This is a genomic window from Gynuella sp. (assembly GCF_050297175.1).
Lineage (GTDB): Bacteria > Pseudomonadota > Gammaproteobacteria > Pseudomonadales > Natronospirillaceae > Gynuella.
On sequence record NZ_JBNKSF010000007.1, the window covers coordinates 288,357 to 403,699 of the forward strand.

Sequence of the window (115,343 nt, forward strand, 5' to 3'; positions counted from 1 at the left end):
GCTCCGTAGAAAGGGTTTGCCGACAAGCTGGCGAGACCCAGAGCAGAATAGATCATTCCACAGGGTAACCAACCCCAGGTGACACCTGCTGCGAAGGCCATTGCCATCGAATTAGGACGCTTGATTCTGATCGCCAAAGGCTGGATAAATGACCACAATACTTTACCCACACGTTCCAGGCCGGCCAGAGCATTCCAAATTCCAGACAGATATAACGCCATGCCCAGCAGCAGTAATGCTGCTAGTAATCGTAAGTACAAAATAGAAGACTGCGGGATGAAACTGGCAAACAGAGCAAAGATTAATCCTATCAGCATGTAACTACTGACGCGGCCTAGCTGATAGAGCAAACTGTATCCCAGGTGACCAGGCGCATTAAGCCCCAAAGCGGTAGCAATACCTCCACACATAGCCACGCAGTGGCCTGCCCCGAGAAGACCTAATAAGAAGGCGGGTAGTAACTGTTCAATCATGTTTATCTGAATCTTTCTTCTTCGGCATTTTGTCCAAATCGTCATCATAAAGAATTTTATGGGCCGGACTGTCGAGATCATCATACTGTCCTTTTCTGACTGCCCAGACCAAACCTGCCAGAGCGGTGCCTAACAACAGAAGAGACAGTGGTATCAGTAAGTAGAGAATCTGCATGTTATATCTGTATTTTTCGAGTTAGCCTGAGAGCATTTAATACTACCAGAAGTGAACTAAAAGACATGCCTACAGCAGCCATCCACGGAGTAATCAGCCCCGACATGGCGAGTGGTAATGCGATAAGGTTATAGATCAAACCCCAAGCCAGATTCTGGCGAATAATACGTTGGGTCTTACGAGCCAGAACAATTGCCATAGGAATTTTCCCTAACTGGTTGTTCAGCAGCAAAATATCCGCAGTCTGCTTAGTCAGTTCGGTTGCGTTGGCCATAGCAATAGATACGTCTGCCCGGCTCAATGATAGCGTATCATTAAGCCCGTCACCGACCATTAACACCGGCTGCTCAATGGCGTCTATATATTGTACTTTCGTATGCGGGCTTTGTTCCGCTGCTACATGGTCAAACCGTAATACGTCATTGATCTGCCGAGCCCTTTCGGTTCGGTCTCCAGTGAGCATGTGTGTTGTCAGTTGGGCCTTTTGTTTAAGGGCTTGAACGGCCACCATAGCATCCGGTCTAATCTGATCTGCAATTTCAATCCAGGCGATATCGGTATCTGTGGTGCTGAGCAATAACCAGTGCCCGTGTCCAGGCCTGCTGATACCTGGGCGAACCCAGTCTGGTTTGCCCAGGCGATATTGATGTGTATCGATACTCCCTTTTATGCCTTCAGAAGTGTGAACGGACACTTCTGTTGCGCGCAATGAGCTTATGAATGGCTTAAATGCAATGGAGACAGGATGTTCACTGTGTGATTCCAGGGCTGCACAAATGTTGAGAGTTCTTTGTTCATTCCACAGGTTGTTTAACAACTTCACCTGGACGACAGTAAACTGCCCATTGGTCAACGTACCGGTTTTATCAAATACGACCTCAGAAACCTTTGCCAGAGACGGTAACGCGTTTCCCCTTGTCGCGATAATTCCCTCACGACGTAAATTGGCGCTGGTCGCTGTGAGTGCGACAGGCGTGGCAAGAGACAGAGCACATGGACAGGTCACAACGAGAACAGATAATGCGACCCAGAATGCTCTCTCCGAATCGATGAAATACCAGCCTATGCCGGTTAATATTGAGAGGGCGAGAATGATCAGAACAAACATACTGGCGCCCTGATCGGCAATTTCTGCAATACGGGGTTTTTCTGATTCCATACGATTCAGCAGGCGAACCATCAGACTGATGGATGACGAGTTAGGGGCATGTGATACTTTGACGCGAATGATCCCTTCGGTATTGGTTGACCCTGCAAGTATGCTGTCTCCCAGCTGCTTGTGTACCGGATCAAATTCGCCAGTGATCATAGACTCATCAATCGCTGCCTGGCCGGAGATGATGTGTCCATCGGCTGGTGCTGATTCTCCGGGCAAAATTTCGATAATGTCATTTACAGTCAGTTTTTTACTGGGAATTTCCAGCAATTGTTCTTCTTTTACAATGTGAGCCGTTGCAGGTACCAGGTCGTCGATAGAGTTGCTGCTGATGGCGAGGTGTTGTCGGGCTCTGAATTCGAGAAAGCGTCCTAGCAACAGAAAAAAAGTAAACATGGTAACTGACTCGTAATAGGTTTCTCCTGCCTGAGTAAGTGTTGCCCATACACTTGGAATAAAGGCTAATATGATTGCCAGTGATACGGGTACGTCCATACCCAGGTGCCTGCTTTTCAGATCCCTCAGTGCCGCCTGATAAAAGGGGAGTGCAGAATAGAAGAAGACCGGTAGGGTCAGAGCTAGGCTGGTCCAGCGAAGTAGGTTTTCAAATTGCCAGTCTATTTGCCCCAAATAAATTGCAAAGGTATTCATCATGACTTGCATCATGCCAATACCTGCTATGCCGATTCGTAAAAGGAAGTCTTTTTGGGTTTTGTCAATAATGCTGTCTTGCTGGCTGGGTTGATAAGGTTTTCCCCGATAACCCAAATGATGCAGTTCTACAAATACCTCTGAGAGCTTTACTAATGTAAGGTCAGCTTCTACTCGCAGCTGATGACTGGACAGATTCAGATTGGCCTGATGAATGCCCTTAAGCTGCAATAATCGCTTTTCAATCAGCCAAACACAGGCAGCACAGCTGATTCCCTCGATAGCCAGCGTAAAAGAGGCATGGGCAGGGTCAGTACGATCGACAAAATCATCCTGGATGTCAGGGTCGTCATAAATTTTGTACTGACTGATATGGCGGCGTTTAAACGTTTCGGGGTTTTCGCTGGTGTTTTCCCGAAACTTATAAAACTGGTCCAAGCCGCAGCCGGCTATAGTCAAAGCTGCTGCCATACACCCTGCACAACAAAAGTAGCGCTCTTCGTTTAGTATGGTCGCGCGAAATTGGTTTGTTGTATTGGGCAGGCCGCAGTGAAAACAAACCTCATCTGGTGTATCTGCCATAAACACTATGACTTCGGTTTAAGGAATACCTGTTCATTTAATGGAAATACTGCTTCGCCGTGCAGGCGCCAGAAGTCATTTGAATGGTTGTTTTCATCAGCAGGTTGAATCTGCAACAACCTTCGTCCGGAAACAGGCTCAGGCAGGGCACCCGTGTAGATCCCCCCACTATTGGTTAAAACAATATTGACATCTTTGGATGCCTGAGTTGGAAAAATAATTTGCAAACTGAGTTGCGCCGGTAGGGTTTCGAGGTTTCCGGATAAACTGAGTCTGATGATTTGATTTTCCAGAGCCATTTGAGCCTGAATGTTTCGGCTGGTAGCGTATTCGTCCTGCTGTTCTCGTACTTTAATGGCCAGACCATCTTTATAAAAATTATCGACCACAACTCCGTCATTACTGGTGATAGCAAGGTAGAGCATCAAAAAGCTGGCACAAATGACAACAATAAGGGGAGCCAAAACTAGCCATAGCCATACTTGCTTATACCATGGTGCAGAATCACGATTCATTGTCATACTCAATGTTTAAAACCCACTGGTCCAAAAAAGCGACTTTCCGTGGTTACTTTAACTTTGTCATCAATTTTATCTGTCAAAGTAAAGAAAATTGCCTGACTTGGGGTTGTTAGTGCTTTGGGTGAAGCAACCAGTCGGAGTGGGAGGTCAATGCTTTCACCTGAATCGAGTGAGATTGAAGCATTGTTAACGATCTTGAGGGAATCAGGACCTTTAACAGTTAGCACAAAGTTACGCCGTTCTTCCGCCATATTCATAATCTTAACCTGATAACTGTTTTCGACCAGTCCATTAGGAGTCATTCTATGCAGAGCTCCCCGGTCACGAATGATATCCATAGCCAGCGGAATGCGCGTAGCAATGGTGTAACTGAACAATGACATCATAACGATCAAAGCTGCACCATACCCCAGCAGTCTTGGACGGATAGGGTGAGTTTTTTCTCCCGCCAGATTGTGTTCTGTTGTGTAACGTATCAGCCCCTTTTCATAGCCCATCTTATCCATAACCGAGTCGCAGGCATCAATACAGGCGGCACAGCTGATACATTCATATTGAAGCCCATCCCGGATGTCGATGCCGGTTGGGCAGACGTGAACACACAAATCACAATCTATGCAGTCACCCAGGCCCAGCTCTTTGGGGTCAACTCCACGTTTGCGGCTGCCACGGGTCTCACCGCGCTTAGGATCATAAGATACGATCAAAGTGTCTTTATCAAACATGACTGACTGAAAACGCGCATATGGGCACATATAAATGCAGACCTGCTCCCGCATCCAGCCGGCATTCAAATAAGTAGCCACCGTAAAGAACAATATCCAGAATAAAGACCAGCCAGTGATAGCAAATGTTGCGAGATCCACTATCAAGGTGCGAATCGGTGAAAAATATCCAACAAAAGTGAAACCTGTCCAAAATGCTACCATGAGCCAGGCAGCATGTTTCGCTGTTTTACGAAGGAATTTTTCTGCACTCATAGATTGCGCGTCGAGCTTGATACGACGATTGCGCTGTCCTTCCGTTTTTTCTTCGAACCACATGAAAATCCATGTCCAAACACTTTGCGGACAGGTGTAACCACACCAGACCCGACCAGCATAGACTGTTATAAAAAACAAAGAAAAAGCGGCAATAATCAACAGCCATGACAGGAGCATGAAATCCTGCGGCCAGAAAGTGAGCCCCAAAATGTAGAATTTTCGAGAAGGCAGGTCAAACCAGATGGCCTGTCGACCATCCCAATTAAGCCATGGAGAACCAAAGTACAACGAAAACAGAAAAATGCCGCCGAAAAAACGTAATGATCGAAACAGCCCTTTGACCCGACGGATGTAAATTTTTTCGTGAGCTTGATAAAGATCATACGATTCGCTTTTCGGGGTGACATCTTGAACTTCGATTTTTTCCGACATGGATCTGAGTTACCTGAAAAAAAATATGTAGTATTTCCACTTTGTTAAAGAGACCGCAAACAAGATGGACCACTTAACAAAGTGGAAACCAGATGATTCTGGTTTCCACAGGACTTTTTAGTGACTTAAGCTGTAGACATAAGCTGAGACTAATTGTACTTTAGCAGACCCTAAAATACTATTCCATGCAGGCATGTTACCTGCCCGGCCATTGTTGATAGTGAGCTTGATATTATTGAGCAGTGACTCACTGTCGTTACGATATAGCCACACATTGTCAGTCAGGTTTGGTGCACCAAGAACCTGATTGCCTTTACCATCAACCCCGTGACAAGCTACACAGGATGTCATGAACAAAGCTTTCCCTTGCATCGCCAGAGTTTGGTCGTGTTCATTGCCGGAAAGGCTCAAGACATAATTGGCAACCGCATTAACACCAGCAGCACCGAGGGCCTGACCCCAGGCGGGCATCTGACCACGGCGACCACCGGATACTGTTTTATGAATGGTTTGGCTGATGCTGTTGTTTGCATCGTTGTACAGCCAATCATTGTCAGTCAGATTAGGGAATCCATAGCCGCCAGTAGCAGCACTGCCATGACAGAGTGCGCAGTTGTTCAGGAATATGCGTTTACCCATTTGCAGAGCTCTTGGTTCATTCTGCAGGTCCTCGATACTCATGGCCGCGTAGCGATCAAAGATGTCCCCGTATTTTTTGTCGTGAGCTGCGATTTCCTGTTCTAACTGCTTGTGTGACGTCCAACCGGAGAATCCGTGCCAGTTACCCAAGCCAAAATAAGCATAATAACCAAGTCCGTATACCATGGCGCCCCAGAACATATATAGCCACCAGGCCGGCAATGGATTGTTATATTCCTGAATACCATCGTATGAATGGTCCAGAACTTCATCATCACCGGTCGAGCCTGTGACTTTTCGTGTAGCACTAATCAACCAGAATAGTAAGCCGATTGAGCCGATTGCGATGATCCAGATATACCAGTGCCAGAAACTACTCATCATCTTGTTTCTCCGTATTTTTTTTAGCTGACTCGGGCTCATCTGCGAATGGCAGATTTGCAGCTTCGTCGAAACTGGACTTGCGCTTGCTACTGTAAGCCCACGCCACGACAGCAATGAAACCGATCATTGTTGTCACTGTAGCCAGTCCTCTTAAATCGTTAATATCCATGAGAATCTACCGTGGAATAGCCGTTCCGAGGCTTTGCAGATAGGCGACCAGAGCGTCTACCTCTGTGACACCTGCAACAGCATTTTTAGCACCTGCAATGTCTGCCTCCGTATAGGGAACACCCAGCATCTTCATGGCTTTCATTTTGGTCGCTGTTTTTTCACCGGTCAGGGTATTTTCAAATAACCACGGGAAAGCGGGCATGATAGATTCAGGAACTACGTCTCTTGGGTTCCAAAGGTGGGCCTTATGCCATTCGTCTGAATAACGTTCACCCACTCTTTGCAGATCAGGTCCTGTCCGTTTTGAACCCCACAGGAATGGATGATCGTAAACGAACTCACCTGCCTGAGAGTAAGGTCCATAACGCTCGACCTCTGCACGAAGAGGTCGCACCATTTGGGTGTGGCAGACATTACAGCCCTCGCGTATATAAATATCGCGACCTTCGAGTTCAAGCGCCGTGTAAGGCTTGAGTCCTGCAACCGCCTTAGTTGTATCTTTGATGAAAAACAAAGGCACAATCTCAATCAGACCGCCAAAACTGATAGCAATCAGTACAAACAAGGTCATCAGGCCGAGATTTTTTTCGACAAATTCATGTTGCATATCACTTCTCCTTAGGCTGTCTGAGGAACTGAGTCAGCATCAGACTCTTTGGTCATCTGCGCAGTTTTCCAGACGTTATAGGCCATTACCAACATACCCAGAAGGAATATTCCACCACCGATTACTCGAACAATATATCCGGGACGGCTGGCTTCAACGCTCTGAACAAAGCTGTACATTAACGTTCCATCCTCATTGACTGCACGCCAGAACAGGCCTTGCATAATACCGTTCACCCACATGGCGCAGATGTAGAAAACAACCCCAATAGTGGCAAGCCAGAAATGCAGGTTTACAAGAGAAGAGCGATACATCTGACGTACACCGAACAGTTTGGGCATCATATGATAAATAGAACCGATGGATATCATCGCAACCCACCCCAAAGCGCCAGAATGAACGTGACCGATTGTCCAGTCTGTGTTGTGAGAAAGTGCATTGACTGTTTTGATAGACATCATGGGACCTTCGAAGGTCGACATGCCATAGAACGACAGTGAAACAACCAGGAACCTCAGAATTGGATCTGTTCTCAGTTTATGCCAGGCACCTGACAGTGTCATCATGCCATTGATCATTCCACCCCAGGATGGAGCCAGTAGAATTAAGGACATTACCATGCCGAGGCTTTGAGCCCAGTCCGGTAGCGCTGAATAATGCAAATGGTGACCACCTGCCCACATATAAACACCAATCAGGGCCCAGAAGTGGACAATGGAAAGGCGATAAGAATAAACCGGCCGCTCTGCCTGCTTAGGAACAAAATAATACATCATGCCCAGGAAGCCAGCTGTCAGGAAGAATCCTACTGCGTTATGGCCGTACCACCACTGAACCATGGCATCCATTGTGCCCGCATAGACGGAGTATGACTTGAACCAGCTGACGGGTAATTCTGCATTATTGACGGTATGCAATAAGGCAACTGTGATGATAAATGCCAGATAGAACCAGTTTCCTACATATATATGGGATGTTTTTCTGGCTCTGAGTGTCATAACAAAAACGGCCAGATAAGCTAGCCATACAATGGTAATCAGAATATCGATTGGCCATTCCAGCTCAGCATATTCTTTTGAGCTGGTCATACCAAGTGGCAAGGTTATCGCTGCTGCCACAATGACTAATTGCCAGCCCCAGAAGGTAAACCAGGCGAGGCCAGGCAGCGCCAGGCGTGTCTGGCAGGTGCGTTGCACCGTGTAATAAGAAGTCGCAAACAGTGCGCATCCGCCAAATGCAAATATAACTGCATTCGTGTGAAGAGGGCGTAATCTTCCAAAATGGATATATGGACCAAAGGTCAAAGCATCAGGCCATATTAATTGCGCAGCAATTAATACTCCGACACTCATGCCGACAATGCCCCAAACAACGGTCATGATGGAAAACCATTTCACCACGTCCATTTCGTATTGCGGCTGTTCTGTTGCAGAGGTTGTATGACTCATAGATCAGCTTCCGTCGAGGTTTTTGTTTATTAATATTTTATGAGAAGGGGTTCGAAAACGGGCGAAAGTATGAGTAAAACGTTTTTTTTTTGCAAATGACCTGAGGCAATAAGTGGGCACTTAAGTCATTTTATTTGTGTAAAAGTGGCGTTTTAGAATAATGCGGGTCATGAAGTGCTCAAAAAAACGGCAAAAAAGCTTCTTGGGTATGTCTAAAACATACCCAAGAAGCTTTTAATTTTTTCTGTAGAGAAGATTAGAAAGAAGGATTAGCCGCTCGCAGCTGCTGCAATGGGTTGCTGGTAAGCGCTGGCACGGCGGATTTTGAAATGGTCAACGCCGCTGTGGCGGCTGATAAGCGGACCTGAATAAGCATTGAGTGTAAAGGATTGGTTCGGCAGTTTGACCTTGACTATCGAGCCATTCCTGTAGACACCAGAGTCAGTTACTAGAGAGTCTTCGGATGCAAAGCTGACTAATATAGCTTCGATTTGCTGGTCACCACTTTTAACTGATACTGGCTGGACTTTTCCATTAATGAACTCAATGCCAAGTATGAATTGGTTGGATTGGCGTTGAACCCATCTGACAATAGCTAAATACCGATATCTGTTATCGTTCTCATTTAATTCATAATTAATAAGGTCACCAACACTGATGTTGGAGGCTTCAGTCAGTGGTAACTGAATACAGGCGCCCTGCAGGCTGTCGTTGGTGACAGTTCCCTGCTTGGTTAAGTTGTTATTGTATTTGTGCCTCAGTTTGCCATGAATATTGTGTAGTCCGAAAACTACCTCAGCAGTTTTTTGGCACGGTATGCGCTCCGTTTTTCGGGAGGTTGATTTGCTCCAGATCGCGAGTGCTTTTTTTAATAGCAGAAAACAACTTATCGGATCCTGATCAGAGAGGCCTTTGATCTGTGCCATGTTTCCTTGTCTGATTAGTTTTAGGTCTTTCTTTAGCTGTTGATAAACAGGTAAAGGGTTGACTGCCAGGATTGAAAATTCGGTTAGTCCTTTGGATTCGACTTGTTGATAGCTAAGTATGGATGCGTCTCTCGTGAGATCGATGTAGTAATACTCGGGATGAATGTTCTGACCAATCTGATGGCTGAACTCAGTGAGTTCAGCATAAGAATTAAGCCAGAGGTTAAGGTCTTCGCTTTCTTGTTGACTGAATTGATATGGCCCGGCGATTGCCAATAAGACAAGGCGTTTGTAGGTATTGATTAATGAGCATCCGAGCACTTCATCTATATAGTGGTCAAATCGATGCAGTTGGGCATGTTCGAACAATCGGTGAATTTCACCCCACAAATGTCTGGGTTCGGGAGTATATTGCTCATAATACTGCTCTATCTCTTCGCCTATCATATATATAGTACGATGGTAGAGATTGGCTATCTGGTCTGCTGGTACAGAATCGTTGTCATTAAGTAGCCATTTACAGGCGTTGGATATCTCAGTAACCAATTGGCTGTAATGATCTGGTGTCAGAGTATTTTTGATCAGGGTTTTGCTGGAAATAAACAGCTCAATGGTTTTGGTCGACAGTTGTTCTCGGGTATTGTTATCTGCCTCGCAACGGTTGAGAGTGTATAACAGTTCTCTTGGTATACTACTTTCCACACATAGTGTGTCGGTGCAGAGTGTGTCCACCAGGTGAATCGACATCCTGTGTTCTTGTTCACCGCTCAGCGGGCTAATCGCCTGAGGTAAGTTCAAACGTAAATCATTAAAGCTCATAAAAACGCCTATTTTTCAATGTGCGACACATACTGCCTGTGAATTAGTTCACATAATAAATATCATAGACGAATTCTTATCGATCAAATATAAAACTGTAAAGAAGTGTACGAAGAGTGGGCTATCCGGTTACAAAATATTTTTTTTCCCAGGTAACCAAGACTTTTGAGGGGTACCACGTTTTGCCAGTGGAGCCATTATATCGAGCTAGGGCTCTTTGAATGTTGCCATCTTCCTTTTGGATGTAATGGGCCAGAATGGTACATCCGTAACGCAGATTGGTACGCATATCGAACAAATTATCTTCTTCGCGGCCAATTTCTTTTTTCCAGAATGGCATTACCTGCATAAGCCCACGCGCACCGACCCGTGATATGGCATACCGATTAAAAAGGCTTTCTATATGTACTACAGATAGTACGAGTTCAGGGGATAGTCCGGCTAAGGTTGCTTCTTCGTGCACAATCGTTAAAAAGGTAACGCGTTCTTTGGGATCTTTTATATAGGGAGCGATTCTTGAGGACATGTCAACCAGCCATACCTGGGCGACATAAGGGTCATCGAAGCTCTTATTGAGATTGGCAGCCTGACGCAGCTCGCTTCTAAGCTCAGGGTCGATATCAGTATTCTCACCGACAGCTATCGTAGAAAAAGCGAGTAGTGCAAAAAAAGCGATTAATAATTTCATGAATAAAATAAAGCCGGGATCCCCGGCTTTTTAACTGGTAGATCAAAGAGCCATTTCTTTCAGCTTTTTCAGGGGCCTGACTTTTACCGCTGTAGAGGCTGGCTTTGCTTTGAAGGTGGTTTCTTCGCCAGTAAATGGGTTGATCCCTTTACGTGCCTTCACAGCAGGTTTTTTAACGGTTACTACTTTGAACATGCCAGGCAATACGAATTCGCCGACAGCTTTTTTCTTAATGTGGCGTTCAATGAGAGTATTCAGCTCATCCAATACCGCACCTACATCTTTTTTACTGAGGCCAGTGTTTTCAGCGATTTCTGCCAGAATTTGAGTTTTGTTATAACGCTCGGTAATGGCAGTTGGTCTTTTTGCAGCCATGAATTGATCCTTACAGGGTGGGTTGTCAATTAAAATTACTAAAGTCTAGTGCCGGCTCAGGCCTGGAAGCGGGAGTATAATCCAAACTTTTGCCTGAACAAGTAAAAAACCCTTGTTTTAACAGATATTTGCGGCTTAATGCTCAGTGTAATTGTGTTTTTATTATGAGTATAATGCCGACCCTTTTTTCAGCTGGTATTCTTGAGTTGAAATTCACTATAGATTTAATCATCAGGTTTTAAAGGATCGATAGTTATGCGAACCCTGTATTGTGGCGATTTGAGAGCTACACATATTGACCAGACAGTGACAATTTGTGGCTGGGTCCATCGGCGACGGGATCATGGTGGCGTGATCTTTCTGGATGTGAGAGACCGTAATGGTATCGTGCAGGTGGTTTTTGATCCGGATAATCCAGAGCACTTTAGTGTCGCGGATCGAGTTCGTAATGAATATGTTGTTCAGATCACCGGCAAAGTCAGAGGTAGACCGGAAGGCACAACCAATGCAGAAATGGCCACTGGTGAGATAGAAATGCTGGGTCTCGAGATTCAGGTATTAAATGCTGCTCAGACGCCCCCCTTTCCGCTGGATGAATATCAGCAGGTGGGTGAGGACGTTCGACTTAAGTACCGTTTTATTGATTTGCGCCGTCCTGAAATGCAGGAGAAACTGATTTTAAGGTCAAAAATCACCGGTAATATTCGGCGTTATCTTGAGGAACAGGGCTTTTTGGATATTGAAACCCCTATTCTGACTCGTGCGACGCCTGAAGGAGCGCGGGATTATCTGGTGCCATCGCGTACTCATGAGCATCATTTCTTCGCTTTGCCACAGTCACCACAGTTATTTAAGCAGCTGTTGATGGTGTCTGGGTTTGACCGTTATTATCAGATTGCCAAGTGTTTCCGAGACGAGGACCTTCGAGCTGATCGTCAGCCAGAATTTACTCAGATCGATATTGAAACCTCTTTTATGTCTGAACAGGAAATCATGTCTGTAACAGAGAATATGGTTCGCAACCTGTTCAAAGATGTTTTGGATGTGGAGTTGGGTGAACTGCCGGTCATGCCATATTCTGAAGCGATTGAGAAATATGGTGTGGATAAGCCAGATCTGCGAATTCCATTGCAGATGGTTACTGTCAGTGACCTGATGGCTGAGGTTGAATTTAAGGTATTTTCCGGTCCGGCAAATGATCCCAAGGGACGAGTTGCTGCGCTGAAGGTGCCAGCTGGTGGGCAATCTCTGACCCGTAAACAGATTGATGATTATACCAAGTTTGTCGGTATCTATGGGGCCAAAGGCCTGGCCTATATAAAAGTGAACGACAAGAGTGATCTGGAAGAAGGGTTACAATCGCCAATCGTTAAGTTTTTACCACTGGATGTTCGTAAGGCCATTTTGGAGCGAACAGCAGCGGAAAATGGTGATCTCATTTTCTTTGGCGCAGACAAGGCGAAAGTTGTTAATGAGTCTCTTGGGGCTCTGAGGAACAAGCTTGGTGCCGATCTTGATCTTTATACTTGCGAATGGTCTCCTCTCTGGGTTGTCGATTTCCCTATGTTTGAAGAGGACAGCGATGGCTCTCTGACGGCTTGTCACCACCCCTTTACTGCACCGAGTTGCAGTGCTGAGGAATTGCAGGCGAAGCCGGCAGTTGCGTTGTCGCGAGCCTATGACATGATTTTAAACGGTGTTGAATTGGGTGGTGGATCTATCCGTATTCACAGTCAGGAGATGCAACAGACAGTGTTTGAGGTTCTGGGTATTGGTCCAGAAGAGCAGCGTGAGAAATTCGGCTTCCTGCTGGATGCATTGAAGTTTGGAGCGCCGCCGCATGGAGGATTGGCATTCGGGTTGGATCGGTTGGTTATGTTGATGACGGGCTCGAGTTCCATTCGTGAAGTGATTGCTTTTCCAAAAACACAAACGGCTGCATGTGTTATGACTGATGCTCCTGGGCTGGTTGATACCAATCAGTTAAAAGATCTTCATATCCGCCTGCGTCAGAAGGCCGTGCAGGAAAAGTAAATTTGTATAACTTGAGTTGAACTGAGGGGAATTCTGTTCCCCTTTTTTGGAGGTAAAGATGGCAGGTCATAGTAAGTGGGCCAACATCAAACACCGCAAGGCTGCTCAGGATGCCAAGCGGGGGAAGGTATTTACTAAGATTATTCGTGAGATCGTCGTTGCCGCAAAAACCGGCGGTCCGGTCCCAGAGGATAATCCAGCTCTGCGCGCGGTGATCGACAAAGCCTTAACCGCCAACATGAAGCGGGATACGATTGATAAGGCAATTGCGCGCGGCGCGGGCACTCAGGGTGATGAAAATTATGACGAAATCACTTATGAAGGTTATGGTCCGGGTGGTGTGGCTGTGTTGGTAAAGTGTCTGTCGGATAACCGAAATCGTACCGTTTCCGAAGTTCGTCATGCGTTCACCAAATGTGGTGGAAATTTGGGAACTGATGGTTCCGTTGCCTATTTGTTTTCCCAGGCAGGGCAACTATTCATCGAGTCTGGTGATGAAGAAGCCATTATGGAGGTAGCACTGGAGGCTGGTGCCACTGATATAATTGGTAACGATGATGGTAGTTTTGAAGTGCAGACAGAGCCTTCCGATTTTCTTGTCGTCAAAGATGCTCTTGTTGCTGCGGGCTTTGCACCTGAAGGGGAGGTAACGATGTTGCCTTCCACTTACACTGACCTGGACTCGGCAGTTTCGGAGAAGGTGGCTCGACTAATCGATATGCTGGAAGACTCTGATGATGTCCAGAATGTCTATACCAATGCAAATTTTTCTGAAGAAGAATAAACCTCTCAGACCGGCATTTCGAGCCGGTCTTGTCTTTTGTCAGCGAAAACCGGGCTGATTTATCATAATGGCACTTATTCTTGGAATAGATCCCGGTTCCCGAAGAACTGGTTTTGGAATTGTTAATGCAATTGGTTCTCGTTTGGAATATGTTACCAGCGGCTGTATCCGTGTGGAGCGTGAACCGTCCTTACCAGAAAAGCTGCATCGTATCTATCAGGCTGTGTGTCAAATCATTGAGCAGTATCATCCAGAGGAATTTGCAATTGAGCAGGTTTTTTTGGGGAAAAATGCTGATTCTGCATTGAAGTTAGGTCAGGCCAGAGGAACTGCGATTGTTGCTGCGATGCAGAATGGTTTGCCGGTATATGAATATGCGGCCAAAAAAGTGAAACAGGCTGTTGTGGGTAATGGCGCTGCAGATAAAGCACAGATGCAACATATGATGATGGCAATGCTTAAATTACCGGGGGTGCCACAGGAAGATGCAGCAGATGCTTTGGCTATTGCTGTTTGTCATTCACATACACGCCAGAGCCTTATCCGTATGAGTGGTGTACGCCACAGTCGTCGTGGACGTTTGATGGGGGATAGTAAATAAATAGAGCTCGTTTTTCGGTAAGGCTTAGTGGTATGGTTATTTAACCAGTATTTATTCCGGATTTGATTATGATAGGTCGACTAAAAGGCCGTATTGTTTTACGCCAACCCCCTGATATTTTGATTGATGTTCAGGGGGTGGGGTATGAACTACAGGCTCCCATGAGTACATTTTATCAGATATCTTCCGTGGATCAGGAAGCTGTTATATATACGCACCTGACGGTTCGCGAAGATGCTCATCAGTTATACGGTTTTGCAACTCAGAAGGAACGAGAATTATTTCGAAAGCTGATCAAGACCAATGGTGTCGGTCCTAAGATGGCTTTAGCCATTCTGTCTGGTATTGACTTTGATTCACTGGTTTCGGCGGTAATGGACGGAGATGTTTCGGCTCTGGTAAAAATTCCGGGAGTTGGTAAAAAAACGGCGGAAAGGTTGGTTATTGAATTACGCGACCGTTTAAAAGAATACAGTAGCCAACTAGAGGGGGCAGGGGTTTCTGTTGTTTCAATGGATAACAGTCTGTTTGATGCAGAAAGCGCCATGATTGCTTTAGGGTATAAACCTCCTCAGGCGAGTAAGGCAGTAAAGCAAATCTATAAGCCTGGCATGTCTTCCGACGAAATTATCCGTCAGGCTCTCAAGTTAATGGTCTAGTGCACAATGATTGAAACTGATCGCTTTGTAGCTCCTGAACCTAAAAACAATGTTGAAGATGTCCAGGATCGAGCTATAAGACCAAATAGTTTGGCAGACTATGTTGGCCAGCCGATCGTTCGTGAACAAATGGAGATCTTTATCGAAGCGGCCCGCAAGCGCAAAGAGCCTCTCGATCATGTTTTGGTCTTTGGCCCTCCCGGGCTTGGAAAAACCACACTGGCAAATATTATTGCTCACGAAATGGGGAGTTCTATAAAGACAACCTCTGGACCAGTGCTAGAAAAGGCCGGTGATCTTGCGGCCATGCTTACTAACCTGGAAGCTGGTGATGTCTTATTTATTGACGAAATCCACCGGCTGAGTCCTCATGTGGAAGAGGTTCTGTATCCAGCGATGGAAGACTATCAGCTTGATATTATGATCGGTGAAGGTCCTGCGGCCCGTTCTATTAAGCTGGATTTACCCCCGTTTACATTGGTTGGTGCTACCACTCGCGCCGGAATGCTGACGTCTCCGCTAAGGGACCGTTTCGGTATTTCCCAGCGACTCGAATTTTATAACGTTTCAGACCTGACCCGGATTGTACAGCGCAGCGCCAGACTTATGGCTGTTGAGATTGATCCTGAAGGAGCCGAAGTAATTGCGAGACGTTCTCGGGGAACTCCTCGTATCGCCAATCGGCTGCTACGTCGAGTGCGAGACTTTGCGGAAGTCAAGTCTGATGGCAGGGTTCGTGCCGATATAGCAGATATGGCATTGAATATGTTGAATGTGGATTCCCATGGTTTTGATCATATGGATCGTCGTATGTTGTTGGCCATGATTGAAAAGTTTGGCGGTGGTCCTGTTGGGGTTGATTCTTTGTCTGCCGCAATAAGCGAGGAGCGGGATACAATTGAAGACGTGCTTGAGCCCTATTTGATTCAACAAGGCTACATGCTGCGCACCCCTAGAGGGCGGGTGGTGACGGATTTGGCTTATCTACACTTTGAGCTACCGGTTCCGGAAAAGAAATGATGCATTTATTTTCAATTACTCAGCGTGTCTATATTGAACATACAGATGCTGGTGGGGTGGTTTACCATAGTAACTATCTGAACTTCATGGAGCGTGCCAGAACCGACTTTGTGCGTCTATGTGGGTATGAGCATTGTAAAACCTCTGTTGAAGATGGTTTTATTTTCGTAGTACACAGTCTTGATATCAGGTACAAATCTCCGCTGCAGATGGACGAAGAAATAGTTATTGCTCTTGATGTTCAGGAATTAAAACGGAGCAGTATCACATTTGCGCAATATATTTATCACAAACAAGATATGAGGCTTGCCGCTAGCGCTGCGGTCAGGGTGTGTTCAGTTTCCTCACGTACACTGAAGCCACAGGCTATTCCTGTAAAGATATTTAACCGAATTTCTGAAAAAACCACTGCTAACTCACTGTAATCAATATGAAAATGCAGTTCGGTGGGTAGCCAAGTGAGTGAAAAAACTTTAGCCTAGCTAACGATTGTAAAGATTGTCTTTTTAGGAGCGTAGTCAGTGACCGAGCACCTGTCATTTTGGAGTCTGGTTAGCAATGCCAGTCTGATTGTAAAGATTGTAATGGCTCTGCTGGTTCTAGCTTCGCTGATCTCATGGGTGATGATTTTTGAACGTACCCAGGTACTTCGAAAAGCAACCAAAGGTCTGAATTCATTTGAGAGCAAGTTCTGGTCCGGTATGGATCTGAATCAGTTGTTTCGTCAAGTCAACGCGACCCCTTCTCCTGACAGCGGCGCCGAATCAATTTTCCGGGCGGGTTTCAAAGAGTTTACACGTCTACGTCAGCAGCCCAGCGCTGATGCGGATGCCGTGATGGCAGGGACTCAGCGGGCTATGCGAGTGGCTACCAGCAAAGAAATCGAAAAACTCGACCACAATCTTTCATTTCTGGCGACGGTGGGGTCAACAAGTCCTTATATCGGGTTGTTCGGTACCGTATGGGGGATTATGAATTCTTTTCGGGGATTGGCGAATGCGAGTCAAGCTAGCCTGTCAACGGTCGCTCCCGGAATTTCCGAGGCTTTGGTTGCAACCGCAATTGGTTTGTTTGCAGCGATTCCGGCAGTCGTGGCATATAACCGCTTCTCAAGTAAGGCAGATTCTCTAATTTCCAATTATGAAACTTTTTCCGAAGAGTTTTCTGCAATATTGCACAGACAGCTTCATATCGTACGGTCTCAAACAGTCAAAAAGCCGACGTCGGCTGTGGAGTGATGCATAAACATGCAGACTTCTAATCATAGAAAAAGAAAGCCGGTTTCAGAGATCAATGTTGTACCTTACATTGATGTCATGCTGGTGTTGCTGGTGATTTTCATGATTACTGCGCCAATGTTGACTCAGGGAGTAGAGGTTGAATTACCAAAAACTCCAGCAGATCCTGTCAAAAACCAAAATGATAATGAACATTTGATTGTCAGCGTAGATTTTAATGGCCAATATTTTATAGAAAGGGGACAGGACAAACCCGAACCTGTCAAGGTGTCAGCTGTTGGATCATATGTTGGTAAAGTTCTCAAGCAATCTCCACAGACAACAGTGTTGGTGAGAGGGGATAAGCGTGTGCCCTATGGGACGGTGGTGGAGCTCATGACTATCTTGCAGAAAGCCGGTGCCACGTCAGTAGGGTTGGTAACCGAAGCGCCTTGATGATGAGAAGATATACCATAGCCATACTGTTGGCGGTAATCATTCACATAGTTGCAGGTGCCGGGCTGGTTTGGAGTTTTGGTGTCAAGCCCAAAGACCCCGAGATGTTTAAAATTCCTGAGCATGTTCAGGCAAAATTGGTTGTATTGGACAAGCCCAAATCTGTTAAAAACAATCAAAAGGATAAGTTAAAGACCTCTGCTAAAGCCAATGATGCGGCCAAAAAAGATGCTGAGAAAAAGCGTCGGGAGGCAGAGAAGAAAAAGCAGGAAGAAGCTAAAAAAGCCGCCGAGAAGAAAGCTAAGGAAAAAGCTGCAAAAGCAGCAAAGGAAAAAGCAGAAGCAGAAAAACGAGCCAAGGATCGAGCAGCAAAAGAAGCTGAGGCGAAAAAACGGGCAGAGGAAGCGCGTAAAGCGGAGGAGCTAAAGCAGCAGGAAGCGGAGAGGCAGAAAAAAGAACAGATTGAAGCTGCTAAGAGGGAGGAGTCTCTGTTTGAGGGGTTGGATGAAGAGGATACTCAGATCGAACAGCAGGTGCAGGACGAAGCTGCTGCAGCTACTTATTATGAGCTAATAAAAGCTCAGATTGCTGCTAACTGGTCGCGACCCGCTAGTGCCAGAAATGGGATGGTTGTTGCGATAGAGTTGCACTTGCTACCAAATGGTGAGCTTCAGGATGTATTTATTCTTCAGTCCAGTGGTGATCCGGCGACCGATAGGTCTGCGGAAGTGGCAGTCAGAAAAGTCAGGAAATTCCAGGTACCGGATGATCCGAAGATTTTTGAAAAATACTTCAGAGTTATTCAGTTTGGATTTAAGCCAGAGGATTTGATGCGGTGAAGTTGTTAAGAGTATTTTTTGCAGTTTCGATATTGGCATTTGCTACTCAAGCATTAGCCGAGTTCAAGTTTGTCATTACCAGAGGCTATGATAAGCCCACTTCCATTGCGGTTGTACCCTTTTGTTGGAATGGTACTGAAGTTTTGCCGGAGCAAATTGCTTCCATCGTTGGTTCGGATTTCTCTAGAACGGGGCAGTTCAGTTCTTTAGCGCCGGAAAATATGCTGTCGCAGCCATGTGACAATAATGACGTGTATTTCCGTGATTGGAAATTACTCAAACAGGATTACCTGATAATTGGTCAGATTTCTCAATTACCGGGAACAAATAATTATGAAGTAATTTATCGTCTGTATGATGTTTTCCGGGAACAAAATATTCAGTCCGCCAAGGTCACTGGAAGTAAAGAACAGTTGCGCGACCTAGCGCATGCAATTGCAGATTCTGCTTATGAGAAGATAACAGGTATTCGGGGTGTCTTCTCTACTAAGATAGCCTATGTCACTTTAAATAAAGAAAGTGACAAATCCATTTACCGTCTAGAGGTTGCGGATGCCGATGGCTATCGAGCCAAGACTCTGTATCAATCAAATGGCTCCATTATTTCTGTCAGTTGGTCCAGTGATGCAAAAAAACTGGCTTTTACTAACTTTGAACCTAACGGCAAAACCCGTATAAAAATTGTTGATCGATTTACCCGAAAAGTGGAAACCCTGCCAGCATATCCAGGTATTAATAGTGGGGCTTCATTTTCGCCTGATGGAAAAACGATCGCTTTTGTGAATTCTCAGACGGGTAATCCAGATATCTATTTAATGGATCTGGAGAGCAAAAAAATAACTCGCATAACCAAGCATTGGTCAATAGATACCGAGCCGAGTTGGTCGCCTGACGGAAAAAAACTGCTCTTTACTTCAGAGAGAGGAGGTAGGCCACAAATTTATCAAGTAACTCTGGACACTAGGGCTGTAGAACGCTTAACCTTTGAAGGAATATACAATGCGCGGGCGCAGTACAGTTCTGATGGTAAGTATGTGGTGATGGTGCATCAGGATGGTGGTCCATTTCATGTAGCTGCATTGGATCTTGCTACAAGGCAATTGCGAATTCTGACAGAGACGGACTTGGATGAATCGCCCAGTATGGCGCCTAATGGCACAATGCTCGTGTATGCTACTCAAAATAAAGGTCGTGGCGTGTTAGCTTGGGCATCGGTTGATGGTCAGCTGGCAAGTATCATGCCTGCAGTTAATGGTCATGTCAGGGAACCCGCGTGGTCTCCCTTCATTCGTTGACTGTAGGAGTGGAAGGAGTGCTACTGTTGTTATATGGTAGTGCGTGAATAATTTTTTAAAACAACACCGAATGGGAAAGGAAAATGGCTAAATTTAAACTGCTCCAAGTTGCTGCTTTAACTTTTGCAGTCGTTCTGTCTGGTTGTGCCAACAAAGGCGGCACTGAAGAAAGTACAGGTGCAATGACTGAAACAACTACAGACTCAACTATGACTGAAACACCGATGGATTCTACTGAAGTCGTGATTGAGGATAATGTTACAGAAGCGGATAGTGGCGATACTATGGAGTATGCTGATGAAGTGCAGCGTCCATATGCTTATGTCATTTACTTTGACTTCGACAAAGCAGCTGTAAAAAATGATTTCCGCTCACTGATGGACAAGCACGGTGATTATCTGGCCGCTCATCCTGAAGTAAAGGTTATTTTAGAAGGTCATGCTGACGAGCGTGGTACTCGTGAATACAACCTCGCTTTAGGTGAGCGTCGCGCATACGCCGTTTCTGCATATTTGAAACTTAAAGGTGTGAGCAGCGATCAGATTACTATCGTGAGCTTTGGTGAAGAAAAGCCAATCGATCTGGGTAAAACAGAAGCTGCTTATGCCCAGAATCGTAGAGTAGAGATTAAATATCAAAACTAAATCTCCATATGTCTAAATGGTTTGTTAAAACTATAATATTGGCAACTGCATTCAGCAGTTGCCTTGTATTTGCTGCCCCTCCAGTTGTTCAATCCCAGGCTGATGCGGTTAATAGATCCCAATCCACCGCAAATGCTAGAGCAACCGCTCCGGCGAATGAGCAGGCTTTGTCAGAAATGCTGTATCAAATGCAACAGATGCAGCAGGAGCTGATGACGTTACGCGGAATGGTTGAAGAGCTTTCTTACCAATTACAGCAATCTCAACAGCTGTCGAAAGACCGTTATATCGACCTTGATAGGCGCATATCAGATATTCGGGCGGGTAATATTGGCACCTCTGAGCAATCGTCAAGCAGTGTGGTTTCAGTGCCCGATAGTGATGTAGAACAGAAACAGTATGACCAGGCTAAGGATCTGATTCGGCAAAAAAAATACGACGACGCTGTTGCTGCTTTTACACAATATATCAATGATTACCCTGATAGTTCGTATACGCCAAATGCATGGTATTGGATGGGTGAGGTATATTTGGTGCTTAGGGAGACTGAGAAAGCAAAAGGTGCTTTTCAGGCAGTCGTGGATCAATATCCGGATCATCAGAAATACCCTGACTCGCTTTATAAATTGGCTACCTGTTATGCCAAACTGGATGACGTAACCAAAGCCCGGGAATTATTTGAAAAAGTCATCGATGATTACCCCGGTTCTCAGATTGCCGGCAAGGCGTCTGTTTCTTTAAAAAACCTTAATTGACAAAATTCATGAAAAAAGCAGTTATATTATTGTCTGGTGGTCTGGATTCCGCTACGACACTTTATATGGCTAAAGATCAGGGCTTTGACTGTTATGCTCTCAGCTTTGATTATGGTCAAAAACATAGTTCTGAACTGTCTGCAGCTAAAGCTGTAGCAGAGAGTGCCGGTGTGATTGAGCACAAGGTTATTCCACTGAATCTTCGCCTAATTGGTGGTTCTGCGTTAACTGATGACACTTTAACTGTTCCTGTCGATTCTGATCTGAACAGTTCTGATATTCCCATAACATATGTTCCAGCCCGAAATACGGTCTTTTTATCAATAGCCATGGGTTATGCTGAGGTTATTGGCAGTCAGGATATTTTTATTGGTGTGAATGCGGTTGATTATTCAGGATACCCCGATTGTCGACCAGAGTTTATTCGTGCGTTTGAGATCATGGCTAATCTCGCGACAAAGGCGGCAGTTGAGGGACAAAAGCTTAGTATTAACACGCCTTTAATTGATCTAACCAAGGCTGAAATTGTAACGGAAGGTACAAGGTTGGGGTTGAATTATGCGCTAACAGTATCTTGCTATCAGGCAGATGTTGATGGAAAGGCCTGTGGAGTGTGTGACAGTTGTCGTTTAAGAGCCCAGGGTTTTGCTGATGCAGGGCTGTCGGACCCCACTTTATACCGGTAATTTGGCGAAAATTGTTTGCTTTCAAACACTTAAATAAAATTTTTAAAGATTTTTGCTTGCGAGCTGAGTAAAAATCCATATTATATGCGCCTCCTTCGGGTCGTTAGCTCAGTCGGTAGAGCAGTTGGCTTTTAACCAATTGGTCGGGCGTTCGAGTCGCCCACGACCCACCAATTCTTCATCAACGGCGGATGAAGTTAAGTCATTAATTTTATTGACTTTTTGTATGAAGGAGGTAGAATGCGCCGGCGCTGAGGGTCGTTAGCTCAGTTGGTAGAGCAGTTGGCTTTTAACCAATTGGTCGGGCGTTCGAGTCGCCCACGACCCACCAAATTTAAAAAAAGAGAGCCAAGCTCTCTTTTTTTATGCCTCAAAATAACTTATCTGTACTTTTCTTTATTGGCAGCAAACTTCCACTATCATCATGTTATGATATGACCCTGAGTTATCAGGCGATTTTGCTACTGAGCCGCCGCTGAGTTTGAGCGGTGAAATTCGGGCTGTGGATAGGCGTTGGTTGGAAACAAGTACCCGGTATCGCTGTTAACAGGGTTTATATTTGTTGTGAGAGAGTGAAAAACGAATCTCATTGTCAGTTGTTGTGCTTAAAAGCAATTGGGAGTCTCTGCTAGTGAATACACCTTTGGTAACCATGCATAATATGCAGATCAATTTTGATGTGCCGGTGACTAAACAAGGAACAGAATTATCTGATCGTGAAACTCTGGCATTAAAAGAGGAAATAAAAGCTTTATTGGCAGAAAAGGATGCTGTCTTGGTTGCCCATTACTATACCGATACTTTGGTACAAGAGTTGGCTGATGAAACCGGTGGGTTTATTGGTGATTCTCTGGAGATGGCTCGTTATGGACGTGACGCCAAGGAAAGTACGATTGTTGTTGCAGGTGTTCGCTTTATGGGAGAAACCGCAAAGATTCTGAGCCCTGAGAAAACAATCTTAATGCCAACGTTGGAGGCAGAATGCTCTCTGGATCTGGGGTGTCCTGCTGATGAATTCAGTGCATTTTGTGATGCGAACCCTGATCGTACAGTTGTGGTATACGCAAATACCTCTGCAGCAGTTAAAGCTAGGGCTGACTGGGTCGTTACATCAAGTATTGCCCTTGATGTGGTTGATTACCTCAGTTCTAAGGGAGACAAAGTTCTTTGGGCTCCAGATCAACATCTGGGACGCTACGTGCAGGCCAAAACCGGTGCAGATATGCTGCTATGGAATGGTAGTTGTGTGGTTCATGAAGAATTTAAAGCTCATGGTTTGCAACAAATGAAGGCTATGTTTCCGGATGCAGCTGTTTTAGTTCACCCTGAAAGTGCCGCAGCCATTATCGAGCTTGCTGATGTTGTTGGTTCAACTACGCAGTTGCTGAAAGCCTCCCAGGAACTTCCCAATCAACAATTTATTGTTGCAACTGACCGGGGAATTTTTTATCGAATGCAGAAAGCATCGCCGCAGAAATCCTTTATAGAAGCTCCGACTGCAGGAAATGGGGCAACTTGCAGGAGCTGTGCACATTGTCCCTGGATGGCAATGAATACTTTAGAGCGTTTAAAATCTGTTCTGACAAAAAATGATCAGACCATTGAAGTCGACCCTACTTTGATTGAACGAGCGTTAGTGCCTCTCAACAGAATGCTGTCTTTTGTTAAAGACTAATCGGGATACTGATACGTGTGTTCTCAGACGGATCGTACTTCTGAGAACACGTGTGTCAGAACTGGTATTGTTGAATATCGTATTGCATTTGTTGCAATCTGGCAGAAATTCGGGATTTCTGCTGTCCAGTCCATTGTGATTCTTTTTGAGCTGCCTCAAGATAATTGATAGCCCTTTGTTCTTGGCCGATGAGCCATAAATATTCTGTATTCGCCCTAAGCTCGCCCCAGGCATCTCCGGCTTGTTTTTCAATTAATAGCCTTTTCTCCCAGCCTCTAGGATTATCCGGATGCAGCAATGTTATATTTTTAAGGATTTCCAGAGCACCGATGGTGTCATTCTGTTTTAGATAGATGTTTGCGGCCTGGAATTGAGGGGCCAGGCGATTTGGGTAGTCTTGTCTGAGCTGGTTGATTGCATCTCTTGCTTCGCCTAACTGGCCATTCTGGGTCAGTAGTTTGATACTCAATATGCGGACGAAATAAAATTGGCTATGGTGCTCTGTCAGCTTGGTCAAAAGTTCTGCTGCTTTGGTGGAGTTGCCCTGATCCAGGTACCAGAACGCGCATGCCGTTAGTTTTGCATAAAAATAGTTTGTATCGGCGTTTCCTGAAAGCTGGGTTATCAGATTTTCTCGTTCTTCCTCTGCGGTATGATGAATCATGCTTAAGGACCGTATAAATTCGTATTCACCAGAATCAATTTTGCTATTGCTTGTGTGGTTTTGACTGTAATGTTTTGCATCTGCAATACGGTTTTTTGATAAGGGGTGTGTTTGCAGGTACTCCAGAGCACCGCGGTTATAAAAGCTGGAGTCTTTCATCAGTGTTTCCATCAGATCTGCCATGGCCTCGCTGGAATAGCCTGCTTTCTGAAGTAGGTTTAGTCCTATCCTATCCGCTTCTGTTTCCATTTCCCGGCTGAAGGCCAGAGACTTGTTTACACTGTTTGCCATACTGGCAAACAGTGTAGCCTGTGCTGCTTCTGAATTTTGTTGGGCCAGTACAATGGCTGCAATAAATGCGGCCAGTTGGACTTTATTGGTATTTTTATTGTTGTTTTGCATTCTTGAATAATGACGTTGGTAAAGATGCCCGATCTCATGGGCCAGCACGGAAGAAAATTCAGCTTCGTTATTTGCATTCAAAAAAAGCCCAGAATTGATACCAATGATGCCGCCTGGGACGGCAAATGCGTTCAGGTAAGGAGAATCAATGATGACTGTCGATAACGGACCAAGGGGAGTATCAGTATATTGGGCGATCAGAGACAGTTGTTCAGCAAGGTAGTCATTGGCATAGTTGTTGTCCCATAAGTTTGCTTTTCCCCTAATGTTGCGTAACCACGCATTTCCAAGACTGCGTTCTTGTTCCAGGGTGATCCCTGCCGTTGCACTTCCCATGTTTGGAAGTTCAGCTGCGGCCGAAGAACTTGCCGCCTGTGAGAGCAGAATTATCCATAGAGAAACAAGTATTTTTTTAAACATAACTCTCATTTTACCTTTTCCATCGATATAATCTTCCAGCAACTTTCTGCTGTGGGTCAGTGATGAGTAAAGACAATGCCAATTACGACCTGGATGCCCGCAATCTGAGGTGTCCTCTGCCATTATTAAAAACCAAAATGATGCTTAGCTCGATGAAAGATCGAGAAATTTTAAAGGTTGTTGCAACAGATTCAGGATCTTATAGAGATATTCCTGCCTTTATTAAATCAAGTGTTCATAATCTTATTTCAGTCATATTCCATGAGGATACTCATGAGTATGAGTTTCTTATTGAGAAGAAGGATATTGACAATTCATGATGCATGTTTTTCGCCAGCTGATTAATCGTTATTTTTCCGATGAAGAGGCTGTGGTACTGGCCATGATATTGGCTCTTACCTTGGTTGTAATTTATTGGTTGGGGCAGATATTGGCGCCAATCATTGCAGCAGTGATCATCGCTTATATCATTTCACCGCTTGTCGATCGCCTGGTCAGGTGGAAAGTACCGTATATGCTTGCGGTGATTTTTGTGTTTCTGTTGTTGGTCAGTGTCATTTTATTTCTGATGTTTATGTTATTCCCTCTTGTATTCAGGCAAGTATCGAATCTTGTGTCTGAGGCTCCCAGTATTTATCGCAGTGTTGTCGGTTTGATCGAACGTTTGCCAGAATCCTTTCCGGAAATAGTTTCGCCGGATCTTGTTGGCCAATGGATGTCTTACGTAAACAGTTCTCAGATGGGAGAGAAAGTCGCTGGGTGGGCGGGGCAATTATTTCAACTGTCATTGTCTACCCTGCCAAGTATATTCAGCCTTTCTATTTATTTGTTGATTGTGCCCATTCTGGTGTTTTTTATGCTAAAGGATCGAGCTCATTTATGGGATCAGTTCATCGATTTGCTGCCTCGCAGGCGTAATCTTTTGAACAAAATCGGCATAGAGATGAATCAGCAGATTGCCAATTACGTAAGGGGTAAGGTCATTGAGATTTTTATAGTTGGAGGAGTGACGTTTGTTGTCTTTACTATTCTGGGCATCAAGTATTCGGCATTGCTCTCACTTTTGGTTGGGCTTTCAGTGCTGATTCCATATATAGGAGCAATTGTTGTCACGATTCCCATTGCTTTGATCGGGTTATTCCAGTGGGGGCCTGAAGCTCAGTTAGCATATTTGTTGTTGTTTTACATGATCATTCAGTTTTTGGATGGAAATGTATTGGTGCCGCTGTTGTTTTCTGAAGCCGTGAATCTCCATCCCACTTCTATTATTATTGCAGTTCTGTTGTTTGGTGGTATCTGGGGCTTCTGGGGTGTGTTTTTTGCCATCCCCTTGGCAACGTTTTTTAAGGCGATTTATAACGCATGGCCAAAACATCCGTTAGATAAAGATTCCACCGCAGTTAGCTGATGTTTGTCCGTTTTAGTCCTGGTTCAGATAATCTTTGACAGTAAGCCAGGACTTCATGGACATGCTCTTTGACTGAGATGTCCCGCCATTCCTTTCTGAGAATGCCATCTGAATCTATCAAAAATGTGCTTCTAATCATGCCCATAAACGTCTGGTCCTTCAGTGTTCTGGGTTTGATGACGCCAAATAAGGCGCTCAGGGCCTGGTTTTCGTCTGAAATCAATTCAAACGGCAAAATCTGAGCGGCTTTAAATTGTTCGTGGGACTCCAGTGAATCTCTTGAGACTCCGAATACTAATGTATTGGTAGCCCGGAAGCTGTTGTAGTTTGCTGCAAAATCCTGACTTTCGATGGTACAGCCTGGTGTGGCGTCTTTGGGGTAGAAATACAGGATAACATTGTAACCTTTGAGTGCTGACAGTCGTACATTCTTATGGTTTGTCGCAGGTACAATAAAATCCGGTACCTGTTGATTGATGGTTACGGTTCTCATCGCAAGGCTCCCTGCTCATTAAAAAGACCACTTTACAATGTTCCATCTGGGGCCTGTATCGTACAAAAGTCATACGGTTTCAGATTTTTATACAAGTGACCATGCTGTTTGATCGACTTGTGTATAACCGCAATTATTCTGTGAAATATTAGAGGAAGAAATAGATTTGACTTGAGACATAGGCAGGCCACAAGTACCATTCGTGGCTCAAAAAAGTCGGGAGAATATCAATGTTCAGGGGTAGTATGGTGGCGCTGGTAACGCCTATGTTGGAAGACGGAAGCGTATGCTGGACCAGCCTGGAAAACTTGATTGAATTTCATATTGAAAACGGCACGACAGGTATTGTGGCTGTTGGTACCACTGGGGAATCGGCCACTTTGGATGTGGCTGAGCATACCGAGGTCATTAAATTTACCATTGAACGTGTACGTGGTCGAGTGGCTGTGATTGCCGGTACCGGTGCTAACGCAACGAAAGAAGCGATTCATCTGACTCATTCTGCCAAAAAGCTTGGGGCTGATGGTTGTTTGTTGGTAACCCCTTATTATAACAAGCCTGGTCAGGAAGGCTTGTTTCAACATTATTCTGCGGTGGCGGACGCTGTAGATATTCCGCAAATACTGTACAACGTTCCAGGACGAACTGCCTGTGATTTAAAGGCAGACACTGTCGGGCGGTTGTCAACTCACAAAAATATTGTGGGAATCAAAGAAGCGACGGGTGATATTGGTCGCGCCAAAGAGATTTTAAATCTGGTCGACAGTGAGTTTGATGTACTGTCCGGAGACGATGCAAGCAGTCTTGAGTTTATGAGAGCTGGCGGACATGGGGTGATTTCAGTGACTGCCAACGTCACGCCGAAGGCAATGTCCAGTTTTTGTCAGGCCTGTGCCGAGAGTAATTGGGATCTTGCTGAGAGACTCAATGAGCAAATGATGCCATTGCACAAAAAGTTGTTTACAGAATCCAATCCAATTCCAGTGAAATGGGCAATGGAGGAGATAGGGCTGATTCCATCAGGGATCCGTTTGCCGTTGACCCGACTGGCTGAAAATCATCAGGATATTGTTAGACAGGCTCTCATTCAGGCTGGTGTAATTTAGTGATTAGGCAAATATTAGTAGTGTCGGTGGTGGTTGCGACGCTGGTTGGATGTTCAAATAAACCACGTATGTATGAAGCTGAGCAGGATAAGACGATTACCCTACCTGATGGAGTTGCATTGAATATTGACGATCAGCACATTATCCCAAAAGGGGATAGTTGGCCGGTTGAGCTTAAACGTGCAGCTGCAGATATCCTTCCGCCCATCAGTACTGACCGTGACAATCGTGAGATTGTGCTTAAACGTGACGGTAATGAAAATCCTCTGCTATCGATCAAGGATAACTTTGATAGTGTCTGGGAGGATGTGCTGGCTGCAGGTTCACGTGCCTATGGTGTCACTGATATTGACCGTACCCAGGGCATTATTTTTCTGAATTACTATGATACAGATGATGGTAGTCAGAAAAAACACTGGTTTTTCGGCCGAAAAATCAAAGGTCAATTCAGGTTATCCCTGTTCAGTACAACCGAAGATGTGCAAGTTAGTGTGCAAACGGACTCGGATGAACTGGCCTCTACTGCAACGGCTGAAAAAATCCTGACCGTGATTGAGTCAGAACTGCGGAGATAACTTTCCGGTGCAATTTGCTTCTCTGGGAAGTGGCAGCAAAGGTAACTCCACACTGGTCCGCACTGATCAGGTTGTCGTGATGGTGGATTGTGGGTTCTCTGTGAAAGATGTAGAGCAGCGATTGGCGCGCTTGAGTCTCTCGCCTGCCAATATTGATGCGGTTTTGGTGACTCATGAACATGGTGACCATATCAAAGGCGTTGCTGCGCTTTGCCGTCGCTATGACATTCCGGTATTCAGTTCATTTGGAACCTGGCAGTCTGTTCGGAATGCTTCCGGAGTCCGTCATACGCCGTTTAATCTTATGCAATCGTTTAGTATTGGTGATTTGATGATAGAACCGGTTGCCGTACCACACGATGCCAGAGAGCCTTGTCAATTTGTTTTTCAGGACAACGACCAGCGGCGCCTGGGAATTTTGACTGATTGCGGTCATGTGACTGAACATATGATTTCCAGTTACCAGAACTGTCACTCCTTACTGTTAGAGTGTAATCACGATCTGGAAATGCTGAAAAATGGCCCTTATCCCATGTCGTTAAAACGACGCGTAGGAGGGCTATATGGCCATTTGAACAATGAACAGGCCGGTGAATTTTTAAACCGTGTTGCTCACAATGGATTGCAGCACGTCGTCATTACTCATATCAGTGAGCAAAATAACGAACATGAACTCGCTGTTCACTCTTTAGCAAGAGTAATGACTCATATATCGACATTCCCAGTTATCGATCAGGAAAGCGGGTTGGACTGGCATAATATTCTTTTACCAGATGGGTCTAATAATTATGAAGAAAGGCAAACTACTGTATTCAGGTAAGGCCAAATCTGTTTACGAAACAGAGAATCCTCAGCAGCTCGTTATCGAGTTTCGCAACGATACCTCCGCGTTCGATGGTAAGAAGGTTGCTCAGCTCGATCGCAAGGGGATGGTGAATAACAAATTCAACGCATTCATCATGGATAAGCTGTCCAAGGCCGGTATTGAGACTCACTTTGAACAGTTGTTGTCTGATACCGAGTCTCTGGTCAAAAGAATGGCAATGTTGCCTGTTGAATGTGTGGTCAGGAACCGAGCTGCCGGAAGCCTGGTGCGTAAACTGGGGGTTGAGGAAGGTCGCGAACTCAATCCGGCAGTGTTTGAGTTTTTCTATAAAAGTGATGCCCTCGGGGATCCAATGATCAATGACAGCCATATCATTACCTTCGGTTGGGCTACGGCCAAACAGATCGAGCAGATGAAAGCCATCACCCATCAGGTTAACCAAGTTCTGTCCAAGTTGTTTTTGGATGGTGGCCTTATTCTGGTGGACTACAAGTTGGAGTTCGGAGTTTATGAAGGGCGAGTGTTGTTAGGTGATGAGTTTTCTCCCGATGGTTGTCGTTTATGGGATGCCAGCACGATGGAAAAAATGGATAAGGATCGTTTCCGTCAGGACCTCGGCAATGTCATTGAAGCCTATGAGGAAGTTGGCAAAAGAATTGGAGTCAGCTTTTAGTCAGGTTGTTTGTGTTATCTGTGGCACTGACAATCTGTTTACGGTAATAGGAAGAAGAATGAGAACGATACCTGTATTTGCAGTAGTTGGCATATTGACGTCTACTGTATCGGCAGCACCATTAGTAGATGTTGATCTGGGAATTGGTGCTTGGGCCCCTGGAATATCCGGCAAGATAAATGCTTCTAATGATCAAAAGATTGATCTTGATAAAGATCTGGGACTGGAGGCTGACAAAGGCTTGTATCTATATGCGGAAGTGGATCATCCGATTTTCTTCCTGCCGGATTTTAAAGTGCGGTATCAATCATTGGTTGCCGATGGCAGTGGTACCGTAAATGTGACTACAGAGTATGCAGGAGTCACGCTGAATAAAGATGAGAAAGTCGATACCAAATTTGATCTTTCTTATACTGACTTTATTTTGAATTACGAATTGCCTGTTCCCAGTGTCGACGTTGACCTGGGAGCCAACTTCCGTTGGGTGGATGGAAAATTTACGGCTAATGATGAGTCTGGCAATGTTTCCATCGTTCTTCCTATGGCTCATCTTGCGGCCGAGCTGCAGGTGGACAGTATCAGTCTGGCCTTGGGAGGAGAGTATAATTTTCTGCCGTTAGGAGATGGGTCGTCCGTCTCTGATTACAACGTTTATGCGAAATACTACCTGCCTTTGCCTGGTAGTTTCATTGGTAGGCTGGGTGTAGAGCTTGGTTATCATGACTTCACTATGGATGTTGGTGATGAAGTATTTGGTGCAGATACTGCCAAATATGCGTCTAACGTCACTGCTAAGGGTGTGTATATGGGAGTTGCAGCCTCGTTCTGATGTTTGACAACTGACACTTGATAAAAAAGGGCAACTTATTAAGTTGCCCTTTTTGCTTTCTTATCGTAGCTAGTCACTGATTTGTTTCGCATCTCTGACAGTTTCTGTTCCGGCAATCATTGCAACAACTTCCCCTTTTCTAACCAGAGCCAAGTCATGAATACCAAACAATAGACCTGTAGTTCCAGCTACTACTGGTATGCGTTGGTTTGCTTTATCATTATCTATCAGAATAATTTCAGCGATCTTTTCACCTTTTTGGACAGCATCACCTGGCTGACAGGTGTAATTTATAAAACCTGGAGTCGTATTGGTGACCACGTCAATTTGCTCGAGTCTGGAAATCTGCAGTTGAACATCGCGAAATTGCTTACTACCTGCAATTAGTTCCTGATTGATCAGGAACTGGATCAGGTTTTGAGAATCCATGTCTGCGAGGGTGTCATTAACGTCAGCCTTTCCACGCAATTCTACAGTGGCTGAAAAGCAGGCAAGTGGGATGTCGTATTCAGTGAATTGCTTTTGTAGCCATATCCAAGGTTGGACGTGTACGCCGTCAAAAGCATTCTGCTCCAAAACATCCTCTAGGATGTAAACGGGGAAGTCCAAACAGCTTGCCAATTGTTTTCCTGTATCTTGTAGATGATCCGAGCTGTATATGTGTCCCAGAGCTTTTTTATCGCAATGTAAATCCAATACGTAATCTGCCTGCAGAGAAATTGACAGTATCAACTTATGCAGACACTGCAGTTCGGTCACTTCTGGAAGCTCGGAGACCTGTTGCAAAATGGCAGCTCGAATTCGCTGTTTGTTTTGGTTCCTGTCAGTAGATAGTTGAGGTTTGAGGGTTTCTGCCAGAGATTCCAGATCCAGTTGAAAACCGCGATTAAAGTTCTGTCCATTCTCTCTGTTTAACCGGCCAAGAGTGTAGCCATAAAAATGCTGGTCGAGACCGATAGGATTGGCGTAGGGCAGAATGCGGAAGTTGGCGATTAATTTGTTGTCTGCTTCCAACTGTTCTAGTAGAGGTACTAAATGCTGTATGGTCAGTATTCCTGGCCATTCGTCGGCGTGAAGTCCAGCCTGTATAAAGACTACAGGAGCTGATTGGGTTGTGTTGAATTGATATTCAATCAGTTCTCTGTGTGTACCGATCGAACTGTTTGGGATTGTATGATGTATGACCTGCATGTCTGTATTCCAGGAAAACGAATCGTATTAGGATGATACCGGTTGTCACGGTGTGCAGGGAAGTGATTGAGCTCTTTTAGTGATGGTCTGAAAGCTGAATTTTCGTGATGATGATTGAACGGTGAGAACAGGTAATATCAATATGTTAAACAAGGTATTGTTATCTTCAGCAGTCAAATCGATTGAGCAACAATGGGCACAGACATCAGGACAGTCGACCTACGTGTTGATGCAACGCGCTGGCGAGGCAGCTTTTCGATTGATTCGACAACAGTGGCCGGAATCCTCCCGATTTTGTGTGGTAGCCGGAACAGGTAATAATGGTGGTGACGGTTATATTCTGGCCATGTTGCTCAGGCAGGCTGGTTTTTCGGTAACGCTGATCAGTGCCGGTGAATCTCATCAGAGAGGGGATGCAGAGCGTGCCAAAGGTGAGTATTTGAGAAGTGGCGGAGTTACCGAGATGTTCTTTCCGGATGGATCACAACAGTATGATCTGATTGTTGATGCCTTGCTCGGTACGGGACTACATGGAGAGGTCAGGCCCAAATACATTCCATTCATTAACTTTATCAACAACAGCCAAAGCCCTGTTTTGTCGTTGGATGTACCAACCGGTATCGATGCAGATAAAGGCCATTTCAGTCAACATACTGTTCAGGCAACTGCAACGTTAAGCTTTATTGCCTATAAGCCCGGGCTGCTTAGTGGAAAGGCTAGAGCGTATTGCGGCGATCTGCATCTGGCTTCCCTGGATGTTGAGGTTTCATCCGTTCAAAGTACTTTGGAGTATCGTGAGGGGATCTGTCTGAGCCGGTATCGTCGTGATCCAGCAAGTCATAAAGGTCTTTTCGGGTGCGTAAATGTTGTCGGTGGAAGTCTTGGTATGGGAGGGGCTCTTATTCTGGCGGCAGAAGCCGCTGCCCATATGGGAACCGGTTGGGTAATGGCCGCAACGGATACTCAGCATTTGTCGGCGCTGTTAACCCGTAATCCCGCTATCATGGCTAGAGGCTGGGATGAAGATGACAACCTGATGGAAAAAACCACCGTTGTTGTTGCTGGCCCCGGCATGGGAAGGGGCGAGTTTGCGACCCATTACCTCGAAAGATTGCTGTCACAGGCTCAGCAGAAACGGTTGCCTGTCGTCTTGGATGCAGATGGCCTGTTCTGGCTGGCACACCAACCACGGAAATATGATTATTGGGTTTTGACTCCTCATGATGGTGAGGCTGCACGTTTGTTGGGGGTCAGTGTATCGGAAATCCAGGCTGACAGGGTTCGTTGGGCCACTGCGATTCAGAAAAAATACGGTGGTATCTGTGTGCTGAAAGGACTGGGTTCGATTACCTGTGACGGTCAAAGAAGTGTGTTCAATGGATCAGGTAATGCGGGGATGGCCAAGGCTGGGTCCGGCGATGTACTGGCCGGGATGATCGGTGGTTGGCTCGCCAGAACCGGACGATTTGATATTGATGTTGTCAGTGAAGCGGTGTGGATGCATGGCCGCAGTGGCGAGTTTGCCGCTCTTAGATTTTATCCGGAAAGTATGCAGGCTGGAGATCTCATTGCTGTATTACCGGAAGTCTGGCGCGATCAGTCTTCGGGCTGATCAGATATCACTATGCATGAGCGCTTCCCATAGCAGCCGCACTCCCAGACCGATCAGTAATACCCCAAAGATGCGGTCAAGCCAGATTGATGCACGTTTAAGACGATCCAGTAGCCGGGAATTTGAAAACAGACCAGCAACCAGAAGATACCATAGTGTATCGATAGCCGCTGCGGTGAGGGCATAAACCATTTTTTCCCCAAGCGGGCTGTTGGTGGAAATAAACTGGCTGAACAGGGCAATGAAGAACAATGCCACCTTAGGATTAAAAAAAGCGATGAGGAAACCGTTTCTGAATCCCTGATTGACTGATTCCGGAACCACGCGGTGGGCATCATCAGTCTGAGCGCTTTTGATGACTCCCAGGCTTTTAAGGCCCATCCATAGCAGAAACAGGGCACCGGCGATTTGCAAGGTATCAAACAGCAGCGTGGAAGTGGTAATGATGATGGCAAGACTACTCATTGATATGAGTGCGTAGATCCCGATTCCCATGCCATGGCCGATCGCCGTTTTTATGCCATTTTGGCGCCCTCCTGACAACGTGTTCTTTATCACCACGGCCAAGCTGGGTCCTGGAGACATTGCACCTAAAATGCAGATGGTGGCAACTGTCAACCAAGATGAAAGTGTCATTACAACGTTTTCTCCGGAAATGGGAACTGCATTGTGAAATATTTGCCGATGCTTTTAAAGTATCATCCAAGGAGGAGCTTGATTTACCCAGGATTCTGGTTAAATGGAGTGTAAAGAGAAAGAAGTGATGAAAATGATTTTATCGGTCTGATCAGCTTTCGTTATATTATCAAACTCTGATATCGATAGCTCACCGATGCCAACTAGCGGTGACTCCATGTAGAATCTTGGTTTGCCTCCCATAACTGCATATCACTCGGGTGTTACTGATTCAAACCAGAAAATTAAAAGGACAGACTTACTCATGTTGCGCTGGATACAGGAAAAATATGACGGCATTGTTTTGGACAACGCCATCTGGATATTGGTTTTGCTTGCTGTAGTGACAGCATTTATGGGTTATAGCGCCCGTAATTTTGAACTCGATGCATCACCGGATACATTGGTTCTGGAAGGCGATCCTGATTATCGTTATTTCCGCGAGATTTCTGAACGCTATGGCGCCAGCAGTTTCATGTTTATGACTTACACTCCCCAGGCGGCTCTATTTTCTCCTGAATCACTTAAAGAACTGACAAAACTGCGTGACGAATTACGAAAAATTGATGGGATTCAGTCAGTTGTAACCGTAATGGATGTACCGCTGTTGTCAAATCCGCCAGTGCCTCTGGATCAATTGGTATCGAATATCAAATCGTTGGAAGATCCGGAAACGAATATTGAAATGGCCAAGCAGGAGCTGGCTAACTCTCCCCTGTATGTTAACTTGCTACTCAATCTGGATTACAACACTACGGCACTGCAGATCAACTTTCCAGTGGACGAGGTGTTAAGTAATTTACAGGACACACGCCAAACATTGTTGGATAAAAAATCTGATTCTGAGCTAAGTAATGAAGATATCCGGCAGTTGAATCAGCTGAATATTCTAATCAAAGAACGCAACAAATTACTCTCGAAAAAGCTTGGCCAACAAATTGATCAGATCCGAGCCATTATGAAGAAATATAAGGACCATGCTGAACTGCATATCGGTGGGGTACCTTTGCTTGCGGATGATATCGTCAGCTACGTTCGATCTGATCTGATGGTCTTTGGTCTCGGCGTATTGGTTCTACTGATTATAACCCTGGGGATGATTTTTCGTCGTATTCATTGGGTGATCGTACCCATGGCGGCTTGTGCAGATGTTGTTGTCATTATGATGGGAATGCTGGGGTCCATGCACTGGCAGGTTACCGTCATTTCGTCGAATTTTATTTCGTTGCTACTAATTCTGACTTTGTCGATGACGATTCATTTGATTGTCCGCTATCGTGAGCTGTTAAAACGACACCCTGAATGGGAGCAGCGGGCTATCGTCAGTGCGACGGTTCGTCAGATTTTTATTCCCTGCCTGTATATGGCATTGACGACTGGTGTCGCATTTATCTCTTTGATTGTCAGTGGAATCAGGCCGGTCATTAATTTTGGCCTGATGATGACAGCCGGTATTCTGGTGGCATTCGTCGTGGCTTTTACGTTCCTGCCTGCAATGATGATGTTAGTTGGTAAAGATGAACGTGAAGCAAAAGATGCGAGCAATGTTCCGTTCAGTCAGTGGTTTGCCAACCTGACCATACGCCATGGCACTAAGGTGCTTGTAGTCAGTGTTTTTGTTGCGGGAATGACGGTAATTGGTATTTCCCGACTGGTCGTGGAAAATTCATTTATTGATTATTTTGCTGAGGACACGGAGGTTTATCAGGGCTTAAGTGTGATTGATCAGCGTTTGGGAGGCACCACACCGTTGGATGTGTTGATCGATTTCCCTGGTTCTGAGATCGTGCGACATAAACCGGCAACCGAGTCCGAAAAGAATAGCGGTGATAATGATGGATTTGTTGATGAAGATTTTTTTGGTTCAATGGATGACGTTTCAGACTTTGAATCGGATTTTGGTGGCGATAAAGACCCGGAAAAATACTGGTTTACTGCTGATAAAATTGCAGTTATCAAACAAGTGCATAGCTATCTCGATAGCAACCCTGACATTGGCAAAGTCTTGTCTCTGGCAACGATGATTGAAATTGCGGAATCATTTAACAACAATAAACCGTTGACGGATGTTCAGTTGGCCTTACTGTATTCCGTGATCCCTAAAGAGTTTAGAAAGCTTGTTATAGATCCTTATGTGTCTGTCGAGCATGGGCAGGCACGTTTTAGCCTGCGAGTGATTGACAGTAAAAAAGAGTTGAACCGAAATCAACTATTGAAGCAAATCAAGAAAGATATAAGTGAAAAACTGGGCATAGCTCCTGAACGGATACACCTTTCTGGTTTGATGGTGCTTTACAATAATATGTTGCAGAGCTTGTTCAGCAGTCAGATAAAAACTCTCGGACTGGTATTCGTGGCCATTATGTGCATGTTCCTTGTCTTGTTCCGTTCATTGAAACTATCGTTGATTGCCATGGCTCCAAATCTTCTGGCGGCGACTTTTGTGCTGGGAATTATGGGATGGGCATCGATCCCTCTAGACATTATGACCATTACCATTGCTTCGATAACGATTGGTATGGCTGTGGACAACACTATCCACTATATCGTCAGATTCAGAGAAGAATTTCAACTGGATCACAATTACATGGCCACCTTGAAACGCAGTCACTCAACAATTGGGCGAGCGATGTTCTATACCAGCCTGTCCATTATTATCGGTTTTTCCATTCTTGTGCTTTCAAGTTTCAGACCGACGATTTATTTCGGTTTTTTGACGGCACTGGCTATGTTCGTGGCTCTGGTGGGATCGTTGACTTTGCTTCCGCAGCTGTTGATTTTATTTAAGCCATTTAAGTCTGATGCAGTGAGGTCTGTTGACCATTAACTTGTTGGTAACACGGAATAGAGTGTGAGGCATTTTTGACTGATTTGTGGTGCTTAAATGGTCGACTCGAACAAATCGAGCCGGCCATTTATTGTTTTGATATCTTATGTGGATATCTTTCCAGTGGTGGCTGAAAATCTGGTTATTTGTTTGAACGACCATTTGCCAGTTCGAGGCGGCGATAAAAATCCTCCATGATGGCCTGATACATTTTATAGCCGAGGTGTTGGTCCTCAACGCCTTTATCAATACTTGGGTTGTCATTAACCTCAATAACCATGATCCGCTCTCCGGACTGCTTGATATCCACACCAAATAAACCATCGCCCATGCATTTGGCGGCTTTCACTGCGGCCTGAATGACTTTTTTGGGAACCTGATCTATGGCAAAGGCATCAGCAAGACCGGATTGATCATAGGGTTTACGGGCACCATGGTTATAGATTTGCCAATGACCTTTGGCCATAAAGTAACGACAGGCAAAAAACGCCTGCTCGTTTAGTACGCCGATTCGCCAGTCAAAGTCAGTGGGAACAAATTCCTGTATCAGGATAATCGCTGACGATTCCAACATTAGGGTCATTTTGGTTTGCAGCTCTTCAGCTGTTCTTGCTTTTTCAACGCCGATGGAAAATGCGCCATCCGGAATCTTCACAATCGCCGGCAAACCGATCTGCTCGATAATCTTGTCTACATCGGGTAAACGATGTTTCATTAATAACAGAGACTTGGGAGTGGGGACTTTGTTTCTGGTCAGAACTTCATGAAGGTATACTTTATTTGCGCACGTCAGGATCGCCGAAGGGGAATCAATGACCACCAGGTTATTTCTTTCTGCAATCTGGGCGCAGCGATAAGTATCATGTGTGACCGACGTAGTTTCGCGAATAAACAATGCATCGTACTGAGGAATTCGATCCGCATCCCGAGTAGTAATGAAATCAACATCCAGACCTGTCTCTTTGGCTGCTTTTTCAAAAAGTTTTAGAGCTCCCTGGTTGGATGGTGGCAGTTGTTCGTCGGGATTGACCAGAATTGCCAGATCATACTGATATTTACGGGAACTGCTTTTGCGCCATACCTTACGACTGAAAATATCCAGAGCATCGGCAAACAATGTTTGCTGGTGATCGTCCAGCTGATCTATTGAAATGATCGAGACATCTTCCAGTGACCAGATGTGTTTGCTTAGTCGTTTAAAGTGAGTTCTTAGGGCAGGAAAACGAAAGCGCTCAAACAAATGTCTGGTAAGTGCATTTAATTCTTTTATAGCACTCTTACCGAAAAATATTTCCAGTTCAAACTGATGATCGTTAGCATAATTTTCCAATAACTTTCCGTACTTTCGTTCCAGTACATTACCTTTCTCATAATTGTGAAATTCGGTGATGGAGCGTACCGATGGAAACGGCAGTTCACCACGAGCCTCCGCCAGTAGAGAACCGTAATATCCACTGCTCTGATAACTGAAGTCCCGGCACAGGTTAATGACATAACCAATACCCGGCATTGGTGCTGCAAGATAATCGTTGATTTCGGTAACGTGTCTGTCTTGATAAAATGGTGTCCAGTCAGACAATTGATCCACCAAGATCAGTAGTGATTTCATAAATATGCCTTTCAGTTAAAACAGATGAGCGTAATCCTGTTCCAGCTTTTCAAATGACAGGTTACCAATGAATTTACCGAAACTCAGCCATGCTGCCACACCTCTAAAGTCTGAAAAATGGGGTGGAATAAATGACGGAGTCATGATGGTCCCGTTATCCAGCAGTTCGGCGTAACTTTTAAAGTCATCAAGATTAATCTTTCCACACATTAGAATAGGTAATCGATCTATTTTGCCCAACTGTATTGCCACTCTGATCAGATTGTAGACCAGTACAAATCCCTTAATATAAGAGATATCTTTGGTGAACGGCAGACCTGTCGGAATGGAACCACGGAAAGCTCTGCTGGTAATGGTAAAGGCGTCCAGGCAGGGCATACCTTTGTCGGTAAAATAGCGATAAATCTCTATGAAATCAGCCCCATCAGTGGCCATTGTCGCGGCACGAATACGGCTGACCAGTTTACTCAGGCGTTCGGGGGTAGAATGCAGTGTGATAATTTCGGTTAATACTGCCAGACCTTCCTGGGTAACAGTTGCCGAAGGTGTTCCCTTGGCCAAAGCTTTTAAATACGGTTGGCTAAGACCGTTATAAGTTGTACCCAAATGAATCCAGCCTTCGTGTACTTCGAGAATTTCCAGCTCTCTCATAGAAAACATGGCATCTTTATTTATTTTGATAGTATCGCTTCCAGCTGCGGCGTCAGAAACGATGCCATCACTGATTACTACTTTAACCGGAATGCCTTTCATACTGGTGTTAAGTTTGTCTGCCAATATGACCACAGCTTCTTCTGCAGTGAGTTTTTTTTCGTCCTGTGGCAAAAAGTCATGACGCATGCCCTCCAGTACTTTTTCCAGCATGATACCCAGTTCTGCCAGCGATGGTTCGCCCGGGTGGAAGATATCATGAGCACCACCGTACAGCTCTGTCGATAAGGCATGAAAAGCGGGAGTTCCACGTGCTTCGATCATCCTCAGAACAACCCTGAACTCCCGACACATTTTAATGAGCAGCGCACCGGCTGGATTTAGTTGTCCGAGCTTTTTGGATATTTCAGTTTCCAAGGCAAAAAAATCATGCTGCAGTTGTTGGGGGTTATAACCTAGATTTTTGCTTAAATAGGTATCTTGGTTGACCTCTGGCAGCATCTTGCCTTCATGCTTTAGAAACTCGTGCCGGATATTAGCTGGCCAATTGATAGAGTCGAGAATACGAATCGGGTTCTGCAATGAATTGAGTTTTTCAGACAGTTCTTTAACGATCTGATTGAAATCAGTCAGTACGTTCATTGTGTGCTCTATGGCAGCAGTCAGTTTGGAAATTATCGACCATTTTTAAAAAAAGGAAATAATTATTACTGAACTGGAGCAAATGCCAGGCTTATAATTTATCGGCTGATATTTCTGTTTTGGAATTCATATGGATGCTATCCGTGCCGCTGACGGCAGCGACATTACCGGTCTGGTCAGGCTGGAAAACATGGTGTTTGACAGTGATCGTCTGAATGCCAGGCGATTTCGCTATTTTCTCCACAATGATAAGAGTGAATTATGGGTGATGGGCAAGCCGGTGAGCGCATATGCGTTAGTGATGTTTCATCGCGGCACGGGCCTGGCGCGACTGTATTCCATTGCGGTTCATCCAGATAACCGGGGCCAGGGAATTGCTTCGCTTCTGCTGGAACATATTGAGCAGAGAGTGCTTGCCCGAACCAGTCTGGTATTGAGGCTTGAAGTGAAGGTTGATAATGAAGCAGCCATTCGTCTGTATCAAAAACGTGGCTATAAGAAAGTCGCTGATTTGAGCCATTACTACGAAGATGGCACCGATGGTTTGAAAATGGAGAAGCGGCTTCAACCGATTGTCAAAGTGCCGGAAAACGTTTGTTATTACCCTCAAAGTACCCCCTTTACCTGTGGGCCAGCTTCTCTTCTGATGGCCATGCACAGCCTGAAACCCACAGTAACTATCAGTGCTATTGAAGAGTTAAACATATGGCGGGAGTCAACGACGGTGTACCTGACCACCGGTCATGGCGGCACCTCTCCGCAGGGACTGGCATTGGCTGCGAAAATTCGTGGCTTTGATGTGGAGTTATGGCTTTCATCAACGGAAGTGCCATTTTTAAATTCCGTGCGGGATGCGCACAAAAGACAGGTGATTACTCTGGTGGCAGAGGACTTTGATCGCCGATGTCAGCAACAGGGAATCATTCCACAACCCTTTCCGGCCAGCCTCGATAAAATTGAAGAAACATTACGTGATGGGGGGCGAATATTGTTGTTGATCAGCACTTACCGTTTGAATCGCAATAAGGCTCCTCACTGGATCTGGCTAGTTGCCATGAACGATGAATATGCTTTTGTGAATGATCCGGATATTGATGACGATCAGGACAGCTTCGATAATTCTTTTGTGCCAATCTCCAGGCTTAACCTGAATAAAATGATGCAGTATGGAAAAAATCAACTGAAAGCTGCTGTGATTCTCAGGTCGGCAATTGGAAGTTGATTGATTATAGAGAAGAGGCCCGAACCATATCGTTCGGGCCGGTAGGTACTGTTATTCGAGGGCGAACTGGTCGGCCTGGATCGCAGTCAGGGCGATGGTGTAGACAATGTCCTCAACCAAAGCACCTCGGCTAAGATCGTTCACCGGTTTTTTTAATCCCTGCAGCATGGGGCCAATACTGACAACATTGGCGCTTCGTTGTACCGCTTTATATGTTGTGTTGCCGGTATTCAGATCCGGGAATACAAATACCGTGGCTTTTCCGGCGACCGGGCTGTTTGGTGCTTTGGATTTTGCCACACTGGAGATTGCGGCAGCATCGTACTGAAGTGGTCCGTCGATAATCAGGTCAGGTCGTTTTTCTTTGGCAAGACGAGTTGCTTCACGCACTTTTTCGACATCGGTACCGGAACCTGATCCACCCGTGGAGTAACTGATCATCGCGATACGCGGCTCGATACCAAATGCCTTCGCGGAATCTCCGGACTGAATTGCAATGTCCGCCAGTTGTTCTGCCGTAGGATCAGGATTGACCGCACAATCGCCGTAGACCAATACCTGATCAGGCAGCAACATGAAAAAGATCGAGGAGACCAGCGCGGCATCAGGTTTGGTTTTGATCAGCTGAAGGGCCGGACGAATGGTATTCGCAGTGGTATGAACCGCACCGCTGACCAGGCCATCGACTTTATTCTGCGCCAGCATCATCGTACCTAATACCACGGCATCTTCCAGCAGGCTTTCAGCCATCGCTTCAGTCATCCCTTTGGCCTTACGCAGTTCTACCAGTGGTGCAACGTAATGACTGCGGATACTCTCCGGATCGATGATTTCCACGCCATCGGGGATTTCGTATCCCTGACTGCCGGCAAGACGTTGTATTTCCTGTTCCCGGCCAAGTAGCACGCATTTGGCAATTCCCTTACTGGCAGAAATACAGGCTGCCTGGATCGTTCTTGGTTCTTCACCTTCAGGCAGGACGATACGCTTGTGCGCATGATTGGCACGTTTTACCAGCAAATGACGGAAAGCAGGTGGCGACAGCCGTACTTCATGAGGCAGCTTCCCACGTTCAGCCAGCCATTCCGTTTCCAGCGATTGGGCCACAGCATCCATCACGGCTTCCATCCGCGTGACGTCGTCTGCCGGTACTTCTGTACTCATTTCATTAAGCAGTTGGGCTGTGACAAATGTATTGGTACTGGTCAGCATGATTGGCAGGCCGGTATTGATCGCACTTTGGCACAGATCAAAAATACGGCTGTCGGGTACCAAGTCGCCAGTAAACAGAACCCCGGCCAGCGGCACCCCATTCAGTACGGACAGCGACGAAGCGATAAAAATATCCTCACGATCACCAGGGGTGACCAGCAGAGTTCCGGCCTTTAAGGTGTGTATCATATTTGGCACGGTGCGCGCTGCCAGAGTAATCGAGTTCACGCGGCGTTCGCGATAGTTACCTTCAGAAATGATTTTGGCACCAAGGTGGCTGGCGATGTCATAAGTTCTGGGGGCAACCAGAATCGGATTCCAGTGAATGATGCCCAGGCAACGAAATGTTGGATTATCAAATACTGGTAATTTCCGTTTTACGTCATCCAGTGTGTATTCCCGAACCTCGATGTTTTCTTCTTCATCCCGGGCCTGTACCTGCTGATGATCCAGTGGTGGTGCACCGACTTTGTTAAGAATACAACCAAGCAGTTTTGGGTTGGTCAGGCCGCCAAACAAACTGGCGGTCATTTTGATCCGGTCATTCAGTTGGGCTGACGAATATTGGTTTTTAGCTGCCACCAGAATAATGTCACTGTTAAGTGTTTTGGCAATGACGGAATTTAGCCGGGCAATATAGTCTTCATTGACCAGGGGAACCAATCCTTCTACAACCACTACATCAGCGTCCTGGGATGACTGTTGATAGATACTGATGATTTCTTCCATCAGTTGGTCTTCATGACCCAATGCCATTTGTTGTTGGGCATAAGTGAGACCTAAAGGGGTTGCAGGTTGCAGCCCCACTGTTTCCCGGATTAAATGGGTGGAGCGTTCCGGACCGATATCCTTACCAAATACCTGGGCAATCGGTTTACAAAAGGCAACCCTGACACCTAAGCGATCAAGGGCGCGAACCAAGCCCAGACAGACTGAAGTCAGACCTGTACCAGATGTCGTGGGCGCGATAAAAAAACTATGCACTTAACGTTTCTCCAACTTCTATTTGGTTAATCTCAGACAATCCATGGCAATCATCAGCTCTTCATTAGTTTGAATGATGATTGCGGGAGTGCTGTTTGCTTTGGTGATCAGGCCGTTACTCTGTTTGCCGTTTGCCTGGTTGTATTCCGGCTCTATTTCAAATCCCAGAATGGCCAGGTTGTTCAAGGCCTGAGCCCGTACCGGTTCAGAGTTTTCGCCGATACCACCTGTAAAAATGAGCGCGTCCAGCCGGGTCAGTGATGCTGAAAGGCCGGCAATTTGCCGCGCCAGACGAAAACAAAAAACATCAATGGCGAGGCCTGCCTGCTGGTTACCGTTGTCTCGTGCCTCTACCAGAGTGCGCATGTCGTTACTCAGTTCAGATAGCCCCAATAGTCCGGATTCTTTATTTAACATATTGGTTATCTGTTCGATGGACCAAGACATTTTCTTGGCCAGGAACTGATGCAGGCTTGGATCAACGTCGCCGGAACGAGTTCCCATCATCAAGCCTTCGAGTGGCGTTAGTCCCATGGTTGTATCAACGCAGTGTCCGTTAATAACTGCCGCCGCACTGCATCCATTTCCCAGGTGTGCACTGATAACCTGATGATCATTGGGATCCAGGCCTAACTGCTGAACAGCTTCGTTAACCACATAGCGGTGGCTGGTACCATGTGCACCATAACGACGAATGCTGTGATCTTTATAGAGATTGTAGGGAATAGGATAAAGGTAAGCTTTTGGTTCGAGCGTCTGATGGAAGGCGGTGTCAAAAACCATTACCTGTGGCAGGGCGGGGAACAAGGTGCTGATAACCTTGATTCCAAGGACAGCAGCTGGATTATGCAGCGGCGCGAAATCGTTATACTGTTCCAGCTTGCTCAGGTTTTCCGGGGTTACGACGATGGAGTCTGAAAAGGCCTCACCACCGTTTACAACCCGGTGTCCAACTACAGCGACATCCTCGAAGCTCAAGCCGAAATCTGCCAGGGAATTACATAAAGTACTGATGGCCGTTTCATGATCGGCTGAGGGAATCTGTTTTGTTGTTTTGTTGTTCTGAGTTTTAAAGGTAATTTCGGCATCTACCTGCCCAAGTCTTTCGGCAATACCGGAAAGCAATAAATCATGAGATTCGGCGTTGAATATTGAAAACTTAAAAGATGAGCTACCGCTGTTGAATACCAATACCTGTTGGCTCATTAATGTATTCCTTAGTTTTGATACAGAAGACAGCCGCCTAGGCGACTGATGGATTATGTAGAGCTTCTGGTGTGAAAAATTTTCCAGAGTGATCCACTGATGAATATACAATCAGTATAGTATAGGTATGGGAAGCAATCTCAATAGTGACATAAGGCAAACGATGACCAGACTGACAGCCATATTTTTATTTTTGACAGCCTGTTGTACCGGAGCCTGGACTCAGGCTGTGTCGTATTCTGGCTATATGATTCAGGGTGGACATATATACGGTCATACTGATCCAGGAGCAGTTGTCCGCTTTGATGAACGGAATATCCCGGTGAATGCACGCGGCCACTACTTTATTGGGTTTGGGCGGGATGAAATGCTGCAACACACATTGGCCATTACATCGCCCGATGGAAGAACGGAAAATTCCAACATCACCCTGGAGCCGGGGACATTCAATATACAACGATTGACCGGCATTGCTCCGAATATGGTGAACCCTCCCGAAGCAGTGAAGGCGCGTATTGCCCGGGAGATCGAAGAGGTCTTTCTGGCCCGGTCAGAGTATCGAGAAGACGATGCTTTTCTGCAGCCATTTATATGGCCGCTGTTTGGACCGATTACTGGTGTTTATGGCAGCCAGCGGTTTTACAACGGTGAACCTAAAAATCCTCATTTTGGTGTGGATGTCGCCCGTCCGACAGGAACACCTGTGTATGCACCAGCCAACGGTATGGTTGTCCTGGCTGAGCCGGATTTATATTTCAGCGGTGGTACGGTCATTATTGATCATGGTTTTCGACTGAGTTCCACATTGATGCACCTCAGTGAAGTTTCTGTGCAAAAGGGGCAGCAGATTGTTCAGGGGCAGATGATAGGTCGTGTTGGTGCGACAGGCAGAGTGACAGGGCCTCATTTAGATTGGCGCATGAACTGGCAGGATGTCCGTATCGATCCGGCCTATCTGGTTCCGGATATGAAAGATATTTGCGATGTGCAAAATTTTCAGAGCCGCAAACAGAATGTGATTCTGATTCATGGTCTGGGGCGAACCAGCCGTTCCATGCAGTCGATGCAGCGCTTTTTACAAGACCAGGGTTACAATGTCTGCCGTATCGATTACCCCTCCCAAGAATACCCTGTTGAAACCCTGGCTTCTTATCTGAGTAACTCGATTGCACGTATAGAGCGCCACAACTCACAGCCCATTCATCTGGTGACCCATAGTCTTGGCGGTATTCTGGCCCGTTATAGCTTGCAATATATGTCCCTGCCGGCGAACAGCCGTATTGTGATGCTGAGTCCACCGAATCATGGCAGTGAAATCATTGATCGCTTTCAGAAGTGGAAGCTGTTCAGTCGGATTATGGGGCCTGCGGCATTGCAGCTGTCGACCGCTACGGACAGCCTTCCAAATATGATTCCGGGAATAAAAGCGGAGTTTGGCATTATTACGGGTTCTGATAGTTCGGACCCTTGGTTCAATTGGTTGTTTGATGAGACTACGGATGGAAAGGTGACGGTAACCTCGGCGCGACTGGCAGGTATGAAAGACTTCCTGGTTTTGCCAGTTGGGCACACCATGATCATGAATAACCAGCGGGTTCAAAAAGAGACACTATTCTTTTTGCGTCACGGACGTTTTATGCCGGATTAATGACGGGTAGGCTTACGAATTATTGTTTTGCCCAAAAAAGGGGCTTTTAGTTCTATTTTTGTGCACAAATAATCGGTGGTATAAGTTAATCAGTTAGCTATATTTGCCTAAGCTCTTGTTTTCCTGAAGTAAAAAAGGAATAGTTGCTGTGACTCCGAATACTTTGTGTTCGACCAATATGTAGCTTTTGAGTCTGTAGTGTGTACAGATAAAAGCTAAAAAGCACTTAACAATAACAATAATAGTAATGCTGACAAGCTGAACATAATGTCTGAAAGACTTATCAAGTAACGTTCCTTAATTTGGTTTTTGACGCCCAGATTACAACTTCGGAGCGATGCTTGCAGGTATGTTACTTTCAATGATCAGCAGAGTAGGCTGTATTCAGATTTTCACCCAAATTATGAGAGGCAGAATATGAAATTAAATGCTCGTAAGTCGCTGTTATCGCTCACAATTGTCGGGACACTATGCAGTGTGTCCATGGCGTCCTTTTCGGAAGTAAAAGTTGGATTCCTTGGGGCATTTACCGGACCGATTGAAAGTTTGACACCACCGATTCTGAGCGGTGCCCAACTGGCCATGAGTCATATTAATTCTCAAGGATCGCTGCTGGATGGTCAGGTCATGGTCATGCCGACAGCTGATACTACCTGTGTTGATGCATCTGCGGCTTCGAACGCCGGTGATCGTCTGGTGAATTCTGAAAAAGTGGTGGCTGTTGTTGGTGGATTATGTTCTGGAGCAACCATTGCAGCTGCTAACAATGCTGGTATTCCAGGTAATGTTCTAATGGTGTCACCGGCCTCCACGTCTCCGGCGTTGACAGATTTGAAAGACAACGACCTGGTCTTCAGGACTGCTCCATCTGATGCATATCAGGGGGAAGTGATGGCCCGGTTGCTGAAGTCGAAAGGTATTGATGAAGTTGCCATTACTTATGTGAACAACGATTACGGCAAAGGGTTCGCAGATGCACTTGCCAAGGCATTTGAAAAACTCGGTGGTAGCGTGGCTGCTAAAGAAGCCCACGAAGACGGCAAGGCTGATTATCGCGCTGAACTAGGTTCCTTAGCCTCAACTGGTGCTCAGAATCTGGTAGTTCTGGCATATGCCGATGGTTCCGGGCAAACCATTTTGCGTCAGGCTATTGAAAGTGGTGATTTTAGCTTGTTTGTCGGGGGTGATGGGATGGTTGGTAACGCTCTCATTTCTGCACTGGGAGCCGATGCTTTGAAAGGTATGATAGCCACCAAGCCAGGTACTCCCGATGCGCCGGGAACAGCTGCATTTTCTAAACTGGCCTCCACTGTCGTGGGGTTCGATCCTAAAGCTGTTTTCGCGGCCCAGGCTTATGATGCAGCGTTTTTAATCGGTCTGGCGATTGAGGAAAAAGGTTCTGCTGATCGGGAAGGTATGTCTGAAGCGCTGCGCAAAGTGGCAACCGCACCTGGTGAAATCATTCTGCCTGGCGAATGGGCCAAAGCTAAAAAGCTGCTTGATGAAGGTAAAGATATTAACTATCAGGGAGCGGCCGGAAATCATGAATTTGATGCCAATGGCGATGTTCCAGGTGTGATCGTAGAAATGGGTATCAAGAATGGTAAGTTCGTTGAACTGGGTCAGCTTAAATAGTTGTTTTCATGACAACTTTTAATCGCGGTGTTTACCGGAAATGATTCATAGCCTGCCTGGGATCAATTGTTATGTACCTGAATATTTTGGTACAGAGTCACCCGGGCAGTTTATGGCGTCATCGCTTTTCAAGTGACCCAAGTATGGTGTTTGGGAGGTACCCGGTAGAAACAGTATAGATAAACACTCATATCTATCGAACATAATCATCAGCTGTGTGAATGGTTATCTCATGCTGCTGAAGTCATTCAGGTTTCTCAGGTTGTATTTTGTTATGTGGTTAGCTAATTGTGCCGAATGGAGGATGGATGGAATCCGTTATTGAAGTAAATAATGTCTCCAAATCATTCGGCAAACTCAATGTTATCAACCAGTGCAGCATTCAAGTTGAAAAAGGCAGCATTACTGGATTGATCGGTCCGAATGGTGCGGGTAAATCCACACTTTTCAATATAATTGCTGGTGTTTTTCCGCCTGACTCGGGGCAAATTGTATTTGATGGTGAGGATGTCACCGGGTTGCCATCGAATCAGTTGTTTAATCGTGGGTTGTTGCGGACATTCCAGATTGCTCATGAGTTTTCTCATATGACGGCGCTGGAAAATTTGATGATGGTGCCTTCTGGTCAATTGGGTGAGAACTTGTTGAATACTTGGTTTAAACCCTCTCTTGTGCGCATGCAGGAGCAGGAAGTACGACAAAAAGCACTGGATGTAATCGATTTTCTAAAGCTGGGGCATGTCAAGAACGAACTGGCAGGTAATCTGTCTGGTGGGCAGAAAAAGTTGCTTGAGTTAGGGCGAACCATGATGGTTGATGCTCATGTTGTGCTCTTGGATGAAATCGCCGCTGGTGTGAACAGGACTCTGTTGAAAGACCTCAATGACAATATTCTGCGTTTAAATCGGGAGCTGGGTTACACCTTTTTGGTGATTGAACATGACATGGATATGATCGCGAAATTGTGTAATCCAGTCATTGTATTGGCCCAGGGTAGTGTCATGGTCGAGGGTACTATTGAAGAGATTCAAAGTAATCCGGAGGTCATCGATGCGTATTTTGGTACAGATGTGAGTTGAGGCAGCATGGCAGTTTTAGAAGTAAAGAATATCCATGGTGGATATGGTGGGATGAATATCCTCAATGGTGTCGATATCTCCATAGAGCAAGAACAGATTGGCGTCATCGTAGGGCCCAATGGTGCTGGAAAATCCACTTGCCTCAAGGCTATTTTCGGTCTGTTGAATGTGACTGAAGGGACAATCAGACTTCGGGGAGAAGAAATCAGGAATGCGGCGCCAGAAGAGCTCGTTCGCAAAGGAATGGCGTTTGTGCCTCAAGAAAAAAATGTCTTTGTCAGTCTGACTGTTGAAGAAAATCTGCAAATGGGCGCTTTTTCCAGAAAGGATGATTTTCGTCATATGCTGGAACGGGTGTACGAATTTTTCCCTCCTCTCAAAGAGAAACGTCATCAGCCGGCAGGTGAGTTGTCTGGTGGGCAGCGACAAATGGTGGCTATGGGGAGAGCCTTGATGATTGAACCCAGCGTGCTGTTGCTGGATGAACCGACAGCAGGCCTTTCACCTTTGTTTATGAATGAGATTTTTGATCGCATTATCACTATCAATAAAGCCGGCGTTGGCATTTTAATGGTCGAACAGCATGCCAGACAGGCTTTGAAGATAGCTCATAAAGGCTTCGTGCTGGCAGGCGGAATAAATCGTTTTACGGACACAGGCCATAACCTGATTCATGACCCTGAAGTGGCTAAGAGTTTTCTGGGCGGTTAATCTTTCATCATGCATTTTTATGACACGCGTCGTGAATAAATATATCTATATCGCGCCGCAGGAGTATTACGTTGAACGAGCTGGTTTTTTTCATCAATAAAGTCATTATTTCCGGAGCTGTGATTGGCTCTATTTATGCTATGGGTGCGATTGGTGTCACTCTGATATATAGCATACTGAGGTTCTCACATTTTGCCCATGCAGATTTTATGACCTTGGGCGCATTTATGACCTTTGTGCTGACTGCTATGTTTCCTCATGCAGGACCAGCCATTGGGTTACCGACGGCATTCGTTATGATGCCTGTTGCCATGGTGATCTGTTCTGCGATTGCTGTGGGTGTCGATAAAACCTTTTACAAACCATTACGAGCGCACAATGTCAAACCAATTGTATTGGTTATGGCTTCAATCGGTGTCACGTTGATGCTGCAGGGATTGATCCGGTTGTTTGCAGGCACCGGCTCCAGAAATCTGTACATTGATGATAGAAAAGAAATATTTCGGCTGAGTCTGCCATTTGATTTGTCTTCCAGGCACATCACCATTACCGAACCACAGTTGCTATTGTTTCTGGTGGTAATTGTAGCGGTGATTTCACTCCATCTGTTTCTTACCCGAACCAGGTTAGGCAAGGCTATGCGGGCTATGTCAGATAACCCTGATCTGGCCCGCGTATCAGGAATCAATACCAATACCGTTGTGGCAATTACATGGGTCATTGCAGCTTGTCTGACAACCGCTGCAGGGACTTTGTTGTCTCTGGATGTGGCTCTCAAGCCTGATTTGAGTTTCTTAATTCTATTACCGATATTTTCAGCAACGATCGTTGGTGGGGTGGGTCATCCTTACGGCGCGGTGGCGGGCGGTTTTTTGGTTGGGTTTACCGAAACTCTGGCGGTTTTTAACTGGGGGGTGTTGTTTCGTCCTCTCAATGAGCATCTGCCTGAATGGGCGCAGTTGCCGACCAAACTGGCTTTCGTTCCAACTGAATACAAAATTACCATCCCATTTTTTATCCTGGTCGCTATTTTGATCTGGCGACCAACCGGTTTGTTTAAAGGTAAAGTGCTGTGAAAGATCATTCCCTGAAACGCGAAGTATTGTTGTTCTCTGGATTGCTGTTGTTGGTGTTGCTCATAATGTCCGTTATGGGAAGCGCTTATGGAATAAGGATGTTGGTCGAAGCTGCATGTTATTCTCTGATTGCCCTGGGGCTGACCATGCAATGGGGATATGCCGGCTTATTCAATGCCGGAATATTAGGGTTTATTGCGGTTGGCGGTTTCATGTCTATGTTGTTCAGTTATCCGGTCAACGAGGATTTCTGGCATTCAGATATGCCGGTTCAGTTGGGTATGGTAGTGCTCAAAGCTGCCATTGGTGTTGCCATTATTTTCCTGCTGGCGAAATCCGGTCGGTGGGGGATGCCCAAGAAGTTTCAAACACCCTTGCTGGTAATTGCGTCGGCAGTTGTTTATCTGATGCTCGTAAACATCCTTGATCCTGTTACCAGTAGCATTGAATCTGAGGCCGGTTTTATCGGTGGATTTGGACTGCCAGTCTGGACTGGGTGGATAGTTGGAGGGGCTTTGGCGGGAACCATTGCTTATTTTATTGGCCACATATGTCTGGGTTTAAGAAGTGATTATCTCGCTATCGCCACATTGGGCATAGCTGAGATTATCAAAGCATTTCTGAAAAATGCCGACTGGTTGACACGAGGAATTTTAACTGTGTCGCCTTTGCCCTGGCCTGTGCCAGAACCTGTTGATGTCGGTTTTGTATTGGCGCGTGCACTTTATTTGTCTGTGGTTATTTGCCTGATTGTTGTTACCTACTTTCTGTTGCAGCGGGCACTGCATTCTCCGTGGGGACGAATGATGAGAGCCATTCGCGATAACGAGGTTTCATCTTTAGCAATGGGTAAAGATGTCAATAAAAGGCGTCTTCAGGTATTTGTCTTGGGCTCTGTGTTGATGGGAATAGGTGGTGCTGCGCTCACTACATTTAACGGTATCTTTGACCCGTCTGGTTTCATTCCATTGAATCATACATTTCTGATTTGGGTTATGGTGATCCTGGGGGGAGCTGGCAACAATAGAGGTGCTATCTTTGGAGCTGTGTTTGTATACATTATCTGGACCATGTCAGAGCCGGTTGCGTTGGTTTTATTTGATCTGGTCCGGGATTTAGGAGACAAATGGTTTTCATGGCAGGCACCTGCTGATTTAGACAGCAGGGCATTACAGGCCAGGGTGTTTGTGATTGGTTTGATCATTACCATGGTGTTACGCTATGCCCCTAAGGGGGTAATACCGGAGAAAATCGCTCAACACAGTTAGTTCTTCTATGAATTGTGGCCTGGGCGGAGAGGGAATTGCCCAGGCTTGTAGATAGATGTTTAATCGGGAATTTCGTAATCAAAAACCGGAACCCAGTCATTACGTCCTGGTAAGCGTTCCCAAACACTGCCGACTTCTGATTGATCGAGCAGTTCCTTAATCGTTTTGTCCAGCCTGACCAGCGAGTCCAGTGGTGCAACCAGAGCGGCATCTTCGCTCATGAGAAAATCGTCTGTTTCCATCCCGCTGTAAAATCTGAAACCGGTATCGTTGGCATGCTGGGGCGTTTCTTTGTAGAAAAAACGGATGGGCATAGGGCGTTCATTTAAAATAAGGCTGGATGCTAAGCACAAATAACCTTGCCCTTGTGTTTCTGCTGCGCTTTGGGCCATCTTGTCCTCAATGTTATGATGAAAAAGGGCGCGCATTGTATGCAAACAGAATAGTGATCTCTAGCTTTTTTTTACGGTTTTTTAAGGGTTTTTAAGCACTTTCAGTCAAATCAATAACTTAGCTTTTATGTGGTTCAGCTATAGGCAATTTCATTGATTTATCTTATTGAGGGAGACAGCTAAAATATGAAAACTTTAAGAATTCTATTCTCTTACAATGCAAAACCTCCGCAAAAAAGATTTTTCGTCTAAAATGGAAAGATCTTGAAGTGTATATGCAGCCATTAATTTTTAACCTGGCTTGTAGTCTTTAACTATGAGTAATGAAAAAGGGGGGACCCCCTAGAGGAAATTCAATGACGGAACTTGAAAAGCTTGAGCATGCAATCGTTGAAGCTGAAGAACGTAAACGAGAATATATTAAAAGCAACCCAGCCGGAGAAGGAGATAAAGCAACTAAAGTCGCTTTGTATACGGAAGTGGAACAGGCCAGAAAAGCATTAAGGGCCTATAAGATCCAGCACAATCTTATTTAACAAAGTTCAAATGTTCTGCTTTTCCTCTCTGTTCACCACTAGCGAGCTTCCCGAATGGGAAGCTCATCTGAGATCACTCTAGTCTACAAACTTTTCAAAGACCAGAGTGGCGTTGGTCCCACCAAAGCCAAAGCTGTTACTCATTACGCGTTGTAAAGAGATATTTTCCTTGGTTTTGGTCACGATATTGGCATTTTGAGCATCCTTATCCAGCTCAAAAATGTTGGCAGAGCCGGCAATGAAGTTGTTTTCCAACATTAGTAGCGAATAAACCGCTTCTTGTACCCCTGCTGCGCCAAGAGAGTGACCGGACAGGCTTTTGGTTGAGCTCATCGCGGGCATATCATTTCCGAAGACTTCCATAAGTCCTTGCAGTTCTGCCAAGTCCCCAGCCGGGGTGCTGGTTCCATGGGCATTTATGTAGTCGATCGGTCCATTAACTGTAGAGAGTGCTTGATTGACACACCGGACCTGGCCTTCGCTGGCTGGGGCTACCATGTTGTAACCATCAGATACGGCTCCATAACCGACGACTTCAGCATATATCCTGGCACCTCGTTTTTTGGCGTGTTCGAGTTCTTCCAGCACCAGCATACCTCCACCGCCTGCAATGACAAAACCATCGCGGGCAGCATCGTATGCACGTGAGGCAATTTCAGGAGTATCGTTATATCCAGTGGTCAGTGCACCCATCGCATCAAACATACAAGACAGCGTCCAATGTTCCTCTTCTCCACCACCGGCAAACATAATGTCCTGTTTGCCCATTTGAATCAGCTCGTAAGCGTTTCCAATACAGTGAGCACTGGTAGCACAGGCCGAGGAGATAGAGTAGTTAACACCGCGTATTTTGAATGGTGTCGCCAGACAAGCGGAAACAGTGGATCCCATGGTTTGGGTAACGCGATAGGGGCCTACCCGTTTCAGACCGCGTTCGCGCAGTATGTCTGCTGTTTCGATTTGGTTTGATGATGATGCGCCACCCGATCCGGCAATAATACCTGTGCGCTCATGACTGACCAACTCAGGAGGAAGCCCCGCATCGGTGATCGCCTGCTGCATGGACACATAAGAGTATCCGGCTGCATCACCCATGAAGCGGTAGGTTTTTCGATCAATGTACTCAGTCAGATCAATATTAGGGCGCCCTCTGACATGAGACCTCATTCCCATTTCTTTGTATTCTTCGCTAAATGTGATACCTGACAGTCCTTGTTTCAGACTGTCTGTCACTGTTTGTTTGTCATTTCCCAGGCAGGAAACGATGCCCATACCTGTGATTACAACGCGTCTCATGTTTTTAAATCCATCTGCTCAGGTTTAAACAAGCCAACTCGAAGGTCTTTGGCGCTGTATATTTCTTCCCCATCAACCTCCAGGACCGCATCAGCAATACCCATAACCAATCTGCGGGCAATCATACGTTTGATGTGGATTTTATAAGTAACTTTTTTCGCTGTCGGCATGACCTGACCGGTAAATTTTACTTCTCCAGCACCGAGTGCTCTACCACGACCAGGGTTGCCGGACCATGCCAGGAAGAAACCAACTAACTGCCACATGGCATCCAGCCCCAGACAGCCAGGCATTACTGGATCTCCAGGAAAATGACAGTCGAAAAACCACAGGTCTGGGGTAATATCAAGTTCAGCAATTATCTGCCCTTTACCATATTGACCACCTTCAGACGAGATCAGGTTGATCCGGTCCATCATCAACATATTGCCAACCGGGAGCTGTGCATTGCCGGGACCAAACATCCTCCCGTAGCCACACTCCAGCAGTTCTTCTTTCGTTAATGAACTTGGTTTTTCTACCATTTGGTTTCCTTTTACATAATTTAGTGTCACGTGACCCTCATGCTTTTTTTGCGTCTAATTGTCCGTGGAAGCCGAGTTTGCCTGGCTTGCTTACAGCATGACATCTAGCAGCCTGAAATTACGAAACCGACCCCACAAGAGTGGTATGTCCCGACGATATCGGTCGGTTACGAAAACAACCGGGGTCAGGAAAGCAATTGACCAATCAGTTTTATTGCTGGTCACACTTTAAGCGGTTGTTGGGCGCCGACAATACCGGAAGGAAGGAGCTGATTCCAGCGATAATGCCGAAAATACATGCAGATTTAGGGTTTATCAGGCCGGGATCAATGCTTGCTATAATTTTACTGCCCGGCCTGAATCATTGTGACTAAAAGCTCAGAGATATATTTTTATGGCTGGAGAGACAGGCAGCTACTTTCTTCGCCATTGCTGTCTCTAGTTTAGGTTGCTGGCGAAGGCCTACATTGTGACGAAGCGTAAGTTCGAATGCATGTAATGCGGGCGATAGTTGCTTGTAACCTGCTTCCCGCCAAGGGCGCTGTTGTTGATATAGTTCCAACGCATAATTGAGTTGCTCTTGTCCTTTTTCTCTATCAGGTGTCTCGCCTTTCAAGGCTCTGCGAGCCTTATACAAAGCGGACTTGATGGAGCTGCTGCCTTCAAGTTTTGCAACAGCTGTTTCAGTCTCGTGAATCCGAGTGATTGCTGATTCAGGGGGACCTTCTTCAATGATCTCTTTAAGCCCTAAAAGATCGGCTTCCAGAGCTTCGTAGTCATCGTATTGTTGTAGTGTTCTGGTTATTCTTGAAATCGTTTCGTACGCTGAGTCGGAGTTATTGTGGTATCGGTTGATTGATTGAGCATGCGACTTGGTTAAGTCAATGAATTTTTCGTGGCGTTCAGACCAGTCATCCGGAATAAGCTTTTGTAGACGGTCAATTTCCAGCTCGGCATCTGCGACTTGAGACTCAAGTTGATTGACTTGTTTCATATCTGGTTGATTCTCTCCCTGAATACGTTTGATATCCTGTTTTAGTTGTTCAACCCGGGTAGTTGCTCTCTGTTGGGCAGTTTGTATGTCTCTGACTTGTCGATGTAAGGGAGCATACTCTGTTTCGTATGTTTTAAGTGCTAGTTCAGAGTCCTTGATCTGTGTTATCAGGGGAATGATTTTTTTGATAGCCTGGTAACTTTGTTTTAGATCATCTCGATAGTTATCCGGGAGGAATGCCATATCCAGATTTTCCATACGCTCCACTTCTGTAAACAAAGAATTGTCCGAAGCCAGATAGGATTGAATCTGTTGTTCATCAATGCAGGACTGTAGTCGGGGGTTCATTGGAGGAGGCGCGTTCTCGGATGTCAGGAATGTTCGGTTAGGGAGGTAATTAACAAGAGGGGGTACCAATCCTACTATAAGCAAGGTCAAAAGCTGAAGGCAGATAAACGGAATCACACCTCTGTAGATATCAAGTGTTTTTACTGCCGCAGATGCAACACCTCGTAGATAAAACAGGGCAAAACCAAATGGGGGAGTCAAAAAAGAAGTTTGCATATTGATACCGATCATGACTCCCAGCCAGACTGCCGTCACATTCGCGTCTGTGGCTGACAGTAGAATAGGGGCCACGATTGGTACGACCACAACCGCGATCTCAATAAAGTCGAGGAAGAAGCCGAGGATGAAAATCACAATCATTACCACGATAAATTGGGTCCAAAACCCTCCTGGCATACTGGTTAGGAAGTGTTTTACTAATTCCTCTCCACCAAATGCACGAAAAGAGGAAGTCAGCATGGCGGCCCCAATGAGGATAATGAATACCATGCTTGTGGTTTTGACTGTCGCGGTCATCACTTCATTGAGTGTGTTGTCAGTGCGATGAATTCGGGTAATTGCCCATATGAGGGCAACTATCATGCTGAAAACGGCAGTCGCCGCCAGCACTAGGCCCACAGCCTCTGCATCTGATTGAATGCTTTTGATGTTCAATTGCCAGACTGATAACAATCCCAGAATCACAATGGTCGAGATCAGACCGATCAATGCAGGAAGGTAACGGAAACGCTTGCCTCTATGCAGGCGATAGCTCCCCATAAAAATGGCTCCAACGGCTCCTATAGCACCCGCCTGATTGACCGTAGCAATACCAAACAGAATCGATCCTAATACCGAAAATATCAGCATGAGTGGTGGTATCAATGACCACAACATGGTGATGATAAATGTTCTATCGTACTTTTCATTCTGACCGACCGGTGGAGCAGATCCCGGTTTTAGGAGTGCAACCGCCAGAATATAAACGATGTATAGAGATACCAGAATCACTCCGGGAATGATTGCCCCCATGAACATGTCGCCTGCACTGGCAGAAGTGATGTCCAGTGAAGACGGCATAGAAAATTCACCTGTGGCTGCCCTGTAGGCAGCTTTGCGAATAGTACTGGCCTGATCCGCTGCGCTTGAAAGCTGGTCCGCCAGAATGATCAGGACAATTGATGGAGGAATGATTTGTCCTAATGTGCCGGAGGCGCAGATCGTGCCAGTTGCCAGAGATTTCGAATAATTGTTTTTCAGCATTGCCGGCAGTGAAATCATTCCCATGGCAATCACTGTTGCACCGACAATACCGGTTGTTGCTGCTAACAGTGCTCCAACAATAATGACCGATATGCCAAGTCCTCCTGGTACAGGTCCAAATAACCTTGCCATGGAAACAAGAAGGTCTTCTGCAATTTTGGAACGTTGCAACATGATTCCCATAAAGATAAACAAAGGAATTGCGATCAATGTATCGCGTTCCACATTCCAATATATGCTTCTGAAGTTGGTTACTCCGGCATTCAGCCATTGCCAGGGGCCTCCTTCTGCGAAGTAAGCGCTGCTGTCACCCGCAAAGAGATAGCCGCACAGGGCTGCCAGGCTGATCGTTAGGATGGCTGAGCCAGGTAATGCAAAAGCAACGGGAAAGCCTGACGTTAATGCGATGACCATCGTTAGTATGAGTATGCATAGAAAAAATAATTCCATTTTTTAATGCTCCTAGTGATCTTGTGACAAGGCTGTAGATGGGTTTTCATCGCGTTGACCGAGTAGATCTGCAATGTTGGTCAGGAAATAACTACAGAACTGAATGATCATTGTCACTGCAAAAATGATCAGGTAGAACACCATTAAATATTTCACATACAATCCATAATTGCTTTGGGTGATCTCGTAATTAACAAGTGGGCTGATAATGCTACTGGTTTTTTCCCACATGCCTGTCGAGAGAATGATCCAGCAGAGTGGCAACCCAAGAAACAGAATTCCGAGAATATTTGCCCATGCTTTGGTGTTCTTACTGAACCGTCCGTAAAGAACGTCTACGCGTACGTGGCCGTCATGAAGAAAGGTGTAGGCGCTGGCAAACAGGAACAGGGCTGCGTACCAGAACCTGACTAAATCTCCCATGAATGCTTGTTCGTAAGAAAAAACGAAACGGGAGATAACTATGCCGAACTCTGTTAGCACGACCATTAAAGCCAGCCAGAAAAAATCGATTTTTTTCACCATTGCAGCGATCAAGATTGAGAGCCCAATTAAGGGGAAGTGCAAATAGGGACCACGAAAATTTGATCGTCCGAGTTGGGTTGACATGTTGTCACCAACAATATGGGGGAGAAAACCTTCTATTCGCAAGAAGGAGATGAGACTGTCAAATATACCGATCAACAATACTGCCCAGAATGCCGCTCGGATAATAAATTTCACCAGGGAGTTCCATGTGTGAGTATCTTCTATCAGTGTATCTGCAGCCTTATGGCGTATGTATAGGACAGCGGCGGGTATGACAAGCAGATAACTGATGGTTTGTAACCACCCTAATAAATTTTGCTTTGGGAGGTTCAGTCCTGAATTTAAAAAGTTCAGCATGCCTGGCCAGGCCAGCCAGAAATTGAGGTAATTGTTCAGTAGAAAGCATGCTGTCAGAAAGATCATTGACGCAGCTGTAACTCTTGCAGTTACTTCCAAAGCCTTGGAATTTACGTTGGCGGAGAGACTGTTTGCTGTCTCTCCTTTAAGGTTAGTCGGGTTCATAAATAACAACTTACTTTAGTTCACTGGCGGACTCATGCTACGTGCCAGCAATAGGCTAATGGCACAGGCAACAGATGATGAAAAGTGATATCCCCATAAGCACGCGTTATGGTTTCTAACTGGGAATTTGGTTATTTGTTGCGTGCTTATGGTTGTAGGGGTTCACTTAAAATCCAAGTACCCTGTTACGTTGGGCGATATATTCAACGTCTGATATTTTGGCCCAGGCACCTGTTTCTTTGCGTGCTTTAACAAAGCTCGAATGTATATTTTTAGCGAGAGAACTATGTTTTTGTACTTCTTCGTATACTTCTTCGCTGGCTTCTCCGAAAGCATCATAGATTTCGTCGCTAAACTTTCTGAGTTTTACACCTTGTTGCGTGATGAGTTGCTGTAGTGCGGCACCATTTTTAGCGGTGTACTCAGCAAACATAACGTCGTTTTCCATGGATGCCGCTGCTTCAATGACCAGCTGATCTGATTTGGATAGACCATCCCACCATTTTTTGTTCACGCCGATTGAAAGCATGGAGCCAGGCTCGTGCATGCCTGGATAATAGTAATATTTTGCTGCTTCATAGAACTTCATGATTTGGTCATTCCATGGTCCAACCCACTCAGTCGCATCAATCGAGCCGGAAATCAGGTTTTCGTAGATTTGACCACCCGGTAACGAAACGGGCGAGGCGCCCAGTTTGGCAATAACATCGCCGCCTAGGCCAGGCATACGGAATTTTAAACCTTTAAAGTCATCGGGTGTGTTGATCTCTTTACGGAACCAGCCACCCATCTGAACACCTGTATTTCCACACATCAAACCTTTCAGACCAAATTGTGCGGATAATTCATCCCAAAGCTCCTGCCCACCGCCAAAACGAATCCATGCATTCATCTCACTGCAGGTCAGCCCGAAAGGAACCGAAGTAAAGTACGCAAAACCAGGATGTTTGCCTTTCCAGTAATACTCTGCACCGTGATAAAGCTGTGCATCACCGGAAGCCACATGATCGACGGCGTCAAAAGCCCCGACCCGTTCACCAGCGGCGTAATATTTGATAGAGATACGACCATCGGTCATGTCTGTTACGCGCTTGGCAAACCGTTGAGCGCCGGTTCCAAGGCCAGGAAAGTCTCTGGGCCAAGTAGAAACCATGGTAACTTCCATGCGGTTTGCAGCGATCGCGGGTGCGGAAATAGTGCCGGCGGCTGCAGCAACACCTACTCCTGTCAGTCCTTTTTTAAGTATTTCACGTCTTTTTAATGCATCAGATTTTTTCATTAATTTCCTCCTCCAGGAACCTTTGTGTATCAACCAGGAGTCATTCACAGGAACCGGACTTTGTTATTTTTATGTCAGAGTCAAATATAAACCAAGTGTTCATAGAAAAAGGCAAACCGGTATGGGGTGTATAGTTCCCAAGCCAGTTTTTTTTAGGAACAAAGCCTGTCTATGGATATGGTTTGAAGTCACTGTAGGGGAATTTAAAAAATATTTAAATAGTGAAAAAGTCTAAAAATGGATCCTTTTTAAGGAATATTGTTTGTTACGCCACCATGCGAAAGGAGAAAGCCTCAGTTTTTGGCGGACAAAGACCTAATAATCTGCCAGTTTCGAACATGGGTTTTTTTAAATGCAAGAGGGTTTTCAGGGGCTTTGGAAATGTGACAATTGGTTAATATTGGTCAAACCAATATTCAGAGGTCACCAGTTGAATCATCGGCTGATGATAAGAATGGCAAAAAGCTCAATGACTTTCGTTGTGTTCGTCGAATCTCAAACCTAGCGTACAATTAATTTTCTCTATCATGCTTGGCCAGGAGTTCATCTAAGGTCAGCTGATAGCTTTCCACAAAGGTTGCCATGAAGTAATCCACTTCGACCAGCTCAAGCTCGCGAATAGATCGTTCGATTTCTTTGGCTGCAGTTTTAAACTCACTGTTTCCACGATCGAGTTCCTGCTGACACTTGAGATATGCGCTGATTAGGTCGGCTGCTTTGACCAGATTTTTGACGTGCGGAGCAATGTTTTCATGTATCAGAAAGCGCTTGAACGCGGGCTGTAGTTTTTCGGGAAGTAATCCCAGCAGCTGTTGTTCAGCTTCATTCTCAATGGCTTTGTAAGCATCAGTGATCACTCCGGAGTAGTATTTGATAGGCGAGGGCATGTCACCAGTGATGATTTCACTGCAATCATGGTAAAGGGCTGCTGTGGCTATCATTTCAGGCTGATATTCTTTATCGAAAATATCCTTTCCGATGACACCAAGAGTATGTGCAATAGTCGCAACCTGCCAACTATGTTCCATGACATTTTCAGAGACTGTGTTATGCATCAGCCCCCAACGTTTTATTAGGCTTAAGCGGTTTAGATATGCAAAAAAACGACTCGTGTAAGACATGTGAGTACCTTTCGATAATAGTATTGCCTATATTCGTGTCCAGGCGGCTTGCAGATAATCTATATTACTCGTGATTTCATATTGTTGAAGGCAAACATCTGTCAGTTTGATGGTATGAGCATCCATGGATGCTATTGCCTTAGACTTCAAGGTACTCAGGTCGGTTGAAATAGGTGTTTTCTCTTTTGTATCAACAGGAGAGCGAGAGAGGTAGGCGAGCACCAGGCTCAACCAGAATGATTTGAGAGCAGGGTAGAGGTCTTCTAAGTAAGGAATGATCAGATTAAATGCATAACTTCCTGTAATCCCGTGTAAAGCACAGAAGTCATGACTTTGCAGGTACCAGTTGAGAGCAACCTTTTGCATATCTGCAAGACTCAGAGCATTGATTCCAGGTTGTAAGATTAGAGATTGATACTCGGGAAAGAGTGTGACTGCTCCGAGTTCGTCATCAATCAATCTATGCACTATCGGTTGAAAAGATTGTCTTTTATTTTGGAGGTTAGAAATCAAATTCTCCAGACTGCCTGGATGGGAAGTGTGGTGGTTAGTCGGCCAGGGATAGTTGACCAAATGAACCAGCCAATCTGCCAATGCATGAGCAATTTCTCTTTCTAACTGGAATTGTATGGCATAGCCCAGGCGAATCAGTGGATGAAATGCTCTGGTAGAGGAGCCTGTACATAATCTGGGAAGCCAGGTTTTCAGCGTATCTTCTAGTCCGTTTGTCTGGATAAAATGATCGAACGAAACTTGTACTTGATGAAATTTCTCTCCCTTTCCAGCTAAGGACAGCAAGGCTTGTTCGGTCAGAATCTGGGTAGGAATTTCTTGCAATGGATCAAGTTGGCGGCAGTATGATTTCGAGAACTCTTCGATCTTCTGTTCATTTGCACCCAAGCGAATTAATGCCAATATGGCCATTGGCAGATGATTGGAAAGGCCATTGTGGTGATCAGGTGCCCACTGAGTAAACACTGATTCATATTGAACAGCGCTAACCATGACAAATTCTCCTTTATCGCTATACCAAAGAGCTATTTTAGTCTTCTAAACAGATATTTTGTAAATAAAAACATTTATTTAATGGAAAGAAAGATACGAGAGCGTATGGGTGAACGAGTTTGAGGAGTTTGTTTGCATGTCTGAAGCTAATTCAATGAAATTCTTATTGAAGCAGCGATTTAGTTGGATTTTTATTCTGGAGGAGAAAGACCAATGAATAATATGGTTAAGATGAACTTGGGAGAGAAAAAGAGCGGCGGTAAACTTGTTTTAAGGTAGCAATTTCGAACAAGTTACCTTTATGCCGCTTAACGAAGTTTGGGAATCTTGAAGTCAGAAAAATCTGAACATCAAAGTGTCATCCTTAGCTACCAGATGACTCTTATTTGTACTCAACCGGAGTACAAATTCTTTTTCACATTGCCTTTATTAGTGTTTGTCATCGATGGCAATGTTATGCGAATTCTGTAAAGCCCCAAAGAAAAACTCTTTGAGGCTTTTTTAGATAACTAAATGCTATCTATCTTAGAACTTAACAGCTAAGCCTACAGCATAACCCAGTTCAGAATCGTCTACGTCATTACCACCGATCTCAGCAAAAGTATAAGCTTTTTCAGCAAAAGCATATTTTGCGTTCAGGTAATATTGGCTAACAGTATCACCTTCGTCAGGAATCCACTGACCAAAACCAGCAGCCAGAGTTACCATATCAGTAGCACTGTAAGTTCCAGCAATTTCATAAGCTACTGCTTCAGCATTTTCTTCATCTACGCTAGTAAATTCAGCACCAACACTGAACATATCTGTAGCATACTTGCCGCTGATACCAAAAGAGTTTACATCGTCAGCACCCTTTCCTTGCTTTTTATAAGACTGGAAAGTACCTGCGACAGTGATATCACTGAATGTAGTTTCACCATAAAGGTCAAAAGATCTTTCGTCCTTTAATCCACTCATGTCTTCTTCAGGCATGTCATAAGATGCTTTTACAGTGAACATGTCAGTGCCATAGGTTACTTTAATAACGTCTGCACCATCTGTACTGCCTAAACCTGCACCATCTACACCCAGCTCGAAATCTTCGCCAATACCGAAGTCATCACTGGCATAAACCATGTCACCAAAGGCAATAGTTCCACCCATGTAACCTAAGCCAACATAAGCGTCATCTACTTTGTTAGAAGGAACGTCGACTTCTACGCCTCCAGCTGAAAGAGGGGCACGATCAGCGTCGTCTTTGAATTCTACTTCCAATACGCCAAAAGCAGTCAAACCATTATCAAAAGAGTAAGTAGGTTTGAATTTAACTTCCATGTCATCATAGACCATTTGAACTTTGCTATCTTTGACTGTGCTCTTCTCAAAGTTAACCTGGAAATCACCTTCCAGATCCAGTTTAAGGTTATCTTGCTCCAAAATTGTTGCCGCAGATGCGCCAGAAGCAGCTACCACTGTTGAAACAGCAATCGATAAGGCCATTTTTTTCATATTAATCACACCATTTATCATTTAAGTTGATTTTCTTACTTATGATTGTGGGCAAAAACGACACCGTAGCAGGATGTTTATTCCACTCACTTCGGCGCATATGACACCATTACCTATAAATTCATACAAGCCACCTAATAAGGCCATTCAGCCATTGTTCATCTGATGAATAAACGATATGTAAAGTTTTTGAGTGGAGTAGCTAGGATGTCGATGCTAAATGCCGGTACCAAATAAGAAATCGCTGGAAAAATGAAATTCTGTTGAAGTTTTTTACAAAAAAACATCCAAAAATTGAGGTTATATTTACAATGAGAGTAAGAAGAATGTCACGAATGAATTTTTTGAGATTTTAAACTGTAAAGAATATGCCTGTTAAATTTTTGTTGTAAATTTCATGTAATCTGAAATGGGGTTGAATTATCGCCTTAACTGTGAGCAATAAAAATGTCAGAAAATTCGAATGATGCTGTCAGTTTATACAGAATTATCAGTGGATTCTGGTCATGGCTATCATTTTTTGCTTGTTTTTATAAATAAAGGGGCATTATGCCCCTTCTTTAATAACCAATATTTAGATTCAGTTTACTTTAAGTTTTTAATCACTTCCTGAACGCTGTCCTTGGCGTCACCGAACAGCATTCTGGTGTTTTCCTTTACAAAAAGAGGGTTAGCTACGCCTGCGTATCCAGATGCCATTGAGCGCTTAAGCACAACGACCCGTTTGGATTTCCATACTTCCAGTACAGGCATGCCTGCAATTGGTGAGTTTGGCTTTTCTACTGCGTCTGGGTTGACTGTGTCGTTGGCTCCAATGACGAGTACAACGTCGGTATCTGGAAAGTCTTCGTTGATCTCGTCCATTTCCAACACAATGTCGTAAGGTACGTTGGCTTCTGCCAGTAAAACATTCATATGACCTGGCAGACGCCCTGCTACCGGGTGAATGCCAAACCTGACCGTTTTGCCTTTTCTTCTGAGGTTTTCTGTCAGTTCGCTTACTGCTTGCTGTGCATGTGCGACAGCCATTCCGAATCCTGGGGTAATGATAATGCTGTCAGCATCTTCCAACTCCTCAGCCACTTCGTCCGCCAGAATCGCCACAGCTTCTCCCTGCGGGGCGTCATCATCTGTGGGGGTGCCTCCATCGGTTCCAAAGCCACCCATAATCACTGATACAAATGAGCGGTTCATTCCTTTGCACATGATGTAAGAGAGAATGGCACCAGAGGAGCCAACCAAGGCCCCTGTTACGATTAACAAGTCGTTGGCCAGCATGAAACCCGTTGCCGATGCAGCCCAGCCAGAATAGCTGTTAAGCATGGATACTACTACCGGCATGTCGGCACCTCCAATTGCCGCAACCAAGTGGATACCTATTAATAGTGCTATGGCTGTCATAACAAGCAATATGGCTGTATTGGTGCCGGAGTGTCCATGAGTCACAAAGATCAACATCATAATAAAGGTAATAATCAGTGCGACTAGGTTGAGCATATGGCGCCCAGGTAGGGTGAGTGGTCGACCGGAAATTTTGCCTTGGAGTTTGCCAAACGCTACCAGTGAACCGGTCAATGTTACTGCACCGATAAAGATTCCAAGATAAATTTCGGTGTTGTGAATGACCAGCTCGGCTCCTCTCAGATGTAAACGAGGATCGAGATAACCGCCCCAGCCAATCAGTACTGCTGCCAGACCGACAAAGCTGTGTAGCATGGCTACCAGTTGAGGCATGGCTGTCATTTCTACTCGCCTAGCCAGGGTCAGGCCAATTGCAGAGCCAATGACCATTGCGATTATCAGTAGGCTGTAAGCACCTACTGCGGCGCTGAAGATTGTTGCAAGAACAGCAACGGCCATTCCTGCAATACCATAAAAATTCCCACGTTTGGCGGTTTCTTGGGAGCTTAATCCAGAGAGGCTCAGGATAAACATAATGGCTGAAAACAAATAAGCCATGGTAATCATTCCATTCATGATGCTGGCCCCTTATCGACGAAACATTTTTAACATGCGGTGGGTTACAAAGAACCCTCCGGCAATATTGATGGTGGCAAACAGAACTGCAATGAATGCCATAAGTGTGACAAGCCAGGAACCGGATCCGCTGATTTGTAGTAGCGAGCCGATAACGACAATTCCGGAGATGGCGTTAGTTACGCTCATTAGTGGGGTATGCAACGCGTGGGTCACGTTCCAGATGACTTGCCAGCCTATAAAGATAGATAAAATAAATACGGTAAAATGAGAAACGAATTCTGCAGGTGCAACGCTTCCCAATCCTAACAGGCAAAGACCGGCAGCAGCCCAGAAACCAATTATGGATTTGACGTCTGATTTTTTCTTTGCAGGAAGTTCTGGTGTTGTAATTTTGGGCTCAGGTGTTGGCGCAGGCTGGGCACTCAGTTTGGGTGCAGGTGGTGGCCAGGTGATTTCGCCATCTTTGACGACTGTTGCGCCTCTAATGACTTCGTCATCCATATTTATGACCGCTTCACCGTTTTTGTCCGGACACAGATCTGTCAAAAGATGAACTAGGTTTTGTGCATATAGCGTCGATGATTGAGTAGGTAGGCGGCTCGCCAGGTTGGTATATGCAACGATAGTGACACCATGTTCGGTGACGACTTTACCCGGGGATGTCAGCTCACAGTTACCACCTTGCTCTCCTGCTAAATCGACAATAACGGAACCATCTTTCATGGTTTCGACCATGTCAGCCAACCACAGTTTAGGGGCGGGTTTGCCTGGAATCAGGGCAGTTGTAATCACTATGTCGACATCTTTGGCTTCTTCGCGGAATAGGGCCATTTCAGCGTCAATAAACGCTTGGGACATTTCTTTGGCATAGCCACCTACACCTGAACCATCCTCTTCAATGTTGACGGTCAGGAACTGACCTCCCATGGATTCAACTTGCTCTTTAACGATGGGGCGGGTATCGAAGGCTTTAACAATTGCCCCCATGCTTTTCGCTGTTCCAATAGCTGCGAGACCGGCAACACCTGCTCCAATCACCAATACTTTAGCCGGGGGAATTTTTCCCGCAGCGGTAATCTGGCCATTCAGAAACCGGCCAAAGTGATGCGCTGCCTCAATGACCGCTCGATAACCGGCAATATTTGCCATAGAGCTTAAGGCGTCCATTTTTTGTGCGCGGGAGATTCTTGGAACGGAGTCCATGGCCAGAGCCTGAATATTTTTCTTGGCCAAAGATTTCAACAATGATTCGTTCTGTGCCGGCCAAACGAAGCAAATCAGGATGGTATTTGCTTTTAACTGGCGGAGATCGTTGCCTTTTGGGGCATTGACCTTCAGTACGATATCTGCACTGGAATATAGCTCGGCGGCATCTTCGACAATGCTGGCACCTGTCTTGATGTACGATTCATTGGTGAAGCTTGCATCTGCACCTGCATCACTTTGGACGCTGACAGAAAACCCCAGCTTAATCAGCTTTTCGACACTTGCGGGGGTCGCAGCAACTCGATGTTCAAGAGGATCTCGTTCTTTCGGGACAACTATAAGCATACGCTATGTCTCCTGGGTGACATGTTTATTATCTACGGACTTATCTCATCACAGGCGATAACCACCTGTCATTAACGGCAGTCATGTACATATCAATAAATGATTATTTATTGATTTCGGTCGTGGAGAATGGGTCGCTTCTGCGAAGTTGGAATGAAGCGCCATCTGTTATAGGCTGGATGGCGCCAGAGTATTCCACTTAGTTGTGGGAATGAAGAGCTTCGTTGAGTTCAATGGCGGTTTGATTGGTTAGGCATTCAACTGCACCAGTTTGTGAGTTTCGCCAGAACAGCAGGTCACTTTTACCGGCCAATTCTCTCGCCTTTACCGTTTCGACAGGTTTTTTATTGGTGTCTAGTACGGTGACTTTCGTTCCCGCTGTTAAATATAAACCAGCTTCGATAGTACACCTATCACCCAATGGAATACCTACACCAGCGTTGGCGCCCAGTAGGCAGTTTTCACCAATGGATATCACAATTTTACCGCCACCGGACAGGGTGCCCAATATAGAGGCTCCGCCACCGATATCTGAACCATTGCCAACCACGACTCCAGCAGTAATTCTGCCTTCTACCATGCTGACTCCGGTCGTTCCGGCGTTAAAGTTAACGAAGCCTTCATGCATGATGGTTGTGCCTTCACCTAAATGGGCTCCTAGGCGGACGCGAGCAGTATCGGCAATACGAACACCAGTGGGAACAACATAATCTGTCATTTTGGGGAATTTATCGATGCTGAATACCTGCAAAACCTGACCTCTCAGGCGTGTTTGTATTTGCCATTCCGGCAGTTCAGGGAGATCGATTGCTCCAAGGTTGGTCCAGGCTATGTTATGCAGCAGTCCGAAAATACCGTCCAGGTTGGTTCCATGAGGTTTAACCAGTCGATGAGACAGCAGGTGTAGTTTCAGAAATGCTTCCGGTACCTCGGTAGGAGCGCTATCTGTCTCTAAAGTTACCAAGATCAATGGTTGTTCAGAATCCAGGGCTGCTTTGGCAAAGGTGGTACTCAGGTTGAGTCCAAATGATTCAAAGATTGTCGCCAGATCGTGACATTTATCGATACTTACCTCAATCACCTGATTCCCGTCGGCACAGGCAAAGATCTGAGCAAGTTCATTGATCAGTTTGTCATCGGGAGAAAGTATGGGTTCCGGGAAGTAACTTTCGATGATTTTACCCTGTTTGTTTTTTGTGGCAGTACCAAATGCCATAGCAAAGTGAGACATGTCGCGTTCTCTCTCCAAATTAGCTGAACAGTTGAGAATACATATCTGGAGTAAAGCCCAGATATACTTTGTTTCCGGTTTCGAGTACCGGGCGTTTGATGATGGAAGGGTTGTCCAGGATGGTATCTATTGCTGACTGTTCGGTCATATTGTCCCGGAGATTCTGATCCAGTTTCCTCCAGGTGGTACCTTTGCGGTTTATCAGTTCCTGCCAGGGTTGTTGGGCCAGCCATTGCTGTACTTTTTCTCTGGAAATGCCATCTTTTTTGAAATTATGAAACTCAAAAGGTTGATTGTTATTCTGCATCCATTGTCTGGCTTTTTTGATGGTGTCGCAGTTGGGAATACCATACATGATGGTCATGAACAGACTCCTGTATCTTAGAGGGTGTCTAGGAAAGCGTTGATTCGGTCGAATGCTTGGCGACATTCTTCCAGGCTAGCAACCAGGGCGATTCGTACATAGTTGCTTCCGGGATTGGTGTCACCCATTTTTCGGCTCAAAAATGAGCCGGGAAGTACTGTGATGTGACTGTGTTGAAACAAATTGCGGGCAAATTCAGTGTCGGCAACAGGGGTCTTTGCCCAAAGATAAAAAGCTGCGTCCGGCTGATAGATCTGGAGCTTTGAGTCCAATGTGTTCATTGCCAGAGCAAACTTATCCCGATAAAGGTTTCGATTCATGAGGACATGTTGCTCATCGTTCCAGGCAGCTATGCTGGCATACTGATGGTGAGGCGGCATCGCACAACCATGGTACGTTCTATATAGCAGAAATTGTTTGATCAGGCTGGCATCGCCCGCAACCAAGCCACTCCGCATGCCAGGAATGTTGGAGCGTTTTGACAGGCTATTGAAAGCCAGGCAGCGTTCATAACCGGTGCGCCCCATTTTTGCACAGGCTTGTAGTAGGCCAGGAGGGGGGCTGGATTCATCAAAATAGATTTCGGAATAACATTCATCGCTGAATATCAAAAAATCGTGTTTGTCGGCCAGTCTAATAATCTCAATCAGTTCTGCCTCTGATAATACTGCTCCAGTTGGGTTGCCAGGAGTACATATAAACAGAATCTGGGTTTGATCCCATTGTTGTGGTGTTATGGTGGAAATATCTGCCTTGAAACTGGATTCTTGTGTACAGGGTATTAATAGTGGCTTGGCGCCAGCGAGTAAGGTGGCACCTTCGTAGATTTGATAAAAAGGATTGGGAAATGCAACCTGGTTATCGCTGCGGTGGCTGTCAAATAGTGCCATGACGGCGGAAAACAAGGCTTCTCGGGTGCCGGTGACAGGTAAGACCTGGGTTTCTGCATCTAACTGCTTCAGTTGAAAGCGGCGTTGTAACCAGCTGGCGATGGTTTCCCGCAGTTCGGCGGTTCCTCTGGTGGAAGGGTAGGTCTCCAGCAGTGAAAGACTATTTCTTAAAGCATCGATGACCAACTGCGGACTTTCGTGTTTAGGTTCTCCAATTGATAGAGCTATATGATTAACCCCGGCAGGAGGGGTGATTCCTGTTTTAAGTTCGGACAGTTTTTCGAATGGATAGGGCTGTAGTGCGGCTAAGTGGGTATTCATTGTTCTTCAGTCAGTTTCCGTTCTAATTGTTCTTTGAGCTGCTCGCACAACTGGGAATCGGTAATGGGTTGGTTGTTTTTATCCAAAACAAAAAAGATGTCTTCAACCCTTTCGCCGAGGGTTGAAATGCGTGCGTTTTGAAGGCGGATATCAAGCTCTCGGAAAATTTCCCCGATCCGTGCCAATAGCCCAGGACGGTCAACAGAAATGAGTTCAACGATAGTTCGGTCATGATCCAGGTCGTTGCTAATGATGACCTGAGTTGGAATCTTGAAATGTTTAAGCTGTCTGGGAGTTCGGCGGCGAACAGTCTTTATTTCATTCGGATTGCTGATGGCAAACAACAGTCTATGCTGGATGGTTCTGATTTTCTCGGGGTCGTTGCCTATGCCTTTTCCTTCTTCATCAAGCACAATAAATGTATCCAGCGAAAACTGGCTACCTGATGACGTCATAATGCGGGCATCATGAATAGACAGACCCAGTGATTCCATCACCGTAGCTATGTCAGCAAACAAGTGCGCGCGGTCCGGAGCATAAATAAAGATTTGAGTGGCACCGGCATAAGAATTTTCGTCGATTTCCTGGATCAGAACCAGAGGAACTCCAAGGCCGTTTGAGCCAATTGCTTTGGTATGCCAGGCAATATTTTCAGGGGACTCACGAAGGAAATAGTCATCACCTGGATTGTCCCATATGGCATCCACTTCATCTCGGGTAAAGCCTCCGGCCGCAAGAATTTCCAGGGCTCTTTCCTTAGTGTGTTGTATGCGTTCATCCTTCCCGACTGGATTTTTAAGTCCGCGACGAATAGTTCGCTGGGTTTCCAGGTACAACTGCTTCATTAACGAAGCTCGCCAGCTGTTCCATAGGTTAGGATTGGTGGCGTAAATATCGGCCACGGTTAGCACATATAAATAGTTGAGCCGTGTCAGGTCCCCAACGTGGCGGGCAAATTCAAGAATGACATCTGGATCAGAAATGTCTTTTCTTTGTGCGGTGGTTGACATGGACAGGTGATTTTCCACTAACCAGGCCACCAGATTGGTGTCCCACTCGGCAAAGCGGTGGCGTTTACAGAATCGCTTGGCATCTACCGCTCCCAATTGGGAGTGATCGCCTCCGCGGCCTTTACCAATATCGTGATACAGAGCTGAAATATAGGCCAGCTCGACTTTGGGTAGCTTTTTAATGACCTCCGTCGCCAAGGGAAAGAGCTCTGTATTTCCTCGATGTCGAAACTTGCGCAGGTTTTTAACAACCTGGAGCGAATGGGCATCTACTGTGTAAATATGGAACAGATCGTACTGCATTTGCCCAACAATTGCGCCGAATTCCGGTAGATAGCGACCCAGAATGCCATAGCGACTCATGCGTCTCAGATTGGTGGAAACACCGTTACGGGATCGGAGTAGTTCGACAAAATACATTATATTGCGAATATCCTGTCGAAAATGACCGTCTATCAGGCGACGTGCCTGGCTTATCAGGCGTATGGTTTCAGCACGGATGCCAATAACTTCCTTGGTTTGCGCCAGGAGCACGAATATTTCCATCAGTGCTGACGGAGTGGTGGTAAAAACACTCTCATTTTTGGCCTCAATATAGCCATTACGTATCTGAAAGCGCTTGTTCAGATCAGTGATTTGATCGCCACTGCCTGCCTGAAGGATTGCTTCGTCAAATAGCTGCAGTAAGGTGTCGCTGAGTTGCCGTAAATGAAAAACGCGGCGATAGTAGCTTTGCATTAGGCGTTCAATGCCAAGCTTTCCTTTTTGATCCTGATAGCCAAACAGGTCTGCCAGCCGCTTTTGGAGATCAAATAAAATTCGATCTTCTTCCCGGTTGGTGAGCATGTGCAGGGCGTAACGTATTTTCCAGATAAAACTTTGTCCCTCAATCAGCGTCCGATATTCAGACTCTGTCAGGAACTGACGGTTAACCAGGTCGACGAGGTCAGAGTCACCAAAGTGGCGTTTTGCAACCCACCCAATCATCTGGATATCCCGTAGGCCACCTGGAGAGGCTTTTAAGTTGGGTTCGAGGTTGTATTCAATATCGTTATATTTCAGATGACGATTATACTGCTCATTTAGTTTTGCTTTATAAAAGTCCTTGCTGGGCCAAATATTAGAAGCAGATGTTGCTTCCATCATTTGCTCGCGTAACAGCTCACTGCCAGCGATCAGTCGTGACTCCATTAAGTTGGTGACAACAGTGACGTCGTTAGTGGCTTCAGTGACGCAGGCTTCCAGGGTTCTGACGCTGTGGCCAACTTCAAGGTTAATATCCCACAGAAAAGTCAGAAAGGCCTGAATGGAGTCAGAGTTGTCATTGATATCTGCTTCGGATTGGAAGAGTAACAGCAGGTCAATATCTGATTTTGGGGCCAGCTCGCCCCGACCATAGCCCCCTACTGCAATTAATGAGCGTTCTCCCGCTGTCCAGGTAAACTGGGACCACGCACAGCGAAGTAACTCATCCATGGCCAGAGCTCGACCATGAATAATATTTCGGATGTCATCTTTATCTTCCAGTGCCAGCAAAAATCGTTGATCAAGTTTTTCTTTGAGATCATGCAATGCCTGTTTGAATACAGAGATTCGACTGGTGGAGGAGTCCAGCATGGTCTTCAGACCAGCGGTATCCAATAAGTTGACATCATCAAAAGCAGAAAGATAGGACATGATTAAAACGGCACTTTTTCATCAGACCGGAGGGTCAGGATTTCCACACCATCGGCAGTCACCAGACAAGTGTGTTCCCACTGAGCTGAAAGTTTGCGATCTTTTGTGACGACAGTCCAGCCGTCATTTAAAACCTTACAGTCCCGTTTGCCTGCATTGATCATGGGTTCGATCGTAAAGATCATCCCTTCCTCTAGCTTTAGACCGGTCTGAGCTCTGCCATAATGAAGAACCTGAGGGTCTTCGTGAAATTGTTTGCCAATGCCGTGGCCACAATACTCCCGTACAACGGAGTAATAGTTTGATTCAGCGTGCTGCTGAATAACCGCACCAATGTCCCCAAGGTATGCTCCCGGGCGTACTTGGCTAATACCTTTGTACATGCATTCCTGGGTGATTTTGCATAAACGATCAGCATGTGCTGCAACCTCACCTACGTAGAACATGGCGCTGGTATCTCCGTGATATCCATCTTTGATGACCGTGATATCAATATTGACGATGTCTCCCTTTTTCAGGATTTTGTCATCGCTGGGGATGCCATGGCATATGACTTGGTTTATAGAGGTGCAAATAGACTTGGGAAAGCCCTTGTAATTCAGCGGTGCGGGGATGGCTTTTTGTTCCTGGACAATGTACTCGTGACATATTTTGTCCAGTTCCCCTGTGCTGATGCCGGGTGCGACATATGGGCTTATCATTTCCAGTACGTCTGCTGCCAGTTTGCCGGCGATGCGCATTTTTTCAATTTCTTCAGAGGTCTTAATAGTTACGGGCATAGTGTCTCGTGAGCGGGTTAATTGCCAAATGTGCGATTGTACGCAAATTGTGCTTTTTGTGCAGCTTGGCTGCCTAATAGGGCGATAGTCATTTTTTCTTTGGCTATTTTTACTGCTTGTGGTATAAAGCGCGCCCCTTGCTATGTGCATGGGAAATATAACGTCACACATATACCGACACTGTTTTCTGGGTGCCTTTCTCTATAGCGAAAAGGGTTGGAGGCAGGGGTATATGGAGGCTCAACCCAAACTTTAAGAGAGAATACTATGGCAGTTTCTATGCGCGACCTGTTGAAGGCAGGTGCACACTTCGGTCACCAGACACGTTTCTGGAATCCAAAAATGGGCAAATATATCTTCGGTGCCCGTAATAAAATTCATATTATTAATCTGGAATTTACAGTTCCTGCGCTCAATAAAGCGTTGAACTTTGTTGAGCAAATGGCCTCTAACAAAAACAAGATCATGTTTGTGGGTACGAAAAGATCTGCCCAAAACGTGATTCGTGATGAAGCTGCCCGTGTGGGTATGCCTTATGTTAATCATCGCTGGTTAGGTGGAATGCTGACGAACTATAAGACTATTCGCCAGTCAATTCGCCGCCTGCGAGACCTTGAGGCACAAAAGTCTGATGGTACTTTTGATCAGCTGACTAAAAAAGAAGTGCTGATGCGTAATCGTGAAATGGAGAAGTTGGAAAAATCCATTGGTGGTATCAAAGATATGGGCGGATTGCCGGATGCTATCTTTGTAATCGACGTGGATCACGAGCGTATTGCTATTCAGGAAGCTAATAAGCTTGGTATTCCTGTTATTGGTGTGGTTGATACTAACAGCAATCCGGATGGTGTTGATTTTGTAATTCCCGGAAATGATGATGCTATCCGTGCCATCGAGATTTATGCCAAGGCAATTGCTGATGCAGTTGCTGCAGGTCGTGAAGCTGCTGGCGGGCTGAAAGATGATATCGTTGAAGTTGCTGAAGACGAGTCTGCCGAAGCTGAGTCTGAGTCAGATAGCGAAGCCTGATCATCGAACTGTAAGCTCGGGCTTGTATATATAGAAGTTCAAAAGAAGGGGTAATCCCCCCTTCCATACTAGTTATTGATAAATCATTGAGGTAAAGGCAATGGCAAATATTACAGCTGGCCTGGTTAAGGAGCTCCGTGAACGTACTGGATTAGGTATGATGGAGTGCAAAAAAGCCCTCGTGGAAGCCGATGGCGATATTGAAGTGGCGATTGATAATCTGCGCAAAGCTTCTGGTCTTAAAGCTGCCAAAAAGGCAGGTAGAACAGCTGCTGAAGGTGTGGTGTTAACGCGTATTTCTGATGATCGCACTTATGGTTTGGTCATCGAAATCAATTCAGAAACCGATTTTGTTGCCCGTGATGATAATTTCCTGAGCTTTGCCAATACTGTTGCTGACAAGGCTTTTGCAGATAAGCAGACTGATATTGCTGCGCTGATGGCAGGTGAGTTGGAAAGTGCGCGTGAAGCTCTTGTTCAAAAGATTGGTGAAAACATCAGTGTTCGTCGTGCAACCGTGATTGGTGGTTCGGACTCTAAGGTATCTGCTTATATTCATGGTGGCCGTATTGCTGTTCTGGCTGAACTGAGCGGTGGTGACGAAGAATTGGGTAAAGATGTTGCAATGCATGTTGCGGCCATCAATCCTCAATATGTCAACCCTGAACAGGTTCCTCAGGATGTGCTGGATCGAGAGAAAGAAGTAGTAAGTGCTCAGTCAGAAGGTTCTGGTAAACCTGCTGAGATTATTGAGAAAATGGTTAATGGTCGGATCAAGAAGTTTCTGGCCGAGATTAGCCTGGTTGAGCAGCCTTTTGTAAAAGACCCAGATGTTAAGGTTGGTACTTTGGTCAAAAATGCAGGCGCTGAGGTTTTGAACTTTGTGCGTTTTGAGGTTGGCGAAGGTATTGAAAAAGAAGAGGTCGATTTCGCTAAAGAAGTTGCGGAAGCAGCTGGCCTCTCCAAGTAAGAGGCTATGGGAAAAAAGGCAGTTGAGACTGCCTTTTTTTTTGCTTGTTCACAATGCATGAAAAAGTGCCCATCCCAACTAATTGAGGTTTTGTTGCTTCTAATCGTTTGTATGGAGTTCATTTTCTGCTCCCACTGAAATATATTTGCACGCCTGATTTTAAATGGAGTTCTACATGCCTTCTGTCAAGAGTCAATCCAAATACAAGCGAATATTGCTGAAGCTGAGCGGTGAAGCGCTAACCGGTGAGCATCCTTTTGGTATTGATCCAAAAGTTCTGGATCGTATGGCGCTGGAAATCGGCCAGTTAATTGGTATAGGAGTCCAGGTTGGTCTGGTTATCGGTGGTGGTAATTTGTTCCGGGGTGCTGCGTTGAGTGAGGCAGGGCTGGATCGGGTTACTGGTGATCATATGGGGATGTTGGCCACTGTTATGAATGCCCTGGCAATGAGGGATGCTCTTGAGCGGAGCAGTATTCGTACTCGAGTCATGTCTTCCATTCCGATGAGTGGCATTGTTGATGACCATTATGATCGCCGCAAAGCTATCCGCTATCTGGAGCAGGGGGATGTGGTGATTTTCGCAGCAGGGACAGGAAACCCATTTTTCACTACAGATTCTGCGGCCTGTCTACGTGGAATCGAAATCAATGCTGATGTTGTTTTAAAGGCAACTAATGTTGATGGTGTGTATGATGCTGACCCACGCAAAGAACCAAATGCGAAAAAATACAGCCGATTGAGTTATGATGAAGCGCTGGAAAAACAATTAGGTGTGATGGATTTAACGGCGGTGTGCCTGGTTCGCGATCATGGCATGCCGGTTAGAGTTTTTAATATGAATAAACCAGGAGCGCTAGTGAACGTCTTAGTAGGAGACGTTGAAGGTACGCTCATGAGTGAGGAGCCCAGTATATGATTGAAGAGCTTAAAGTTGAAACCGAAGATCAGATGAAAAAAGCTCTTGAAGCATTAGAATATGCATTTAATAAAATCCGAACTGGACGGGCTAATCCGTCACTGCTGGATACCCTTCATGTGTCCTATTACGGATCGGATACGCCACTGAATCAGGTGGCCAATGTTTCTGTAGAAGATGGTAGGACCTTAGCTATAAACCCTTGGGAAAAGCAGCTGGTCCCGGAAATTGAGAAAGCGATTTTAAAATCAGATCTAGGATTGAACCCTGCGACATCCGGTAGCACTATCCGTATAGTAATTCCTGCACTGACAGAAGAAACCAGAAAGGACATGGTCAAATTGGCCCGTAGTGAGGCTGAAAAAGCCAAAGTGTCTGTCCGGAACCAGCGTCGCGACGCAAATTCAGTGATAAAGGACTTGCTGAAGGAAAAAGAAATCAGTGAAGACGACTCCAGGCATGAAGAAGATATTATTCAAAAGCTGACTGATGACTACATCGCAAAAATAGATAGTAAGCTGTTAGAAAAAGAAGCTGATCTGATGAAAGTTTAAGTATTGATGCTAATGTTTTAACAACAGGCTCCCGGGTATTCCGTGAGCCTTTGTTTTATTTACAGGATTTAGATATGTCGGAGTATCACAATCTCCCTAAGCATATTGCCATTATTATGGATGGTAATAACCGCTGGGCCAAGTCCAGGCTGTTGGGGGGTATTGCCGGGCATAAGGCAGGTAAGGACGCAGTCAGAACAGTGGTTGAAGAATGTGCCCGGCTGGGGGTTAAAGTATTAACCCTGTTTGCGTTTAGCAGCGAAAACTGGCGTAGGCCCAAGGATGAGGTAACTGCTTTGATGGAGTTATTCTTGCTGGCGCTCAAAAAAGAGGTTCGTAGACTGCATAAGAACAATATTCGTTTGGTGGTGATTGGGGATAAGTCAGGATTCAGTGAGCGGATACAGTATCAGATTCGGGAGGCTGAATCGTTAACATGTAACAATACGGGCATGACGCTTGCTGTCGCGGCCAATTATGGTGGGCAGTGGGATATTGTTCAGGCTGCTAAGAACCTCGCCTGCAAAGTCAAGGAAGGGACGTTGGAGCCAGAGGATATCAGTGCCGAATTAATATCACAGGAAGTATGTCTGGCTGAATTTCCAGCTCCGGATTTGTGTATTCGTACCGCCGGAGAGCAGCGTATCAGCAACTTCTTGCTATGGCAGTTTGCTTACACAGAATTTTATTTTACAGACGTATACTGGCCGGATTTTGGTCGTGCAGAATTGCATCAGGCCTTAAGCTCCTATGCCAGTCGAATCCGCCGTTTTGGTCGTACTGACGATCAGGTTGAACAACTCAAAGAATTACAATGCTCAAACAAAGAATAATTACCGCTCTGGTTCTGGCGCCGATAATGGTGTGGGGAATCTTTTTTCTGCAGCTTGACTATTTTGCACTGTTTACCGCCATTATCGTGGCGTTGGGTGCCTGGGAGTGGGCTCACTTATCCGGAAGTGATGTGATATCGGAGAGAGTGACCTATACCATGGGGAGTTTGACGCTCCTGTCTTTATGCTACGTCGGTCAGCTTTATTTTCACTGGTTTGACGAAATCGTGTTATGGCTGGCATTGGTCTGGTGGCTGATTGCTTCTATATTGGTCAGAAGTTTTCCTGCGAGTAGTTCTCACTGGCGATCTCCCAGACGACAGCGGATTATGGGTTTGCTCGTTCTGGTCCCAATGTGGGTTGGTTTATATCAGCTTAAAGGCCTTGATCACGGTAATCTTTGGATATTGTTTTTAATGCTTGTGATATGGGGGGCCGATGTTGGGGCATACTTCGCCGGTAAGTCATTTGGTCGCAGCAAGCTGGCCCCTAATGTTAGCCCAGGGAAAACCTGGGAAGGTGTAGCTGGTGGGCTGTTAACGGTCTATCTGGTGGTCACTGTTGCTGGCTTGATTTTATCGGGTGATCCAGATTTTACTTTGTCAGGCTGGATTGTTTTGTTTGCCTCAACGACTCTGGTAGTCCTGTTTTCCATCATCGGAGATCTGGTGGAGAGTATGGTAAAGCGTAATCGTGGAGTTAAGGACAGTAGTAATCTTTTGCCGGGTCATGGTGGGGTGATGGATAGGGCAGATAGTATGTGTGCTGCGGTACCTATTTTTGCTCTGGCGTTGAGTTTATTTCCAATCGGATGATACAGGCGTGCAGAATTTAACGGTTTTAGGCTCAACGGGCTCGGTAGGCTGCAGTACGTTGGATGTGGTTCGTCGAAATCTTGATTGCTACAAGGTTTTTGCCTTGTCCGGTTATAAAAATGTAGAGCTACTGGCTCAGCAGATTGTAGAGTTTAACCCGGATGTTGCCGTTGTGGGTGACGAGATGGATCTGGTCAGGTTGAAAGCTCTCTTGCCTGTTCGTCATTCATGCGAACTTCTTTGCGGTAAGCAAGCCTTGGTTGATATTGCTCAGGCAGATAAAGCCGATATTGTTATGGCTGCGATCGTAGGTGCGGCAGGTTTAGAACCCAGTCTGGCAGCTGCCAGGGCTGGGAAGAAGCTGTTACTGGCAAATAAAGAGTCTTTGGTGACATCCGGGCAGTTATTTATGGCGGCAGTCAAGCAGTCTGATACGTTATTGTTGCCAATAGACTCTGAGCATAACGCGATTTTTCAATGTCTTCCCAATCAATTTGATATTTCTGACCCTTCACAGGGTGTTCGATCCATCTTGCTGACGGCATCGGGTGGTCCGTTTAGGGCATGGACGATGGAGCAGATTACCAATGCATCGCGCGAACAGGCCCTGGCCCATCCCAACTGGAGTATGGGGGCAAAAATTACCATCGACTCTGCTACATTGATGAATAAAGGCCTTGAGTTGATAGAGGCTTGCTGGCTGTTTTCTGTTAGTCCTGAGCAGGTTGAAGTGGTTGTGCATCCACAGTCTATTATTCATTCAATGGTTCGTTATCGAGATGGATCTGTTCTGGCCCAGATGGGCGCGCCGGATATGAAAATTCCGATTGCTTATGGACTTGGTTGGCCAGAACGGATTGATTCCGGTGCAAGCGCTTTGGATTTTTTATCTCTCTCTTCGTTAACGTTTGAAGCGCCGGATGAAATTAGATTTCCGTGTATACGTCTCGCGCGGGAAGCTTTTTCAGCAGGGGGGACCGCCGGATCAGTGTTAAATGCGGCCAATGAAGTAGCGGTTGATGCTTTTCTGAATGGCAAGATCGGTTTTACGAAAATAGCCTATGTAAATGAATTAATTTTAAACCAAATTCCAGTCTCTACTCTCGACAGCATAGAAACTGTATTAGAATTTGATGCTTTGGCCAGATCACAGGCAGAACGTGCGGTAAACCAAATCGCAGGGGGATTATCATGATGATGATTTTAGGGTTGATTCTGACGATCGGAATCCTGGTAACAGTGCATGAATATGGTCATTTTTGGGTGGCCAGACGCTGTGGAGTGAGGGTGCTTCGATTTTCTGTCGGGTTTGGCAAGCCGTTGTTCAAATGGTATGACCGGTATGGAACCGAGTATGCGATTGCTGCAATTCCTCTGGGCGGTTATGTCAAAATGCTGGATGCCCGTGAAGGAGAGGTGGATGCGGCTGATCTTGACCAGGAGTTCACTCATAAATCACTGTGGAAGCGCATTGCCATCGTGTCAGCTGGGCCGATAGCAAATTTTATTTTTGCAATTGTGGCTTACTGGTTGCTGTTTATGGTCGGAACGTCAGTGATTAAATCCACTGTGGGAGAGGTTGCGGTTAACAGTCCTGCCGCTAAAGCAGGCATGACTGAAGGCATCACGATACGTGCTATAGATGGCAAGAATGTGGAAAGCTGGCAGGATATTTCCTTCCGTCTGGTTGAGCGGATTGGAGAGACTGGAAGCATTGAGTTTACTGCTGCAGATAAGCGTCAGTATTTGGTCCGCATTGATCACTGGTTGGAGGATGCCAAGGATCCCAACCCGGTCGAAAGTATCGGGATTAGCCCGTTTCCAACTCGTTTGGATCCAGTGATTGATCAAGTGGTGCCAGATGGCCAGGCTGAAAAAGGCGGATTAAAGTCCGGTGACAGGCTGGTGTCAGTCAATGGACGTGAGGTTGATAACTGGAAAGATTGGGTGCATTTGGTGCAGCAAAGCCCGGGTGTTCCAATGCAAACTGAGGTGCAGCGTGGCGATGCGATTGTTCAATTGACTCTCGTACCCGATGCAGTTAGCAATTCCGACGGTAAGACAACAGGTTTTTTGGGAGCAACAGTTGTGGTTCCCAGCATAGCGGACGATATGATCATATCTCATCGGGATAATCCGGTGACGGCGCTGATCAAAGGTTTTGAAAAGACCTGGCAAACGATTAGTTTAAGTTTGCGGATGTTTGGCAAAATGCTGGTTGGAGAAGTCAGCGTCAAAAATATCAGTGGACCAGTTTCCATTGCCAAAATGGCGGGTGAGAGTGTGGTTTCGGGACCTGAGGTTTTTATTGGATTTCTGGCATTTGTCAGTATCAGTCTTGGGGTGTTTAACCTGTTGCCCATACCGGTTTTAGATGGTGGACATTTGCTGTTTTATCTCATTGAAGGGATTTTCAGAAAACCTTTGCCAGAAAAGGTGCAGATACTCGGGGTTCAGATAGGGGCATCTTTGCTGCTGGCTGTCATGGTGTTTGCTGTCATTAATGATTTTAGTCGTTTATAAAAAATACAATTCAAGCTGGGCCATGAACAGCCTTTAATGTGAGTAGTTGATGATCAGAAAAAAATCTTTGTTGTTCCTGTCGTTGATAGCCTGCACAGGAAGCTCTTCCGCTATGGTTGTAAAAAAGATCGAGATTGAAGGGCTTCAACGAGTTTCTATTGGATCTGCTTTGAATTTGATTTTGGTCGAGCAGGGTGAAGATGTCAGTCAAGGCCAGATAGGAGAAGCAATTAAACGCTTGTACCAGTCCGGTTTATTTCGGGATATCAAAGCCTATACCGATACAGAAGCAGGGTTACTTCAGTTCCAGATCGTAGAACAGCCATCAATATCGGTGCTTGATTTTAACGGAAATAAGGCAGTATCCACAGACATTCTGAAGCAGGTTTTTCGCGATGCCAAAATTCAGGAAGGAGAAGTCTTTAATCGTAGCAATCTGGACCAGTTATCTTATGAGCTTGAGCGTCAGTATGCTGCTCTTGGTCGTTATAATGCCAAGGTCGAGGCTGTTGTTACACCTCTTCCCAGAAACCGGGTTAAGGTAGAGCTGGAAATAGATGAAGGTCGGGTTGCCCGGGTGGCCTCCATTGATATTACCGGTAATAGTGTCTTTAGTGATCAGGAGCTGATCAAAGCCATGAATATGCAGCCGACCCGTTCCGGTGATGTGTTGCAAATGATTACCCGGAGTAATCGGTATTCCAGTGAAACAGCCCGAAGTGATCAAGAATCGCTGACGGCTTATTACCTTGATCGTGGTTATATCCGCTTCGAACTGACCTCTACCCAGGTTGCAATTAGCCTTGATCGAAGAAATGTTCATTTGACCTATAACGTTCGTGAAGGTGTTCCTTATAGCATTAGTAATGTGCAACTGACGGGTGAGTTGGTTGGAGATGATCAGAAGTTACGGGATCTTGTGACTATAAAGCCTGGTGAATTGTTTTCCAGACAGAAAGTTTCGGATGTACAAAAAGCCCTTCAAGATCGTCTGACTGACCTTGGATATGCATTTGCACAGATCAATACAGTGCCGGATGTTGATGATGAAAAGCGGCTGGTGGATTTGACTATTGTAATTGAGCCAGGGAAACGGACATATGTCAGAAAAGTCAATGTGACCGGTAATGAATCAACCAATGACGAGGTGATTCGTAGGGAACTGACTCAAATGGAGGGAGCTTTGGTATCTGGTAAAAATATTCAGACATCAAAGAGCAGGCTGGAACGGACTGGTTATTTCAAAACGGTTGAGGTCTCAACCAGCAAAGTACAAAACACCGATGATCAGGTAGATTTGAATATCAAAGTTGCTGAAGCCAATGATGGAATTATCAAAGGTTCGGTAGGTTATGCTGATCCAGGTGGTATTTTTTATTCGCTTGAATATACCCAGAAGAACTTCCGGGGAAGTGGTCGAGATATATCGATAGTTGGTTCGCAAACTGCAAATTATGAAAAATCACTCGAACTCACTTATACCAATCCTTATTTTACTTTGGATGGTGTCAGTCTTGAGTATAACGCTTTCCTGTCAGAACAAGACTATAGTGAAATCAGTGAAAATAATTACGGTACTAATAACTGGGGCGGTGGCTTTACCTTTGGATACCCAATCAGTAATGATGATCGTCTGAGTTATGGAATTGGATATACCAACACGGACTTGTTCGTTAATGAACCACCCTTGGAAATACAGGAGTTCACTGACAACTATGGTAAGAAAGAAGGCGCTCATTATACGTTCGAAGAAGTGAATCTGAACCTTGCCTGGACCCGTTCAACTTTGAATGGTACAACTTTCGCAAATAAGGGGCAGTACCATAGAGTGTCAATTCAGGCCTCGATGCCATTTAGTGATCTTGAATATTACAAGATTACTTATGATGGTAAATATTATCAGCCTATCAGTGATGGATATTTCCTGAAGTTCCGCTCCAAACTTGGGTACGGTTCTGGATATGGAGGTTCTGCATTACCTTTCTTGAAAAACTATTATGCTGGCGGGATATCGACCTTGAGGGGCTTTAATTACGGCGGTTTAGGGCCCTACAGTACACCAAGTACCAATGATAAGCCCACCCGTATAGGCGGTAATATACTTTTGAATTATGGCGTTGATTTCTATTTCCCTATGCCATTAGTTGAAGATAAGAACCAGTTCCGGTCTTCATTCTTTATTGACGCTGGTAACGTGTTTACAGACCATTGTTTATCTCAGAATGCCGACTGCACAGAAGGAGTCGTCTGGGATGATATTCGTTACAGCTATGGTATAGAGTTTGACTGGATGACTCCGATTGCGCCATTACGTTTTATCTGGGGTTGGCCTGTTGATCGGCGTAAAGATGACGAGGTTCAGACGTTTGCCTTTACCATTGGTTATAACTTTTAAAGCAGAAAATGATAAATAAGGATCCATAACTATGATTCGTAACCTATTCGCAGTTTTGCTGCTAAGTTTGTCCACTCTTGCCATGGCTGAGGCCAAGATCGCAATTCTGGATCAGAACATGGCATTGTTTGGTAGTGAAGCAGCCAAATCTGAAACAGAAAAACTGAAATCTGAATACGGCAGTGACGAACAACGTATTAAAAAGCTTGAAGCTGAAGTCAATGAGCTCAAAACAAAGCTGGAAACCGATGCTGTCATTTTGGAAGCTGCTGAGCAAGATAAAATCAAACAAACCATTCAGGAGCGTTTGGCAGAACGTTCTTCTCTGATTGATAAACTCAAACAGATACAAAATCAGCGTCAAAATCAGTTCATCCGCGAGTATCAACCGGTTATGGCTAAGGCAGTCAAAGCCATCGTAGAACAGCAAAGCATTGATGTGGTTGTTGAAGCTAGTTCAGTCATTTATGTGAATGAAGCACTGAACATCACCCAGCAGGTTCAGGATGAATTTAACAAGCTGGTAAAAGAAGGTAAGTAATTATGTCTTTAACCTTGCAGCGCATTGCCGAAATAGTGTCGGGAACGGTTGAAGGTGACCCGACATATGAGGTTGCCGAAATTCGGCCACTTAACTCTGCAATTGAGTCCAGTTTGAGTTTTCTGAGTGACTCTAAATATGTGCAACATTTGGGCGATTGTAAAGCCGGTGCTGTGTTGATCAGTGCTGATCTTGCAGCACAGTTTGCGGGCAACCGCATAGTGGTTGCCAACCCGTATCTTGCGTATGCGAAGGTTTCAAAACTGTTTGATCCTGAACCGGATCCCGACGTGGGCATACATCCAACGGCAGTAGTACATCACAGTGTGCGGCTGGGGGATAACGTTACCGTTGAAGCCCATGCTGTTGTTGAAGCCGGATCTGTTCTGGGAGACAGGGTGAGAATTGGTGCCAACGCTGTCGTTGGAGCGAATGTCGTTATAGGTGCAGATACCTGTTTATATCCCAATGTTACTATTTATTATGGTGTTGAAATTGGTGAGAGGTGCATCTTCCACAGCGGTAGTGTTATTGGGTCTCACGGTTTTGGATTTGCCAATGATAAAGGTGTTTGGAACAAGATAGCCCAGGTTGGCAATGTTGTGATCAAGAATGACGTGGAAGTAGGCACTAACTCAACCATTGATAGAGGTGCTATTGGCTCAACGGTTATAGGTAATGGCGTCAAAATTGATAATCTGGTGCAATTGGGACACAACGTCGAGATCGGTGACCATACGGCATTTGCTTCACAGGTTGGGGTTTCAGGTAGTACAAAAATTGGCAGTCATTGTATGATTGGTGGGCAGACTGGCTTTGCAGGGCACCTACAAATTGCAGATGGTTGTGTCTTTACCGGGCAATCGATGGTCACAAAGTCGATTCCGGTTTCTGGTATGTATTCCAGTGGCGTGCCCGTTCAACCGTCTAAAGAATGGCGAAAATGGGTAGCTCGGGTACGAAATTTGATTGATCTTCAAAACAAAGTTAAAAAACTGGAAAAACAAATGGCGGGCAACTCGTCTGATTAACAGTTAATATGGTGCCTTTCTGGTAGGAAAGTGGCCAAGATTCAATCAGAAGCAGCCGGTTTCCTTCAATTCCAATTTAATGACTGAAGATACAAGTACATGACTGATATCACTTTGCCTCTTAACCATGAGGACATAAAAAAGATCCTTCCGCACCGTTATCCGCTATTACTGGTGGATAGAATTACTGAGCTTGAGATTGGTAAATATGTAAAAGGATACAAGAACGTTACTGGTAATGAAGATGTGTTTAATGGCCACTTTCCACGGTTCGCTGTCTTTCCAGGTGTCATGATCTGTGAAGCACTGGCTCAGGTGGCTGGGGTGCTGGGATACTTAACTTCAGGACATAAGTCAGAAGATGGCTATCTGGTGTTGTTTGCAGGGCTGGATAATGTTCGTTTTAAACGGCAGGTAATACCTGGTGACAGAATGGATATGGAAGCCAAACTGATAGCTTCCAAACGCGGTATTCATAAAGTTGATGCTCAGGCATATGTCGATGGTGAGCTCGCCTGTAGCGCAGAGCTGATGTTTGCAGAAAGGAAGGTTGTAACTGAGTGATTCATCCAACGGCAGTGATAGACCCTGCGGCTAAGCTGGCGGCAGATGTTGAGGTCGGTCCATACAGTGTAATCGGCGCTGAGGTTGAAATAGCCGAAGGTACGTGGATTGGGCCGCATGTGGTGATTAAGGGGCCGACCAGGATAGGACGGAACAATAAGATTTATCAGTTTGCATCAGTGGGTGAGGATTGCCAGGATAAAAAATATAAGGGCGAACGTACCTTTTTGGAAATTGGTGATAACAATGTTATCCGGGAGTTCGTTACGATTCAGAGAGGGACTATTCAAGACAATAGTCTGACCCAGATCGCCGATGGCTGCTTGATCATGAATTATACCCATATCGCACATGATTGTGTGGTTGGGGATAACTGCGTGATTGCCAATGGTACGCAGCTGGCGGGTCATGTTCATCTCAGCAACAACGTTATCATCGGTGGACTTAGCGCCATTCATCAGTTTTGCCATGTGGGCCCATATGTGATGATTGGTGGTGGAACGATGATCCGTAACGATGTACCAGCATTTGTGATGGCTGTTGGCAATCCTGGGGTTGCCCGTGGTATGAACTATGAGGGTATGAAGCGTAATGGTTTGCCCAAAGCAGTTATCAGCCAGTTGAGAAAAGCCTATAAGCTGGTATATCAATCTGAAATGACTGTGCAGAAATCGGTCGAGGAGATGGAAAGCTGGAATTTCGATTCTGAACATCTGAATCTTTTCATTGAATCTATAAAAGCATCGTCCAGAGGTATTTTGCCGGAATGAAGAAACGCCTGCGTATTGCAATAATCGCTGGCGAAGCCTCTGGGGATATTCTGGGTGCGGGCCTGATTCAGGCCCTCAAACAACAGTATCCTACTGTAGAGTTTGAAGGAATTGGCGGTCCATTGATGATCGCCAATGGTTTTCGCTCGCTGTTTCCGATGGAAAAGCTGTCAGTTATGGGACTGGTAGAGGTATTGAAGCATCTGCCCGAAATCCTTTCCATTCGTAGAAAAACTATTCAATACCTGCTTGAAAATCCGCCAGATATGTTGATCGGTATTGATGCTCCAGACTTTTGTTTGACTGTTGAGGCCCGTTTAAAAGCGCATGGTATAAAAACCGTACACTATGTCAGCCCAACAGTATGGGTATGGCGCGAAAAGCGGGTATTTAAGATCAAAAAAGCAGCAGATTTGGTTTTGTGTCTGTTCCCATTTGAGCCAGAGTTTTATCGCCGTTATCAGGTGGATGCAGAGTTTGTTGGCCATACTCTGGCAGATCAGATTCCAATGGATCCTGACCAAAATGCGGCCCGTCGACAACTTGGCTTATCTTCGGACGTTTTGCGGATCGCGGTTTTGCCAGGTAGCCGACGTTCCGAAGTGGAGCGCCTTGGATCGGTTTTTTTTGAGGCGGCACAGCGAGTTCAGCAGATACACCCCGGTATTGAATTTATTATTCCTTGTGCCACACCTACGATCAGATTAATGCTTGAGCGGCAGCTAAAGAATTATCTGGGGCTTAGAGTTACGCTGTATGACGGTCAATCTCGTGTGGTGATGACTGCCGCTGATTTGGTATTGCTGGCCTCTGGGACCGCTGCTTTAGAGGCAATGCTGCTGAAAAAACCGATGGTTGTTAGCTATATACTGTCTCCATTAACCTGGTTCCTGATCAAACGAATGGCCAAAACACAATGGGCTTCATTGCCTAATATTCTGGCCAAACGCTCTATCGTTCCAGAGCTGCTGCAACATGAAGCGACTGCTGAAAAAATTGCTGATGAGCTGTTAGCTTATCTGGAGAACCCTGATCGTACTGACCAGTTGATGGATACATTTAAATTCATACACAAGCAGTTATGCAAAGATGCCGATCAAGTGGCAGCTAGTGCAGTGCTAAAACGGATATTGTCCGAAACTGATGACAATGAAAAATGAATATGAAAATCTCGAACTCTCCTTATGTCCGGGGTTGCGGTTTTGTGGTGTTGATGAAGTTGGCCGGGGGCCGCTCGCTGGTGATGTTGTGACTGCCGCGGTCGTCCTTCCAGACGGTTATTTTTGCCCAGAACTGACAGATTCCAAGAAGCTTAGTGAAAGGAAACGTGAGCAGCTGTTTGAGATGATTCTTACAGATGCAGAAGATTATTGTATTGCCCGTTGCTCTGTTGAAGAGATTGACCAGTATAATATTTTTCAGGCAACCATGATGGCGATGGTCCGTGCTGTACGGGGGCTTAAAAAAATACCTGAATTTGCGTTGATTGATGGAAATAAGATTCCATCCAGTCTGCCATGTGATGCTAAAGCGATTGTTAAGGGGGATGGTCGGGTGCAGGCTATCTCGGCTGCTTCAATTTTGGCAAAAGTAACCCGCGATCGTGAACTCGTTGAACTGGATCAACAGTATCCGGAGTATGGTTTTGCCCGCCACAAGGGTTACCCCACTAAAGAACACCTGACGGCACTATCACGTTATGGGATTACGCCTGTGCATCGAACATCATATGCTCCCGTTCAAGCTGCGATAAAACAAGCTCCATCACTACAGATACAAGAGAGCCTGCTGTGAAACATCCATTCATACACCTACATCTCCATACCGAATTTTCGCTGATTGACGGTATCGTAAAGGTCAAAAAACTGTTACAGGATTGTGTGGAGCGCGATATTCCGGCTGTGGCTATCACTGATCTGACCAACATGTTTGGGCTGGTTAAGTTTTATCAGGGAGCACTCTCGTCCGGTATCAAGCCTATTCTGGGGAGTGATCTGTGGATTGAGAATCCGGAACAGCCTGAGCATCCATTCAGAGTAACTGCTCTGGCCCAAAATACCCAGGGGTACCGGAATCTGACTGAGCTGATCTCGATGGCATATCAGCATAATCAAAAAATGGGCTATGCACAGACCAAGCGCGAATGGTTATTTGATAAAAATGACGGATTGATTGTACTTTCCGGTGCCAGAGCCGGGGAGATAGGCTTTGCACTTGAGCGTAATCATATGGAACTGGCCGAACAGATCGCTGCGGAGTGGCAGTCTGTTTTTGGGGACCGGTTTTATCTTGAGTTGCTGCGAACAAAGCGTCCCGGAGAAGAACTAATTGTCCAAGGTAGTGTCGAAATTGCCCGTCGTCTTTCCATTGCTGTGGTTGCTACCAATGATGTGGTGTTTTTGCGGCGAGAGGATTTTGAAGCTCACGAAACCAGAGTTTGTATTAATGAAGGCGTCACTCTGGGTGATCCGAGGCGTGAACAGCGTTTTACTGAAGAACAATATCTGAAAAGCAGCGAGGAGATGTGTGAGCTTTTCAGTGACATTCCCAGTGCTGTTGAGAACAGCTGGCATATTGCGCAGCGCTGCACGGTTCCGGTGCATTTAGGAGAGTATTTTCTGCCGGAATATCCGATTCCGGAAGATTTTCACAATGATCCTTTTTTCGACCGCTATCCTTGGGCTGATATTCAGGCACGTGTCGAACGGGCGATGCGAATCAAGACTCCTGATCCGGATACTGCTTCAAAGGAATGGCAGAAACAGGTTATCGAAGGGGTGTTTTTTCAAAAAGTATCCATAGAGGGGCTGGAAGAGCGTCTCGAAATGCTGTTGCGAAAAGACGATCCTGATTACGAGGCAAAGAAACAGGTCTATTTCGATCGTTTGAACTTTGAGCTCGATATTATTATCCAGATGGGGTTTCCCGGTTACTTCCTCATTGTTATGGACTTTATCCAGTGGGCCAAGAACAACGATATTCCAGTGGGTCCCGGGCGAGGATCTGGTGCCGGGTCATTAGTGGCCTATGCACAGAAAATCACTGATCTTGATCCTCTGGAATACGACTTGCTGTTCGAACGGTTCCTGAACCCTGAGCGGGTATCCATGCCTGACTTTGACGTCGATTTCTGTATGGAAAACCGCGACAAGGTCATTGCGTATGTTGCCGAGGCCTATGGTCGGGAGGCTGTCAGTCAGATCGTTACCTTTGGAACGATGGCTGCAAAAGCGGTTGTTCGTGATGTAGCCCGTGTTCAAGGCAAGAGCTATGGCCTGGCCGACAAATTGTCGAAGATGATTCCGGGAGACCCGGGAATGACACTGGCCAAAGCCTGGGATGGGGTCGCTGAGTTGCAGGAGTTTGTAAACGGTGACGAAGAGGCGCAGGAAATTTGGGAAATGGCCCAGCGCCTTGAAGGCATTACCCGGCAGACTGGTAAACATGCTGGCGGTGTGGTGATCGCTCCGACCAAGTTGACGGATTTTTCTCCGTTGTTGTGTGAAGACGACGGTACTGGTCTGGTCACACAGTTTGACAAGAATGATGTTGAGTCTGCCGGTCTGGTCAAATTTGACTTCCTGGGGTTGAGAACGCTTACCATCATCCACTGGGCGATGAAGACCATTAACCAGAAACGACGGGAGAATGGTGAGCCGGAGCTGCGCATCGAGGAAATTCCGCTGGCTGATAAGGATAGTTTTACCTTACTGAAAAAAGCAGAGACTACTGCTGTTTTCCAGCTCGAATCGCGCGGTATGAAAGACCTGATTCGCCGTCTGCAGCCTGACAATATCGAAGATATGATCGCCCTGGTGGCGCTATTCCGACCAGGACCACTGGAATCGGGGATGGTTGATGACTTCATCAACCGTAAGCACCGTCGCGCGCCTGTTGCTTATCCACACCCGGATTACCAGCATGAGAGTCTGAAACCGATTCTGGAACCCACTTACGGTGTCATTGTATACCAGGAACAGGTCATGCAGATTGCTCAGGTGCTGGCGGGTTACACCCTGGGTGGTGCGGATTTGTTGCGTCGAGCGATGGGTAAAAAGAAGCCAGAGGAAATGGCCAAGCAGCGTGCTGTGTTTGAAGAAGGTGCGAAATCCCAAGGAATTGATCCCGATCTGGCGGTAAAAATCTTTGATCTGGTAGAAAAATTTGCTGGTTACGGTTTTAACAAGTCCCACTCTGCAGCTTATGCTCTGGTGTCCTATCAGACCTTGTGGTTAAAAACACACTATCCGGCGGCCTTCATGGCGGCGGTTATGTCCTCTGATATGCAGAACACCGATAAAGTGGTCATCTTTATTGAAGATTGCCGGAAAATGGGGCTGGTCCTGTTACCTCCGGATGTCAACAAAGGTGAATACATGTTCACTGTGGATGACCAGGACCAAATCATTTATGGTCTTGGAGCTGTAAAAGGCGTTGGTGAAGGGCCAGTTGAGGCAATTGTACAAGCACGTAAACAGGGTGGTGAATTTAAAGATCTGTTTGATTTCTGTGCTCGTGTTGACCATCGGGTAAATAAGCGGGTTATAGAAGCGCTGATTCGTTGTGGGGCATTAGATTCCATCGTGCCTAGCAGACCCGTTGCAGAAGCTGCCATGGAAAGTGCGGTGAAAGCGGCGGAGCAGGCTGCCCGTAATGAAAGTGCGGGTATGTTCGACTTGTTCGGTGAGCTGGAAGCAGAACAGGCCGGAGATCCTTATGAGATGTTCTTAAAGGTTCACGAGTGGTCTGCCAAACAACGTTTGTTGGGCGAAAAAGAAACACTCGGGTTGTACCTGACGGGTCATCCAATTGATGAATACGAACATGAACTTAAGAATATTGTGGACCGCCGTCTCTCCGAAATTGAGGCTAGTAAAAGTACTCAGACACTGGCAGGTTTGATCATCGCCATCCGAACCATGAAGACCCGTAAGGGGGATACCATGGCATTTGTGACCCTTGATGACAGGACTGCGAGGGTTGAGGTGGCACTGTTTTCGGATACCTTTAACCAGTATCGGGAATACCTTGTTGTGGATTCGTTAATTGTTGTCGAAGGTGATGTTTCCTGGGACAACTATTCTGAGCGCAACAAAGTATTAGCCCGTTCAGTGTTTTCCATGGCGGATGCCCGAAAAAAACTCATCAGCGGGATTACCATTGAAATTAATGATTCCATCAATCCCAAGAGTCTGGTCAAAGATCTACAACAATGTCTGACTCAGCAGAATGACGGCTGTCCGTTGTTTGTGGATTATCACCATTCCAGTGCTCGTGCTCTGGTGCGTATCAACCCACAGCTAACTGCTTCTTTGGATGATCAAAGCTTGCATATGATGAGGCAGTTGTTCGGAGAAGAGCGGGTTAAGTTGAGGTTTCGAAGGGAAGAATTTGAAATTATGTGATGTGATGACTGTATTGCACACAAAAGGCTTAGGTCACTTGTATTCATTGATGTCTGTTATTAGTCTGGACAAAGTTTTAATGGAATCCATGTGACCTGAACTGTAGGCTGCAGGTCCGATCAGATGGTAAGAAAGTGGGCGCCTGCCTGTAAAACAAGATTCCCCGGCTACAGCCGACACCAGATAAAGTAAAGGGTCCCAATGAATCCAGACTTTTTAGATTTTGAACAACCTATTGCCGAGCTGGAAGCCAAGATAGAAGAGCTTCGGTTGGTCGGTAATGATAATAAAATTGATATTTCTGCAGAAATTCAAAGACTTCAGCAGCAATGTCAAAAAATGACCAAAGATATTTTTGATGGTTTGAAGGCGGAACAGGTTGTTAAGTTATCCCGTCATCCCAAACGACCTTATAGCTATGATTACATCAATTTGATCTTTACTGATTTTGACGAAATGCACGGTGATCGTCACTTTGCCGATGATGGTGCAATTGTAGGCGGTACTGCCCGCTTTGATGGCCGCCCGGTTATGGTTATTGGTCATCAAAAAGGCCGTTCTGTAGCTGATAAAGTCAAGCGCAACTTCGGTATGCCCCGTCCGGAGGGTTACCGTAAGGCTTTACGGCTTATGGAATTTGCTGAACGTTTTAAATTGCCCATATTTACCTTTATTGATACTCCAGGGGCTTATCCGGGTATCGATGCTGAAGAACGTGGACAGAGTGAGGCGATAGCCTTTAATTTATTGAAAATGTCTGGCCTTAAAACGCCGATTATTTCAACGGTAACCGGCGAAGGTGGATCTGGTGGAGCGTTGGCGATAGGGGTTTGTGACCAATTGAATATGCTTAAGTATTCAATTTATTCGGTGATTTCTCCGGAAGGATGTGCATCAATCCTGTGGAAGACTGCAGAAAAAGCAGCCGACGCGGCAGAAGCTATGGGGCTGACTGCTGAGAAAGTACATAAACTGGGTATCTGTGATGAGCTGGTGGACGAACCTTTAGGAGGTGCGCATCGGGATTATCAGTTGATGGCAGAAAACCTGAAGGCTTGTCTGGCAAGGGCCTTGGAAGAATACACTGCGATGCCTGTAGAGCAGTTGGTGGAGCGTCGCTATCAACGCCTAATGTCATATGGACTTGGTGTCTGATCATCCGACAGATACTGAAAAATGAGCCCTCTCTTAATATGGGTATTTACAACGGTCCGTTAACTGTGGCAAAAACCATATACAGTTAACGGGCAACATTGATGCGAACTTCTTTTGTTTCAATTTAAAAAATTTCCTTTACTGACAGATGGTGAACTTAAACTCGACATCGACGATTACCTTAGTGGTCATCGGGCAATGGATCGGGTACCTGCCTATAAATTCAAAATAATACGTTGCCAGGATTTGACCTGGGTTGGTGATATTGATGTCAGGATTGGTAATACTCGTCATCTGATTCTGTATGGTGGTCACATAGGTTATAGCGTCCATACGTCATATCAGGGCCATTCGTATGCTGCGAAAGCCTGTAATATTATTAAGGATGTTGCGCTTGCGCATGGTATGACAGAGTTGTGGATTACCTGTAACCCCGAAAATACTGCATCAAGAAAAACCTGCGAAAAATTGGGTGCTGTGTTTGTCAATATCGTAGATGTTCCTGCCGGTACGGAGTTGTTTAATCGCGGTGATTATCGTAAATGCCGATATTTGTGGGTATTAACTGACCCACCCATGCCCAGTTGACGACAGGGCTCCAGACAGTACCGGTACCATGATCATCAAATCAGTCAGACTCCAGTAATTGAGTGATATTGAAACCATCATGATTTCAGCTGCTATCGAAAATTGCATTCAACGTTATAAACCCACCCGGATATTGATTGCCTACAGTGGTGGCGTGGACTCCCACGTATTGCTTCATGCGTTGGTTAGAAGTAATCCCTCTGTACCTGTACTTGCCGTGCATGTTCATCACGGACTTAGTCCGAACGCTGACAAATGGGCTGAACATTGTGCCGATGTTTGCCAGCAATATGGAGTAGATTGTCAGTGTCTGTACGTTCAGGTTGAAAATCAGGGTAAAGGAATTGAAGCAGCGGCCAGAGAGGCCCGATATCACGAGCTCGAAAAATTGCTGGTATCCGGCGATATTCTATTAACTGCTCATCATGCCGACGATCAGATTGAAACTTTTATGTTGCGTCTGTTGCGGGGCGCTGGTTTGGAAGGTCTGTCGGCTATGAGTGAGTCCCGTTCCTGTGGTGCCGGGTCGTTGGTTCGACCATTATTGCAGTTACAGCGCTCCGAGTTGATGGCATATGCTGAGGATGAAGGATTTCGCTGGGTGGATGACGAAAGTAATGATGATAACCGCTATGACCGAAACTTTCTTCGAAATCAACTGTTTCCACTCATAGAAAGTCGTTGGCCTCAGTATCGTCAGACAGTTGTCCGGGCGATTAATCATATCCAGAATGCTGCGGGCAATGAACAGGAGCAACTGTATCCGGAACTCAATCATCGGCTGACGGCTGAAAATGCACTAAAAATCGTTGGTTTTGAAGAGGCAGATCGTTCTCTCATCATGAAGTTGTTACGGCTCTGGTTGGGCTTGATGAATTTGGCAGTTCCTTCACAAAAAGTGCTGGAGGAAATTGTTAGTTCAGTTATTTTCGCCAGGGCAGACGCTGAACCAGCAGTCTATCTCAAAGATTATTCTATTCGTCGATTCAAAACGGCAATTTATGCAGTACCTGTGTTGCCAGAAATACCTCGAACTACAATTGTGATAAAACCGGATGTCGCAACGGATATTCCTGGAGTCGGGACTGTGGAACTGGTTAGCGAGATTGCAAAAGACGATAAACGATGGTTACTGTCTGGTCGGTTTTTACCGTTAACCGTTGCTTTTAGGGTCGGCGGGGAACGGGCTGTTCCAGTCGGACGACAGGGCAGCCGTGACCTGAAGCGACTTTTGCAGGAGTATCGGGTTGAACCCTGGTGGCGCGATCGTTTGCCGTTATTATATTGGAATGGTGAATTGGTTATGGTCGCTGATCAGTTTGTTTGTGAAGGCTTTCAGGCGGCACCTGGAGAAATGGGTTACCGCCTGAAGTGGCGACACCCAAGAGTTTGACTGTCATAATTTTAATGCATCAGAAAGAATCTCGTTGAGGCGACAAGTCGCCTCTGATAGACTGACGTCCCGTCTTAAACAGCACTCACACAATCAATCTCATTCCACTACCCGCGTCTAAATCAATTGATGACGAAGGGGAGTTTTTTATTTATTGGTGTTTGGATTTGATACTGTGAGGTCCAATTTCAGATGGGATCATTATGACTCGTTATATATTTGTTACCGGTGGCGTTGTTTCTTCACTTGGTAAAGGCATTGCATCAGCTTCCCTGGCTGCCATTCTTGAAGCCAGAGGTCTTAAGGTTACTCTACTCAAGCTTGATCCCTATATTAATGTTGATCCGGGCACTATGAGCCCGTTCCAGCATGGTGAGGTCTTTGTGACCGAGGACGGCGCGGAGACAGATCTTGATCTTGGGCACTATGAACGTTTTGTTCGTACGACCATGACCCGTCGTAATAATTTCACTACCGGGCGTATTTATCAGGATGTCCTGCGTAAAGAGCGCCGTGGTGATTATCTGGGGGGAACTGTCCAGGTTATTCCTCATATTACCGATGAAATCAAGCGTCGTGTTATTGAGGGAGCCGGTAATGCAGATGTGGCTCTGGTGGAAATCGGCGGTACAGTCGGGGATATAGAGTCACTACCGTTTCTGGAAGCCGTTCGTCAATTAAGGGTTGAGTTGGGGAGTTCCCGTGCCCTGACGATGCATCTGACTCTGGTGCCTTACATTGCCACTGCCGGCGAGATGAAAACCAAGCCTACCCAGCATTCGGTAAAAGAAATGCGTACCATCGGTTTGCAGCCGGATATTCTGATTTGTCGTTCTGAACAAACGCTCGATAAGTCTTCATTGCGAAAAATTGCCCTGTTTACTAATGTTGAAGAACGAGCCGTCATTCCATTACCTGATGCAGATACCATTTATAAAATTCCAGCCATGTTGAATGCTGCTGGGTTGGATGTATTTGTGGTGGAAAAACTTGGTCTCGAGTGTGGTGAAGCAGATTTGAGCGAATGGAATGACGTCGCTGATCGTAAACTGAATCCGGACAAAGAAATCACCATCGCCATGGTTGGCAAATATATGGAGCTGTTGGATGCTTATAAATCCCTGATTGAAGCCATCGACCATGCCGGCATTCGTAGTCGTACCAAAGTGAATATTCGATATATTGATTCCGAGCGTATTGAGAAAGAAGGTGTTGAGCTATTGACTGGTGTCAGTGCTATTCTGGTTCCGGGTGGATTTGGTCATCGTGGCGTTGAAGGTAAGATCATGACAGCCCGTTACGCCAGAGAGCATAAAATCCCATATCTGGGTATCTGTCTGGGTATGCAGGTAGCGTTTATTGAGTTCGCCCGCAATGTTGCCCGGCTGGAAGGCGCCAACAGTACTGAATTTGACCGACAATGCCGCCATCCGGTTATTGGCTTGATTACTGAGTGGATTGAAGCTGACGGTAAAAAGGTTGAGCGTGACGATAAGTCAGATTTGGGCGGTACAATGCGTCTTGGCAGTCAGGCTTGTGAGTTGAAAGAAGATTCCATCGCCCGGGAATGCTATGGTAAGCCAGTGATTTATGAGCGTCACCGTCATCGTTACGAAGTCAACAATCATTATGTTGAACAAATGGCGGATGCAGGACTGGTTATATCTGGGCGGTCTGTGGATGGCGCGCTGGTCGAAATGGTTGAGCTGCCTAAAGATCAGCATCCGTGGTACGTTGCATGTCAGTTTCATCCGGAGTTTACTTCCACCCCACGGGATGGGCATGGATTGTTCAGTGGATTGATTGGTGCGGCCCGGGACTTTCAGAACTGATCTGCCTATTTTGTAGTTTTTTTACAGCTTCAAAGGCTGAGGGTTGAGAGGGTGGCTGGTTTTTGAGTTATTTTTGTAAGAAAATTACTCATGTTTGATTCGAAGCAATCTTCTCGTCATCGAATTTCTATTTAATAGGGTGATATACCCTATTACCAAACACTGGAGAGTCAGCAATGACAAAAATCGTCGATATTAAAGCTCGTGAAGTACTTGATAGCCGTGGTAACCCCACCGTCGAGGCCGATGTTATCCTGGAATCCGGACATGTAGGTCGCGCCTGTGCTCCATCTGGAGCATCTACAGGTTCTCGTGAAGCGCTTGAATTGCGGGATGGTGACAAGAGTCGATATCTGGGTAAAGGGGTATTAACCGCGGTTGCCGCTGTTAATGGTCCTATCAAAGAAGCTTTACTGGGTAAAGATGCTGAAGATCAGGCGACTCTTGACCAGATCATGATCGATCTGGATGGCACTGAAAACAAATCCAAGTTTGGTGCTAACGCTATTCTGGCTGTATCGCTGGCCAATGCCAAAGCAGCTGCTCAGGCTAAAGGTGTTGCTCTGTACGAACACATCTCCGACCTGAATGGTACTTCTGGTGTGTATAGCCTGCCGGTTCCCATGATGAACATCCTGAATGGTGGTGAGCATGCTGACAACAATGTTGATATTCAGGAATTCATGATCCAGCCCGTTGGCGCATCTTCATTCAAAGAAGCGTTGAGAATGGGGGCAGAAATCTTCCATTCGTTGAAGAAAGTTCTGGGTGCCAAAGGTCTGAGTACTGCAGTGGGTGATGAAGGCGGCTTTGCACCTAACCTGGAAAGCAATGCAGCTGCGTTGGCGGCCATCAAAGAAGCCGTTGAAGCTGCAGGTTACAAGCTCGGTACTGATATCACTTTGGCAATGGATTGTGCTTCTTCTGAATTCTATGAAGATGGCAAATACAACATGAAAGGTGAAGGTAAAGTATTCACTTCTAATGAATTCAGTGATTACCTGGCTAAACTTTGTGAAGAATATCCAATTGTGTCTATCGAAGACGGACAGGATGAATCTGACTGGGATGGCTTTGCATACCAGACTAAATTGTTGGGCGACAAAATCCAATTGGTCGGTGATGACCTGTTTGTAACCAACACCAAAATCCTGAAAGAAGGTATCGAAAAAAGCATCGCTAACTCCATTCTGATTAAATTCAATCAGATTGGTTCTCTGTCAGAAACTCTGGCGGCTATCAAAATGGCTAAAGATGCCGGTTATACCGCTGTCATTTCTCACCGTTCTGGCGAAACTGAAGATGCAACCATTGCTGATCTGGCAGTCGGTACTGCCGCTGGTCAGATTAAAACAGGTTCTCTGTGCCGTTCTGACCGTGTTGCCAAGTACAACCAATTGCTCAGAATTGAAGAAGCTCTGGGTGACAAAGCCGTTTACAATGGTTTGAAGGAAATCAAAGGTCAGGGTTAATTTCCAGCCTGATTATCAGTATCCAAAAAGCCCGGCATTGTCGGGCTTTTTTATTTGCTTTATGGTGTGCAAACTTTAAAACAGTTTTTTCTAATTAACATGTCCTTGGATAGAGTTTCACTGTGAACATAACCGCTGATTTATTTTCACCCATCTGGTATTGGTCATTTGATATTGCCTTCGCATTACTGCTGCTGATGGCTACAAACTTTCTCGAATGGCATGAATTACGCGGTGATAAAGAGTTGCAGCATCGGTTTGGTTTGTCGCTGGTGATTCTTGTTCTTATCTGGTCTATGCGGGCAGGTATTTCCACTGGATTGGGCATTCATTTTTTTCTGGTCACCACGCTCCACCTGGTATTCGGGTGGCAATTGGCAATGTATGCTGTGGCATTGGCGATATTAGGAATGGTATGGATTGGTAAGGAATCATGGCAAGGCATTGGTATTAACGGTTTTGTCAGTGGGGTGGTGCCTATTCTTTGTACGTATACTCTCTGGAGAATCCAGCGAAAAAGCCGATTGAATAGCCCATTTGCCTTTATTTTTTTAGTTGCTTTTTTGGGAGCAATTATTTCTGTAGTTGCTTCAGGAGTATTGATGACGGCCATTTTTTTGGGAGCTGGGGTTTATGATTTTGATCATATCGTTAGTCAGTTCTGGATATACGTCCCGTTAATAGCCCTACCTGAAGCCATTCTGAATGGTACTTTTATAACCGGTATGATTGTGTTCAGACCAGAGTGGGTGAAGTTGTTTGATCAGAAAAAGTACTTCAACTGACAAGGTCTCTGGGCAGGTGCCTGGGTCAATCGTTATGAGTCATAGTGCGCAGACTGCTAAATAGTTTCTCTGGAATCAGACCTTGTTCGATAACCTGTTTCCATATGAGCTTTGCCTGGGCTTTCAGTATTTGAACTTCACTGTCAGCTGGTTCGAGAATAGTCACTCCCAATTTGTTCAAAGTAGCCAATGCCCGACTATTTTGGCGAACCATGGTGTTGTCCAGGGTACTCAATGACAGTTTTGTGAGATTCATCATGATGCTTCTGTCTTGCTCGTTCAGGTCTTCGAGAGATCGTTTGCTGATAACAAATACCCCGAACGAATAAACCACCGGAACATTGGTGAGATACTTCAGGCTATGATGCCATTGTAAGGTAATTGCAGCCGCTGGTGGTGCTATCAAACCATCAATTGAACCAGTCTGTAGTGAGGTCGTTATTTCGGAAAGATTCAGATCAATAGCCTTTAGGTTAAATTCGCTGGCGTAATACAACAATGCCGGATCTGCAGGCAGCCATAATTTCTGTTGTTGCAATTGATTAAGATTGACAGCCGGTTCTTGGGTCATAGCGTAAGCCATGCCACCATCAATCAATCCTATCGCTTTAAAGCGGCTATCTTCAGCAAGTCTTAAAATATCCGTATCAAAGCTAGCGCGTGCCTTCAGAACCTGGTCAAAATTATCGAAGAAAAAAGGTAAGCCATAAACGCGTAACCCTGGAAACTCTTTGGTCCAGGCACTGCTTTGAGAAACGGTTGCATCCAATTGACCAATCATCATCTTGCGTCTGATGGCATCATCAGACCCCATGACTCCAGCCGGATAGATTTTCAGTTTAACTCTATTGTCCGTCTGCTGGCGTAATTCTGTATCCAGAGCTCTTAGGCTTTTTACAACATCAGTACCATCAGGGTAAGCGGTTGCTATTTTTATTGTTGTGCCAAATGCACTGACAGACACTAAAAGAGCGAGTAAGAGTAAGTATATTAATCTAATCATATAGATCATATTTTCATATTCGTATGACAAACTGATGAATGCTATTACTCAGACACGCTTTTTTATAGGTTCCATCGGTCGTTTAAATCTATGAATAGTAAGGCTTTTCTCCGGTAGTCGGAAAAAAGGATGAGTTGACCAGCATCAATCCTCTGCTATGACTTACAAGACAACCAACTGATTGTATTCATCTCACCGGTTACTTGGTTTCAAGGTCTGCGATTGATTTTGTGCATGGGTTTGGTTAGGCATGATGCGTTTGCAATTACAGTATATGGCCCACGTCGATTGCATTGGCTGTTGGCAATGTTTGAAGTATTCGGAGCCAAGATATGACAAACCTGGAAAGAAAGTTTGAATTTGCTTCCAGTGATAATGACAGAAAATCATCTGAGGACTCCGGCTGGAAAGTACTGACGGTTGAAGATGATGCTGCCTATCAGGCATCTCTGGTTTTTGCGTTACGATCCATGAAGGTTCAACGTAAGATGATCAGTTTGCTGACAGCCCGATCGACCACAGAAGCCACTCGTATTATTTCCCGAAATCCAGACATTGCAGTGATATTGCTGGATGTCGTCATGGAACATGATGAATCGGGTTTGACCCTTGTAAAAACGATTCGCGAACTTTTTGATAACAGTGATGTCAGAATTATCTTGCTGACGGGGCAGCCGGGCATGGCTCCCCAGAAAGATGTTATGAGCCGGTACGATATTGATGATTATTGGTGTAAATCAGAACTGACCAATGATCATTTGCTTACCATCATTACCAGTAATATCCGTACCTGGAACTATCTGACTGAAATCAGAAAATCCACTACCGGTTTGCAACAGGTTATTAGTGCCAGCAGACAATTGAATGGTACACGTGATGTTAATGAGTATCTCCAAACTATTCTGACCCAAGTGGGTAATATCTTTAATATCGACAGTAGTTTGATTTGTGCTATTGATGAGGGTAGTCAGAATATTCGAAATGCAAGTGTTATGGTCGTGACTGGTAAATTTGAAAATATAAAAAATAAAAACCTCGGTCAGATAGAACACGATTTATTGCTCAAAGCCTGTAAACAGGTTTTGAATTCCAAACATCACATTTTTATTCCAGGGTATTCCATTCTGTATATCCGTTACAATGTTGAGCTGGCCGAATACATTGTCATTCTGAAGAATGAAAAACCATTGTCAAAACTGGATATACATTTGTTGCAGATATTTTTTGAAAACGTCAGTGTGGGGCTCGATAATATTTCTTTGTACGGTCAGTTGTTAAGGGTTGCATACGAAGATTCACTTCTGAAGATGCCAAACCGAAGTTGGCTGGCGAAAGAGATTGCCCGATTGAATGTCAATCAACCATATCAGGCAGAATTGTTTGTTGTTGATGTGGACGATTTTGCAGAAATCAGTATGACGTTTGGCAATGTATTTTGTGATCAGCTCATGAAATGCGTTAGCGAAAAACTGCTTTCAAATGTGCCCGGCAGTGCCAGTATTGCCAGAGTGGGGATTAGCGCTATTGGTGTTCTGGTAGATAGCGTATCCCATGTTGATGGAGCGTTCTTTGATAAACTTTTCTCCTCTCCATTGACCATAGCCGGAACTGAACATGCGGTTTCCATCACCGTTTCGAAGATCAATATGGTGGAAACCAAAGGATACTTTTCATCAGAACAAATTATTCGAAGAGCAGAGAGTCTGGTTGGCTTGTCGCGATTAAAAGGTGTTCATTACATTGAGAATAACGCAGACCTCGAAAAGCAGGTGGTATATCGACACTCTATGCTTGATGAGCTGAGAAAGGCATTTTTGCAGAAGCAGTTTTTTATTCTATTACAACCCAAGGTAGGACTTGCAGATGGTCGTCTGGTTGGTTTTGAGTCATTGGTCCGGTGGCGTAAAACCGACGGCTCAGTGGTTGCTCCTGGCGATTTCATCCCTCTTGCAGAAGCATCAGGTTTGATCGGAAAGCTGGATAATCAGGTTCTGAGACTAACCTGTGAAGCGGTAAAATACCTGAATGCAAATGATATATATGTCCCGGTGTCATTTAACGCGTGTTCTTCAGAACTCATGAATTCGAGTTATCTTACGAACTTAACTCAAATAATTCGTGAGTATGATGTTGACCCTAAATATCTGGAACTTGAAGTGACTGAATCTCAGGCAGCGCCAGAGTATCAGAGAATATCCAGCTCCCTAGAAGAAATTATGGCACTGGGAATGGATGTGAGTATTGATGATTTTGGTACCGGATATTCCTCACTTGCTCATATCACTGATTTAAAGGCAACTACACTCAAAATAGATCGAACGTTTGTTACTCGTCTGAATACATCACGCGAGCACAATTACGTAATTGACATGATTCTGGAACTGGGGAATCAGCTGGGTTTTAAAGTGATTGCTGAAGGTATTGAAACAGAGGAGCAGAGGCAGCAATTGTTGCAAAAGGGTTGTCAGTATGGCCAGGGGTATCTTTTTGCCAAACCTCTGACATTGGACGATGCCATTTTGTTTTCTTAAGTTCATTAAAAATAGCCGCATGACGGAAATTATAATCTGTCTTTTCAGGATGTATGCTAGGCTCATTTCAGATAAGGCCCTCTAGTTTAACTTCCCGTAGTTCTGTCGTAGTTGTTTGAAGAATAAAGAGGAGCATCATTCTCATGAGCCTCGGCTTTGATCGGTACGTATTTCAGTGAAAGGAACAATGGTATGACGACCTCGCGAGCAAAAGAACAACATGCTGTTGTATTTAAGAATATGTTACCGCGCCTGGCTTTGCTGTTGGTCTTGACGACTATTGTTGGTGTTTTCGGAATGACTGAACTTATCAGATTTAAAATTTCACCGATTGAAGAATCTCAGGTGAGATCCGTGTCTCGGTCGATTTCCATGATGAATCGTGAAATAGGTTATATCCGTGATCTAATCCGTTTGCTGAAAAACAGCTCTGCGATAAAGTCAGGACTGGCATTGAACAGAGAGATTGATACCACTTTACTACAGCAATTTTTTATTTATTTTGCTGAGTCTTCAAACAATGTTTCCCAAGTAAGATGGATTGATATGAAAGGCAATGAACGGGTTCGCGTTAACCTGGTTGGTCAGGAAGCGAGTGTTGTTCATGAAGAAGACCTACAGAACAAAAGTCATCGATATTATTTCCAGAAAGCTATTGTTGCTGGTGACTCTGTTTATATCTCACCAATAGATTTGAATATCGAAGAAGGGGGCGTTGTGTATCCTTATGAACCCACCATTCGGGCGACTGTTTTGACGGAAAACAGCGAAGGTTTACGCGATGGTGTATTGGTAGTGAACTTTCAATTAACGGATCTTTTTTCCGATTTACGATCAATGGGCAATGATAGACAACATCTTGAGGTACTAAACTCCGAAGGTTATTGGTTGTTGGCAGATGATCCGGACCTGGAATGGGGTTTTCAGTTAGGCCATCCGGATCACAATGCCAGAACTCTCAGGCCAGAGGTATGGCATCACATGATGAAATCATCCAGTGCTACAGGAATAAGAGCCGATAATTCTTTGGCGAGTTATATATTCCTGTCATTTGATAACAATGATGGTCTGGTGGTATCGGATCTTAACCGGATAATTATTGCTGCAGTAACCGGTCAGGATGTATTGGCATCGGTCAATCGCGCGGTTTTCATTCCATTGGTTGCAGGTTGTCTGCTTTTGTTTCTGATCGGTTTTATAATTATCCGGTCATTAACTGTAGCAGAGATGGATCGCCAATTTTATACCCAGGCATTGCAGGAAGAAAAAGAAGAATTGCAAAAAGCGTTGGAAAAAGTCAAGCAGTCTCATGAACGTCTCGGTATTCTTCAGGATGAACTGGTGGAAGCGCGGAAATTATCCGCTCTGGGGTTGATAGTTGCTGGTGTTGCTCATGAACTGAACACCCCCAATGGAGGAGCCTTGATTGCAGTATCAGCATTGCAGTCACAGTTGGATGAATTGAAACGAAATATTTTGGAAGGATTGACCCAGCGGCAGATGGAAGATTTTATTCAAAATCTAGAACAGGGGCTGCGATTGGCCGAGAAAAACCTACGTCGTGCGAGTGAGTTGATCAGTAGTTTCAAACGTCTGGCGGTAGACCGTAATCAGGAGATTTTGGTTAAGTTCGATTTGATTGAATGTATTCGTGATCTGATTCATACCGTTGAGCCAAGGCTTAAAGGCGGGCGAATAAAGATAACCGTTGATCTACCGGATACACTGCAGATCAACAGTTTTCCCGGTATAATTTCACAAGTACTCCAAAATTTGATCGATAACGCCATCTATCATGGTTTTCCCAACAGAGAGAGTGGCATTGTCTCAGTGTCTGCATCTCTGGTTCACCAAGGACGGCAGGTCTGTCTTCATGTTGTCGATAATGGTAAAGGTATTGATCCAGAGATTCGAAGTAGAATATTTGATCCGTTTGTCACTTCCGGACGCGGCCATGGACACACTGGATTAGGGTTGTATCTGATTCATCAATGGGTGCATGGAGTGCTCAAGGGTAGTATCAAAATAGAGCCGAATATCAGCCATGGTACTTGTATCACAATTATTTTACCGGTCGATATTGAGTCATTAACCTCTGACACGAAGGCTTTGGAACTCACAGCCAGCAATTGATATTCGTTTCGACGTATCGTTGTGAACCAACTGGCATTAGGGTGTTTATCCAAATAACGGTTTTATATGAAAACTATATTGTTTGATCTGGATAATACGCTAACCCATCGCGAACAGACGATTCGAAATTACACCAAGGTCTTTTTTTCTGATTACGCTCATCAGTTAATAACGGGTCTTGATCTTGTGTGGTTAGCAGACAAAATAGTCACTTTGGATGAAGGCGGGTACTCTGGACACAAGGAACGGTCGCTCCGGCTGGCGATGCTGGATGTTTGGCGTACAAGGCCAAACCTTGATCACTTGCTGACACACTGGCTGTCCTGGGTACCGACTCATCCGGTCATGATGCCCGGTCTTTATCCGGTCCTGAATAAGCTTAAACAATGGAAATTTACTCTGGGTATTGTTACCAATGGTTCTCAGAATGTTCAGCAGACAAAAATCCGGGCATTGAAAATTGAGCAGTATTTTGATGTGGTACTGACTTCAGAAGCAGCTGGATGGAAAAAACCTGAGGCTGGGATTTTTATAGCGGCCTTGTCTGCCCTTCGATGTCAGGCTGCTGATGCAATATTTGTTGGCGATCATCCCATCAATGACTATCAGGGAGCTTTGAGTTGTGGGATGAAAGCAATCTGGTTTCGCGGATTTCACATCTGGCCAGAAAATCTTGCTCCTCCGCAACGCTATATTGATCATTTGGAACATCTGTTGGATAAGGTTTAACATGGCTGAATGAGCATCAACCAGGATAAACCGACTATGAAAAGTGTGTATATCACCCGTTGTATTCCTCAGGTGGGAATCGATCTGTTAGCGCAACATTTTAACGTGCGTGTTAATGAACGGCCCGGCAAACTGACACGTCAGGCATTACTGGAAAATATAAAAGATGTTGATGGGGTGTTGAGTTCTGGAACGGACAAAATTGACGCCGAGCTCATGGATTTGAATCCTGGTATACGCTGCTTTTCCAATTATGCCGTTGGGTTTGACAATATGGACGTGGCTGCTGCCACTCATCGTCGCGTACTGTGTACCAATACCCCTGATGTCCTCACTGACTCTACCGCTGAAATGGCCTGGGCTTTGTTGATGGCGGTTGCGCGCAGAGTTGTGGAGTCGGATCGTATTATGCGCACGCGCCAATGGGTGGGGTGGGAGCCGCAGGAGTTCCTGGGGGGAGATATTACCGGTAAAACTCTTGGTGTCATTGGTGCCGGCAGAATAGGCACATCAATCGCCATGAAATCCCGTGGTTTTGATATGGAAGTATTGTACAGCGGGCGTCGTCATAATCCGGAGTTGGAAGCAAAGCTCAACGCCCGCTTTGTGGACATGGATACACTATTACAGTCATCTGATTTCGTCAGTTTGAGTGTGGCTCTGAGTGCTCAGACTCATCATCTGATTGGTGCGCGAGAGTTGGCGCTGATGAAGTCGACGGCCTATCTCATCAATACCGCAAGAGGGCCTGTGATTGACGAAGCAGCGCTGGTCGAAGCACTCAAAAGCAAACAGATCGCTGGAGCGGGATTGGATGTCTATGAATTTGAACCGGATATGGTTGAGGGGCTGGAGCTACTCGAAAATACAGTACTAACCACCCATATTGGTTCTGCCACCCATGCCACCCGGAATGCCATGGCTGTGAAGGCTGCCAGCAACCTGATTGCTGCGCTGAACGGTGATATGCCACCAGACTGCCTGAATCCACAGGCGCTAGATTAATGGTACGATGCGAGTTCTGTTGTTAATCCTGTCAACTTGAAATAGAGCTGTCCGCTGACAGCCCTACTTCAATCACTCAGAGCCTTTTCTGCTCTTTACTCTCTTGAAAAGCCCTCACTGAAGCAGTTGTGATGCCTCCGTCTGCGATAGACGTTACAGATACCTAAGATCTATGTCGAGCACCTTAAACCAAAGTTGTAGACAATTAAGGTTGTTTTTTGGTGTGTTAGTCGATATTTTAGCTGACAGTTTCATAAATTGTAGACAATTTGATGTCGCAGCATATAGAAGAAAATACAGGATCGAGAGCCAGTCAGGTATTTGTGCAATTGCAGGAGGCAATTGTCCGGGGGGAGATCAAAGCCGGAACCAAGCTTCGGGAAGCGGATTTGAGTCAAGAGTACGGTATTTCCCGGGCACCGCTACGTGAAGCCTTGAATCGTCTTGAGAGTTTGAAGCTGGTTGTCAAAGTGCCGCATGTTGGCGCCCAGGTTGTAAATCTGACGGCCCGGGAAGTGCAGGAAATCTATTTGATTCGTGAAAATCTGGAGGCTCTGGCTTGTCGTCTGGCAGCTGTGGAAATGACACAGACCGAATTGAAGGAACTGAAACAGCTATTACTTCAGCATGAACAATATATTCAGGATCAGTCCGGTAGCCGCTATCTGTTACAACAGGATGACCTGGATTTTCACTACCGCATTATCCAGGGCAGTCGTAATCAGATGCTGGTGAATTTATTGTGTAATGAGCTTTATCAGTTGGTTCGGATGATTCGACACAGCGGCATTTTAGTACGTAATACGCCAGTCAAAGCGTTACAGGAGCATTGGCGTATTTATGAAGCACTCAATCAACGTGATGGTGAACTGGCTGCCATGTTGATGCAAAGACACATTTCGCGGGCACGTCAGAGTGCTCATCTCATTCAGGTGGAGGATCAGGTATGAAATCAGCGGGATCACGCTTTAGAACAGCACTCGAACACAATCAGCCCTTACAGATCGTCGGTACCATTAATGCTTACACGGCTTTGATGGCCGAGAAAGTGGGGCATCAGGCGATTTATCTGTCTGGGGGAGGGGTCGCAAATGCCTCTTTTGGGTTGCCAGACCTGGGTATGACCGGTCTTGAAAATGTGTTGGAAGATGCCCGTCGAATCACTGCAATTACAGAGACCCCGCTGTTGGTTGATATTGATACCGGATGGGGTGGGGCATTTAACATTGCCAGGACCGTCAAAGAAATGATTCGTGCAGGCGTAGCGGCGGTGCATCTCGAAGATCAGGTGCAACAAAAACGGTGTGGCCACAGACCCAACAAGCAAATTGTTTCCAAGGTGGAAATGGCCGACCGAATCAAGGCCGCTACCGATGCCAGAACCGATTCTGATTTTTTCGTTATTGCCCGTACTGATGCATTTGCGCAGGAAGGTCTGGATGCGGCCATCGAAAGAGCCATTGCCTGTGTGGAGGCTGGAGCCGATGGCATATTCGCAGAAGCCGTGCATTCGCTTGAGGATTATCAGGCCTTTTCAGAAGCTCTTTCGGTACCGGTACTGGCCAATATGACAGAGTTTGGCCAGACCCCTTTGTTTACTCTGACTGAACTGCGCCGGGCTGGCGTGGGAATGGCTTTGTATCCTCTCAGCGCATTCAGGGCCATGAATGCTGCGGCATTAAAAGTTTATCAATGTCTACTGACCAATGGGGATCAGAAAGACGTGGTTGCGGATATGCAAACCCGGTCTGAGTTGTACGAATTCCTAAATTATCATGATTACGAAAATAAGTTGGATGAGTTGTTTAAACAATAACAATCAAGGCTGGTCAGAACGATTGCCAGCGACACTGATCAAACAGGAGTGCAACGATGGTTGATAAAAAAATAGGAGGTGCCGGTCTACGCGGACAGGTTGCCGGTGAAACTGCATTGTGTACAGTCGGTCAGGAAGGCAGTGGGCTGACTTATTGCGGTTACGATATTTCTGACCTTGCAGATCATGCTGAGTTTGAAGAAGTTGCTTATTTATTACAGTACGGCAAATTACCCAACAGATCTGAGTATGACAACTACTTATCCAGGCTTAAAAGCAAACGGTGTTTACCGGTTGAGCTAAAAGAAGTGCTTGAAAAAATTCCAACCAACTCACATCCGATGGATGTTATGAGAACCGGTGTCTCGGTATTGGGAAATCTGGAAGAAGAGGCGTCATTTTCTGAACAGGATGATCATATTGAACGTATGGTGGCAGCGCTGCCAGGCATTATCTGTTACTGGTATCAATTTTGTTATCATGGTCGCAGAATTGAAACGGATTCCGATGAATCTTCGATTGGCGCTCATTTTCTGGCGATGTTGACAGGAAAATCGGTTAATCCGCTGTTTGCCAAAGCCATGCATGCGTCATTAATTCTTTATGCTGAACATGAGTTCAATGCCTCCACTTTTGCAGCCCGGGTTTGCGCATCCACACTCAGTGATATTCATTCTTGTGTGACAGCGGCCATCGGCACTTTGCGGGGGCCTCTACATGGAGGTGCCAATGAAGCAGCAATGGCCATGATCGAAAAATTTCGTGATCCTGATGACGCTGAACAGAGTCTGATGGGCATGCTTGCCCGAAAAGAAAAAATTATGGGCTTTGGTCATGCGGTTTATCGTGAATCCGATCCTCGCAATACGGTCATCAAAAAATGGTCAGACAAATTGGCAGACGAGTATGGTGATCGTTCGTTATTTGAGATTTCACAACGCTGTGAAGAAGTGATGTGGAGAGAGAAAAAACTATTTTGTAATGCGGATTTTTTCCATGCATCGGCCTATCACTTTATGGGCATTCCAACACCGCTGTTTACGCCTATCTTTGTAATGAGCCGGGTGATGGGGTGGACAGCGCATGTGAAAGAGCAACGTGCCAATAATCGGATTATCCGACCGAGTGCAGAATATACCGGCCCAAATTTACAGACCTATCAACCCATTGAAGAACGTGACTAGGAAATAGCGTATGAGTGCCAACGTCGATTTAAACAACCGCCCTGATTATGATCAGGAGTTGCAGGATATCGCGGATTATGTCCTGAACTTTAGCATACAAAGTGCAGAAGCCATGGATACTGCGCGTAACTGTCTGATGGATACCCTTGGATGTGGTCTGTTGGCTTTACGATTCCCGGAATGCAGTAAGCATCTTGGGCCGATAGTGGAGGGAACAGTTGTACCTAATGGTGCACGTGTACCAGGTACTCAATTACGTTTGGACCCGGTTAAAGCGGCCTGGGACATTGGTTGTATCATTCGTTGGCTGGACTATAACGACACCTGGTTGGCGGCAGAATGGGGTCACCCATCCGATAATCTTGGTGGCATTTTAGCGGTTGCGGATTATCTTTCGCAAAAATACATCAGCCAGGGCAAAGAACCTCTAAAAATGCAACAGGTACTGGAGGCCATGATTATGGCTCATGAAATCCAGGGTGTACTGGCATTGGATAATTCCTTTAATCGGGTGGGGCTGGATCATGTCGTTCTGGTGAAAGTTGCATCGACGGCCGTCATTGCCAAAATGCATGGTGCCAGTCGTGAGCAACTGCTCAGTGCGCTGAGTCATGCATGGGTTGATGGTCAGAGTCTGAGAACCTATCGCCATGCGCCTAATGCGGGTTCCCGTAAAAGCTGGGCCGCTGGAGATGCAACATCCAGAGCTGTGCGATTGGTGGATATCGCCATGCGCGGGGAAATGGGAATTCCCGGGGTATTGTCGGCGCCGCAGTGGGGATTCTACGACATACTGTTCAGTAAGACGAATAAGGATCAGCAGTTGAAACCTGAGAGCGAACGTCGCTTTTCAATGCAGAGACCTTACGGTACTTATGTGATGGAAAATGTGCTGTTTAAAATCTCATTCCCGGCTGAGTTTCATTCACAAACTGCCTGTGAAGCTGCGGTGACTCTGCATCCTCAAGTTAAAAACAGGCTTGATGATATCGAAAAAATCGTGATTACCACGCATGAGTCGGCGATCCGTATTATTTCCAAAGTGGGGCCACTGTCGAATCCGGCAGATCGTGATCATTGTATTCAGTATATGACAGCAGTACCCCTGGCTTTTGGGGATCTGGTTGCTGAGCACTATGAAGATGAGTTCCATAATAACCATTCAATCATTGATACGTTGCGTGAGAAAATGGAAATTGTTGAAGACGAGCGTTATAGCCGCGAATATCACGACCCGGACAAACGTAGTATCGCTAATGCCATGCAGGTATTTTTTAAAGATGGCAGCTGTACTGAAAAAGTGGAAGTTGAATATCCGATTGGACACAGACGGCGCCGGGCAGAAGGAATTCCTGTTCTGGAAACAAAGTTCAAACGTAATCTGGCTACCCGTTTTCCGGTGTCACGCGTGAATCAAATCTTCGAGCTGTGTAAAGATAGCAAAACGCTTAATCAGACAGCGGTTAATGAGTTTATGGATTTGTTTGTGATATAGAGCAATTTTTGTCTGCCATTGTGCATCGGGTAGTTCCTGGTGCACTCACTCTCTATGTTTCTACCCTCCCCAGAAGTTGCAGTCACCCATATAAAATCAACTGAGTGATCTGACAGTCGTTTCATCTTATCCGGATCGTACTGGACTAGCTCTTTTTTTAAGTGATGAATGATTATCACGGTATGGATCTGTACCCTGTGACGCATGACATAGTCTAATCGGGATGGAGCTGAATTGTGCTTCTAATGATGTTGTATTCATCGTCTATGGCTCTAAGGAACCTTTGAAAAACGGCTTATTTTCGCGCAGGACGTTGTCAGCCCTCGTCTCACATCCTCATTTACGCCCGTAAATTGCGGTGTTGCGAGTGGTGCTTTCTCGCCTGCATCAAAACTGTTCCTGTTTTTCAGAGGCTCCCTAAATTAATTATATGGTCGTTGGATTCTTTTTTGACAGAATGGATTAAACAGCAGATATTTCACGCTGCCTATGCGATTTGGAAGAAAGGAATGAAACTGTTTTTCATCATGGGAAAGTCGTGCTGCAGTATATTGTCTATAATGAATAACGGGTTTAGTCATGAATCAACCTAACCTTTATAGACCTCCTGCCTCAGATATAACGGACGCAGACAGATCAACCACAGTTCGTGAGATAGTGGTATATTGGGAAAAAAAACGGTTATTGTACAATCTGGTGAATTTGCTCATCGGAGTTATACTGTTGTCGTTATTGTTGCCGGCTATAACGGTTACTAAGGCTACAATTTGGATAATGATTCTTAGTTATGGAGTGGGCGCCAATATTTGTTACTCGATCGGTGCCTATTTAAACGTTGTTATGGCCGTGTTCCGACCTACCGATACTGGAGTATGGAAGTCGCTGTTTTATTTTGGTTTTGTGATATCTATCCTGTTAACTGTATTGCTAGGGAGTGCGTTCGGTTTTCGGGGAATATAGTATGCGATGAAGTACAAAAAATGATGCTGTTTCACTATCAGAAAACGCGCAGACGCAAAGCTCTGACTATTGCCATCATTCTTCTATTGATGCCGGTATTCATATGGAGTTTCGGGTATTTAGCGGAGAATCAAAGCCAATTTCTGGAAATGTATTTGGTAACCAAACACGTGCTGGAGGCAATCGCTCTGATTTTACTTGGAGGGTTTGTCTGGTTGATGATCAGTCCTGCAAAGTTTGAAATATACGTAACTGATTCTGAGTTTTATTGTCATCACCCTTTGTTCAGAGAATGGTGTTTCAGTGTTCATCCAAGGGAGATTAACCGGATTGAACATAATCTTGGATATGGTGATGAACCCACCGCCACTATCGTGATGGTATTGAATAATAACCAAAGATATCAGGTCTGTATGACTTATGGTTATTCCCGTAAACAATTGTATGAAGCTCTCAAAAGCGCCAATCCTCATATACGGTTACCAGAAAATATTAACCTGTTCAGCCATTGAGTGACTGAACAGGCAGATTTTAGCAACCTCTTAATGACACCAATGAGGCTACCAGAGCAAGGTAAACAGCTGTACCCATCATGTTAGGGGCAAATGCTTAACGCCACATTAGCCATATTGGTAATGATTCATGGCTCCAGCCGTTGCCAGAGTTCTGCTATCCGGTTTTGCCACTGCTGTTGTTTTTCCGGTTTTTGGAATCGAGGCTTTCGTTGTCGATCCTCTTTGAGCAAAGTTTCCAATTGGTCAATTTCAATCAGCATGCCTTCCTCATCCACGGGTTCATCAATGCTCTCGGGCTGCCTGGTAAAAGGGTCGTGACGTGTTTGCTGAAGACCGTGGTAGAAGATGTCAGGGTCATGAATTTCCTGCAAGACTCCATCATCGACCAGCCAGTAACGGTTTGCCACTGCTTCGAGAAACAAGCGGTCATGACTGGTGAGCAGTAGTGTGGCACCTGAATCCACAAGTTGCTGTTCCAGCTGTTCTCTGCCATCCAGGTCAATATGGTTCGTGGGTTCATCGAGAATGATGAAATTGGGCTGCTGTAGCTGCATCAGCATGAACATCATTCTCGCCTGTTCACCACCACTGAGATGATCACATCGCTGGTTGAGGTGTTGATAAGGGACACCTGCAGAAATGAGTGTCTGTCTGATCTGTTCATCTGTACCCGAAGCGCGGTTACGCAGCCATTCAAACCGGCTTTCCGGTTGCTGGAAGCTATTTAACTCCTGATCATAGTAAAAAACGGCCGTGCCAGGATTGAAACGTATCGTGTCATTGGCTGGTTCATGATATTGGGTTATCCAGGCATTGAGGGTTGAAGATTTTCCGACACCATTCCTTCCAAGCAGAGCAATGCGATCTCCTGGTCGTATTGTCAGATACTCACAACGGACCAGTGGTGGTTGATCAGATGAATGACGGATCTCCATTTGCTCCAGAATCAACATCGTTTTTGCCTGGAGTTGTTGAGTGTCGAGCTTCAGCGAAAGTCCACTGCCCCGACTGACAGCGGTCAGATTCTCTTGCAGACGCTCGACGCGTCGTTCCATGGTCTTCGCCTTGCGGGCAAGGTCTTCGTTATCATAGTCCCGTCCCCATCGTGCCAGGCGATTGGCACTGGTTTTGATGCGTTTGATTTCCCGCTCTTCGTTTTCACGTTTTTGTCTGGCAACAACATCGGCCTGTTGCAGTTTTTCTTTGGCGTCGGAAAAAGGCAGGTCAAACGAGTAGCTGCATCCATCCCTCAAAAAGATCGTTTTATTGCAACAGTCGTTAAGTAATTGCCGGTCATGAGAAACCATGATGAAACTGATATGTTGCTGCGTCTGCAGAAAGCTCGTCAGGTTCGCCAGAGCGACGATATCCATATGGTTGCCTGGCTCATCCATGAGCAATAGTTCAGGATCGTCAATAATGGCGCGTGCAAATAAGACCAGATTTTTCTGACCTCCGCTGAGTGTTTTGACCGGGGACATAAACTGCGGTTGTTGAAACCCAAGGTTGTTCAGCAGTGCTTCGACTCGATATTTTTCGTATAGCTGTTTTTCAGGTTCGAGACTCGTGAGAATTGAGTCCAGCAGCGTTAGTTCGAGTATCTCTTCTGGAACAAACTGTTCCACCCAGGATACCTTCAGACCTCGGTTGCGAATGACTTCACCGCTGTCTGGTTCTTTAGTGCCAAACAAGAGTGCAAACAAAGTGCTTTTACCGCAGCCATTGTGGCCAACCAGACCTATTTTGTCCCCGGAATGGACATTCAGATTAAGGGATTCGAACAGCATCCTGCCGCCAACGGAGCAAGATAAGTTATGAGTATGTAATAGAGTTGCCATGGTTCAGTCCTGTGCTTAATGAATAAACAAGCACTGGCCCAACCGGACAGGCAGAATGGAAAGTTATGAATACCAGTCCGACAGGCTCAGCGCCGTGAGGCGAAAGAGGACTGGTGGTCAGCTCCAGAGAGAACTTGTGTTGTGCCCAGATAAACTCTGGGAAGCGAACACAGTAACATGGGGCCTCCTTATCAAATAGGTGAATGGAAGCCAGGAATCTATCATGTTCGGTGAATGAAGGAAACCTTGACACTCATCTGCAGAAAGCCGAGCGATCGTGTGTTCTGGGCATGTGGGGCATTTATGTTTTACAGCGGTGATAGGGTCTCTTTCGCAGAGTGGGACGTGCAGCAAATATGCAGTTATCATGAGCAATATTGGAGTGTATGAATCGGGAGTTCGTGAATTAGTTCGTGAATTGATGTTTAAGATGGAAACTGATCGTTTATGGTTGCGCGATTTTCAGCCTTCAGATATGCAGTCGTATATAAGCTTTACCGCCACTCCTGACTATCAGAAATACTATAGCGAAGAGGATTCATGCCGTGAAAAATCAGAGTTCCTGGTTAATCAGTTTATTGCCCAGGCCCAGGATGATCCCCGTCGTAAATATCAGTTGGCCGTTATTGAGAAATCATCCAATCAACTGATAGGCACATGTGGTATTCGGGTAGAAAATGATCGACAGGCTTC

General features: G+C 45.6%; 101 protein-coding genes and 2 tRNA genes (2 of these 103 cut by a window edge). 65 read left to right on the plus strand and 38 right to left on the minus strand.

What is annotated here, in order from left to right; translation table 11 throughout:
- From ACQY6I_RS02390 to ACQY6I_RS02445, 12 genes are all read right to left on the minus strand, one after another.
- On the minus strand, positions 1–473 hold the 5' portion of the coding sequence (locus ACQY6I_RS02390) for a sulfite exporter TauE/SafE family protein (protein WP_428239865.1). The gene continues 178 nt to the left of window position 1, outside the view; the window shows 473 of its 651 coding nt (coding positions 1–473); the start codon lies at positions 471–473; its stop codon lies beyond the left edge, outside the window.
- A complete protein-coding gene (ccoS, locus tag ACQY6I_RS02395) occupies positions 466–648 on the minus strand; it encodes a cbb3-type cytochrome oxidase assembly protein CcoS (protein ID WP_428239866.1) in 183 nt (60 codons plus the stop codon). Before ccoS ends, ACQY6I_RS02390 begins: the two co-directional genes overlap by 8 nt.
- A 1-nt stretch (position 649) precedes the next feature.
- Positions 650–3,037: a heavy metal translocating P-type ATPase gene (locus ACQY6I_RS02400; protein WP_428239867.1), complete on the minus strand. Its 2,388-nt coding sequence runs from the start codon at positions 3,035–3,037 to the stop codon at positions 650–652.
- Positions 3,038–3,042: 5 nt separating this feature from the next.
- Positions 3,043–3,552, minus strand: a complete 510-nt coding sequence (locus tag ACQY6I_RS02405) for a FixH family protein (protein ID WP_428239868.1) — start codon at positions 3,550–3,552, stop codon at positions 3,043–3,045.
- 8 nt (positions 3,553–3,560) lie between these two features.
- Positions 3,561–4,973, minus strand: a complete 1,413-nt coding sequence (gene ccoG, locus ACQY6I_RS02410) for a cytochrome c oxidase accessory protein CcoG (protein WP_428239869.1) — start codon at positions 4,971–4,973, stop codon at positions 3,561–3,563.
- 117 nt (positions 4,974–5,090) lie between these two features.
- Positions 5,091–5,996, minus strand: a complete 906-nt coding sequence (gene ccoP / locus ACQY6I_RS02415) for a cytochrome-c oxidase, cbb3-type subunit III (RefSeq protein ID WP_428239870.1) — start codon at positions 5,994–5,996, stop codon at positions 5,091–5,093.
- The gene (locus tag ACQY6I_RS02420) at positions 5,986–6,165 is read right to left on the minus strand and encodes a cbb3-type cytochrome oxidase subunit 3 (RefSeq protein WP_428239871.1); all 180 of its coding nucleotides are present in this window, start codon (positions 6,163–6,165) and stop codon (positions 5,986–5,988) included. The genes ccoP and ACQY6I_RS02420 overlap by 11 nt, the downstream gene beginning before the upstream one ends.
- A gap of 6 nt (positions 6,166–6,171) precedes the next feature.
- Positions 6,172–6,774 (minus strand): cytochrome-c oxidase, cbb3-type subunit II, encoded by a 603-nt coding sequence (gene ccoO, locus ACQY6I_RS02425; protein WP_428239872.1) that lies wholly within the window; start codon positions 6,772–6,774, stop codon positions 6,172–6,174.
- Positions 6,775–6,785: 11 nt separating this feature from the next.
- On the minus strand, positions 6,786–8,222 hold the full coding sequence (gene ccoN / locus ACQY6I_RS02430; RefSeq protein ID WP_428239873.1) for a cytochrome-c oxidase, cbb3-type subunit I: 1,437 nt from the start codon (positions 8,220–8,222) through the stop codon (positions 6,786–6,788).
- Positions 8,223–8,491: 269 nt separating this feature from the next.
- Positions 8,492–9,967, minus strand: a complete 1,476-nt coding sequence (locus tag ACQY6I_RS02435; RefSeq protein ID WP_428239874.1) for a PilZ domain-containing protein — start codon at positions 9,965–9,967, stop codon at positions 8,492–8,494.
- Positions 9,968–10,088: 121 nt separating this feature from the next.
- Positions 10,089–10,655, minus strand: a complete 567-nt coding sequence (locus tag ACQY6I_RS02440; RefSeq protein ID WP_428239875.1) for a lytic transglycosylase domain-containing protein — start codon at positions 10,653–10,655, stop codon at positions 10,089–10,091.
- A gap of 42 nt (positions 10,656–10,697) precedes the next feature.
- Entirely contained in the window at positions 10,698–11,030 is a 333-nt protein-coding gene (locus ACQY6I_RS02445; protein WP_082070661.1) for an HU family DNA-binding protein, read from the minus strand.
- Positions 11,031–11,285: 255 nt separating this feature from the next.
- Between ACQY6I_RS02445 and aspS the strand changes: the two genes are divergently transcribed.
- The 16 genes from aspS to nadA all read left to right on the plus strand — a co-directional run bounded on the left by aspS (position 11,286) and on the right by nadA (position 23,695).
- Positions 11,286–13,064 (plus strand): aspartate--tRNA ligase, encoded by a 1,779-nt coding sequence (gene aspS / locus ACQY6I_RS02450; RefSeq protein ID WP_428239876.1) that lies wholly within the window; start codon positions 11,286–11,288, stop codon positions 13,062–13,064.
- 58 nt (positions 13,065–13,122) lie between these two features.
- Complete coding sequence (locus ACQY6I_RS02455) at positions 13,123–13,848, plus strand: YebC/PmpR family DNA-binding transcriptional regulator (protein WP_428239877.1); 726 nt, start codon at positions 13,123–13,125, stop codon at positions 13,846–13,848.
- 67 nt (positions 13,849–13,915) lie between these two features.
- On the plus strand, positions 13,916–14,449 hold the full coding sequence (gene ruvC / locus ACQY6I_RS02460) for a crossover junction endodeoxyribonuclease RuvC (RefSeq protein ID WP_428239878.1): 534 nt from the start codon (positions 13,916–13,918) through the stop codon (positions 14,447–14,449).
- Between the two features lie 68 nt (positions 14,450–14,517).
- A complete protein-coding gene (gene ruvA, locus ACQY6I_RS02465; protein ID WP_428239879.1) occupies positions 14,518–15,108 on the plus strand; it encodes a Holliday junction branch migration protein RuvA in 591 nt (196 codons plus the stop codon).
- Between the two features lie 6 nt (positions 15,109–15,114).
- Positions 15,115–16,128 (plus strand): Holliday junction branch migration DNA helicase RuvB, encoded by a 1,014-nt coding sequence (gene ruvB, locus ACQY6I_RS02470; RefSeq protein WP_428239880.1) that lies wholly within the window; start codon positions 15,115–15,117, stop codon positions 16,126–16,128.
- Positions 16,125–16,553 carry a YbgC/FadM family acyl-CoA thioesterase gene (locus tag ACQY6I_RS02475; RefSeq protein WP_428239881.1) on the plus strand — a complete coding sequence of 143 codons (429 nt, stop codon included), beginning with the start codon at positions 16,125–16,127 and terminating at the stop codon, positions 16,551–16,553. The genes ruvB and ACQY6I_RS02475 overlap by 4 nt, the downstream gene beginning before the upstream one ends.
- A 96-nt stretch (positions 16,554–16,649) precedes the next feature.
- Positions 16,650–17,366 carry a protein TolQ gene (gene tolQ, locus ACQY6I_RS02480; protein WP_428239882.1) on the plus strand — a complete coding sequence of 239 codons (717 nt, stop codon included), beginning with the start codon at positions 16,650–16,652 and terminating at the stop codon, positions 17,364–17,366.
- Between the two features lie 9 nt (positions 17,367–17,375).
- The gene (tolR, locus tag ACQY6I_RS02485; RefSeq protein WP_428239883.1) at positions 17,376–17,801 is read left to right on the plus strand and encodes a protein TolR; all 426 of its coding nucleotides are present in this window, start codon (positions 17,376–17,378) and stop codon (positions 17,799–17,801) included.
- A gap of 104 nt (positions 17,802–17,905) precedes the next feature.
- Positions 17,906–18,640 carry a cell envelope integrity protein TolA gene (gene tolA, locus ACQY6I_RS02490; RefSeq protein WP_428239884.1) on the plus strand — a complete coding sequence of 245 codons (735 nt, stop codon included), beginning with the start codon at positions 17,906–17,908 and terminating at the stop codon, positions 18,638–18,640.
- Positions 18,637–19,935: a Tol-Pal system beta propeller repeat protein TolB gene (gene tolB, locus ACQY6I_RS02495; RefSeq protein ID WP_428239885.1), complete on the plus strand. Its 1,299-nt coding sequence runs from the start codon at positions 18,637–18,639 to the stop codon at positions 19,933–19,935. Before tolA ends, tolB begins: the two co-directional genes overlap by 4 nt.
- An 83-nt stretch (positions 19,936–20,018) precedes the next feature.
- Positions 20,019–20,579 (plus strand): peptidoglycan-associated lipoprotein Pal, encoded by a 561-nt coding sequence (gene pal, locus ACQY6I_RS02500; protein ID WP_428239886.1) that lies wholly within the window; start codon positions 20,019–20,021, stop codon positions 20,577–20,579.
- 8 nt (positions 20,580–20,587) lie between these two features.
- Entirely contained in the window at positions 20,588–21,334 is a 747-nt protein-coding gene (ybgF, locus tag ACQY6I_RS02505; RefSeq protein ID WP_428239887.1) for a tol-pal system protein YbgF, read from the plus strand.
- Positions 21,335–21,342: 8 nt separating this feature from the next.
- The gene (gene queC / locus ACQY6I_RS02510; RefSeq protein ID WP_428239888.1) at positions 21,343–22,020 is read left to right on the plus strand and encodes a 7-cyano-7-deazaguanine synthase QueC; all 678 of its coding nucleotides are present in this window, start codon (positions 21,343–21,345) and stop codon (positions 22,018–22,020) included.
- Between the two features lie 97 nt (positions 22,021–22,117).
- Positions 22,118–22,193: transfer RNA gene (locus tag ACQY6I_RS02515), tRNA-Lys, on the plus strand.
- Positions 22,194–22,275: 82 nt separating this feature from the next.
- Positions 22,276–22,351, plus strand: a tRNA-Lys gene (locus ACQY6I_RS02520).
- A 330-nt stretch (positions 22,352–22,681) separates the two neighbouring features.
- Positions 22,682–23,695: a quinolinate synthase NadA gene (nadA, locus tag ACQY6I_RS02525; RefSeq protein ID WP_428239981.1), complete on the plus strand. Its 1,014-nt coding sequence runs from the start codon at positions 22,682–22,684 to the stop codon at positions 23,693–23,695.
- Positions 23,696–23,750: 55 nt separating this feature from the next.
- Here the strand turns inward: nadA and ACQY6I_RS02530 are convergent, their stop codons facing one another.
- Positions 23,751–25,190 carry a M48 family metalloprotease gene (locus tag ACQY6I_RS02530; protein ID WP_428239889.1) on the minus strand — a complete coding sequence of 480 codons (1,440 nt, stop codon included), beginning with the start codon at positions 25,188–25,190 and terminating at the stop codon, positions 23,751–23,753.
- 53 nt (positions 25,191–25,243) lie between these two features.
- Between ACQY6I_RS02530 and ACQY6I_RS02535 the strand changes: the two genes are divergently transcribed.
- Together ACQY6I_RS02535 and ACQY6I_RS02540 are read left to right on the plus strand one after the other, a co-directional pair.
- On the plus strand, positions 25,244–25,501 hold the full coding sequence (locus tag ACQY6I_RS02535; protein WP_428239890.1) for a sulfurtransferase TusA family protein: 258 nt from the start codon (positions 25,244–25,246) through the stop codon (positions 25,499–25,501).
- A complete protein-coding gene (locus ACQY6I_RS02540) occupies positions 25,498–26,589 on the plus strand; it encodes an AI-2E family transporter (RefSeq protein ID WP_428239891.1) in 1,092 nt (363 codons plus the stop codon). Before ACQY6I_RS02535 ends, ACQY6I_RS02540 begins: the two co-directional genes overlap by 4 nt.
- Here the strand turns inward: ACQY6I_RS02540 and ACQY6I_RS02545 are convergent.
- Entirely contained in the window at positions 26,582–27,082 is a 501-nt protein-coding gene (locus ACQY6I_RS02545) for a peroxiredoxin (protein ID WP_428239892.1), read from the minus strand. The genes ACQY6I_RS02540 and ACQY6I_RS02545 overlap by 8 nt on opposite strands.
- 230 nt (positions 27,083–27,312) lie before the next feature.
- On the opposite strand from ACQY6I_RS02545, the gene dapA reads away from it, so the two are divergent.
- The 5 genes from dapA to ACQY6I_RS02570 are packed head-to-tail and all read left to right on the plus strand — an operon-like array spanning position 27,313 to position 31,091.
- Complete coding sequence (gene dapA / locus ACQY6I_RS02550; protein WP_428239893.1) at positions 27,313–28,188, plus strand: 4-hydroxy-tetrahydrodipicolinate synthase; 876 nt, start codon at positions 27,313–27,315, stop codon at positions 28,186–28,188.
- A complete protein-coding gene (gene bamC, locus ACQY6I_RS02555) occupies positions 28,188–28,763 on the plus strand; it encodes an outer membrane protein assembly factor BamC (protein ID WP_428239894.1) in 576 nt (191 codons plus the stop codon). Before dapA ends, bamC begins: the two co-directional genes overlap by 1 nt.
- A 7-nt stretch (positions 28,764–28,770) precedes the next feature.
- A complete protein-coding gene (locus ACQY6I_RS02560) occupies positions 28,771–29,583 on the plus strand; it encodes an MBL fold metallo-hydrolase (protein WP_428239895.1) in 813 nt (270 codons plus the stop codon).
- Positions 29,552–30,262, plus strand: a complete 711-nt coding sequence (gene purC, locus ACQY6I_RS02565) for a phosphoribosylaminoimidazolesuccinocarboxamide synthase (protein WP_428239896.1) — start codon at positions 29,552–29,554, stop codon at positions 30,260–30,262. The genes ACQY6I_RS02560 and purC overlap by 32 nt, the downstream gene beginning before the upstream one ends.
- A gap of 58 nt (positions 30,263–30,320) precedes the next feature.
- Positions 30,321–31,091, plus strand: coding sequence for a TIGR04219 family outer membrane beta-barrel protein (locus ACQY6I_RS02570; protein ID WP_428239897.1), 771 nt, complete (start codon positions 30,321–30,323; stop codon positions 31,089–31,091).
- A gap of 69 nt (positions 31,092–31,160) precedes the next feature.
- On the opposite strand, the gene ACQY6I_RS02575 is transcribed toward ACQY6I_RS02570, so the two are convergent.
- Positions 31,161–32,282 carry a M14 family zinc carboxypeptidase gene (locus ACQY6I_RS02575; protein WP_428239898.1) on the minus strand — a complete coding sequence of 374 codons (1,122 nt, stop codon included), beginning with the start codon at positions 32,280–32,282 and terminating at the stop codon, positions 31,161–31,163.
- 142 nt (positions 32,283–32,424) lie between these two features.
- On the opposite strand from ACQY6I_RS02575, the gene ACQY6I_RS02580 reads away from it, so the two are divergent.
- Entirely contained in the window at positions 32,425–33,894 is a 1,470-nt protein-coding gene (locus ACQY6I_RS02580) for an NAD(P)H-hydrate dehydratase (protein ID WP_428239899.1), read from the plus strand.
- Here the strand turns inward: ACQY6I_RS02580 and ACQY6I_RS02585 are convergent, their stop codons facing one another.
- On the minus strand, positions 33,895–34,530 hold the full coding sequence (locus ACQY6I_RS02585) for a LysE family translocator (RefSeq protein WP_428239900.1): 636 nt from the start codon (positions 34,528–34,530) through the stop codon (positions 33,895–33,897).
- Positions 34,531–34,834: 304 nt separating this feature from the next.
- Here ACQY6I_RS02585 and ACQY6I_RS02590 point away from each other — a divergent pair, with 304 nt between their 5' ends.
- The gene (locus ACQY6I_RS02590) at positions 34,835–37,396 is read left to right on the plus strand and encodes an efflux RND transporter permease subunit (protein WP_428239901.1); all 2,562 of its coding nucleotides are present in this window, start codon (positions 34,835–34,837) and stop codon (positions 37,394–37,396) included.
- Positions 37,397–37,538: 142 nt separating this feature from the next.
- Here the strand turns inward: ACQY6I_RS02590 and ACQY6I_RS02595 are convergent, their stop codons facing one another.
- Both ACQY6I_RS02595 and ACQY6I_RS02600 read right to left on the minus strand, forming a co-directional pair.
- A complete protein-coding gene (locus ACQY6I_RS02595; RefSeq protein ID WP_428239902.1) occupies positions 37,539–39,005 on the minus strand; it encodes a RimK family protein in 1,467 nt (488 codons plus the stop codon).
- Between the two features lie 15 nt (positions 39,006–39,020).
- The gene (locus tag ACQY6I_RS02600) at positions 39,021–40,298 is read right to left on the minus strand and encodes a flavohemoglobin expression-modulating QEGLA motif protein (RefSeq protein WP_428239903.1); all 1,278 of its coding nucleotides are present in this window, start codon (positions 40,296–40,298) and stop codon (positions 39,021–39,023) included.
- Positions 40,299–40,428: 130 nt separating this feature from the next.
- On the opposite strand from ACQY6I_RS02600, the gene ACQY6I_RS02605 reads away from it, so the two are divergent.
- Positions 40,429–41,520, plus strand: a complete 1,092-nt coding sequence (locus tag ACQY6I_RS02605; RefSeq protein ID WP_428239904.1) for a GNAT family N-acetyltransferase/peptidase C39 family protein — start codon at positions 40,429–40,431, stop codon at positions 41,518–41,520.
- Between the two features lie 51 nt (positions 41,521–41,571).
- Here the strand turns inward: ACQY6I_RS02605 and pta are convergent, their stop codons facing one another.
- Together pta and ACQY6I_RS02615 are read right to left on the minus strand one after the other, a co-directional pair.
- Positions 41,572–43,716: a phosphate acetyltransferase gene (pta, locus tag ACQY6I_RS02610; RefSeq protein WP_428239905.1), complete on the minus strand. Its 2,145-nt coding sequence runs from the start codon at positions 43,714–43,716 to the stop codon at positions 41,572–41,574.
- Between the two features lie 18 nt (positions 43,717–43,734).
- Positions 43,735–44,922 (minus strand): acetate/propionate family kinase, encoded by a 1,188-nt coding sequence (locus tag ACQY6I_RS02615; protein WP_428239906.1) that lies wholly within the window; start codon positions 44,920–44,922, stop codon positions 43,735–43,737.
- A gap of 163 nt (positions 44,923–45,085) precedes the next feature.
- Here ACQY6I_RS02615 and ACQY6I_RS02620 point away from each other — a divergent pair, with 163 nt between their 5' ends.
- From ACQY6I_RS02620 to ACQY6I_RS02645, 6 genes are all read left to right on the plus strand, one after another.
- A complete protein-coding gene (locus ACQY6I_RS02620) occupies positions 45,086–46,570 on the plus strand; it encodes an alpha/beta fold hydrolase (protein ID WP_428239907.1) in 1,485 nt (494 codons plus the stop codon).
- A gap of 417 nt (positions 46,571–46,987) precedes the next feature.
- The gene (locus ACQY6I_RS02625) at positions 46,988–48,205 is read left to right on the plus strand and encodes an ABC transporter substrate-binding protein (protein WP_428239908.1); all 1,218 of its coding nucleotides are present in this window, start codon (positions 46,988–46,990) and stop codon (positions 48,203–48,205) included.
- A gap of 308 nt (positions 48,206–48,513) precedes the next feature.
- Positions 48,514–49,284: an ABC transporter ATP-binding protein gene (locus ACQY6I_RS02630; RefSeq protein ID WP_428239909.1), complete on the plus strand. Its 771-nt coding sequence runs from the start codon at positions 48,514–48,516 to the stop codon at positions 49,282–49,284.
- Between the two features lie 6 nt (positions 49,285–49,290).
- Positions 49,291–49,995, plus strand: a complete 705-nt coding sequence (locus ACQY6I_RS02635; RefSeq protein ID WP_428239910.1) for an ABC transporter ATP-binding protein — start codon at positions 49,291–49,293, stop codon at positions 49,993–49,995.
- A gap of 71 nt (positions 49,996–50,066) precedes the next feature.
- On the plus strand, positions 50,067–51,071 hold the full coding sequence (locus ACQY6I_RS02640) for a branched-chain amino acid ABC transporter permease (protein ID WP_428239911.1): 1,005 nt from the start codon (positions 50,067–50,069) through the stop codon (positions 51,069–51,071).
- Entirely contained in the window at positions 51,068–52,339 is a 1,272-nt protein-coding gene (locus ACQY6I_RS02645; RefSeq protein WP_428239912.1) for a branched-chain amino acid ABC transporter permease, read from the plus strand. The genes ACQY6I_RS02640 and ACQY6I_RS02645 overlap by 4 nt, the downstream gene beginning before the upstream one ends.
- A gap of 59 nt (positions 52,340–52,398) precedes the next feature.
- Here ACQY6I_RS02645 and ACQY6I_RS02650 read toward each other — a convergent pair whose 3' ends face one another.
- Entirely contained in the window at positions 52,399–52,767 is a 369-nt protein-coding gene (locus tag ACQY6I_RS02650; RefSeq protein ID WP_428239913.1) for a DUF2185 domain-containing protein, read from the minus strand.
- Positions 52,768–53,087: 320 nt separating this feature from the next.
- Here ACQY6I_RS02650 and ACQY6I_RS02655 point away from each other — a divergent pair, with 320 nt between their 5' ends.
- Positions 53,088–53,267, plus strand: a complete 180-nt coding sequence (locus ACQY6I_RS02655; RefSeq protein WP_428239914.1) for a hypothetical protein — start codon at positions 53,088–53,090, stop codon at positions 53,265–53,267.
- A 78-nt stretch (positions 53,268–53,345) separates the two neighbouring features.
- On the opposite strand, the gene fabB is transcribed toward ACQY6I_RS02655, so the two are convergent.
- The 15 genes from fabB to map form a co-directional block, all read right to left on the minus strand.
- Positions 53,346–54,563: a beta-ketoacyl-ACP synthase I gene (gene fabB, locus ACQY6I_RS02660; protein WP_428239915.1), complete on the minus strand. Its 1,218-nt coding sequence runs from the start codon at positions 54,561–54,563 to the stop codon at positions 53,346–53,348.
- The gene (gene fabA, locus ACQY6I_RS02665) at positions 54,560–55,087 is read right to left on the minus strand and encodes a 3-hydroxyacyl-[acyl-carrier-protein] dehydratase FabA (RefSeq protein ID WP_428239916.1); all 528 of its coding nucleotides are present in this window, start codon (positions 55,085–55,087) and stop codon (positions 54,560–54,562) included. Before fabA ends, fabB begins: the two co-directional genes overlap by 4 nt.
- A 370-nt stretch (positions 55,088–55,457) precedes the next feature.
- Positions 55,458–58,121 carry a TRAP transporter large permease subunit gene (locus ACQY6I_RS02670; RefSeq protein WP_428239917.1) on the minus strand — a complete coding sequence of 888 codons (2,664 nt, stop codon included), beginning with the start codon at positions 58,119–58,121 and terminating at the stop codon, positions 55,458–55,460.
- Positions 58,122–58,133: 12 nt separating this feature from the next.
- Complete coding sequence (locus tag ACQY6I_RS02675) at positions 58,134–59,171, minus strand: TRAP transporter small permease subunit (protein ID WP_428239918.1); 1,038 nt, start codon at positions 59,169–59,171, stop codon at positions 58,134–58,136.
- Positions 59,172–59,337: 166 nt separating this feature from the next.
- A complete protein-coding gene (locus tag ACQY6I_RS02680; protein ID WP_428239919.1) occupies positions 59,338–60,450 on the minus strand; it encodes a TRAP transporter substrate-binding protein in 1,113 nt (370 codons plus the stop codon).
- Positions 60,451–60,962: 512 nt separating this feature from the next.
- Positions 60,963–61,571 carry a 5'-deoxynucleotidase gene (gene yfbR / locus ACQY6I_RS02685; protein WP_428239920.1) on the minus strand — a complete coding sequence of 203 codons (609 nt, stop codon included), beginning with the start codon at positions 61,569–61,571 and terminating at the stop codon, positions 60,963–60,965.
- 27 nt (positions 61,572–61,598) lie between these two features.
- Positions 61,599–62,576 (minus strand): questin oxidase family protein, encoded by a 978-nt coding sequence (locus tag ACQY6I_RS02690; protein WP_428239921.1) that lies wholly within the window; start codon positions 62,574–62,576, stop codon positions 61,599–61,601.
- 525 nt (positions 62,577–63,101) lie between these two features.
- The gene (locus ACQY6I_RS02695; RefSeq protein ID WP_428239922.1) at positions 63,102–64,064 is read right to left on the minus strand and encodes a porin; all 963 of its coding nucleotides are present in this window, start codon (positions 64,062–64,064) and stop codon (positions 63,102–63,104) included.
- Between the two features lie 585 nt (positions 64,065–64,649).
- On the minus strand, positions 64,650–66,041 hold the full coding sequence (gene pntB, locus ACQY6I_RS02700; protein WP_428239923.1) for a Re/Si-specific NAD(P)(+) transhydrogenase subunit beta: 1,392 nt from the start codon (positions 66,039–66,041) through the stop codon (positions 64,650–64,652).
- Between the two features lie 12 nt (positions 66,042–66,053).
- Positions 66,054–67,595 carry a Re/Si-specific NAD(P)(+) transhydrogenase subunit alpha gene (locus ACQY6I_RS02705; protein WP_428239924.1) on the minus strand — a complete coding sequence of 514 codons (1,542 nt, stop codon included), beginning with the start codon at positions 67,593–67,595 and terminating at the stop codon, positions 66,054–66,056.
- Between the two features lie 199 nt (positions 67,596–67,794).
- The gene (gene dapD / locus ACQY6I_RS02710) at positions 67,795–68,826 is read right to left on the minus strand and encodes a 2,3,4,5-tetrahydropyridine-2,6-dicarboxylate N-succinyltransferase (RefSeq protein ID WP_428239925.1); all 1,032 of its coding nucleotides are present in this window, start codon (positions 68,824–68,826) and stop codon (positions 67,795–67,797) included.
- Positions 68,827–68,845: 19 nt separating this feature from the next.
- Positions 68,846–69,190, minus strand: a complete 345-nt coding sequence (locus tag ACQY6I_RS02715; RefSeq protein WP_428239926.1) for an ArsC family reductase — start codon at positions 69,188–69,190, stop codon at positions 68,846–68,848.
- A gap of 17 nt (positions 69,191–69,207) precedes the next feature.
- Positions 69,208–70,401 (minus strand): succinyldiaminopimelate transaminase, encoded by a 1,194-nt coding sequence (dapC, locus tag ACQY6I_RS02720; protein ID WP_428239927.1) that lies wholly within the window; start codon positions 70,399–70,401, stop codon positions 69,208–69,210.
- On the minus strand, positions 70,398–73,088 hold the full coding sequence (locus ACQY6I_RS02725; protein ID WP_428239928.1) for a [protein-PII] uridylyltransferase: 2,691 nt from the start codon (positions 73,086–73,088) through the stop codon (positions 70,398–70,400). The genes dapC and ACQY6I_RS02725 overlap by 4 nt, the downstream gene beginning before the upstream one ends.
- 2 nt (positions 73,089–73,090) lie before the next feature.
- Complete coding sequence (map, locus tag ACQY6I_RS02730) at positions 73,091–73,867, minus strand: type I methionyl aminopeptidase (protein WP_428239929.1); 777 nt, start codon at positions 73,865–73,867, stop codon at positions 73,091–73,093.
- Between the two features lie 267 nt (positions 73,868–74,134).
- Here map and rpsB point away from each other — a divergent pair, with 267 nt between their 5' ends.
- The 22 genes from rpsB to ACQY6I_RS02840 all read left to right on the plus strand — a co-directional run bounded on the left by rpsB (position 74,135) and on the right by ACQY6I_RS02840 (position 99,441).
- A complete protein-coding gene (rpsB, locus tag ACQY6I_RS02735) occupies positions 74,135–74,896 on the plus strand; it encodes a 30S ribosomal protein S2 (protein ID WP_428239930.1) in 762 nt (253 codons plus the stop codon).
- Between the two features lie 100 nt (positions 74,897–74,996).
- Positions 74,997–75,866 (plus strand): translation elongation factor Ts, encoded by an 870-nt coding sequence (gene tsf, locus ACQY6I_RS02740; RefSeq protein ID WP_428239931.1) that lies wholly within the window; start codon positions 74,997–74,999, stop codon positions 75,864–75,866.
- Between the two features lie 175 nt (positions 75,867–76,041).
- Positions 76,042–76,785 (plus strand): UMP kinase, encoded by a 744-nt coding sequence (gene pyrH / locus ACQY6I_RS02745; protein ID WP_428239932.1) that lies wholly within the window; start codon positions 76,042–76,044, stop codon positions 76,783–76,785.
- A complete protein-coding gene (frr, locus tag ACQY6I_RS02750; protein WP_428239933.1) occupies positions 76,782–77,339 on the plus strand; it encodes a ribosome recycling factor in 558 nt (185 codons plus the stop codon). Before pyrH ends, frr begins: the two co-directional genes overlap by 4 nt.
- A gap of 74 nt (positions 77,340–77,413) precedes the next feature.
- Positions 77,414–78,172 carry an isoprenyl transferase gene (locus ACQY6I_RS02755; RefSeq protein ID WP_428239934.1) on the plus strand — a complete coding sequence of 253 codons (759 nt, stop codon included), beginning with the start codon at positions 77,414–77,416 and terminating at the stop codon, positions 78,170–78,172.
- On the plus strand, positions 78,154–78,987 hold the full coding sequence (locus tag ACQY6I_RS02760; protein ID WP_428239935.1) for a phosphatidate cytidylyltransferase: 834 nt from the start codon (positions 78,154–78,156) through the stop codon (positions 78,985–78,987). Before ACQY6I_RS02755 ends, ACQY6I_RS02760 begins: the two co-directional genes overlap by 19 nt.
- 7 nt (positions 78,988–78,994) lie before the next feature.
- On the plus strand, positions 78,995–80,182 hold the full coding sequence (ispC, locus tag ACQY6I_RS02765) for a 1-deoxy-D-xylulose-5-phosphate reductoisomerase (protein ID WP_428239936.1): 1,188 nt from the start codon (positions 78,995–78,997) through the stop codon (positions 80,180–80,182).
- The gene (gene rseP / locus ACQY6I_RS02770) at positions 80,179–81,510 is read left to right on the plus strand and encodes an RIP metalloprotease RseP (RefSeq protein WP_428239937.1); all 1,332 of its coding nucleotides are present in this window, start codon (positions 80,179–80,181) and stop codon (positions 81,508–81,510) included. Before ispC ends, rseP begins: the two co-directional genes overlap by 4 nt.
- A gap of 112 nt (positions 81,511–81,622) precedes the next feature.
- Positions 81,623–83,905 carry an outer membrane protein assembly factor BamA gene (bamA, locus tag ACQY6I_RS02775; RefSeq protein ID WP_428239938.1) on the plus strand — a complete coding sequence of 761 codons (2,283 nt, stop codon included), beginning with the start codon at positions 81,623–81,625 and terminating at the stop codon, positions 83,903–83,905.
- Positions 83,906–83,936: 31 nt separating this feature from the next.
- The gene (locus ACQY6I_RS02780) at positions 83,937–84,446 is read left to right on the plus strand and encodes an OmpH family outer membrane protein (RefSeq protein WP_428239939.1); all 510 of its coding nucleotides are present in this window, start codon (positions 83,937–83,939) and stop codon (positions 84,444–84,446) included.
- 2 nt (positions 84,447–84,448) lie between these two features.
- Positions 84,449–85,477 (plus strand): UDP-3-O-(3-hydroxymyristoyl)glucosamine N-acyltransferase, encoded by a 1,029-nt coding sequence (gene lpxD, locus ACQY6I_RS02785; protein ID WP_428239940.1) that lies wholly within the window; start codon positions 84,449–84,451, stop codon positions 85,475–85,477.
- Positions 85,478–85,576: 99 nt separating this feature from the next.
- On the plus strand, positions 85,577–86,041 hold the full coding sequence (gene fabZ, locus ACQY6I_RS02790; protein WP_428239941.1) for a 3-hydroxyacyl-ACP dehydratase FabZ: 465 nt from the start codon (positions 85,577–85,579) through the stop codon (positions 86,039–86,041).
- The gene (lpxA, locus tag ACQY6I_RS02795) at positions 86,038–86,811 is read left to right on the plus strand and encodes an acyl-ACP--UDP-N-acetylglucosamine O-acyltransferase (protein WP_428239942.1); all 774 of its coding nucleotides are present in this window, start codon (positions 86,038–86,040) and stop codon (positions 86,809–86,811) included. The genes fabZ and lpxA overlap by 4 nt, the downstream gene beginning before the upstream one ends.
- Positions 86,808–87,971, plus strand: a complete 1,164-nt coding sequence (lpxB, locus tag ACQY6I_RS02800) for a lipid-A-disaccharide synthase (protein WP_428239943.1) — start codon at positions 86,808–86,810, stop codon at positions 87,969–87,971. The genes lpxA and lpxB overlap by 4 nt, the downstream gene beginning before the upstream one ends.
- Positions 87,955–88,605, plus strand: coding sequence for a ribonuclease HII (rnhB, locus tag ACQY6I_RS02805; protein ID WP_428239944.1), 651 nt, complete (start codon positions 87,955–87,957; stop codon positions 88,603–88,605). Before lpxB ends, rnhB begins: the two co-directional genes overlap by 17 nt.
- Complete coding sequence (gene dnaE, locus ACQY6I_RS02810; RefSeq protein WP_428239945.1) at positions 88,602–92,216, plus strand: DNA polymerase III subunit alpha; 3,615 nt, start codon at positions 88,602–88,604, stop codon at positions 92,214–92,216. Before rnhB ends, dnaE begins: the two co-directional genes overlap by 4 nt.
- Positions 92,217–92,417: 201 nt before the next feature.
- On the plus strand, positions 92,418–93,371 hold the full coding sequence (gene accA, locus ACQY6I_RS02815; protein WP_428239946.1) for an acetyl-CoA carboxylase carboxyl transferase subunit alpha: 954 nt from the start codon (positions 92,418–92,420) through the stop codon (positions 93,369–93,371).
- A gap of 114 nt (positions 93,372–93,485) precedes the next feature.
- Positions 93,486–93,959 carry a GNAT family N-acetyltransferase gene (locus ACQY6I_RS02820; protein WP_428239947.1) on the plus strand — a complete coding sequence of 158 codons (474 nt, stop codon included), beginning with the start codon at positions 93,486–93,488 and terminating at the stop codon, positions 93,957–93,959.
- 79 nt (positions 93,960–94,038) lie between these two features.
- Positions 94,039–95,352 carry a tRNA lysidine(34) synthetase TilS gene (gene tilS, locus ACQY6I_RS02825; protein ID WP_428239948.1) on the plus strand — a complete coding sequence of 438 codons (1,314 nt, stop codon included), beginning with the start codon at positions 94,039–94,041 and terminating at the stop codon, positions 95,350–95,352.
- 203 nt (positions 95,353–95,555) lie between these two features.
- Positions 95,556–97,184: a CTP synthase gene (locus ACQY6I_RS02830; protein WP_428239949.1), complete on the plus strand. Its 1,629-nt coding sequence runs from the start codon at positions 95,556–95,558 to the stop codon at positions 97,182–97,184.
- A 176-nt stretch (positions 97,185–97,360) separates the two neighbouring features.
- Complete coding sequence (eno, locus tag ACQY6I_RS02835; protein ID WP_428239950.1) at positions 97,361–98,656, plus strand: phosphopyruvate hydratase; 1,296 nt, start codon at positions 97,361–97,363, stop codon at positions 98,654–98,656.
- Positions 98,657–98,778: 122 nt separating this feature from the next.
- Positions 98,779–99,441 carry an energy-coupling factor ABC transporter permease gene (locus ACQY6I_RS02840; protein ID WP_428239951.1) on the plus strand — a complete coding sequence of 221 codons (663 nt, stop codon included), beginning with the start codon at positions 98,779–98,781 and terminating at the stop codon, positions 99,439–99,441.
- Positions 99,442–99,466: 25 nt separating this feature from the next.
- Here ACQY6I_RS02840 and dctP read toward each other — a convergent pair whose 3' ends face one another.
- The gene (gene dctP / locus ACQY6I_RS02845; RefSeq protein ID WP_428239952.1) at positions 99,467–100,444 is read right to left on the minus strand and encodes a TRAP transporter substrate-binding protein DctP; all 978 of its coding nucleotides are present in this window, start codon (positions 100,442–100,444) and stop codon (positions 99,467–99,469) included.
- A 332-nt stretch (positions 100,445–100,776) separates the two neighbouring features.
- On the opposite strand from dctP, the gene ACQY6I_RS02850 reads away from it, so the two are divergent.
- The 9 genes from ACQY6I_RS02850 to ACQY6I_RS02890 all read left to right on the plus strand — a co-directional run bounded on the left by ACQY6I_RS02850 (position 100,777) and on the right by ACQY6I_RS02890 (position 112,809).
- The gene (locus tag ACQY6I_RS02850) at positions 100,777–102,975 is read left to right on the plus strand and encodes a bifunctional diguanylate cyclase/phosphodiesterase (protein ID WP_428239953.1); all 2,199 of its coding nucleotides are present in this window, start codon (positions 100,777–100,779) and stop codon (positions 102,973–102,975) included.
- 354 nt (positions 102,976–103,329) lie between these two features.
- On the plus strand, positions 103,330–105,108 hold the full coding sequence (locus ACQY6I_RS02855) for a sensor histidine kinase (protein ID WP_428239954.1): 1,779 nt from the start codon (positions 103,330–103,332) through the stop codon (positions 105,106–105,108).
- 66 nt (positions 105,109–105,174) lie between these two features.
- A complete protein-coding gene (locus tag ACQY6I_RS02860) occupies positions 105,175–105,837 on the plus strand; it encodes an HAD family hydrolase (protein ID WP_428239955.1) in 663 nt (220 codons plus the stop codon).
- Between the two features lie 36 nt (positions 105,838–105,873).
- The gene (locus tag ACQY6I_RS02865) at positions 105,874–106,842 is read left to right on the plus strand and encodes a 2-hydroxyacid dehydrogenase (RefSeq protein WP_428239956.1); all 969 of its coding nucleotides are present in this window, start codon (positions 105,874–105,876) and stop codon (positions 106,840–106,842) included.
- Positions 106,843–107,114: 272 nt separating this feature from the next.
- Entirely contained in the window at positions 107,115–107,792 is a 678-nt protein-coding gene (locus ACQY6I_RS02870; RefSeq protein WP_428239957.1) for a GntR family transcriptional regulator, read from the plus strand.
- On the plus strand, positions 107,789–108,658 hold the full coding sequence (prpB, locus tag ACQY6I_RS02875) for a methylisocitrate lyase (RefSeq protein WP_428239958.1): 870 nt from the start codon (positions 107,789–107,791) through the stop codon (positions 108,656–108,658). Before ACQY6I_RS02870 ends, prpB begins: the two co-directional genes overlap by 4 nt.
- A gap of 56 nt (positions 108,659–108,714) precedes the next feature.
- Positions 108,715–109,842 carry a bifunctional 2-methylcitrate synthase/citrate synthase gene (gene prpC / locus ACQY6I_RS02880; protein WP_428239959.1) on the plus strand — a complete coding sequence of 376 codons (1,128 nt, stop codon included), beginning with the start codon at positions 108,715–108,717 and terminating at the stop codon, positions 109,840–109,842.
- Between the two features lie 10 nt (positions 109,843–109,852).
- Positions 109,853–111,337, plus strand: a complete 1,485-nt coding sequence (prpD, locus tag ACQY6I_RS02885; protein WP_428239960.1) for a 2-methylcitrate dehydratase — start codon at positions 109,853–109,855, stop codon at positions 111,335–111,337.
- 980 nt (positions 111,338–112,317) lie between these two features.
- The gene (locus ACQY6I_RS02890; RefSeq protein ID WP_428239961.1) at positions 112,318–112,809 is read left to right on the plus strand and encodes a hypothetical protein; all 492 of its coding nucleotides are present in this window, start codon (positions 112,318–112,320) and stop codon (positions 112,807–112,809) included.
- A 128-nt stretch (positions 112,810–112,937) separates the two neighbouring features.
- Here the strand turns inward: ACQY6I_RS02890 and ACQY6I_RS02895 are convergent, their stop codons facing one another.
- Positions 112,938–114,650, minus strand: coding sequence for an ABC-F family ATP-binding cassette domain-containing protein (locus tag ACQY6I_RS02895; protein ID WP_428239962.1), 1,713 nt, complete (start codon positions 114,648–114,650; stop codon positions 112,938–112,940).
- A 367-nt stretch (positions 114,651–115,017) separates the two neighbouring features.
- Between ACQY6I_RS02895 and ACQY6I_RS02900 the strand changes: the two genes are divergently transcribed.
- On the plus strand, positions 115,018–115,343 hold the 5' portion of the coding sequence (locus ACQY6I_RS02900; protein WP_428239963.1) for a GNAT family N-acetyltransferase. 274 nt of this gene lie beyond the right edge of the window; 326 of the gene's 600 nt are visible here — the first part of the coding sequence; its start codon is at positions 115,018–115,020; its stop codon lies beyond the right edge, outside the window.

Excerpts from the sequence above, each read along its gene's own strand:
- ybgF (WP_428239887.1), top strand. The coding sequence starts at position 20,588 with ATGTCTAAATGGTTTGTTAAAACTATAATATTGGCAACTGCATTCAGC.
- yfbR (WP_428239920.1), bottom strand. The coding sequence starts at position 61,571 with ATGTCTTACACGAGTCGTTTTTTTGCATATCTAAACCGCTTAAGCCTA.
- ccoO (WP_428239872.1), bottom strand. The coding sequence starts at position 6,774 with ATGCAACATGAATTTGTCGAAAAAAATCTCGGCCTGATGACCTTGTTT.
- ACQY6I_RS02620 (WP_428239907.1), top strand. The coding sequence starts at position 45,086 with ATGACCAGACTGACAGCCATATTTTTATTTTTGACAGCCTGTTGTACC.
- tilS (WP_428239948.1), top strand. The coding sequence starts at position 94,039 with ATGATTTCAGCTGCTATCGAAAATTGCATTCAACGTTATAAACCCACC.
- pntB (WP_428239923.1), bottom strand. The coding sequence starts at position 66,041 with ATGAATGGAATGATTACCATGGCTTATTTGTTTTCAGCCATTATGTTT.
- ACQY6I_RS02535 (WP_428239890.1), top strand. The coding sequence starts at position 25,244 with ATGAGTAAAGACAATGCCAATTACGACCTGGATGCCCGCAATCTGAGG.
- ACQY6I_RS02755 (WP_428239934.1), top strand. The coding sequence starts at position 77,414 with ATGTCGGAGTATCACAATCTCCCTAAGCATATTGCCATTATTATGGAT.
- rseP (WP_428239937.1), top strand. The coding sequence starts at position 80,179 with ATGATGATGATTTTAGGGTTGATTCTGACGATCGGAATCCTGGTAACA.
- fabZ (WP_428239941.1), top strand. The coding sequence starts at position 85,577 with ATGACTGATATCACTTTGCCTCTTAACCATGAGGACATAAAAAAGATC.
- ACQY6I_RS02670 (WP_428239917.1), bottom strand. The coding sequence starts at position 58,121 with ATGGAATTATTTTTTCTATGCATACTCATACTAACGATGGTCATCGCA.
- ccoN (WP_428239873.1), bottom strand. The coding sequence starts at position 8,222 with ATGAGTCATACAACCTCTGCAACAGAACAGCCGCAATACGAAATGGAC.
- ACQY6I_RS02585 (WP_428239900.1), bottom strand. The coding sequence starts at position 34,530 with ATGACACTTTCATCTTGGTTGACAGTTGCCACCATCTGCATTTTAGGT.
- ACQY6I_RS02715 (WP_428239926.1), bottom strand. The coding sequence starts at position 69,190 with ATGACCATCATGTATGGTATTCCCAACTGCGACACCATCAAAAAAGCC.
- ACQY6I_RS02655 (WP_428239914.1), top strand. The coding sequence starts at position 53,088 with ATGACGGAACTTGAAAAGCTTGAGCATGCAATCGTTGAAGCTGAAGAA.
- ACQY6I_RS02695 (WP_428239922.1), bottom strand. The coding sequence starts at position 64,064 with ATGAAAAAAATGGCCTTATCGATTGCTGTTTCAACAGTGGTAGCTGCT.
- ACQY6I_RS02595 (WP_428239902.1), bottom strand. The coding sequence starts at position 39,005 with ATGAAATCACTACTGATCTTGGTGGATCAATTGTCTGACTGGACACCA.
- ACQY6I_RS02830 (WP_428239949.1), top strand. The coding sequence starts at position 95,556 with ATGACTCGTTATATATTTGTTACCGGTGGCGTTGTTTCTTCACTTGGT.
- fabA (WP_428239916.1), bottom strand. The coding sequence starts at position 55,087 with ATGGTAGAAAAACCAAGTTCATTAACGAAAGAAGAACTGCTGGAGTGT.
- dapC (WP_428239927.1), bottom strand. The coding sequence starts at position 70,401 with ATGAATACCCACTTAGCCGCACTACAGCCCTATCCATTCGAAAAACTG.
- dapA (WP_428239893.1), top strand. The coding sequence starts at position 27,313 with ATGTTCAGGGGTAGTATGGTGGCGCTGGTAACGCCTATGTTGGAAGAC.
- ACQY6I_RS02475 (WP_428239881.1), top strand. The coding sequence starts at position 16,125 with ATGATGCATTTATTTTCAATTACTCAGCGTGTCTATATTGAACATACA.
- ACQY6I_RS02420 (WP_428239871.1), bottom strand. The coding sequence starts at position 6,165 with ATGGATATTAACGATTTAAGAGGACTGGCTACAGTGACAACAATGATC.
- ACQY6I_RS02600 (WP_428239903.1), bottom strand. The coding sequence starts at position 40,298 with ATGAACGTACTGACTGATTTCAATCAGATCGTTAAAGAACTGTCTGAA.
- ccoS (WP_428239866.1), bottom strand. The coding sequence starts at position 648 with ATGCAGATTCTCTACTTACTGATACCACTGTCTCTTCTGTTGTTAGGC.
- prpD (WP_428239960.1), top strand. The coding sequence starts at position 109,853 with ATGAGTGCCAACGTCGATTTAAACAACCGCCCTGATTATGATCAGGAG.
- ruvA (WP_428239879.1), top strand. The coding sequence starts at position 14,518 with ATGATAGGTCGACTAAAAGGCCGTATTGTTTTACGCCAACCCCCTGAT.
- ACQY6I_RS02545 (WP_428239892.1), bottom strand. The coding sequence starts at position 27,082 with ATGAGAACCGTAACCATCAATCAACAGGTACCGGATTTTATTGTACCT.
- pyrH (WP_428239932.1), top strand. The coding sequence starts at position 76,042 with ATGCCTTCTGTCAAGAGTCAATCCAAATACAAGCGAATATTGCTGAAG.
- accA (WP_428239946.1), top strand. The coding sequence starts at position 92,418 with ATGAATCCAGACTTTTTAGATTTTGAACAACCTATTGCCGAGCTGGAA.
- prpB (WP_428239958.1), top strand. The coding sequence starts at position 107,789 with ATGAAATCAGCGGGATCACGCTTTAGAACAGCACTCGAACACAATCAG.
- dctP (WP_428239952.1), bottom strand. The coding sequence starts at position 100,444 with ATGATTAGATTAATATACTTACTCTTACTCGCTCTTTTAGTGTCTGTC.
- tolR (WP_428239883.1), top strand. The coding sequence starts at position 17,376 with ATGCAGACTTCTAATCATAGAAAAAGAAAGCCGGTTTCAGAGATCAAT.
- ACQY6I_RS02850 (WP_428239953.1), top strand. The coding sequence starts at position 100,777 with ATGACAAACCTGGAAAGAAAGTTTGAATTTGCTTCCAGTGATAATGAC.
- ACQY6I_RS02530 (WP_428239889.1), bottom strand. The coding sequence starts at position 25,190 with ATGAGAGTTATGTTTAAAAAAATACTTGTTTCTCTATGGATAATTCTG.
- lpxB (WP_428239943.1), top strand. The coding sequence starts at position 86,808 with ATGAAGAAACGCCTGCGTATTGCAATAATCGCTGGCGAAGCCTCTGGG.
- ACQY6I_RS02635 (WP_428239910.1), top strand. The coding sequence starts at position 49,291 with ATGGCAGTTTTAGAAGTAAAGAATATCCATGGTGGATATGGTGGGATG.
- bamA (WP_428239938.1), top strand. The coding sequence starts at position 81,623 with ATGGTTGTAAAAAAGATCGAGATTGAAGGGCTTCAACGAGTTTCTATT.
- ACQY6I_RS02870 (WP_428239957.1), top strand. The coding sequence starts at position 107,115 with ATGTCGCAGCATATAGAAGAAAATACAGGATCGAGAGCCAGTCAGGTA.
- ACQY6I_RS02680 (WP_428239919.1), bottom strand. The coding sequence starts at position 60,450 with ATGAAAAAATCTGATGCATTAAAAAGACGTGAAATACTTAAAAAAGGA.
- ACQY6I_RS02435 (WP_428239874.1), bottom strand. The coding sequence starts at position 9,967 with ATGAGCTTTAATGATTTACGTTTGAACTTACCTCAGGCGATTAGCCCG.
- ACQY6I_RS02440 (WP_428239875.1), bottom strand. The coding sequence starts at position 10,655 with ATGAAATTATTAATCGCTTTTTTTGCACTACTCGCTTTTTCTACGATA.
- ACQY6I_RS02575 (WP_428239898.1), bottom strand. The coding sequence starts at position 32,282 with ATGCAGGTCATACATCATACAATCCCAAACAGTTCGATCGGTACACAC.
- ACQY6I_RS02625 (WP_428239908.1), top strand. The coding sequence starts at position 46,988 with ATGAAATTAAATGCTCGTAAGTCGCTGTTATCGCTCACAATTGTCGGG.
- frr (WP_428239933.1), top strand. The coding sequence starts at position 76,782 with ATGATTGAAGAGCTTAAAGTTGAAACCGAAGATCAGATGAAAAAAGCT.
- ACQY6I_RS02890 (WP_428239961.1), top strand. The coding sequence starts at position 112,318 with ATGATGCTGTTTCACTATCAGAAAACGCGCAGACGCAAAGCTCTGACT.
- ACQY6I_RS02630 (WP_428239909.1), top strand. The coding sequence starts at position 48,514 with ATGGAATCCGTTATTGAAGTAAATAATGTCTCCAAATCATTCGGCAAA.
- purC (WP_428239896.1), top strand. The coding sequence starts at position 29,552 with ATGAAGAAAGGCAAACTACTGTATTCAGGTAAGGCCAAATCTGTTTAC.
- ACQY6I_RS02705 (WP_428239924.1), bottom strand. The coding sequence starts at position 67,595 with ATGCTTATAGTTGTCCCGAAAGAACGAGATCCTCTTGAACATCGAGTT.
- ACQY6I_RS02860 (WP_428239955.1), top strand. The coding sequence starts at position 105,175 with ATGAAAACTATATTGTTTGATCTGGATAATACGCTAACCCATCGCGAA.
- ACQY6I_RS02590 (WP_428239901.1), top strand. The coding sequence starts at position 34,835 with ATGTTGCGCTGGATACAGGAAAAATATGACGGCATTGTTTTGGACAAC.
- ACQY6I_RS02405 (WP_428239868.1), bottom strand. The coding sequence starts at position 3,552 with ATGAATCGTGATTCTGCACCATGGTATAAGCAAGTATGGCTATGGCTA.
- tsf (WP_428239931.1), top strand. The coding sequence starts at position 74,997 with ATGGCAAATATTACAGCTGGCCTGGTTAAGGAGCTCCGTGAACGTACT.
- queC (WP_428239888.1), top strand. The coding sequence starts at position 21,343 with ATGAAAAAAGCAGTTATATTATTGTCTGGTGGTCTGGATTCCGCTACG.
- ACQY6I_RS02780 (WP_428239939.1), top strand. The coding sequence starts at position 83,937 with ATGATTCGTAACCTATTCGCAGTTTTGCTGCTAAGTTTGTCCACTCTT.
- eno (WP_428239950.1), top strand. The coding sequence starts at position 97,361 with ATGACAAAAATCGTCGATATTAAAGCTCGTGAAGTACTTGATAGCCGT.
- rnhB (WP_428239944.1), top strand. The coding sequence starts at position 87,955 with ATGACAATGAAAAATGAATATGAAAATCTCGAACTCTCCTTATGTCCG.
- dapD (WP_428239925.1), bottom strand. The coding sequence starts at position 68,826 with ATGTCTCACTTTGCTATGGCATTTGGTACTGCCACAAAAAACAAACAG.
- ACQY6I_RS02760 (WP_428239935.1), top strand. The coding sequence starts at position 78,154 with ATGCTCAAACAAAGAATAATTACCGCTCTGGTTCTGGCGCCGATAATG.
- ruvB (WP_428239880.1), top strand. The coding sequence starts at position 15,115 with ATGATTGAAACTGATCGCTTTGTAGCTCCTGAACCTAAAAACAATGTT.
- rpsB (WP_428239930.1), top strand. The coding sequence starts at position 74,135 with ATGGCAGTTTCTATGCGCGACCTGTTGAAGGCAGGTGCACACTTCGGT.
- ACQY6I_RS02605 (WP_428239904.1), top strand. The coding sequence starts at position 40,429 with ATGGATGCTATCCGTGCCGCTGACGGCAGCGACATTACCGGTCTGGTC.
- ACQY6I_RS02895 (WP_428239962.1), bottom strand. The coding sequence starts at position 114,650 with ATGGCAACTCTATTACATACTCATAACTTATCTTGCTCCGTTGGCGGC.
- nadA (WP_428239981.1), top strand. The coding sequence starts at position 22,682 with ATGCAGATCAATTTTGATGTGCCGGTGACTAAACAAGGAACAGAATTA.
- ACQY6I_RS02455 (WP_428239877.1), top strand. The coding sequence starts at position 13,123 with ATGGCAGGTCATAGTAAGTGGGCCAACATCAAACACCGCAAGGCTGCT.
- map (WP_428239929.1), bottom strand. The coding sequence starts at position 73,867 with ATGCCCGTAACTATTAAGACCTCTGAAGAAATTGAAAAAATGCGCATC.
- tolA (WP_428239884.1), top strand. The coding sequence starts at position 17,906 with ATGTTTAAAATTCCTGAGCATGTTCAGGCAAAATTGGTTGTATTGGAC.
- prpC (WP_428239959.1), top strand. The coding sequence starts at position 108,715 with ATGGTTGATAAAAAAATAGGAGGTGCCGGTCTACGCGGACAGGTTGCC.
- aspS (WP_428239876.1), top strand. The coding sequence starts at position 11,286 with ATGCGAACCCTGTATTGTGGCGATTTGAGAGCTACACATATTGACCAG.
- ACQY6I_RS02650 (WP_428239913.1), bottom strand. The coding sequence starts at position 52,767 with ATGCGCGCCCTTTTTCATCATAACATTGAGGACAAGATGGCCCAAAGC.
- ACQY6I_RS02615 (WP_428239906.1), bottom strand. The coding sequence starts at position 44,922 with ATGAGCCAACAGGTATTGGTATTCAACAGCGGTAGCTCATCTTTTAAG.
- ruvC (WP_428239878.1), top strand. The coding sequence starts at position 13,916 with ATGGCACTTATTCTTGGAATAGATCCCGGTTCCCGAAGAACTGGTTTT.
- ACQY6I_RS02580 (WP_428239899.1), top strand. The coding sequence starts at position 32,425 with ATGTTAAACAAGGTATTGTTATCTTCAGCAGTCAAATCGATTGAGCAA.
- ACQY6I_RS02570 (WP_428239897.1), top strand. The coding sequence starts at position 30,321 with ATGAGAACGATACCTGTATTTGCAGTAGTTGGCATATTGACGTCTACT.
- ACQY6I_RS02400 (WP_428239867.1), bottom strand. The coding sequence starts at position 3,037 with ATGGCAGATACACCAGATGAGGTTTGTTTTCACTGCGGCCTGCCCAAT.
- fabB (WP_428239915.1), bottom strand. The coding sequence starts at position 54,563 with ATGAGACGCGTTGTAATCACAGGTATGGGCATCGTTTCCTGCCTGGGA.
- ACQY6I_RS02865 (WP_428239956.1), top strand. The coding sequence starts at position 105,874 with ATGAAAAGTGTGTATATCACCCGTTGTATTCCTCAGGTGGGAATCGAT.
- lpxD (WP_428239940.1), top strand. The coding sequence starts at position 84,449 with ATGTCTTTAACCTTGCAGCGCATTGCCGAAATAGTGTCGGGAACGGTT.
- pal (WP_428239886.1), top strand. The coding sequence starts at position 20,019 with ATGGCTAAATTTAAACTGCTCCAAGTTGCTGCTTTAACTTTTGCAGTC.
- ccoP (WP_428239870.1), bottom strand. The coding sequence starts at position 5,996 with ATGATGAGTAGTTTCTGGCACTGGTATATCTGGATCATCGCAATCGGC.
- ACQY6I_RS02445 (WP_082070661.1), bottom strand. The coding sequence starts at position 11,030 with ATGGCTGCAAAAAGACCAACTGCCATTACCGAGCGTTATAACAAAACT.
- ACQY6I_RS02540 (WP_428239891.1), top strand. The coding sequence starts at position 25,498 with ATGATGCATGTTTTTCGCCAGCTGATTAATCGTTATTTTTCCGATGAA.
- ccoG (WP_428239869.1), bottom strand. The coding sequence starts at position 4,973 with ATGTCGGAAAAAATCGAAGTTCAAGATGTCACCCCGAAAAGCGAATCG.
- ACQY6I_RS02690 (WP_428239921.1), bottom strand. The coding sequence starts at position 62,576 with ATGGTTAGCGCTGTTCAATATGAATCAGTGTTTACTCAGTGGGCACCT.
- ACQY6I_RS02675 (WP_428239918.1), bottom strand. The coding sequence starts at position 59,171 with ATGAACCCGACTAACCTTAAAGGAGAGACAGCAAACAGTCTCTCCGCC.
- ACQY6I_RS02725 (WP_428239928.1), bottom strand. The coding sequence starts at position 73,088 with ATGTCCTATCTTTCTGCTTTTGATGATGTCAACTTATTGGATACCGCT.